At 70.7% G+C, this 114,234-nt stretch carries 104 protein-coding genes and 1 pseudogene; 63 read left to right on the top strand and 42 right to left on the bottom strand.

Going from position 1 to position 114,234, the window contains the following annotated elements; translation table 11 throughout:
- The first annotated feature begins 11 nt into the window (after nucleotides 1–11).
- The 12 genes from ACGFIW_RS29820 (at nucleotide 12) to ACGFIW_RS29765 (ending at nucleotide 12,037) form a co-directional block, all read left to right on the top strand.
- A complete protein-coding gene (locus ACGFIW_RS29820) occupies nucleotides 12–764 on the top strand; it encodes a flavin reductase family protein (RefSeq protein WP_393322935.1) in 753 nt (250 codons plus the stop codon).
- A gap of 175 nt (nucleotides 765–939) precedes the next feature.
- Entirely contained in the window at nucleotides 940–1,305 is a 366-nt protein-coding gene (locus ACGFIW_RS29815) for a DUF485 domain-containing protein (protein ID WP_393322690.1), read from the top strand.
- Complete coding sequence (locus ACGFIW_RS29810) at nucleotides 1,283–2,974, top strand: cation acetate symporter (RefSeq protein ID WP_393322687.1); 1,692 nt, start codon at nucleotides 1,283–1,285, stop codon at nucleotides 2,972–2,974. Before ACGFIW_RS29815 ends, ACGFIW_RS29810 begins: the two co-directional genes overlap by 23 nt.
- 81 nt (nucleotides 2,975–3,055) lie before the next feature.
- Nucleotides 3,056–4,033, top strand: a complete 978-nt coding sequence (locus ACGFIW_RS29805) for an NAD-dependent epimerase/dehydratase family protein (protein ID WP_393322684.1) — start codon at nucleotides 3,056–3,058, stop codon at nucleotides 4,031–4,033.
- Nucleotides 4,034–4,098: 65 nt separating this feature from the next.
- Nucleotides 4,099–5,325 (top strand): LCP family protein, encoded by a 1,227-nt coding sequence (locus ACGFIW_RS29800; protein WP_393322681.1) that lies wholly within the window; start codon nucleotides 4,099–4,101, stop codon nucleotides 5,323–5,325.
- Nucleotides 5,326–5,501: 176 nt separating this feature from the next.
- Nucleotides 5,502–6,764 (top strand): LCP family protein, encoded by a 1,263-nt coding sequence (locus tag ACGFIW_RS29795; protein WP_393322678.1) that lies wholly within the window; start codon nucleotides 5,502–5,504, stop codon nucleotides 6,762–6,764.
- Between the two features lie 183 nt (nucleotides 6,765–6,947).
- Nucleotides 6,948–7,910 carry an LCP family protein gene (locus ACGFIW_RS29790; RefSeq protein WP_393322675.1) on the top strand — a complete coding sequence of 321 codons (963 nt, stop codon included), beginning with the start codon at nucleotides 6,948–6,950 and terminating at the stop codon, nucleotides 7,908–7,910.
- A gap of 58 nt (nucleotides 7,911–7,968) precedes the next feature.
- Complete coding sequence (locus ACGFIW_RS29785; RefSeq protein ID WP_357556572.1) at nucleotides 7,969–8,304, top strand: rhodanese-like domain-containing protein; 336 nt, start codon at nucleotides 7,969–7,971, stop codon at nucleotides 8,302–8,304.
- 10 nt (nucleotides 8,305–8,314) lie between these two features.
- Nucleotides 8,315–9,103 (top strand): glycerophosphodiester phosphodiesterase, encoded by a 789-nt coding sequence (locus tag ACGFIW_RS29780; RefSeq protein WP_393322672.1) that lies wholly within the window; start codon nucleotides 8,315–8,317, stop codon nucleotides 9,101–9,103.
- A 46-nt stretch (nucleotides 9,104–9,149) separates the two neighbouring features.
- Nucleotides 9,150–10,604 carry an ATP-binding protein gene (locus ACGFIW_RS29775; RefSeq protein WP_393322669.1) on the top strand — a complete coding sequence of 485 codons (1,455 nt, stop codon included), beginning with the start codon at nucleotides 9,150–9,152 and terminating at the stop codon, nucleotides 10,602–10,604.
- 66 nt (nucleotides 10,605–10,670) lie between these two features.
- Nucleotides 10,671–11,090 (top strand): ATP-binding protein, encoded by a 420-nt coding sequence (locus ACGFIW_RS29770; protein ID WP_393322932.1) that lies wholly within the window; start codon nucleotides 10,671–10,673, stop codon nucleotides 11,088–11,090.
- Between the two features lie 59 nt (nucleotides 11,091–11,149).
- Entirely contained in the window at nucleotides 11,150–12,037 is an 888-nt protein-coding gene (locus tag ACGFIW_RS29765; RefSeq protein WP_393322666.1) for a DUF5926 family protein, read from the top strand.
- 15 nt (nucleotides 12,038–12,052) lie between these two features.
- Here ACGFIW_RS29765 and ACGFIW_RS29760 read toward each other — a convergent pair whose 3' ends face one another.
- Nucleotides 12,053–13,270: an arginine deiminase gene (locus ACGFIW_RS29760; RefSeq protein ID WP_393322663.1), complete on the bottom strand. Its 1,218-nt coding sequence runs from the start codon at nucleotides 13,268–13,270 to the stop codon at nucleotides 12,053–12,055.
- Between the two features lie 163 nt (nucleotides 13,271–13,433).
- Between ACGFIW_RS29760 and ACGFIW_RS29755 the strand changes: the two genes are divergently transcribed.
- From ACGFIW_RS29755 to pheA, 5 genes are all read left to right on the top strand, one after another.
- The gene (locus ACGFIW_RS29755; protein WP_393322660.1) at nucleotides 13,434–14,171 is read left to right on the top strand and encodes a hypothetical protein; all 738 of its coding nucleotides are present in this window, start codon (nucleotides 13,434–13,436) and stop codon (nucleotides 14,169–14,171) included.
- A gap of 168 nt (nucleotides 14,172–14,339) precedes the next feature.
- Nucleotides 14,340–14,798 (top strand): hypothetical protein, encoded by a 459-nt coding sequence (locus tag ACGFIW_RS29750; protein WP_393322657.1) that lies wholly within the window; start codon nucleotides 14,340–14,342, stop codon nucleotides 14,796–14,798.
- A gap of 65 nt (nucleotides 14,799–14,863) precedes the next feature.
- Complete coding sequence (locus tag ACGFIW_RS29745; protein WP_393322654.1) at nucleotides 14,864–15,253, top strand: ACT domain-containing protein; 390 nt, start codon at nucleotides 14,864–14,866, stop codon at nucleotides 15,251–15,253.
- Between the two features lie 84 nt (nucleotides 15,254–15,337).
- Entirely contained in the window at nucleotides 15,338–15,964 is a 627-nt protein-coding gene (locus ACGFIW_RS29740) for a hypothetical protein (protein ID WP_393322651.1), read from the top strand.
- 10 nt (nucleotides 15,965–15,974) lie between these two features.
- Entirely contained in the window at nucleotides 15,975–16,931 is a 957-nt protein-coding gene (gene pheA, locus ACGFIW_RS29735; protein WP_393322648.1) for a prephenate dehydratase, read from the top strand.
- A 47-nt stretch (nucleotides 16,932–16,978) separates the two neighbouring features.
- Here the strand turns inward: pheA and ACGFIW_RS29730 are convergent, their stop codons facing one another.
- The 3 genes from ACGFIW_RS29730 to ACGFIW_RS29720 form a co-directional block, all read right to left on the bottom strand.
- Entirely contained in the window at nucleotides 16,979–17,701 is a 723-nt protein-coding gene (locus ACGFIW_RS29730; protein ID WP_357556562.1) for an AIM24 family protein, read from the bottom strand.
- A gap of 102 nt (nucleotides 17,702–17,803) precedes the next feature.
- Complete coding sequence (locus ACGFIW_RS29725; RefSeq protein ID WP_393322645.1) at nucleotides 17,804–18,166, bottom strand: metallopeptidase family protein; 363 nt, start codon at nucleotides 18,164–18,166, stop codon at nucleotides 17,804–17,806.
- A gap of 133 nt (nucleotides 18,167–18,299) precedes the next feature.
- Entirely contained in the window at nucleotides 18,300–18,731 is a 432-nt protein-coding gene (locus ACGFIW_RS29720; RefSeq protein WP_357065949.1) for an OsmC family protein, read from the bottom strand.
- A 131-nt stretch (nucleotides 18,732–18,862) separates the two neighbouring features.
- On the opposite strand from ACGFIW_RS29720, the gene ACGFIW_RS29715 reads away from it, so the two are divergent.
- The 3 genes from ACGFIW_RS29715 (at nucleotide 18,863) to ACGFIW_RS29705 (ending at nucleotide 21,513) form a co-directional block, all read left to right on the top strand.
- The gene (locus ACGFIW_RS29715; RefSeq protein WP_393322642.1) at nucleotides 18,863–19,606 is read left to right on the top strand and encodes a hypothetical protein; all 744 of its coding nucleotides are present in this window, start codon (nucleotides 18,863–18,865) and stop codon (nucleotides 19,604–19,606) included.
- Nucleotides 19,607–19,879: 273 nt separating this feature from the next.
- Entirely contained in the window at nucleotides 19,880–20,701 is an 822-nt protein-coding gene (locus tag ACGFIW_RS29710) for an HAD family hydrolase (protein ID WP_393322639.1), read from the top strand.
- Nucleotides 20,701–21,513, top strand: coding sequence for an HAD family hydrolase (locus tag ACGFIW_RS29705; protein ID WP_393322636.1), 813 nt, complete (start codon nucleotides 20,701–20,703; stop codon nucleotides 21,511–21,513). The genes ACGFIW_RS29710 and ACGFIW_RS29705 overlap by 1 nt, the downstream gene beginning before the upstream one ends.
- Nucleotides 21,514–21,516: 3 nt before the next feature.
- Here the strand turns inward: ACGFIW_RS29705 and ACGFIW_RS29700 are convergent, their stop codons facing one another.
- Nucleotides 21,517–22,119 carry a bacterial proteasome activator family protein gene (locus ACGFIW_RS29700; protein WP_393322633.1) on the bottom strand — a complete coding sequence of 201 codons (603 nt, stop codon included), beginning with the start codon at nucleotides 22,117–22,119 and terminating at the stop codon, nucleotides 21,517–21,519.
- Between the two features lie 83 nt (nucleotides 22,120–22,202).
- On the opposite strand from ACGFIW_RS29700, the gene ACGFIW_RS29695 reads away from it, so the two are divergent.
- Together ACGFIW_RS29695 and ACGFIW_RS29690 are read left to right on the top strand one after the other, a co-directional pair.
- Nucleotides 22,203–23,000 (top strand): alpha/beta hydrolase family protein, encoded by a 798-nt coding sequence (locus ACGFIW_RS29695; protein WP_393322630.1) that lies wholly within the window; start codon nucleotides 22,203–22,205, stop codon nucleotides 22,998–23,000.
- Nucleotides 23,001–23,080: 80 nt separating this feature from the next.
- Nucleotides 23,081–24,268, top strand: coding sequence for an ABC transporter substrate-binding protein (locus ACGFIW_RS29690; RefSeq protein ID WP_393322627.1), 1,188 nt, complete (start codon nucleotides 23,081–23,083; stop codon nucleotides 24,266–24,268).
- Nucleotides 24,269–24,327: 59 nt separating this feature from the next.
- On the opposite strand, the gene ddaH is transcribed toward ACGFIW_RS29690, so the two are convergent.
- Nucleotides 24,328–25,161 (bottom strand): dimethylargininase, encoded by an 834-nt coding sequence (gene ddaH / locus ACGFIW_RS29685; protein WP_393322624.1) that lies wholly within the window; start codon nucleotides 25,159–25,161, stop codon nucleotides 24,328–24,330.
- Between the two features lie 59 nt (nucleotides 25,162–25,220).
- On the opposite strand from ddaH, the gene ACGFIW_RS29680 reads away from it, so the two are divergent.
- Nucleotides 25,221–25,685: an Lrp/AsnC family transcriptional regulator gene (locus ACGFIW_RS29680; protein WP_357065971.1), complete on the top strand. Its 465-nt coding sequence runs from the start codon at nucleotides 25,221–25,223 to the stop codon at nucleotides 25,683–25,685.
- Between the two features lie 66 nt (nucleotides 25,686–25,751).
- On the top strand, nucleotides 25,752–26,705 hold the full coding sequence (locus ACGFIW_RS29675) for a zinc-binding dehydrogenase (RefSeq protein ID WP_393322621.1): 954 nt from the start codon (nucleotides 25,752–25,754) through the stop codon (nucleotides 26,703–26,705).
- Here ACGFIW_RS29675 and ACGFIW_RS29670 read toward each other — a convergent pair.
- The 3 genes from ACGFIW_RS29670 to ACGFIW_RS29660 form a co-directional block, all read right to left on the bottom strand.
- Nucleotides 26,702–27,808 carry a hypothetical protein gene (locus ACGFIW_RS29670; protein ID WP_393322618.1) on the bottom strand — a complete coding sequence of 369 codons (1,107 nt, stop codon included), beginning with the start codon at nucleotides 27,806–27,808 and terminating at the stop codon, nucleotides 26,702–26,704. The genes ACGFIW_RS29675 and ACGFIW_RS29670 overlap by 4 nt on opposite strands.
- Before the next feature lie 81 nt (nucleotides 27,809–27,889).
- Nucleotides 27,890–28,156 (bottom strand): DUF6457 domain-containing protein, encoded by a 267-nt coding sequence (locus ACGFIW_RS29665; protein ID WP_393322615.1) that lies wholly within the window; start codon nucleotides 28,154–28,156, stop codon nucleotides 27,890–27,892.
- A complete protein-coding gene (locus ACGFIW_RS29660; protein WP_393322612.1) occupies nucleotides 28,153–28,923 on the bottom strand; it encodes a molybdenum cofactor guanylyltransferase in 771 nt (256 codons plus the stop codon). Before ACGFIW_RS29660 ends, ACGFIW_RS29665 begins: the two co-directional genes overlap by 4 nt.
- 101 nt (nucleotides 28,924–29,024) lie before the next feature.
- Here ACGFIW_RS29660 and fdhD point away from each other — a divergent pair, with 101 nt between their 5' ends.
- On the top strand, nucleotides 29,025–29,891 hold the full coding sequence (fdhD, locus tag ACGFIW_RS29655; RefSeq protein ID WP_393322609.1) for a formate dehydrogenase accessory sulfurtransferase FdhD: 867 nt from the start codon (nucleotides 29,025–29,027) through the stop codon (nucleotides 29,889–29,891).
- Between the two features lie 147 nt (nucleotides 29,892–30,038).
- Here the strand turns inward: fdhD and ACGFIW_RS29650 are convergent, their stop codons facing one another.
- Complete coding sequence (locus ACGFIW_RS29650) at nucleotides 30,039–30,755, bottom strand: GAP family protein (RefSeq protein WP_393322606.1); 717 nt, start codon at nucleotides 30,753–30,755, stop codon at nucleotides 30,039–30,041.
- A 700-nt stretch (nucleotides 30,756–31,455) separates the two neighbouring features.
- Complete coding sequence (locus ACGFIW_RS29645) at nucleotides 31,456–32,502, bottom strand: DUF4192 domain-containing protein (protein ID WP_393322603.1); 1,047 nt, start codon at nucleotides 32,500–32,502, stop codon at nucleotides 31,456–31,458.
- 173 nt (nucleotides 32,503–32,675) lie between these two features.
- Between ACGFIW_RS29645 and ACGFIW_RS29640 the strand changes: the two genes are divergently transcribed.
- The 5 genes from ACGFIW_RS29640 (at nucleotide 32,676) to ACGFIW_RS29620 (ending at nucleotide 39,369) form a co-directional block, all read left to right on the top strand.
- Nucleotides 32,676–33,590, top strand: a complete 915-nt coding sequence (locus tag ACGFIW_RS29640; RefSeq protein ID WP_393322600.1) for a fructosamine kinase family protein — start codon at nucleotides 32,676–32,678, stop codon at nucleotides 33,588–33,590.
- Nucleotides 33,587–34,600: a GTP 3',8-cyclase MoaA gene (gene moaA / locus ACGFIW_RS29635; RefSeq protein ID WP_393322597.1), complete on the top strand. Its 1,014-nt coding sequence runs from the start codon at nucleotides 33,587–33,589 to the stop codon at nucleotides 34,598–34,600. The genes ACGFIW_RS29640 and moaA overlap by 4 nt, the downstream gene beginning before the upstream one ends.
- A gap of 3 nt (nucleotides 34,601–34,603) precedes the next feature.
- Nucleotides 34,604–34,858 carry a MoaD/ThiS family protein gene (locus ACGFIW_RS29630; protein ID WP_357066003.1) on the top strand — a complete coding sequence of 85 codons (255 nt, stop codon included), beginning with the start codon at nucleotides 34,604–34,606 and terminating at the stop codon, nucleotides 34,856–34,858.
- A 10-nt stretch (nucleotides 34,859–34,868) separates the two neighbouring features.
- Nucleotides 34,869–36,116: a metallophosphoesterase gene (locus ACGFIW_RS29625; RefSeq protein WP_393322594.1), complete on the top strand. Its 1,248-nt coding sequence runs from the start codon at nucleotides 34,869–34,871 to the stop codon at nucleotides 36,114–36,116.
- 61 nt (nucleotides 36,117–36,177) lie between these two features.
- Nucleotides 36,178–39,369, top strand: a complete 3,192-nt coding sequence (locus tag ACGFIW_RS29620; RefSeq protein ID WP_393322591.1) for a UvrD-helicase domain-containing protein — start codon at nucleotides 36,178–36,180, stop codon at nucleotides 39,367–39,369.
- 79 nt (nucleotides 39,370–39,448) lie between these two features.
- On the opposite strand, the gene ACGFIW_RS29615 is transcribed toward ACGFIW_RS29620, so the two are convergent.
- The gene (locus tag ACGFIW_RS29615; RefSeq protein ID WP_393322588.1) at nucleotides 39,449–40,090 is read right to left on the bottom strand and encodes a prepilin peptidase; all 642 of its coding nucleotides are present in this window, start codon (nucleotides 40,088–40,090) and stop codon (nucleotides 39,449–39,451) included.
- A 517-nt stretch (nucleotides 40,091–40,607) separates the two neighbouring features.
- On the opposite strand from ACGFIW_RS29615, the pseudogene ACGFIW_RS29610 reads away from it, so the two are divergent.
- From ACGFIW_RS29610 to ACGFIW_RS29600, 3 genes and pseudogenes are all read left to right on the top strand, one after another.
- Nucleotides 40,608–41,093, top strand: a pseudogene (locus ACGFIW_RS29610) (flagellar basal body protein FliL); the annotation flags it as partial.
- A gap of 23 nt (nucleotides 41,094–41,116) precedes the next feature.
- Nucleotides 41,117–41,884: a hypothetical protein gene (locus ACGFIW_RS29605; protein WP_393322585.1), complete on the top strand. Its 768-nt coding sequence runs from the start codon at nucleotides 41,117–41,119 to the stop codon at nucleotides 41,882–41,884.
- Nucleotides 41,885–42,040: 156 nt separating this feature from the next.
- Nucleotides 42,041–43,282 (top strand): ATP-binding protein, encoded by a 1,242-nt coding sequence (locus ACGFIW_RS29600; RefSeq protein WP_393322582.1) that lies wholly within the window; start codon nucleotides 42,041–42,043, stop codon nucleotides 43,280–43,282.
- A 24-nt stretch (nucleotides 43,283–43,306) separates the two neighbouring features.
- Here ACGFIW_RS29600 and ACGFIW_RS29595 read toward each other — a convergent pair whose 3' ends face one another.
- Nucleotides 43,307–43,855, bottom strand: coding sequence for a GNAT family N-acetyltransferase (locus tag ACGFIW_RS29595; RefSeq protein WP_393322579.1), 549 nt, complete (start codon nucleotides 43,853–43,855; stop codon nucleotides 43,307–43,309).
- Nucleotides 43,856–43,989: 134 nt separating this feature from the next.
- Between ACGFIW_RS29595 and ACGFIW_RS29590 the strand changes: the two genes are divergently transcribed.
- Together ACGFIW_RS29590 and ACGFIW_RS29585 are read left to right on the top strand one after the other, a co-directional pair.
- The gene (locus ACGFIW_RS29590) at nucleotides 43,990–44,535 is read left to right on the top strand and encodes a DoxX family protein (protein ID WP_393322576.1); all 546 of its coding nucleotides are present in this window, start codon (nucleotides 43,990–43,992) and stop codon (nucleotides 44,533–44,535) included.
- 215 nt (nucleotides 44,536–44,750) lie between these two features.
- On the top strand, nucleotides 44,751–46,214 hold the full coding sequence (locus ACGFIW_RS29585; RefSeq protein WP_393322573.1) for a glycosyltransferase 87 family protein: 1,464 nt from the start codon (nucleotides 44,751–44,753) through the stop codon (nucleotides 46,212–46,214).
- 4 nt (nucleotides 46,215–46,218) lie between these two features.
- Here ACGFIW_RS29585 and ACGFIW_RS29580 read toward each other — a convergent pair whose 3' ends face one another.
- From ACGFIW_RS29580 to ACGFIW_RS29560, 5 genes are all read right to left on the bottom strand, one after another.
- The gene (locus ACGFIW_RS29580) at nucleotides 46,219–46,647 is read right to left on the bottom strand and encodes a molybdenum cofactor biosynthesis protein MoaE (protein WP_393322570.1); all 429 of its coding nucleotides are present in this window, start codon (nucleotides 46,645–46,647) and stop codon (nucleotides 46,219–46,221) included.
- Nucleotides 46,644–47,903 carry a molybdopterin molybdotransferase MoeA gene (locus tag ACGFIW_RS29575; RefSeq protein WP_393322567.1) on the bottom strand — a complete coding sequence of 420 codons (1,260 nt, stop codon included), beginning with the start codon at nucleotides 47,901–47,903 and terminating at the stop codon, nucleotides 46,644–46,646. Before ACGFIW_RS29575 ends, ACGFIW_RS29580 begins: the two co-directional genes overlap by 4 nt.
- A 122-nt stretch (nucleotides 47,904–48,025) precedes the next feature.
- Nucleotides 48,026–48,496 (bottom strand): molybdenum cofactor biosynthesis protein B, encoded by a 471-nt coding sequence (locus tag ACGFIW_RS29570; protein ID WP_393322564.1) that lies wholly within the window; start codon nucleotides 48,494–48,496, stop codon nucleotides 48,026–48,028.
- Nucleotides 48,493–48,984, bottom strand: coding sequence for a cyclic pyranopterin monophosphate synthase MoaC (moaC, locus tag ACGFIW_RS29565; protein WP_393322561.1), 492 nt, complete (start codon nucleotides 48,982–48,984; stop codon nucleotides 48,493–48,495). Before moaC ends, ACGFIW_RS29570 begins: the two co-directional genes overlap by 4 nt.
- 251 nt (nucleotides 48,985–49,235) lie before the next feature.
- Complete coding sequence (locus ACGFIW_RS29560; RefSeq protein WP_393322558.1) at nucleotides 49,236–52,319, bottom strand: BTAD domain-containing putative transcriptional regulator; 3,084 nt, start codon at nucleotides 52,317–52,319, stop codon at nucleotides 49,236–49,238.
- Nucleotides 52,320–52,954: 635 nt separating this feature from the next.
- On the opposite strand from ACGFIW_RS29560, the gene ACGFIW_RS29555 reads away from it, so the two are divergent.
- The 5 genes from ACGFIW_RS29555 to ACGFIW_RS29535 all read left to right on the top strand — a co-directional run bounded on the left by ACGFIW_RS29555 (nucleotide 52,955) and on the right by ACGFIW_RS29535 (nucleotide 58,722).
- Nucleotides 52,955–55,471 carry a putative bifunctional diguanylate cyclase/phosphodiesterase gene (locus tag ACGFIW_RS29555; RefSeq protein ID WP_393322555.1) on the top strand — a complete coding sequence of 839 codons (2,517 nt, stop codon included), beginning with the start codon at nucleotides 52,955–52,957 and terminating at the stop codon, nucleotides 55,469–55,471.
- 67 nt (nucleotides 55,472–55,538) lie between these two features.
- The gene (locus ACGFIW_RS29550) at nucleotides 55,539–56,879 is read left to right on the top strand and encodes a glycosyltransferase family 87 protein (protein ID WP_393322552.1); all 1,341 of its coding nucleotides are present in this window, start codon (nucleotides 55,539–55,541) and stop codon (nucleotides 56,877–56,879) included.
- A gap of 41 nt (nucleotides 56,880–56,920) precedes the next feature.
- On the top strand, nucleotides 56,921–57,553 hold the full coding sequence (locus ACGFIW_RS29545; protein ID WP_393322549.1) for a phosphoribosyltransferase: 633 nt from the start codon (nucleotides 56,921–56,923) through the stop codon (nucleotides 57,551–57,553).
- Nucleotides 57,554–57,575: 22 nt separating this feature from the next.
- Nucleotides 57,576–57,950 carry a zf-TFIIB domain-containing protein gene (locus ACGFIW_RS29540; protein WP_393322546.1) on the top strand — a complete coding sequence of 125 codons (375 nt, stop codon included), beginning with the start codon at nucleotides 57,576–57,578 and terminating at the stop codon, nucleotides 57,948–57,950.
- A gap of 94 nt (nucleotides 57,951–58,044) precedes the next feature.
- Nucleotides 58,045–58,722 (top strand): maleylpyruvate isomerase N-terminal domain-containing protein, encoded by a 678-nt coding sequence (locus ACGFIW_RS29535; RefSeq protein ID WP_393322543.1) that lies wholly within the window; start codon nucleotides 58,045–58,047, stop codon nucleotides 58,720–58,722.
- Between the two features lie 13 nt (nucleotides 58,723–58,735).
- On the opposite strand, the gene ACGFIW_RS29530 is transcribed toward ACGFIW_RS29535, so the two are convergent.
- Together ACGFIW_RS29530 and dnaB are read right to left on the bottom strand one after the other, a co-directional pair.
- Nucleotides 58,736–59,653 (bottom strand): hypothetical protein, encoded by a 918-nt coding sequence (locus tag ACGFIW_RS29530; protein WP_393322540.1) that lies wholly within the window; start codon nucleotides 59,651–59,653, stop codon nucleotides 58,736–58,738.
- Entirely contained in the window at nucleotides 59,650–62,421 is a 2,772-nt protein-coding gene (gene dnaB / locus ACGFIW_RS29525) for a replicative DNA helicase (protein ID WP_393322537.1), read from the bottom strand. The genes ACGFIW_RS29530 and dnaB overlap by 4 nt, the downstream gene beginning before the upstream one ends.
- Nucleotides 62,422–62,802: 381 nt before the next feature.
- On the opposite strand from dnaB, the gene ACGFIW_RS29520 reads away from it, so the two are divergent.
- Nucleotides 62,803–64,335 carry a hypothetical protein gene (locus tag ACGFIW_RS29520; protein ID WP_393322534.1) on the top strand — a complete coding sequence of 511 codons (1,533 nt, stop codon included), beginning with the start codon at nucleotides 62,803–62,805 and terminating at the stop codon, nucleotides 64,333–64,335.
- Between the two features lie 198 nt (nucleotides 64,336–64,533).
- Here ACGFIW_RS29520 and rplI read toward each other — a convergent pair whose 3' ends face one another.
- The 4 genes from rplI to rpsF all read right to left on the bottom strand — a co-directional run bounded on the left by rplI (nucleotide 64,534) and on the right by rpsF (nucleotide 66,183).
- On the bottom strand, nucleotides 64,534–64,980 hold the full coding sequence (gene rplI / locus ACGFIW_RS29515) for a 50S ribosomal protein L9 (protein ID WP_393322531.1): 447 nt from the start codon (nucleotides 64,978–64,980) through the stop codon (nucleotides 64,534–64,536).
- 14 nt (nucleotides 64,981–64,994) lie between these two features.
- On the bottom strand, nucleotides 64,995–65,276 hold the full coding sequence (gene rpsR, locus ACGFIW_RS29510; protein WP_051723758.1) for a 30S ribosomal protein S18: 282 nt from the start codon (nucleotides 65,274–65,276) through the stop codon (nucleotides 64,995–64,997).
- Nucleotides 65,276–65,812 (bottom strand): single-stranded DNA-binding protein, encoded by a 537-nt coding sequence (locus tag ACGFIW_RS29505; protein ID WP_181518404.1) that lies wholly within the window; start codon nucleotides 65,810–65,812, stop codon nucleotides 65,276–65,278. The genes rpsR and ACGFIW_RS29505 overlap by 1 nt, the downstream gene beginning before the upstream one ends.
- 80 nt (nucleotides 65,813–65,892) lie before the next feature.
- Nucleotides 65,893–66,183, bottom strand: coding sequence for a 30S ribosomal protein S6 (gene rpsF / locus ACGFIW_RS29500; protein WP_036391391.1), 291 nt, complete (start codon nucleotides 66,181–66,183; stop codon nucleotides 65,893–65,895).
- 639 nt (nucleotides 66,184–66,822) lie between these two features.
- Here rpsF and ACGFIW_RS29495 point away from each other — a divergent pair.
- Entirely contained in the window at nucleotides 66,823–67,614 is a 792-nt protein-coding gene (locus ACGFIW_RS29495; protein WP_393322528.1) for a deoxyribonuclease IV, read from the top strand.
- Nucleotides 67,611–70,109 (top strand): hypothetical protein, encoded by a 2,499-nt coding sequence (locus ACGFIW_RS29490; RefSeq protein WP_393322525.1) that lies wholly within the window; start codon nucleotides 67,611–67,613, stop codon nucleotides 70,107–70,109. Before ACGFIW_RS29495 ends, ACGFIW_RS29490 begins: the two co-directional genes overlap by 4 nt.
- Nucleotides 70,110–70,124: 15 nt before the next feature.
- Here the strand turns inward: ACGFIW_RS29490 and ACGFIW_RS29485 are convergent, their stop codons facing one another.
- The 3 genes from ACGFIW_RS29485 to ACGFIW_RS29475 all read right to left on the bottom strand — a co-directional run bounded on the left by ACGFIW_RS29485 (nucleotide 70,125) and on the right by ACGFIW_RS29475 (nucleotide 75,272).
- Nucleotides 70,125–71,633: a glycosyltransferase family 87 protein gene (locus ACGFIW_RS29485; protein ID WP_393322522.1), complete on the bottom strand. Its 1,509-nt coding sequence runs from the start codon at nucleotides 71,631–71,633 to the stop codon at nucleotides 70,125–70,127.
- A 127-nt stretch (nucleotides 71,634–71,760) separates the two neighbouring features.
- Nucleotides 71,761–74,625 (bottom strand): transglycosylase domain-containing protein, encoded by a 2,865-nt coding sequence (locus ACGFIW_RS29480; RefSeq protein ID WP_393322519.1) that lies wholly within the window; start codon nucleotides 74,623–74,625, stop codon nucleotides 71,761–71,763.
- Between the two features lie 197 nt (nucleotides 74,626–74,822).
- A complete protein-coding gene (locus ACGFIW_RS29475) occupies nucleotides 74,823–75,272 on the bottom strand; it encodes a DUF5318 domain-containing protein (protein WP_357109786.1) in 450 nt (149 codons plus the stop codon).
- Between the two features lie 175 nt (nucleotides 75,273–75,447).
- Between ACGFIW_RS29475 and ACGFIW_RS29470 the strand changes: the two genes are divergently transcribed.
- Together ACGFIW_RS29470 and ACGFIW_RS29465 are read left to right on the top strand one after the other, a co-directional pair.
- Nucleotides 75,448–76,086, top strand: coding sequence for a PadR family transcriptional regulator (locus tag ACGFIW_RS29470; protein ID WP_357066080.1), 639 nt, complete (start codon nucleotides 75,448–75,450; stop codon nucleotides 76,084–76,086).
- A 23-nt stretch (nucleotides 76,087–76,109) separates the two neighbouring features.
- On the top strand, nucleotides 76,110–77,189 hold the full coding sequence (locus ACGFIW_RS29465; RefSeq protein ID WP_357066083.1) for an inositol-3-phosphate synthase: 1,080 nt from the start codon (nucleotides 76,110–76,112) through the stop codon (nucleotides 77,187–77,189).
- Between the two features lie 91 nt (nucleotides 77,190–77,280).
- Here the strand turns inward: ACGFIW_RS29465 and ACGFIW_RS29460 are convergent, their stop codons facing one another.
- Complete coding sequence (locus tag ACGFIW_RS29460; RefSeq protein ID WP_393322515.1) at nucleotides 77,281–78,222, bottom strand: hypothetical protein; 942 nt, start codon at nucleotides 78,220–78,222, stop codon at nucleotides 77,281–77,283.
- Nucleotides 78,223–78,344: 122 nt separating this feature from the next.
- Complete coding sequence (locus tag ACGFIW_RS29455; RefSeq protein WP_393322512.1) at nucleotides 78,345–78,824, bottom strand: methylated-DNA--[protein]-cysteine S-methyltransferase; 480 nt, start codon at nucleotides 78,822–78,824, stop codon at nucleotides 78,345–78,347.
- A gap of 80 nt (nucleotides 78,825–78,904) precedes the next feature.
- On the opposite strand from ACGFIW_RS29455, the gene ACGFIW_RS29450 reads away from it, so the two are divergent.
- Together ACGFIW_RS29450 and ACGFIW_RS29445 are read left to right on the top strand one after the other, a co-directional pair.
- Nucleotides 78,905–79,426 (top strand): hypothetical protein, encoded by a 522-nt coding sequence (locus ACGFIW_RS29450; RefSeq protein WP_393322510.1) that lies wholly within the window; start codon nucleotides 78,905–78,907, stop codon nucleotides 79,424–79,426.
- A gap of 28 nt (nucleotides 79,427–79,454) precedes the next feature.
- Nucleotides 79,455–80,987: a flotillin family protein gene (locus tag ACGFIW_RS29445; RefSeq protein ID WP_393322507.1), complete on the top strand. Its 1,533-nt coding sequence runs from the start codon at nucleotides 79,455–79,457 to the stop codon at nucleotides 80,985–80,987.
- 168 nt (nucleotides 80,988–81,155) lie between these two features.
- Here the strand turns inward: ACGFIW_RS29445 and ACGFIW_RS29440 are convergent, their stop codons facing one another.
- Nucleotides 81,156–82,616 carry a CCA tRNA nucleotidyltransferase gene (locus tag ACGFIW_RS29440; RefSeq protein ID WP_393322504.1) on the bottom strand — a complete coding sequence of 487 codons (1,461 nt, stop codon included), beginning with the start codon at nucleotides 82,614–82,616 and terminating at the stop codon, nucleotides 81,156–81,158.
- 126 nt (nucleotides 82,617–82,742) lie between these two features.
- Between ACGFIW_RS29440 and murJ the strand changes: the two genes are divergently transcribed.
- From murJ to ACGFIW_RS29405, 7 genes are all read left to right on the top strand, one after another.
- Nucleotides 82,743–84,482, top strand: coding sequence for a murein biosynthesis integral membrane protein MurJ (gene murJ / locus ACGFIW_RS29435; RefSeq protein WP_393322502.1), 1,740 nt, complete (start codon nucleotides 82,743–82,745; stop codon nucleotides 84,480–84,482).
- A 445-nt stretch (nucleotides 84,483–84,927) separates the two neighbouring features.
- Nucleotides 84,928–86,535, top strand: coding sequence for a protein kinase family protein (locus tag ACGFIW_RS29430; protein WP_393322499.1), 1,608 nt, complete (start codon nucleotides 84,928–84,930; stop codon nucleotides 86,533–86,535).
- Nucleotides 86,536–86,578: 43 nt separating this feature from the next.
- A complete protein-coding gene (sigM, locus tag ACGFIW_RS29425; protein ID WP_393322496.1) occupies nucleotides 86,579–87,295 on the top strand; it encodes an RNA polymerase sigma factor SigM in 717 nt (238 codons plus the stop codon).
- Nucleotides 87,292–88,293, top strand: coding sequence for a hypothetical protein (locus ACGFIW_RS29420; protein WP_393322493.1), 1,002 nt, complete (start codon nucleotides 87,292–87,294; stop codon nucleotides 88,291–88,293). Before sigM ends, ACGFIW_RS29420 begins: the two co-directional genes overlap by 4 nt.
- Before the next feature lie 182 nt (nucleotides 88,294–88,475).
- The gene (trxB, locus tag ACGFIW_RS29415; protein ID WP_393322490.1) at nucleotides 88,476–89,426 is read left to right on the top strand and encodes a thioredoxin-disulfide reductase; all 951 of its coding nucleotides are present in this window, start codon (nucleotides 88,476–88,478) and stop codon (nucleotides 89,424–89,426) included.
- Between the two features lie 31 nt (nucleotides 89,427–89,457).
- Nucleotides 89,458–89,781: a thioredoxin gene (gene trxA / locus ACGFIW_RS29410; protein ID WP_357555010.1), complete on the top strand. Its 324-nt coding sequence runs from the start codon at nucleotides 89,458–89,460 to the stop codon at nucleotides 89,779–89,781.
- A gap of 171 nt (nucleotides 89,782–89,952) precedes the next feature.
- The gene (locus tag ACGFIW_RS29405) at nucleotides 89,953–91,116 is read left to right on the top strand and encodes an N-acetylmuramoyl-L-alanine amidase (protein WP_393322487.1); all 1,164 of its coding nucleotides are present in this window, start codon (nucleotides 89,953–89,955) and stop codon (nucleotides 91,114–91,116) included.
- A 16-nt stretch (nucleotides 91,117–91,132) separates the two neighbouring features.
- Here ACGFIW_RS29405 and ACGFIW_RS29400 read toward each other — a convergent pair whose 3' ends face one another.
- On the bottom strand, nucleotides 91,133–91,798 hold the full coding sequence (locus tag ACGFIW_RS29400) for a GNAT family N-acetyltransferase (protein ID WP_357066114.1): 666 nt from the start codon (nucleotides 91,796–91,798) through the stop codon (nucleotides 91,133–91,135).
- Nucleotides 91,799–92,095: 297 nt separating this feature from the next.
- On the opposite strand from ACGFIW_RS29400, the gene ACGFIW_RS29395 reads away from it, so the two are divergent.
- Nucleotides 92,096–93,409, top strand: a complete 1,314-nt coding sequence (locus tag ACGFIW_RS29395; RefSeq protein ID WP_393322484.1) for a PLP-dependent aminotransferase family protein — start codon at nucleotides 92,096–92,098, stop codon at nucleotides 93,407–93,409.
- A gap of 7 nt (nucleotides 93,410–93,416) precedes the next feature.
- Complete coding sequence (locus ACGFIW_RS29390) at nucleotides 93,417–94,421, top strand: D-alanine--D-alanine ligase (RefSeq protein WP_393322481.1); 1,005 nt, start codon at nucleotides 93,417–93,419, stop codon at nucleotides 94,419–94,421.
- 89 nt (nucleotides 94,422–94,510) lie between these two features.
- Here the strand turns inward: ACGFIW_RS29390 and ACGFIW_RS29385 are convergent, their stop codons facing one another.
- The 9 genes from ACGFIW_RS29385 to rpmH form a co-directional block, all read right to left on the bottom strand.
- Entirely contained in the window at nucleotides 94,511–95,575 is a 1,065-nt protein-coding gene (locus ACGFIW_RS29385; protein WP_393322928.1) for a hypothetical protein, read from the bottom strand.
- Between the two features lie 1,478 nt (nucleotides 95,576–97,053).
- Complete coding sequence (locus ACGFIW_RS29380; RefSeq protein WP_393322479.1) at nucleotides 97,054–98,067, bottom strand: ParB/RepB/Spo0J family partition protein; 1,014 nt, start codon at nucleotides 98,065–98,067, stop codon at nucleotides 97,054–97,056.
- A 27-nt stretch (nucleotides 98,068–98,094) separates the two neighbouring features.
- A complete protein-coding gene (locus ACGFIW_RS29375) occupies nucleotides 98,095–99,402 on the bottom strand; it encodes a ParA family protein (RefSeq protein ID WP_393322476.1) in 1,308 nt (435 codons plus the stop codon).
- A gap of 257 nt (nucleotides 99,403–99,659) precedes the next feature.
- Nucleotides 99,660–100,496: a 16S rRNA (guanine(527)-N(7))-methyltransferase RsmG gene (rsmG, locus tag ACGFIW_RS29370; protein ID WP_393322473.1), complete on the bottom strand. Its 837-nt coding sequence runs from the start codon at nucleotides 100,494–100,496 to the stop codon at nucleotides 99,660–99,662.
- A 4-nt stretch (nucleotides 100,497–100,500) separates the two neighbouring features.
- On the bottom strand, nucleotides 100,501–101,124 hold the full coding sequence (locus ACGFIW_RS29365; RefSeq protein ID WP_393322470.1) for a protein jag: 624 nt from the start codon (nucleotides 101,122–101,124) through the stop codon (nucleotides 100,501–100,503).
- A gap of 212 nt (nucleotides 101,125–101,336) precedes the next feature.
- Nucleotides 101,337–102,326 (bottom strand): membrane protein insertase YidC, encoded by a 990-nt coding sequence (yidC, locus tag ACGFIW_RS29360; RefSeq protein ID WP_393322925.1) that lies wholly within the window; start codon nucleotides 102,324–102,326, stop codon nucleotides 101,337–101,339.
- 2 nt (nucleotides 102,327–102,328) lie between these two features.
- Nucleotides 102,329–102,625: a membrane protein insertion efficiency factor YidD gene (gene yidD, locus ACGFIW_RS29355; RefSeq protein ID WP_393322467.1), complete on the bottom strand. Its 297-nt coding sequence runs from the start codon at nucleotides 102,623–102,625 to the stop codon at nucleotides 102,329–102,331.
- On the bottom strand, nucleotides 102,622–103,038 hold the full coding sequence (gene rnpA / locus ACGFIW_RS29350) for a ribonuclease P protein component (protein WP_393322464.1): 417 nt from the start codon (nucleotides 103,036–103,038) through the stop codon (nucleotides 102,622–102,624). The genes yidD and rnpA overlap by 4 nt, the downstream gene beginning before the upstream one ends.
- A 33-nt stretch (nucleotides 103,039–103,071) precedes the next feature.
- On the bottom strand, nucleotides 103,072–103,209 hold the full coding sequence (gene rpmH, locus ACGFIW_RS29345) for a 50S ribosomal protein L34 (RefSeq protein ID WP_007453904.1): 138 nt from the start codon (nucleotides 103,207–103,209) through the stop codon (nucleotides 103,072–103,074).
- Nucleotides 103,210–103,337: 128 nt separating this feature from the next.
- On the opposite strand from rpmH, the gene dnaA reads away from it, so the two are divergent.
- The 5 genes from dnaA (at nucleotide 103,338) to ACGFIW_RS29320 (ending at nucleotide 110,238) form a co-directional block, all read left to right on the top strand.
- Nucleotides 103,338–105,665 (top strand): chromosomal replication initiator protein DnaA, encoded by a 2,328-nt coding sequence (dnaA, locus tag ACGFIW_RS29340; RefSeq protein ID WP_393322922.1) that lies wholly within the window; start codon nucleotides 103,338–103,340, stop codon nucleotides 105,663–105,665.
- A gap of 772 nt (nucleotides 105,666–106,437) precedes the next feature.
- Nucleotides 106,438–107,571 (top strand): DNA polymerase III subunit beta, encoded by a 1,134-nt coding sequence (gene dnaN, locus ACGFIW_RS29335; RefSeq protein ID WP_393322462.1) that lies wholly within the window; start codon nucleotides 106,438–106,440, stop codon nucleotides 107,569–107,571.
- Between the two features lie 40 nt (nucleotides 107,572–107,611).
- Nucleotides 107,612–108,487, top strand: a complete 876-nt coding sequence (gnd, locus tag ACGFIW_RS29330) for a phosphogluconate dehydrogenase (NAD(+)-dependent, decarboxylating) (protein WP_393322459.1) — start codon at nucleotides 107,612–107,614, stop codon at nucleotides 108,485–108,487.
- 16 nt (nucleotides 108,488–108,503) lie between these two features.
- The gene (gene recF / locus ACGFIW_RS29325; protein ID WP_357555022.1) at nucleotides 108,504–109,637 is read left to right on the top strand and encodes a DNA replication/repair protein RecF; all 1,134 of its coding nucleotides are present in this window, start codon (nucleotides 108,504–108,506) and stop codon (nucleotides 109,635–109,637) included.
- Nucleotides 109,627–110,238: a DUF721 domain-containing protein gene (locus tag ACGFIW_RS29320; RefSeq protein ID WP_393322456.1), complete on the top strand. Its 612-nt coding sequence runs from the start codon at nucleotides 109,627–109,629 to the stop codon at nucleotides 110,236–110,238. Before recF ends, ACGFIW_RS29320 begins: the two co-directional genes overlap by 11 nt.
- 9 nt (nucleotides 110,239–110,247) lie before the next feature.
- Here the strand turns inward: ACGFIW_RS29320 and ACGFIW_RS29315 are convergent, their stop codons facing one another.
- Complete coding sequence (locus ACGFIW_RS29315; RefSeq protein WP_393322453.1) at nucleotides 110,248–110,475, bottom strand: hypothetical protein; 228 nt, start codon at nucleotides 110,473–110,475, stop codon at nucleotides 110,248–110,250.
- Nucleotides 110,476–110,593: 118 nt separating this feature from the next.
- Between ACGFIW_RS29315 and ACGFIW_RS29310 the strand changes: the two genes are divergently transcribed.
- The gene (locus ACGFIW_RS29310) at nucleotides 110,594–111,082 is read left to right on the top strand and encodes a MarR family winged helix-turn-helix transcriptional regulator (RefSeq protein WP_393322450.1); all 489 of its coding nucleotides are present in this window, start codon (nucleotides 110,594–110,596) and stop codon (nucleotides 111,080–111,082) included.
- Here ACGFIW_RS29310 and ACGFIW_RS29305 read toward each other — a convergent pair.
- Nucleotides 111,067–111,621 carry a hypothetical protein gene (locus tag ACGFIW_RS29305; RefSeq protein ID WP_393322447.1) on the bottom strand — a complete coding sequence of 185 codons (555 nt, stop codon included), beginning with the start codon at nucleotides 111,619–111,621 and terminating at the stop codon, nucleotides 111,067–111,069. The two genes, ACGFIW_RS29310 and ACGFIW_RS29305, sit on opposite strands and share 16 nt — an antisense overlap.
- Before the next feature lie 522 nt (nucleotides 111,622–112,143).
- Here ACGFIW_RS29305 and gyrB point away from each other — a divergent pair.
- Complete coding sequence (gene gyrB / locus ACGFIW_RS29300) at nucleotides 112,144–114,090, top strand: DNA topoisomerase (ATP-hydrolyzing) subunit B (RefSeq protein ID WP_393322444.1); 1,947 nt, start codon at nucleotides 112,144–112,146, stop codon at nucleotides 114,088–114,090.
- Nucleotides 114,091–114,234 lie beyond the last annotated feature (144 nt).

Genomic DNA, 114,234 nt, shown 5'->3' with positions numbered 1-114,234 from the left:
GGCACCTGCCGATGCGACCGCTGTGGCGGTGTCGCGGCTGCGGCGCGCTCTGGCCATGCCAGCCGGCGCGGCTGACGTTGCTCGCCGAGTACCGGCACGATCGCGTGGCGCTGCTGATCTACCTGGGTGCTCTGATGACGGAGGCGGGTGATCAGCTCGCCCGGCTCGGCGGGCGACCCACCGACCTGCACGAACGCTTCGTGGGTTGGGCGCGGGGTCGGGGCGGCACAATGTTTCACGTGAATCATGAGCCGGGTGCCGAGATCCATCACACCGATCCGTTCGCGGTGCCGAGCGGGCAGCGGTCGCCGGTACGCCGGCTACGCGGTCGCCTCGCCACGCCTGTGACACTCTGGACGGCGCAGGGCCCGGCCGGGCTGACGGTGTCGTCCACCCTGGTGGCCGAGGGGGAGCCGGACCGGCTGCTCGGGCTGATCGACCCGGAGTCCGACCTCTGGGCGGCAGCGGAGGAGGCGGGCCGGTTCGCGGTCACGCTGCTCGGCCCGCCGCACCGGCAACTCGCAGACCGGTTCGCCGGCCTCTTTCCCGCCCCGGGCGGGCTCTTCGCCACCGGCGAGTGGATCGACACTTCGCACGGGCCGGTGCCGGGGGATGCCGGCGGCTGGGCCGGATGCCGGCTGGACAGTGCCCGCGAGTGCGGCTGGGGCCTGCTGGTGGAGGCCACCATCGAGACTGTCGAGTTGACCGAGGAGGCGTCTCCCCTGCTGCACTTCCGCGGTCGCTACCACGAGTTGCCGGCCTGACCGGGCGGCCCGACCGGACCGACCGGTCACCGGGGTGACCTGAGTCACTTGGCGCAGGCAACCCACCGCTCGGCGCAGTCGTCTACCGGCGTCGATCTCAGCCTTCCCTGTCGGGGAGCGCGCTCTCTACCGTGCGCGAAACTCCTCTGACGCCTGTGAAGGTGGTGATCCACAGATGTCCACGGACACACCCGCTCCGGCCGCTTCCCAGTCGGACAAGTACCTGGCCGTACAACGGTCGGACGAATTCGCCGGGCTGCGGCGTGCGCTGCGCGGCTTCGTCTTCCCGATGACCGTCGCGTTCTTCCTGTGGTATGCGCTCTACGTCATTCTCTCCGCGTACGCCCGGGACTTCATGGGCACGAAGCTGTTCGGCAGCAACATCAACGTCGCACTGGTCTTCGGCCTGCTCCAGTTCGTCTCCACGTTCCTGATCGCCTGGCTCTACTCCCGGTACGCGGACCGGAAGATCGACCCCATCGCGGACCGCATCCGCGTCGAGATCGGGGAGGTGACCCGTGAAGACGGTTCACGCGGTTGAGACGTTCCTCGCGGCCGAGGCGGGCGATCACACCGCCCGCAACCTGACCATCACGCTCTTCCTGGTCTTCGTGGCGGTGACCCTGGGCATCACCATCTGGGCCAGTCGGCAGACCAAGACGGCTACCGACTTCTACGCCGGCGGCCGGTCCTTCTCCGGCTTCCAGAACGGCATGGCGATCGGCGGCGACTACATGTCGGCCGCCTCGTTCCTCGGCATCGCCGGCATCATCGCGCTGTACGGCTACGACGGCTTCCTCTACTCGATCGGCTTCCTGGTCGCCTGGCTGGTGGCCCTGCTGCTGGTCGCGGAGCTGCTGCGGAACTCGGGCCGCTACACGATGGCGGACGTGCTGGCCTTCCGGATGCGTCAGCGCCCGGTGCGTACGGCGGCGGCGGTCTCCACCATCACGGTGTCGATCTTCTACCTGCTCGCCCAGATGGTCGGCGCCGGCGCGCTGGTCGCGCTGCTGCTCGGCATCCGGCCGGGGACGACCTTCCTCGGCATGGACGCGGCGACCGCCAAGGTGGCGACCATCATCATGGTCGGCGCCCTGATGATCATCTACGTGACCGTGGGCGGCATGAAGGGCACCACGTACGTGCAGATCGTCAAGGCGTTCCTGCTGATGAGCGGCGCGCTGCTGATGACCGTGCTGGTGCTGGCGAAGTTCCACTTCAACCTGTCGGAACTGCTCGGCGCCGCCGCAGCCAAGTCCGGCAAGGGCGATGCTCTCCTGCAACCGGGCCTGCGGTACGGCGTGGAGGTCGCCGGGAACGCCACGCAGACGTTCTACAACAAGATGGACCTGCTCTCGCTCGGCATCGCCCTGGTGCTCGGCACCGCCGGCCTGCCACACATCCTGATCCGCTTCTACACGGTGCCGACCGCCAAGGCGGCCCGCAAGAGCGTGCTCTGGGCGATCGGCATCATCGGCGCCTTCTACCTGCTCACCCTGGCCCTCGGCTTCGGTGCGGCGGCGCTGGTCGGCAGCAAGGCGATCACCGATCAGGACAAGGCCGGCAACACCGCCGCACCGCAGTTGGCCGAGGCGTTGGGCATGGACTTCTTCGGCGGTGACCTGGGTGGGGCAGCCCTGCTCGCGATCATCGCGGCGGTCGCCTTCGCCACCATCCTGGCGGTGGTGGCCGGGTTGACCCTGGCCTCCTCGTCCAGCCTCGCGCACGACTTCTACGCGAACGTGCTGAAGAAGGGGGAGGCGTCGGAGCGCCAGGAGGTCCGGGTCGCCCGGATCTCCGCCCTGGTGATCGGCGCGGTCTCCATCCTGCTGTCGATCTTCGCGCAGAACCTCAACGTGGCGTTCCTGGTGGCGCTGGCCTTCGCGGTCGCCGCCTCGGGCAACCTGCCGGCGATCCTCTACAGCCTCTTCTGGCGGCGGTTCAACACCTCCGGCGCGGTGTGGGCGATCTACGGCGGGCTGATCTCGGCCGTGCTGCTGGTGTTCTTCTCTCCGGTGGTCTCCGGTGCGGCGACCTCGATGTTCCCGGACCACGACTGGCAGTGGTTCCCGCTGTCCAACCCGGGCATCCTCTCCATCCCGTTCGGTTTCCTCTGCGGGTGGATCGGGACGGTCATCTCCAAGGAGCACGACGAGGACAAGTACGCGGAGCTGGAGGTGCGTGCCCTCACCGGCTCTGGCGCCCACTGATCCAGGCACCGGGCCCCCTGCTGACGCCACGCGTCCGCGGGGGGCCTCTCGCCGTTATCGGGGATCGGTAGGCTGACCAGCATGAAGGTTGCTGAGCGCTTCGGTTCCGGTCACCGCGTTCTCGTCACCGGCGGAGCTGGTTTCGTCCCGTCGCACCTGGTGGACGTCCTGATCGCCCGCGGATGCGAGGTGGTGGCGCTGGACAACTTCGTGACCGGCTCCAAGGAGAACATCGCCCACCTGCTGGATCGGCCAACCTTCACGCTCGTCGAAGCGGACATCTCCGACGGTCTGCCGACCAACCACCCGGCACTGGCCGAGCGGTTCGACGCGATCCTGCACATGGCCTCACCGGCCAGCCCCACCGACTTCGCCCAACTGCCGGTGGAGATCCTCCGGGTCGGCTCGGTGGGCACCCTGCACCTGCTGGAGCGCGCGGTCGCCGACGGCGCCCGGTTCCTGATGGCCTCCACCTCCGAGGCGTACGGGGACCCGAAGGAGCACCCGCAGCGCGAGACCTACTGGGGCAACGTCAACCCGATCGGGGTGCGCAGCGTCTACGACGAGGCGAAGCGCTTCTCCGAGGCGGCCACCATGGCGTACCACAGGTACCGCGGGCTCGACGCGGCGATCGTCCGGATCTTCAACACGTACGGCCCGCGGATGCGCCCGGACGACGGCCGGGCCATCCCCACCTTCATCTCCCAGGCGCTGCGCGGCGAGCCGATCACCGTGCACGGCAGCGGCAACCAGACCCGGTCGATCTGCTTCGTCGAGGACCTGGTGCGGGGCATCCTGCTGCTGCTCGACTCGACCGAGACCGGCCCGATCAACTGTGGCACCGAGCACGAGCTGTCCATGCGGCAACTCGCCGAGTTGATCGTGTCACTCTCCGGCAGCAACTCGACGGTGACCTATGTCACTCGCAGCTCGGATGACCCGGAGATGCGGCGGCCCGATCTCACCCTGGCCCGCGAACTGCTCGGCTACGAGCCGACGGTGGCGCCCGAAGACGGCCTGCGACGCACGATCGCGCACTTCCGGGCTCACCTCGGGTAACGCGACGGCGATCGCTGAGTGTCGGCTGAAGGCGGCACTGGCTCCCGCTACGTACCCTGAGTGACATGTCTGCGACCTCGTCTGCCGGCGTCCCGCATCCGCACCTGCACCGCAGCTCCGGGCGCGCGTCGGTGCCCGGCCCCGATCGGGCGGCCTCCGGGCGCGCCCGTCCGACCGAGGCACGCTTCTACCCGCCGTACGACGAGGAGCAGCCCAGGCCCGGCGGCCCGGTGGGGCCACGGGGGCCCGGCGGGCCGGGTGGCCTGGGCGGGTCGGGGCGACGTGGGCCGCGACCGCGCTGGGGCCGGATCGCCCTCGTGGCGGGGGTCGCGGTGCTGGTGCTGGCGCTGCTCGGCAGCGTGGGTGCCTGGTTGTACGCCCGCAACCTCAACGGCGACCTGGCCCGCACCGACCCGTTCGCGGAGATCACCGGTGGCCGGCCGGCCAAGACCGTCGACGGCGCGCTGAACATCCTGCTGGTCGGCAGCGACTCACGGGACCCGGACGCGCCGGTCGACGTCAAGAGTCAGTGGCGCGCCGACACGATCATCGTGATGCACATCCCGGCCGACCACCAGCAGGCGTACCTGGTCTCCATCCCGCGCGACCTCTACGTACCGATTCCGGAGAGCGCCGGCGCGGACTGCGGCTCCGGCCAGCGCGCGAAGATCAACGCGGCGTTCGCGTTCGGCGGGCTGCCGCTGGCGGTTCGCACCGTGGAGTGCTTCACCGACGTCCGGATCGACCACGTGATGGCGATCGACTTCGGCGGCTTCAAGGAGGTCACCGACGCTCTCGGCGGAGTGGACCTGAAGGTGGAGCGGACCGTCACCTCGATCCACAAGCCGTACCGGACGTTCACCAAGGGCACCAACCACATGGACGGCGCGGAGGCGCTGGACTGGATCCGGCAGCGCAAGCAGTTCCCGGATGGGGACTTCGCCCGGATGCGGCACCAGCAGGAGTTTCTCCGGGCGCTGATGGACAAGGCGGCGAGCAGCGGCACGCTGGCGAACCCGGCGAAGCTCAACAACTTCCTCAAATCGGTGACCGCGGCCGTAACCGTCGACCAGGATTTCTCGGTTACCGACATGGCGCTACAGTTCCGCAACCTGCGCGGCCAGAACCTCACCTTCCTGACCAGCCCGAACTCGGGCAGCGACACGATCAACGGCGAGTCGGTGGTGGTCTCCGACCGGGAGAAGGCGCTCGGCATGTACAAGGCCATGACGGCGGACACCATGGCGGACTGGGTCAAGGCCAACCCGCCGAAGGGCAAGGACGGCGGCTGACGGGTGCCGGTCGGCCGGCGGGCCGACGGTCGTCCCGCCGTTCGGCCCATCGGGATGCGGCGATCGATCCACTCTGTGGGAAATCGACGTCCCGATTGACCCGTGATGAACTCGCCAAGTCGATTTGATGTACGTAGAGTGGTGCCGCCCCCTCCTGATCACGAGCTGGAGCACGCATGCCGGTTCAGGCCAGTCGTCGCCCTTCGTCCCCCGGGTCCGCCGCGCCCAGCGGCCGTGCCGCCGCGGCCATACCGGCCCAGGCGCGCCCCTCGCGTGGCGGGCCGGGCGGTCGCCCGCCCGGCGGCGGCAATGGTGGCCGGGTCGTTTCCGGAGGGTCGGCGAAGAAGCGGACCAGGCGCAAGGACCCGCTGTGGGCCCGGCTGACAGTGGTGTTCGGGGCGGTGCTGATGCTCAGCAGCGGCGTGGGCATCGTCGGCGGCAAGGTGCTGATCGGTCAGGCGACCGGGGACATCGCGCAACGGAACCTGCTCGGTGACGCGAGCAAGTCCGACGCCGAGGGCGGGGCCAGTCTGGACGGCCCGATCGACATGCTGCTGCTCGGCGTGGACGCCCGGGAGCGCTGGGCCGCCGACGACGTCCGCTCGGACAGCATCATCATCCTGCACATCCCGGCCACCCACGACCAGGCGTACCTGATCTCCATTCCCCGCGACACCGAGGTGCAGATCCCGGCCCGCCCGAAGAACGGTTGGTCCGGCGGCAGCGCGAAGATCAATGCGGCCTTCGAGGTGGGCGCCCGCAACGGTGCCGGCTGGGAGGGCGGTGCCCAGTTGATGGCCGAGACGATCAAGGGACTCACCGGCGTCAGCTTCGACGGCGCGGCGATCATCAACTTCGGCGGCTTCAAGAACGTCATCGACACCCTCGGCACCGTGCGGATCTGCGTGAGTCGCGAGGTCAAGTCGCATCACATGTCGTTCGTCGACGGCAAGCCGATGTGGAACGCCGACGCCAAGAAGACCAACAAGAAGATGACCCCGGTGGTGCACAAGAAGGGCTGCCAGCAGATGGAGGGCTGGGCGGCGCTCGACTACTCCCGCCAGCGCTACGGGCTGCCCGGTGGCGACTACGACCGGCAGCAGAACCAGCAGCAGCTGATCAAGGCGATGGCCAAGAAGGCCACCGATGGCGGCATGCTGACCAGCCCGACCAAGCTCCAGCAGTTGATCAAGGCGGCCGGCAAGGCGTTCGTGCTGGACACCGGCGGGGCGTCGATCGAGAACTTCATCTTCACCATGCGCGGGGTGACCGCGAACGAGCTGACCATGCTCAAGACCAACAACGGCACCTTCAACGGCACCGACAACGGCACCGAGGCGTTGAACGACGAGACGAAGGAGATGTTCCGCGCGGTCAAGCAGGACAAGCTCGCCGAGTTCGTCTTCACCCACCCCGAGGTGATCTCCAGCCGCAAGTGAGCGGTGCCCGTCGGAAGTCCCGGAAAGCCGGCGACCACCCCGTCACCGCCCGTAACCTGACGTGAGCAGGATTCACGTATCGGTCGCGGGGAGGCGGTCACGTCCAGGTGGGGACGGAACGTGGCGGGCCGAGCCGGAGCGGCTCCGCCCCGCCGAGCACGCCGCGCCCGAGGGTCACGGATCATGCTCGGCATCGGCCTGACCCTCGTCGTGCTGGCCGGGCTCGCCGTGATCGGTCTCAAGACGCTGAGCAACAGGTACGACCGCACGGTCACCAAGGAGCAGTTGCTCGACCCGGACGCCCGCACCGAGCGCACCGACCTGGACGGGCCCCTCAACTATCTCCTGGTCGGCTCCGACCGCCGCCCCGGCGGCAGCGGACCGGACCAACGCTCCGACACCATCCTCATCGTGCACGTGCCGGCCGGCCAGCGGGAGGCGTACCTGGTCTCCGTGCCGCGTGACCTGCTGGTCGCCATCCCGCCCGCGAACGGCTTCGGCGGCGGACAGGACAAGATCAATGCGGCGTACGAGCACGGCGGCGGCGGACCGGCCGGCGCCCAGCTACTCTCCGCCACCCTCAACCGGCTGACCGGAATCCGGTTCGACGGTGCCGCGTTGATCGACTTCTCCGGCTTCCGGAAGGTCATCGACCTGCTCGGCGGGGTGCGGATGTGCGTGGACACCGAGGTCCGCTCCATCCACACCAACCGGGTCTTCCCCGTCGGCTGCCAGCAGATGGACGGGGCGCAGGCCCTGGACTACGTCCGGCAGCGCTACGACCTGCCCGGGGGCGACTACGACCGGCAGCACCACCAGCAGCAGTTGCTCCGGGCGATGCTGGACAGCGCCGGCAGGGCGGATCTGCGGAGCAACCCGGTCAAGTTGGATCAGGTGCTCCGCGCGGTGGGCAGCTCGTTGACGGTGGACACCAACGGCGTACCCCTGGAGGACCTGCTCCTCGCGCTGCGCGCGCTGCCGCCCGACGGGATGCGCGGCGTCCAGGTGCCGTCGTCCCCGCAGACCATCGACGAGGTCTCGTACGTGGTGTTGGACAACGGGGGCAACGGCCTGTTCGAGGCGGTACGCGGCCGGCAGATGCCGTCGTGGGCGCAGGCCAACCCGCACTGGGTGACCCGGTTGTGACAGTGCCGACGGCGAGGTCGGTGCCGAACCGGCCGACGAGGATCTAGTGTTGCTTCCTGTGTTCGGACCCCAGGTTCCCACCGTGCCCGTGACCGAGATCGCCGACGAGACCTACCTGCTGGATGTGCGGGAGGCCGACGAATGGGCGGCCGGCCATGCGCCCACCGCCCACCACCTGCCGATGATGGAGCTGCCGGCCCGGCTCGCGGAGGTGCCCACCGACCGGGACGTGGCGGTCATCTGCCGCTCCGGCGGGCGTTCCGCCCAGGTCGTCGCCTACCTGGTCAACAACGGCTGGGAGCAGGTGCGCAACGCCGACGGCGGAATGCGCCAGTGGGCCGCCGTCGGCCGCCCGGTGGTCGACGCGAACGGGCAGCCCGGCCAGGTCATCTGAGGCGGCCGGGATGGGTGGGCCACTTGTCTTCGCGCACCGCGGCGCGTCGTACGACCTTCCCGAGCACACCCTCGCCGCGTACCTGCGCGCTCTCGACGAGGGTGCCGACGGCCTGGAGTGCGACGTCCGGCTGACCCGGGACGGGCACCTGGTCTGCGTGCACGACCGGCGACTCGACCGCACCAGCAACGGTCGCGGTCTGGTCAGCGCGCGGACGCTCGCCGAGCTGGAGGCACTGGACTTCGGCTCGTGGCATCCGGGCAGCGCGCCGAACGGGGACGTACCCTCGGACGACTCGCACACCCGGCTGCTGACCCTGACCCGCCTGCTGGACGCGGTGCTCGCCGCGGGCCGGCCGGTCCGGCTGCTGGTGGAGACGAAGCATCCGTCCCGCTACGGCTCGAACGTGGAACGGCGACTGGTCAGCCTGCTGCGCCAGTACGGGCTTGCCGACCCGGCGCCGGACGACCCGGTGCAGGTCACCGTCATGTCGTTCTCGCCGCTGGCGGTCCGCCGGGTGCACGAACTCGCGCCGAAGGTGCCCACGGTGCTGTTGCTGGAGGTGTTGCCGCGTTGGCCGCGGCTGGGGCGGCTGCCCTTCGGCACCCGTATCGCGGGGCCGGGCATCGGCCTGGTCCGGGCCCGCCCGCAGCTACTGCCCGCACTTCGCACGGCCGGCAACCAGGTGTACGTCTGGACGGTCAACGAGCCCACCGACCTCGACCTGGTGCTCGCCGCCGGGGTGGACGGGATCATCACCGATCGGCCGGGCTACGCCCTCGCCCGACTGGACCGCTGACCCGGCGGGGGTGCCCAAATCCAGGCCGGCGAGGCAGACTCGGCACATGCCGGAGCGTATCGATTTCCCCGCTCTCCTCACCGGTCACACAGTCGTGATCGAGATGATCAATTCGGGGGAGGCGGGCCTTCCGGTCCTCACCCAACTGCTGCGGGTGGCTCAGCCGTCCCTCGGCGCGACAGGGATGGCGTTCGTCGAGTTCGGTCCGACAGGTGGTCGCGTGATCGCCGCCACCGGCACGGCCGGATGGGCCCTCGGCCGTCCACTGGCGGCCGACGACCCGGACACTGTCTGCCTGCTCAACGGGCCACGGGTGCGCAACGTGCGGGTGGGCCATCTCAACGGCAAGTTGGCCGGCGAGCTGGCCGGCAGTGACCTGCGCTGGATGGTGGTCTCGCGGGCCGAGATCGGCGGCCACACCGTCGGCAGCCTGCACGCGCTCTACCCCGGCGACGACGAGCCGGACGCCGAGCGGCAGGGGGTCGTCGCCTACCTCGCGTCCTGTGTCGCGCACATGTACGGCGACCAGAGCGGCCTACCGGTGCACGGTGACGGCCCGGTGGTGGCGGCACTCGCCGACGGGCTGGCCGTCGTCGACCGCGACGGGTACGTCCGCCTCTGGAACCCGGCCGCCGCCCAGGTCACCGGTCGGTCGGTCGAGCAGGCGCTGAGTCGTCCCCTGCCGTTTCCGTTGCCGCCCTCCGGTCAGGTCCGCGACCACCGGATGCCGGACGGCCGTTGGCTGCGGATCACCTCCGGCGAGCTGCCCGGCCCGGGCTCGTTGCGGGTGGTCACCTTCCGCGACATCACCGACCAGCAGCGCCGCGACCACGACCGGGAGCTGTTCGTCGCGGTGACCAGCCACGAGCTGCGCACCCCCGTCACCGTCATCAAGGGGTACGCGGACACCCTCACCGACCACTGGGAGTCGCTGACCGACGTCGACCGGCGGCAGGCCGCCCGGGTGATCGGGCAACGCGCCAACGAGTTGGCCCGGCTGGTCGACCGTCTCCTCAGCTCGGCGGCCGAAGCCGGGCCGGGCGACGATCCGCCCACCCCGTTCGACCTCGGCGAGGCGCTGCGCTCGGCAGTCCTGGACCTACCGACGGAGTTGCGCCGCCGGCTGGTGCTGCGCCTCCCGGCCGACCTGCCCAAGGCGCTCGGCCACCGGCCCAGCCTGGCCACCGTGCTGACCGAGCTGACGACAAACGCCGGCAAATACTCCGCACCGGATTCTTCGATCGAGATCGCGGCCGCGGCGGACGGTCAACTGGTGGCGTTCCGGGTGAGCGACCGGGGCATCGGCATCCGACCGGAGCACGTGGAGCGGGCGTTCGACAGGTTCTGGCAGGGCGAGTCCGGCGACCGGCGCGGCTACCCCGGGGCAGGGCTCGGCCTCTATCTCGTTCGCCGAATCGTTGAACAACAGAATGGATGGGTATCCCTACGTCCGAGGACCGGTGGCGGTACGGTCGCAGAGGTGCGGCTACCGCGCGGTTGACCGAGGTGGCGCGACGTGGAGGCAACGGTGGCAGCGGCAGCGGCAGCGAGGGATCGGGCGTGGTGCGTGGTGGTTCCCCACCACCCGGCCGGGGCACGGCTGGCCCGGCACCGGCTCGCCGGTGAGCTTGCGGACGTCGTACCCCCGATACTCCTCGCGGATCTGATCGCGGTGCTCGCGGAGCTGGTGGGCAACGCGGTGCGGCACGCCCGGCCGCTGCCCGGTGGAGTGGTCCGGGTGGCCTGGCGGTTGCGGCCCTCGGCCCACGGTGTCCTGGTCCAGCTCGGCGTCACCGACGGCGGCGGCGCGAGCACCGCGCCACGGCTCCGGACGGCCAACGCGGACGCGGCGGACGGGCGCGGGCTGCACATCGTGGCCGGGCTGGCCACCCGCTGGGGCGTCGAACGGGACGGGATGGGCCAGCGGGTCTGGGCCGAGTTCGACCCGGTGCCGACACCTCTGCCCGACCTGGTGCCGGCCGGCTGAGGCTGGCCCGGGCGGGTCCGGGCCACGGTCGGCCGGCCGGGGCTCTAGGCTGTGACGCCGTGAGTAAGCGTCGAAAGAGCCAGCGCACCACCGCCGACACCACCCCCCGCCGCGAGAAGGTGCGCGACGTCTTCGTGCCGCGCCCGTTCGACGGGCTGGTCGACGAGGTCGAGTGGATCGCGCTGCGCGAGTTGGTGCCCGCCGCCTCCGCGCCGCTGCGGCTGGCACCCGCCCTGGTCGAGGAGTTCGGTGACCGGCCGGCGACGCTCGCCACGGTGCTGCCGATGGCCGCCCCGGCGATCACCAAGCCGGACGGCCGGGTGCTCATCGGCCTCCAGCGCCACCAGCAGTCCGGTGACGTCTCCCGGGATCTGGCCGAGGCGCTGCTCAGCGCGCTGCGCACCGAGCCGGGTGGCCAGGTGACCGTGCCGCCGCTGCCCGGCCCCGGCCCTCGCCTCCAGGACATCCTCGTGGACGGCCCGCTTGAGGTCACCATGCACGAGGGGTTCGAGTTCTGGCTCGACCCCGGGGCCGCCGACGATCCGACAGTCCAGGCGTCGCTGGAGCGGGCGAACGCGGCCATCTACCCGACCGTGCGGCTGACCGCCGCGAAGGCCGCGTACTGGTGCCAGGTCCCGGAGAAGGCACACGTGCGCTGGGTGCTCCCGGACGACGAGGACGCCGCCCTGGACGCGCTGGCCCGCCTCGGTGCCGCCGGCACGCTGACGCTCGGCGAGCAGACCAAGTTCGCCGGCATGTTCCGCGCACACGGTCGGCTGGTGCCGGTCTGGGACCTGCCGGAGGAGACCCCGGCGGCCGAGTGGGAGGAGCCGGTGGCGCAGTTCGCCAAGCGGTACGCCGAGGCGCTCGCCGCCACCGACCCGCTCGACGCCGCCGGCCGACGCGCCCGCCAGGGGCTGCTCGGCCGCCAACTCACCCTGCGCTGAGTGCCGCCGTCCCGCTCAGCCGGCGACGGGCAGGGGGTCGCGGGTGATCGGGCAGGACATGCAGCGCGGCCCGCCACGGCCGGAGCCCAACTCGGAGCCGGCGATCGGGATCACCTCGATGCCGGCGCGCTCCAGTTGGGCGTTGGTCTCGGTGTTGCGCTCGTAGCCGACGCAGAGCCGGGGCGCCAGCGCGAGGGTGTTGTTGCCGTCGTCCCACTGCTCGCGTTCCGCGGTCACCGGGTCCAGCCCGGTGTCGATGACCCGCAGCAGGTCGAGGTCCATCGCGTCGGCGGCGGCCCGCAGGAACGGCGCGGGCCCGTCCACCCGCGGGTCCGCACCATCGGCGCCGGCAATCACGGTGTACGCCGACAGCGTGCTCGCGATGTTGGGATACATCAGCACGGCGTCCACGTCGACCATCGTGCAGACCGTGTCGAGGTGCATGGTGGCGCGCTTCTGGGCGATCGGCACCACCAGGATGGTGTGGGCGAGCCCGGCGGCGAAGATCTGCCGGGCGAGGCGTTCGGCACCGGCCGGTGTGGTCCGCTCACCCACCCCGACCGCCAGCACCCCCGGTGCGAGCAGCAGCACGTCCCCGCCCTCCAGGTGCTCCAGGTTCGGGCGGTAGACGAACTCGGTGCCGGCGAAGCGTGGATGGTGGCGGTAGATGGCGTCGGTCAGGGTGGTCTCGCGTCGGCGGGCCGGCATGGCCAGACTCGTCACACCGACCCGATCGCCGATCCACAGCGACGAGTCGCGGGTGAACAGCAGGTTGGGCAACGGATCGATAACGAAATCGTGTCGATCCATCAGCGTGTAGACCAGCCCGCCCGGCCGTGCCGAGCTGATCCGCAGTTCCTCGTGGGCCAGCCCGGCGGTGAGCACGTCGGCCAGGGCGGCCGGGTCGAGGTAGGAGAGATGGTCGGCGACGCGGGCCCGCAGGGTGTCGCCGAGCCGCCGGGAGCCCAGCACCTCCTCGGTGAGTTCGGCCCGGGCGTCCGCGACGGCCAGCGTCTCCGCCAGCAGGGTCGCCAGGTAGAGCACCTCGACCCCACGATCGCGGAGGGCGGTGGCGAACGCGTCGTGCTCCTCCTGGGCGCGCCCGACCCAGGGGATCGCGTCGAACAGGAGTGAGTCGTTGTTGCGTGGCGTGAGCCGGGCCAGTTCCGGGCCGGGCCGGTGCAGCAGTACGGTGCCGAGCCGGCCGACTTCACTGTCGACGTAGTGGGTCACTCCCGCAGCGTAGGGCAGGGTTTGGCGGCATCCGAGAAAAGAACTGTGGATGAATATGGCATTCATCCGTAGTCACTCCGGCGCTCCGGCTTGCCGAACACCGGTAGTGGCAACGTAGGGTAGTGAGGACATAACTTCGAGGGACCTTTTGCCGGAGGTCGCGATGACTGTCTTTCCCGCACGACGAGCCGTACCGTCCGCTCGGGCACTGCCGCCCGTCGCGGTGCCACACCCCCGCGTCGAGTCGCCAGGGGCGCTCGAACCGGCCCGTCCGACACCGCTCGAATGGGCCCGCCGCCGTCGCGCCGAGCGGGGTGCACGCCGCCTGGAGGCCGCCGGGGCACGGGCACTGGGCCAACTCGACCACCTCGGGCCGGCCTGGCACGTCATCGAGTGGCCGCGCACAGACGTCACCGACGTCCTCGATCGCGGTCAGGACGAGCGGGCCGGGTTCCTCGCCATCGGGCCGAGCGGTCTCTTCGCCGTGACCATCGCCGATCACGGCCGGGCCAGGGTCCTCGTCGCCGGTGACGTCGTGCAGATCAACGGCAAGCGTCCACCGTACGTGGCCGAGTCCCGCCGGGACGCCAAGCGGGCCAGCAAGGCCCTCTCCGACGCGGTGGGGTTGACCGTCCCGGTGACGCCCGTGCTGACCTTCGTCGGCTCCGGTGTGATCAGCGTCTACGGCCTCCCCAAGGACTGCCTGATGGCCACCCACCGAGAGCTGGACCGGCTCCTCGTGGCTGGTGGCAGCCGGATCAGCCCCGCCACGGCCGAGAAACTGTCCCGGGTCGCACAGCATCCCAGCACCTGGCTCAACGGCACGTACCGTCCAACTGCCGACTACCGGTGGTATGAGGAGGGCCGAACGGCCGCTGACAAGCCGGCCCACCGCCGGTAACGTCACCGTCGACGCCACGCGACTCCGGTCCCCCCGACCACCCACCGGTCTCCGCGCCGTCACCGGTCGCCTCGGTTCACGCTGCGCGACTCGGTGACCTGGTGCGCTCGGTGATTCCGTCGGTGACCCGCTAGCGTGGACAGTCGATCGGTGCACATAGGAGGCGCGGTGGCCCACGTCGAACTTTCGCTCTCAGAAGCGTTCGTGCCGGCGGCGCGGGCCTCGACAGAGCCGGAGTCCGGCAACGTCGGCCATTGGTCCTCGACAGTCTCCCGGGCCGACGAGCCGTGCTTGCTGATCGACACCGACACCCTGGTGGTGGCGATCTCCACCGCCGGCTGCCAGTTGCTCTGCCTGGGCGAGCCGGATGGCCTGATCGGGCGACCGCTGCTTGACGGTGGGCTGCGCCTCCTCGACTTCACCGCCAACCGGGGCGAGCTGACCGAGGCCGAGATCGACAAGATCCCGCCCCTGCTGGCGCTCTCCTCCGGTCGACTCGCCCGAGGGCTGCTCCGGGTCCAGGGCGCCTCGGCGAACAACTCCGACGCGACAGTCGACGCGATCTCCACCCCGGTGCTCACCGACGGCGCCGTGGCCGGTTCGCTCACCTTCTTCTCAGAGGTCTGACCTGCGACAAGCCGCACACGGCGTTGCTGGCCCAGCCCCGCGCGAGTAGGCCGTAAGGTGCCCCCATGCTCGATATCGTCCTACTGCCAGGGGAGTACGCGGTGTGGCGGTTGGCCGCCGGCACCGCCCTGCCGTACGCGTTGTCGAGCGGGCTGAGCGGCACCGACGTGGTGACGGTGAGCTGGACCTCCGATGGGATCTCGGTGATCTGCCCGGCGGACCGGGTTCCGGTGCAGGTCGTGGTGGAGACCGCCTGGCGCTGTCTACGGGTCACCGCCCCGGCGGACCCGGCCAGCACCGGCAGCCTGGCCGCACTCGTCGATCCGCTCGCCGAGGCACGGGTCAGTGCGGTCACGTTCTCCACCTTCGACACCGACTACCTGCTGGTGCCGGCCGTCCGGCTGGCCGAGGGCACGGCCGCCCTCCAGCGCGCCGGGCACCGCGTCACCGGCTGACCTTCACCCGGCCGGCCGCTGACCCTACGATGGGCTCGGCCACCCCGGCCGCGACGAATTCTCCGATGTCCCGAGGATCGGCCCGTGCCGTTCACCCCGCTCCGCCCCTCGTCTCCCCCACCGCGGGCGACGGCCTCCGTCCCACCGGCGACACGTCACCGGGCATCCGATCACGTCCCCACGCGGGCCAGCACCCGGATCCGACCGGTCGCGCTCTCGGTGCTCGCCGTCGCGGTGCTCGCCGGCTGTGGGGCCCCACCCGAACTGCGGGAGCCGACCGCCGCGCCCACCCGCACCGCGGCCCCCACGTCAGCCGGCCCGAGCACCGCACCCACCACCCCGCCGGCCAGCGCACCGCCGCTCGGCACGCTCACGCCCACCCCGGACGCCGGGCTGGTCGCCACGGCCTGCCGCAACGGGCCGACCGGCCAGCGGGTGGTGCAACTGCTGCGCGGCCGGGCCGGGGTGCTTCCGGCAAACGTTCGGGTCCAGGTCCGCACCGGGCCGCTCTGCGCCGCCGAGTGGCAGTACACGGTCCTACAGGTGACCGGGCACGAGGAGCTCCAGGTGGTCACCCGGGGCCAGGCCACCGCACCGACCCTGGTCACCGCCGGCACCGACGTCTGCACCATCGAGGTACGCGCCACCAGCCCGGCCGGGATCCGCGCCCTCGCCTGCGACGCCGCTCCGGCCACCCGGCCGAGTGCGTAGGCTGACCGGCATGCCGGGAACACCGCCGACACGCTTCGTCTACCTCGGGCCGGAGGGCACCTTCGCCGAGCAGGCCCTGCGCACCCTTCCCGCCGCCGAGCGCGGCACCCGTACACCCGCCCGCAGCGTCGGGGAGGCGCTGGACAGCGTCCGGACCGGGGACGCCGACGCCGCGCTGGTGCCGCTGGAAAACTCGATCGGCGGCGCGGTGGGCGTCACGCTTGACGAGATGATCGAGGGGGAGCCCTTGGTGATCACCCGGGAGGTGATCCTGCCGGTGGCGTTCGTGCTCGGCGCTCGACCCGACACTCCGCTGACCTCGATCCGCACCGTGGCGGCCCATCCGCAGGCGTCCACCCAGTGCCGGGGCTGGTTGCGCAACCATCTGCCCGACGCCGTGGTGGTCGACGTGCTCTCCAACGGCGCGGCGGCGGCCGGTGCCGGCACCGGCGCGTACGACGCCGCGATCTGCGCGCCGATCGGGGCGGCCCGCCACCGGCTCGTGACACTCGCCGACAAGATCGCCGATCATCCGGACGCGGTGACGCGGTTCGCGCTGGTGGCCCGCCCCGGGCCACCCCCACCGCCGACCGACGACGACCTCACCTCGCTGGCGGTCTACATCGCGCACGACCGGGTCGGCGCGCTGCTGTCGGTGCTGATGGAGCTTGCCGTCCGCGGCGTCAACCTGACGCGCATCGAGTCCCGTCCCACCGGCGAGGCCCTGGGCCGGTACGTCTTCTTCCTGGACTGCACCGGCCACGTCGCCGACGTACGACTGGGCGAGGCGTTGCAGGGGCTGCGCCGGGTCTGCGCGGAGGTCCGCTTCCTGGGCTCGTACCCCCGGCACCGGTGGGTTGGGGCGGCGCGCGACCGGCCGGTGCCCGCGCCGGCGGGCCTCTCCGACGCCGAGTACGTCGATGCGGCGGCCTGGCTGACCCGGCTGCGCACGGGTGAGTTGACCTGACCCGGCGGGGCGCTCCCGAAGGTCGGGAGCGCCCGCGCCACAGGTGATCAGCTCAGCAGACCGCCGAGCAGGCCGCCCTCCTGCTGCTGCTGGCCGCTGCCCATGACCGGCGGCTCCTCGGACGGCTGCACCACCACGAAGCCCTGACCGGCGAAGCTCATCGTGAACGACTCACCGGTGCGCCGACCCAGCAGCGTGCCGAGGCCCAGTTGCTCGGCCCGGTGGTAGCCGGTCTGCAGGTTGGCCGACCAGCACACCGCGGCCTGCGGGTCGACGTACGTGGGGGCGTCGACGTTGAGCACGACCGGGGTGCCCTTGGTGGTGATGGCGATCCGGCCGTGGCCGCTGAACACACAGTTGAACAGGCCGGACGAGGAGGCCATCCCGGCGCCGCCGACCATCCTGATGTCGTACTGGAGGGTCGAGTCGAAGGCGAGCACGCTGGAGCCGTTGATGGAGAGTGCGTCGCCCGGCTCCAGGTCGATGATGTGCACGTCCTTGGCCAGTTCGGCGAGGAAGACGTCACCGTGGCCGGAAACCTTCATCAGGGGGACGCCCTCGCCGGTGAGCTTCTGCTTGAGAAACTTGCCGAGCCCGCCCGAGCCGAGCGCCTGGAACTGCACATTTCCCTGGTAGGCGACCATCGACCCGACCCGGGCCATCGCCTCACCGTTAAGTTCGATCTTCAGCATCTTGGAGTTTTGCAGCCGCATGCCGGGCTGCGCGGACTCCTTCTCCAGATTTTCCGCGGAGAACAGCTCACTGCGCATGAAAGGGTGCCTCCTGACAGGGTTGCGATTGCTGCACCGAAGGTAGGCGACCAGGGCAACCACGGGCCATCGTCCGAGCGGTGACCACGGCTGTCGGAGGGTTCAGCCCCAGCCCAGGGCGTGCAGCCGTTCGTCGTCGATGCCGAAGTGGTGAGCGATCTCGTGCACGACGGTCACCGCCACCTCGTCGACGACATCGTCGTCGTTGTCGCAGATCCGCAGGATCGGGTGTCGGTAGATGAAGATCCGGTCCGGCAACACGCCGGAGTAGTCCCAGCCGCGGCTGGTGAGGGCGTGGCCCTCGTAGAGGCCGAGCAGGCCGGGCTCACCGTGCGGCGGGTCGTCCTCGACGAGGATCACCACGTTGCTCATCAGGCCGAGTAGTTCCTCGGGAACCTCGTCGAGAGCGTCGGCAACCAGCTCCTCGAAGCGCTCGCGGCTCATGTCTACCGGCACGGCACCCATTCTGCCCGACGCCGCACCCGTTGGGCCGATCGAGACGTGCCGCCGATCGGATCCGCAGGCTCACGGAGAGAGTGACCGCCCAGGGGCGGGCGGAGACTCTCGTCCGTGAACGAGCGGTTGTGGGTGGACCGGCTCAGGAGGCCAGGCGCGCGTCGAGGGTGATCTCGGCTCCCGGCGAGAGCAGGCGGGAGATCGGGCAGTTGGCCTTGGCGGCCTCGGCGAGCTTCTGGAACTCCGCGTCGTCGATCCCCGGGACCTGGCCGACGGTCTCCAGGTCGATCCGGGTCACGGTCATGCCGGCGTCGGTCTTGTCCAGGTGGACCTTGGCGGTGGTCTCGACCGAGGTGGCCGTCGAGCCGGCGTCGGCGAGCGCCTTCGAGAACGCCATCGAGAAGCAGCCGGCGTGCGCGGCGGCGATCAGCTCCTCGGGGTTGGTGCCCTCGCCCTCCTCGAAGCGCGACTTGAAGGAGTAGTTGCCCGACAGGCCGCCCTTACCGGTGCGGACCGTGCCGGAGCCCTCGGTGAGATTGCCCTGCCATTGTGCTGAAGCGGTACGGATAGGCATGAGGAGAACGCTAGCGGAAAGGTGACCGTCGAGCGACCGACCGGCACGGACGCCTACCCTGCGATCCCTGTCACGATCGGCCGGCTGTGCCATGATGCGACCCAGGTCCGTGACCGGCGGAAGGATGGCCGATGTCCGACGAGCTACCGATCCCCCGGCAGGGCGGCCGGTCCGAGGAGCCGGCCGTGATCGAGTGGGGTGCTGTCGACCCGGCTCCGCGGCGCCGGTTCGGCTGGTCCCTGGCCGGTTTCGCACAGGACCCTCGGCTGCCCCTGCTCCTCGCCGGTCTGGGCGCGGTCGCCGGGATCGCCTCGCTGGTCGGGGAATGGCTGGTGATGAGCCTGCCCAACGGTGGCGGGCCCGAAGGTGAGGGCACGATCGAGGTGCCGGCCGGCGTGTCCGAGGTCGGCGGCTTCGGCGTTGGCTACCTGGTCGGGCTGCTCGGTCTCGTCTGCACCGTGGCGCTGGCCCTGCGGGGCACGGCGGCCGTGCGGCCGAACGCCCGGCTGGCTGGTCTCACCCTGGCCGGTGCCCTGTTGGCGGTGCTGATCGCCGCCACGGCCACCCTCAACGACCCCAGCCAGCGCAACTTCTTCTACTCGCCGCCGGACGGTTTCCGGGCCGAATACGGCCGTGGGCTGGTGATGGCGTTCGCCGCCTGTGTGCTGTTCGCGGCCGCCCTGCGGCTGACGCCCGCCGCGTCCTCCGGCACGTTCGCCGGGCCACCGGACGACGACAGGCCCGCCGACGCGCCACCGCCACGACTCTGGCGCCGCCGCCGCAACCCCAACCCCACCGAGTACGACCCACCCGCCCCAACCGACCTGACAGTCACCCCCGCCGCCCCCTTCGCCCACCCCGACCCCCAGCCCTAAAACCCCACCCCCACGCCCCACCCCCCACCTCGGCGATCTTGCACTTTCTGTCGGGGCATAAGGGGCGTTAACGGTGCAAAAAGGGGACAGAAAGTGCAAGATCGCGGGGGGAAGGGGGCGCGGAGAGGCGGGGCGTGGGTTGTTCGCGTCCGATTCGTCTGGAAGCCATGGATCCGACCCTTTGCGCGAGGTACGGTTGCTGCCCGCCGTGACGCCGGGTCTCCTCAGCAGAAGGGGACAGCAGGTGCGACGGCGGCGGGCGAAGGAGGAACGATGACCCGCCCGGGCCTGCCCAAGCTGATCGCGACAGACCTCGACGGCACGCTGGTGCGCAGCGATGACACCGTCTCCGCGTACACCCATGGGGTGCTCGACCGGGTGCGGGCCGCCGGAATCCCGGTGGTCGGCGCGACCGGTCGCGGCCCTCGGCTTACCGAGTTGACCCGCAACGACATCCGGGCCGCGGACTTCCTGGTGATGGCCGGCGGCGGCCGGGTGGTCGACCAGAGCGACCCGGCCGGCCCCGTGGTGCTCCGCGACGAGCGGCTGCCCGCCGAGGTGCTGGCCCGGCTGCTCGCCGACCTGGAGGCCGAGGTCGGCCCGCTGACCGTGATGGTCGAGGCGTCCGACGAGCACGACGCTCCGCTCTGGGGCGACTACCACGAGAGTTGGCCCTACCAGGATCGGTTCGAGGCCCACAGCCGCGCGGAGTGCCTCGCCTGCGATGTGATCAAGGCGTTCGCCCGGACCGCCGACCACCACGTGGACGAACTGCTGGCGGTGGCCCGCCGGATCGTCGCGCCGCAGGTCGCCACGCTCACCCAGGCCGGGCTCGGCTTCATCGAGATCTGCCCGCCGGGCGTGGACAAGGCCACCGGGCTGACGGTGGTGGCGCAGAGCCTCGGGGTGGATCCGGCCGACGTCCTGGTCTTCGGTGACATGCCCAACGATCTGCCGATGTTCGAGTGGGCCGGCTGGTCCCGGGTGGCGGTGGCCAACGCGCACCCCGCCCTGCGCGCCGCCGCCGACGAGGTGACCCTGCGCAACGACGACGACGGTGTGGCGGTGTACCTGGACCGGCTACTGTCCCGGTGATGGGAGAGACACCCCGCCTGATCGCCACCGACATCGACGGCACGCTGATCCGCGACGACCACACCGTCAGCCCCCGCACCGCCGACGTGCTCGCGCGGATCTCCGCGCGAGGCACGCCTGTCGTGCTGGTCACCGGCCGCCCGGTCCGCTGGCTCAAGATGGTGTACGACCAGCTCGCCCGACCGCTGCCGGCGGTCTGCGCCAACGGTGCCGTGGTCTACGACCCGTTCTCCGACGAGGTGGTGCGGGCCGACCCGCTTGCCCCGCACCACCTGGCCGAGGTGGCCCGGAGGCTACGGGCCGAGGTGCCCGGGATCAGCTTCGCCGTGGAGATCCTGGACAGCCGGGAGATGCGGCACGAGGCGCACTACCCGCTGCGCTGGGACGTCGACCCGGAGGGCATCCGCCCGATCGAGACGCCGGAGGAGCTGCTCTCGGTGCCGGCGGTGAAGCTGCTCGCGCGGGCCGGCGAGCAGGACCCGGACACCTTCGCCGAGCTGATCGCCACGGCGGTGGCGGGGCTGGCCGAGGCCACGCACTCGTCGTCCTCCGGCCTGGTGGAGATCTCCGCTGCCGGGGTGACCAAGGCGGCCGGGCTGGCCTGGTACTGCGACCAGATCGGGGTGGCCGCGGCGGACGTGCTGGCCTTCGGCGACATGCCCAACGACGTGCCGATGTTGAGCTGGGCCGGCCGGGGCGTGGCGGTGGCCAACGCGCACCGCGCCGTCCTGGCGGTCGCCGACGACGTGACGACGGCGAACACCGAGGACGGCGTGGCGGCGTACCTGGAGAAGGTTTTCGGGGTGGGCTGAGGTTTACAGGTACTGGCCGGTGTTGTGGCCCTCGCCGCCGCCCGGCTGGCCGATGCCGGACATCCCGGGGACGATCCCGCCGGGGCCACTGGGCAGCGCCTGACGCCCACCGCGCATCTGCTCCAACTGCACCCGGGCGGCCATCTGCTGGGCCACCAGGGCCGCCTGGATGCCGTGGAACAGGCCCTCCAGCCAACCGACGAGCTGGGCGTGCGCGATCCGCAACTCGCCCTCGCTGGGGGCCTTGTCCTCCGTGAAGGGCAGCGAGATGCGCTCCAGCTCGTCGCGCAGCTCGGGGGCGAGGCCCTCCTTCAGCTCGACGATCGACCGCTCGTGGATCTCGCGCATCCGGTTGCGGCTGGCGTCGTCGAGAGGTGCGGCTTTCACCTCCTCCAGCAACTGCTTGATCATGCTGCCGATCCGCATCACCTTGGCCGGCTGTTCGACCAGGCGGGTCGGGTCCTCACCCTGGCCCTCGTCGGTCTGCATCGTCCCGATCGGCCGGCCGTCCGGACCGACCACCACGACAGTGCCGGGGTGGCCGGAGTCGTCGGTGCCGGGCTCGTCGTCGTGTCCAGCTGAGCGCGCTTCGGTCATGGGGTCCATCTTTACCCAGCGGGCTGGACCGTTGGTGCCCGGGACCGACTACCGGGACCGAACCACCCGCGCGGGCGCGCTACCGTCGCGCCATGCCTGTCGACCCGCGCGCCGTGTTGACCCGGCCCGCACCGGCGCCCGATCGGACGGTGGCGTACGGCGACCACCCGGATCAGGTGGCCGACCTGCGGTGGCCGGCGGGAGCTGGGCCGGCGCGCCCGCTGGTCGTCGTCCTGCACGGCGGCTTCTGGCGGGTCGAGTACGACCGACGTCACACCGACCCGTTGGCTGCCGCACTCGCCGCCGACGGCTATCCGGTGGCGCAGCTGGAATACCGGCGGACCGGGCAGCCGGGAGGTGGCTGGCCGGGCACGTTGACCGACGTGCTGACCGGGGTGGCCGAGTTGCCCGGGCTGGCCGCCGAGGCGCTGCCGGGCCGGGTGACCCGAGCCGCGCCGCTCCTGGTCGGGCACTCCGCCGGCGGTCACCTGGCGCTGTACGTGGCGGCCACCGCGCCGGCGACGGTGGGTGCGGTGCTCGCCCTGGCCCCGGTGGCCGACCTGGGCGAGGCGTACCGGCGGGATCTGGACTCGGGTGCGGTGGCCGAGCTGCTCGGCGGCGGCCCGGCCGAGGTCCCGGACCGGTACGCGGCGACGGATCCACGGCTGCTGGTGCCGACGCGGACACGGACGGTAGTGGTGCACGGCTCGGAGGATCAACAGGTTCCGGTGGAGATGAGCCGGGGCTTCGTGGCGGAAGCAACCGCCGCAGGATCCGATATCTCCCTTGTCGAACTGCCCGGATGCGAGCATTTCGGGCTGATCGACCCGGAGTCCGTCGCCTGGCCCCGCGTCCTCGCCGAGCTGCGGTCCCTGCAGGATGATCACTAGCCATTGACGCAGCGTCGCGGACCAGGTAGAACGCCGGAGGGGCGGTGTTCAGCCCTGCAACGCTCCTTGGAAGGAACTCGGTGTCGCAGATGAATCGCAGGCGGGCGCTCCAACTGTTGGCCGCGCTCGGTACCACCGGGTTCGTCGCCGGATGTGGCTCCGACACCGACCCCGAGCCGACGGTCAACCGCAGCCCGATCAAGATCGGGCTGATCACCCCGCAGGCCGGTGGTTTCAAGAGCATCGGCGATGACATCACCAACGGCTTCCAACTCTTCCTCGACCTGCACGACAAGCGGCTGGGCGGCCACCCGGTGGAGTTGTTGACCGCCGACGAGGGCGACACCGCGAAGACCGGCAAGGCCGCCGTGGAGGGCCTGCTCAAGCAGGGCGTGCTGGCGCTCACCGGTGTGGTCAACTCGGCGGTGATGGTCGGCATCCGGGACACCGTCGAGCAGGCCAAGGTCCCGCTGATCGGCTCCAACGCCTCACCGAGCAGCCTCCAGAGCGTCTTCTACATCTGGCGGACGTCGTACGTGCTGGACGAGGCCGGCAAGGCGCTGGGCCGCTACCTGCGCGACCAACTGCCCACCAACGGCCGCGTGGCGATCATCATGCCGGAGAACGTCGGCAGCCCGGACGTGGTGCGTGGCTTCCGGCAGGAGTTCGGCTCGACCGACCCGCGAATCAGCGACCCCGTCACCTACACCAGCGCCAACCCCAACCCCGGCAAGACCACGTTCTCGGCGGACATCAGCACCGCGCTGGCCAAGGAGCCCACCGCGGTCTTCTGCTTCTTCGCCGGTGCCGCCGCGGTGGAGTTCATCAAGCAGTTGCGGGAGAAGTTCGCCGGGCCGATCTACGCACCCGGTTTCCTCACCGAGGGCACCGTGCTGGAAAGCCTGAAGGAAAACGCGCTGGGCATCCAGACCGCCCTGAACTACTCGGCCGACCTGAACAACACGTCCAACCGGGTCTTCGCCTCTGCCTACCGCAAGAAATACCAGGTCACCCCCACCACGTACGCGATGGCGTCGTACGACGCGGCGCAGGTGCTCGACCAGGCGATCCAGCTGACCGGCGGCGCGCCCAACCCGCAGCAGGTCAACCTGGCACTCGGCCGGATCGGCCAGATCGACAGCCCGCGTGGCGTCTGGCAGTTCAACCAGCCGCGCACCCCCCAGCAGAAGTGGTATCTGCGGGAGGTGCAGCGCGACGGCCAGGTCATGTCGAACGTGCTGATCAACGAGCTGGCCACACTGGGCTGAGCCCGGAGCGACGACAGGGCCGGCCTCCCGTCGGGGAGGCCGGCCCTGTCGTACGGGAGTCAGTGCCGCAGCTCGGCGATGCAGCACTTCACGCTGCCGCCGCCCTTCTTCAACTCGCCCAACTCGACGGGGACCGGGGTGTAGCCGGCGGCCTTCAACTTGCCGGCGAACCGGGTCGCCTCGCTGCTGAGCACCACGTTCGCGCCGTCGCTGACCAGGTTGAGCCCGAAGGCCAGAGCGTCCTCGTCGTCGGCGATCACCGCGTCCGGGAAGAGCTGGGTGAGCACCCGCTGGCTGGCCGCGGAGAACGCGCCCGGGAAGTAGGCGACGTTCGAGTCGTCGATGGCCGCGAGTGCCACGTCCAGGTGATAGAAGCGGGGGTCGATCAGACGCAGCGACACCACCGGCCGACCCAGCGCCTCCTGCGCCTCACCGTGCGCCGGCAGCTCGGTGCGGAAGCCGTGCCCGGCGAGGATGAGGCCGCCGTGCGCCTCCGGCACGTACGCGAAGTCGCCCTCGCCCTCGTTGGTCTCCCCCGGTGCGACGAACCGCCAGCCCTGCGACTCGTAGAAGGCGTGGTGGGCGGCGGCCTCGGCGGCCCGCTGCTCGTGCCTGAACCGGGCGCCGTACACGCTGCCGTCCACCACGAAGGCACCGTTGGCGGCGTAGACCATGTCGAGCAGGCCCTGCTCGGGCGTGAGCAGGTGCACCTCGTGGCCGAGGCCGACGAGCGTCTCGTGCAGCCGGTCCCACTGTTTGACGGCCAGGTCCCGGTCGACGGGCGTGGTCACGTCCATCCACGGGTTGATCGCGTACTCGACCGCGAAGTGCTCGGGCGAGCACATGAGATATGTCCGCTTTCGCGGGACTCGCTGCTGGTTCACGGTCACCAAGAGTAGGTACCGTGGAACTTTGGTAACAGCCACAACCGTTGCTTCTCAGAGGCGGAACGTTGCAGATAGACGCGGTAGACCAGCGGATCATTGCGTTACTCGTCGCCGACGCCCGTGCGTCGTACGCCGACATCGGCACCCGGGTGTCACTCTCCGCCCCGGCCGTCAAGCGTCGCGTCGATCGGCTACGCGCCACCGGCGTGATCCGGGGATTCACGGCCGTGGTGGACCCGGCCGCCGTCGGCTGGACGACCGAGGCGTTCGTCGAGTTGTTCTGCGCCGGCCGGACCACCCCCGCCCAGATCGGCGTGGCCGCCCGGCGACACCCGGAGGTGGTCGGCGCCTACACCGTCTCCGGGGAGGCGGACGCGCTCGTGCACCTACGCGCCGCCGACATCGCCCACCTGGAGGCGGCCCTGGAACGGCTGCGCGCCGAGTCCTTCGTGACCTCCACCCGCAGCACGATCGTGCTGTCCCGACTGGCCGAGTCCCCGGGCGTCGGCCCGTCGCCCCGCACCGCTTGACCTCAACCCTGGTTGAGGCGCTTCGCTGTCCCCGAGTGGACGCCGTCGCGATTCGAGGGGGACTTCATGCGTGCGGTCTGGTTACGTGAGTTCGGCGGGCCCGAGGTGCTGCTGCCCGGCACCGCGACCGACCCGACACCCGGCCCCGGTCAGGTGCTGATCGACGTCGCGTACGCGAACATCACCTTCGTCGAGACGCAACAGCGCGCCGGCCGACCCGGGCCGTTCCAGGTCACCCCGCCCCTGATCCCCGGCAACGGCGTGGGCGGGGTGATCGCCGCCGTCGGCCCGGACGTCGACCCGGCACTGCTCGATCGACGGGTGGTCAGCGCGACCGGCGGCTCCGGCGGATACGCCGAACGCGCGGCGGTCGACGCCGCCGCGCCGATCGAGGTGCCCGCCGAACTGGCCCTGGACGAGGCGGTGGCACTGCTGGCCGACGGGCGTACCGCCACCATGCTTGTCGAGGCGGTCGGCATCCGCCCCGGTGACCGGGTGCTGGTCGAAGCGGCCGCGGGCGGAGTGGGCAGCCTGTTGGTGCGGCTCGCCGCCCAGGCCGGTGCCCGGGTCGTCGGCGTCGCCGGTGGGCCGCGCAAGGTGGACCTGCTGCCCGGCCTGGGTGCCGACCTGGCCGTCGACTACCTCCAGCCAGACTGGGCCGACCGCGTACGGGCCCCGCTGGGCGGCGTCGACGTGGTGTTCGACGGGGTCGGCGGGGCGGTGGCCCGAACGGCCTTCGACATGCTGGATCCGGGCGGTCGCATGGTCAGCTTCGGCCTGGCGAGCGGGGAGTGGTCCCCGGTGTCGGCGGAGGCCGCCACGGCACGGCAGGTCACCCTGGTACGGCCGGACACGTCACCCGCGCGACTGCGGGCGTACACCCGGCAGGCCCTGGCGGGCGGTGCGGCCGGCCGCCTGCGCCCGCTCATCGGCCAACGATTCCCGCTGGAACGCGCGGCCGACGCGCACGCCGCCATCGAGGCGCGCGCGACGGTCGGCAAGACCCTGCTCGACCTCTAGAGATACATGCCGGTGCGGTGCTCCGAGTCGTCACGCCGAACCGGCTTGTCGCCCTCGCCGAAGAACCGCTTCCCGCCGAACTCGCCGTGCAGACGGTCGTCCAGCTCGTCGGCGAGCCCGGTCATCACCCGCACCGCAAGCATCAGGTGGGTGGCCTGGAAGTTGCGACCGAAGACCGGGATGGAAGCCCAGACCGTGTCGTCGGCGCAGTAGAGGCGGCCGATCGGCATCCGGTTGGTCAACTCGGAGAGCTTGACGTAGAGCCGCTCGGTCGGCTCCACCTCGGTGAGCACCGGGGAGAACACGTCCACCAGCGGCGGATTGTCCCGCACCCGGACGAAGACCATCGCCGAACCGGCCCGGATGTTGATGTCGCCGTCCGAGTCGACCTGCAACCGGTCGGTGTCCGACTTGAGCATCGTGGAGACCACGGTCCGGACCCGATCAGCCAGGTCGAGCACGTCGTCCCGCTCGACCTGCGCGGAAGCCGCCTCGGCCAGTGCCTCCTCCAGGTCGGCCTCGACGTCGGCGTCCGGGCCGAACTCGCTGCGTGCCGTGCCCAACGGGTCCACGGCCAGCGGCTCACCCTCGACGTCCTGCACCAGGTAGACGAGGAACGCCGGGTGCGGGGCACCGTAGACGTCCCGCAGCGTCCGGGAGAGCAGCGCGGCCATCCGGGTCGACTCGCCCGTCGCGCCGTCCAGCCCGAAGAAACCGCCGGACCCAGCGACCACCCCGGGTGGCGACCAGCCGAGCGCGACCATGTCCGCCACCGCGCCGCGGTCCAACCGGTAGCCCGCCGGCAGCGTGGCGTTGCCGACCGCCCGCGCGGACAACGCGCCACCGTCGCGCACGTCCACGCTCACCGAGTAGACGGCGTCCCCGGTGCCGGAGGCGGTCGGGTCCAGGGTCACCTCCAGGTGCGCGCCGACGGGAAGCTCCCGCAGCCGCACGGCGAGCGCACGGGCGAACTCCTGCCACGCCTCGGTCACCTTCGCCCGCAGGTCGGTCGTGCTGGGTTCGTCGAGCAGGATCGATTCCGCCGGCTCAGCCGTACCGCCGGGCAGGTCACCGATCGGCGCCGAGGGGTGGTCAGCCGTCATGATCGCCTCCGTCCGTCACGATCACCCTACCCACGCAGCCTGGCGGCCCAATCAGCCCGGACCGGGATCGGACAACGGCGGTCAGGGGGCCGTCGGGTCCACGGGGTCCGCGCCCAGCTCGACGGGCCAGGCGCCGGCCAGGGCACTGAGCCGGGCCGCGGCGTCCGCCGGGTCGGCACCCCGACCGACCGCCAACCCCAGCAGGTACGCGGTGACCGGCGCACCCGGCCGCAACACCTGGTGGGCGACGTCGCGGGCCAGATCCAGCACCGCCGGGACGGGCACCCCGGTCGGGTCCAGGTCCAGCTCGGTACACGCGGCCGTGACCCAGTCGTCCATCACCGTCATCGCGCCCACTCCTCCGCCCGGCGTACGTCCTCGTCAGTGTCGCAGTCGAACCAGGGCGGCGGACCGTCACCGGCCCAGGGCACCTCCCGCACGTCCAGGCCGGCCAGCAACGCCCGGACCGGGGCACCGGACAGGCTGCCGCTCCGCTCGACAGTCAACCGGTCCAGCGCGGCCCGCAGCGCCGCGACCCGCCAGACACCGCAGAGCGACTGCCGCCGTCCGTCCCCGTCGACGAAGCACGCCCCGTCGGGCCGCCGCCCGCTCCCGACGACGCCACTCCCGACGCTGCTCCCGACGGGGCCCCTGCCGACGGGGCCGCTCCCGACGACGCCGCTCCCAACGACGCCGCTCCCGACGAGGCCGCTGCCGACGACGCCGTTCCCGACGACGCCGCTGCCGGCCACCGGGGCGGCATGGCCGGGGTTCTCCTCGCTGAGGTGGGCCAGCAGGTCGCCGATCGCGGCCCGGGTGAGCAGCGGCAGGTCGGCGGCGAGCAGCGCGACACGTGTGGTGTCCGGATCGAGCAGTGCCAGCCCGGCGGCCGCCGCGGCGACCGGACCCCCGCCGGGCGGGTCCTCCCGGGTCACCCGCACACCCTCCGGGACGGCGTCGACCGGCCCGACCAGCACCCGGGGCCGGGCGTCGCTGACGGCGGCCAGCACCCGCAGGCGCATCGGCCGGCCACCGACCGGGAGCGCGGGCTTGTCCACCCCGCCCATCCGTCGGGCGGACCCACCTGCGAGCACCACTGCGGCATACGTCCCCACCCGGCAACCGTAGCCGTGCCGACGCGCACTGGCGGTCGCCGCCGGGTGCGCGATGACAGGTGGCCGTGCGGGCGTACCGGCGGGAGGTGGAGGATGGCGGGATGGGACGGGCAACTGATCGGCGCGGCGTACTTCGGATCGACCTGGACGCTGCGACCGCCGGCCGCGGGTCCATCCGCCGGCCGGACACGCTGGCGGTGGAGGAGCCGCTGGAGATCCGGGTCGGTGCCGCCGGCCCCGGCCGGCGACAGCCCCTCGCCGTGACCATGCGTACCCCCGGCGACGACCTGGACCTGGCCATCGGGTTCCTCCTGACCGAGGGGCTGATCCGGTCGACCGACGACGTGCTGACCGCCCAGCTCTGCGCCGGCGCGGAGACACCGAACACGTACAACGTGGTGGACGTGGTGCTCGCCCCCGGCGTGCCGGAGCCGACCACCGACCCGTCCCGGAACTTCTACACGACCAGTTCCTGCGGAGTCTGCGGCAAGGCCAGCATCGACGCGATCCGCACCCGGTCCCAGTTCCCGGTCTCCGCCGATCCGCTCAGCGTGCCGGCCACGCTCCTCGCCGAGCTGCCCGACCGACTCCGCGCCGCCCAGCGTGGCTTCGACCGGACCGGTGGGCTGCACGCGGCGGGCCTGTTCACCCCCGGCGGTGAGCTGGTGGTGCTGCGGGAGGACGTGGGCCGGCACAACGCGGTGGACAAGGTGATCGGCTGGGCGGTGCGAGAACGTCGACTGCCACTGGCCGGCCACCTGCTGCTGGTCTCCGGCCGGGCCAGCTTCGAGCTGACCCAGAAGGCGTGGATGGCCGGGTTGCCGCTGCTGGCGGCCGTGTCCGCCCCGAGCACGCTCGCCGCCGAACTGGCCGACGGGGCGGGGATGACACTCGTCGGTTTCCTGCGCGGCCGGACCATGAACGTCTACACCGGCCCACACCGCATCACGCTGGAGCAGCCAGCCTGACGATGCCCCACCCGTGCCCGCGCCCGCGCCCGCGCCCGCGCCCGCGCCCGCGCCCGCGCCGATCTTGCACTTTCTGTCCCCCCATAGGGGGGCGTACCACCCATAACGGCGACCGAAACTGCAAGATCGGCGTCCCGGGCGTTGAGCTCACTTACCGATTCGGTCGATCAGGTCGAACAGCGCCAGTCGCGCGGCGGCGTCGCGGGCGATCAGGAAACCGGCGATGCCGAGGATCCAGCCCAACGCACCGCCCGCCTTCGCGACGATCCACGCGTTGAGGCGGGCCAGCACCGGCTCGACAAGCGCCGGGCGGGCCACCCTGGCACCCAGCAACACCACCGCCGGCAGCACCATGACCAGGCAATATCCGGCGAGCAGCGCCACCACGGCCACCGCGCCCACCCCCGAGGTCGCCAACAGACCTACCGCGCCCAGGTACGGAAGCATCGTCGCCACCTCGGCGAGCGCGGCCAGCAACGCCAGCCCGACCAGCCAGCGGGCCGAGGAGTCGCCGGCCGTGGCCCGGTCCCGCCACCGCAGCACACCACCGGTACGGGGGCGCCTTTTGCCGTCGTAGCGGAAGCTGAGCGCCAGCATCGCGACGCCCAGCACGAGTTGCGCCCAGAGGACAGCCCGGTTGTCCAGGGCACCGCCCAGCGCATCGCCCAACCTGCTGCCGCCCCACACCAGCAGCAGCCCCACCGCGAGATAGAACGCCGCGATGGTGGCGAGGTAGCCCAGGATCCGGCGGGCGTTGACCGGCCCGGGGGCGAGCAGCAGCCAGACCGGGATGAAAAGGGTGCCGATGCTGGTGCTGTCCACCAACGCCAGCCCAGCCAGCGAGAGCAGCAGTTCGGGGGTCACCCGATCATTGTCGGCCGGCCTGCGCCCCACCGAGTCGGCCGTGATCAGGAGAAACGCGTACATCGTTCGACGGAGGGCCGTGCGTGGACCCGCCCCGGCGCGATCGCCCTCGGGGAAGCGGGATCAGCGCCGGGGCGGGCTGCCGCAGGCTCGCCTCGTCCCGCACTGACCCGTGATCGACTCGGGTTTGCTGATAGCGCGGTGTCCCGGCAACGAGGATGCCGCGAATTCCGGAAAGCCGAGTCGATCACAGGTCAATCGACAGACCGCCGGCTGTGCGGCGACGATCTCGACGACACCGCGGCGTCTCTCCGGGCGCGGTCGACTCAGTAACGATGCACCTCCGCCGCAGGGAGTCCGGCGGTCCCTTTGATCGTTACGTGGAGCACTTCGAGTCTCTGTGCGACGCCGCAGGGGCGGCATAGCTGCGCTCAGGGCCAGCCCGGTCGCCCGCTGGCCCATGATCGACTCGGGTTTGCTGATACCGCGGTGTCCCGGCAACGAGGATGCCGCGATTTCCTTAAAGCCGAGTCGATCAACTCCCGCCACGCCGGGCCGGACGACTCCCGCCGTGCCAGGCCGGGCGACACCCGCCGCGCCAGGCCGGGCGACACCCGTCTCGCCAGGCCGGACGACACCCGCCGTGCCAGGCCGGGCGACACCCGCCGCGCCAGGCCGGGCGGCGACCGGGACCGGCCGGTCAGCGGCGGCCGCGCCGCCTTCTCCTGCGGGGGCGGATCACGCCGGGCATTCCCTCCGACGGCCACCCGTCCAGCTCGGATGGGGGCACACCGCGCCGGAGCATGTCGTCCATCAGCACGGCGAGCGGGTAGTCAGGGTGCAGGCTCAGCGTGCGCTCCAGTGCCACCGCGGCCAACGCCCCCTGCCCCGCGCGCCACGCCGCGAACGCCAGCAACGTACCTGGCGCGGCGACCAACTCCGGTTCGGCCCGGCGCAGCACGTCGGTCCAGAGGGCGATGTCGCGATCCCGGCCGTCGGTGCGTTCCCACGCGAGGTCGCGGACGGGCAGATGGGTCATCAGCAGGCTCAACCAGGCCATCTCGTCGTCGTCGAGCCGCTCACCGCGACGCTGCCGACGTTGGGCCTCGCGGACCGCCGCGAGCCCGGCGGTGTGCACCGCCCGACTGCCGAGCAGGTCGTTCTCGGGCGCCTGTTTGTGCAGCTCGGTCAGGCGCAGCCGGGCGCGGGCGGTGGCCGCACGCGCCGCGTCCCGGTCCGGCCCGTCCACGGGTGCCACCTGCGCCACCAGGGCGGCCCGGTCGGGGAGCGCGACCTGGCCGGCGAAGATCGCCGCGGCGGTCATCGGATTGGCGACCGGGTCGTAGCGCCGGCCCTCGGGTGGGCAGCAGTCGGGCTCGGTGCAGAGGTAGGACCACCACCGGTCTCCGGTCACCCGCAGCGCGTCGAGCACCTCCGTGCCGCCGACGCTGAGGGCGGCCCGCACCGCGTCCACCGCCGGTGTCACCCGATCGGGCGGCCCGTAACCGACCACGGTGGCGGACTCCGCACCCTGCCGGCGGATCACTCCGGCCAGGTGCCGGGCCTGCTCCAGCAGGTCGCTCGACGGGTCGGGCAGGTCCGCGCGGGCGGCGAAGATGATCTGCCGGCCCAGCAACGCCACCGCGACCACGCTGTCGGCGGGGTGGAAGCCGAGCAGGTACGGTACGGCGGCGATCAGGTCGGCGGGCGAGCGGACGGCGAGCTGGGGGCGTTCGGTCGAGGCCATGTCGGAAGCCTGCGGCGGGCCGGACCCGCCCAACAGACCCTGTGGACGACACGCTGCTTATCCACAACTACTGAGCGTGTTCTTCCTGTTCATCGCGCATCTACGGGTGCCGAAAGAGGCCCGATGTCCTCGGGCGACACCGTGGCGTCACAGGAAGCGGTTACCGTGCGCTGATGGACCTGGCGTACCTGCGCGCGCACCCGGCACACCTGCCGACCTTCCGGACCCATCAGCGGATCCGGGAGACGCCGGTCGCCGGTGGGCACATCTGCGCCGCCGCCCGGCTCACCCTGGACGACGGCCACTCGGTCTTCGCCAAGTCCTGGCCCGAGGGGGCGGGCCGACCGGCCCCGGAGGGCTTCTTCGCCGCCGAGGCGGCCGGGTTGCGCTGGCTGCGGGAGGCCGGGGCGGTCGCCGTACCCGAGGTGATCGTGGCGTTGCCGAGCCTGCTGGCGCTCGACTGGGTCGAGCCCGGCGAGCCGACGCCGCAGGCCGCGGCCCGCTTCGGTCGGGAGTTGGCCGACCTGCACCGGGCGGGATCGGCGAGCTTCGGGGCGCCCTGGCCGGGGTTCATCGGGTCGCTCCCCCAGGACAACACCCCCACCGACGGGCCCTGGTCGACGTGGTTCGCCGAGCGACGCCTCATCCCCTACCTGCGGCGCTCGGTCGACGGTGGTGCCCTGACCAGCGCCGATGCCAGACTGGTCGAGCAGGTGATCGGTCGGCTCGGTGAGTTCGGCGGTGACGAGCCGCCGGCACGCATCCACGGCGACCTGTGGTCGGGCAACGTGCTGTGGGGCGCCGACGACCGGGCGTGGCTGATCGACCCGGCCGCGCACGGCGGGCACCGGGAGACGGATCTGGCCCAGCTCGCGCTCTTCGGCGGCATCCCGCACCTGGGCCGGGTGCTGGCCGCCTACCGGGAGAGTTGGCCGCTGCCGGACGGCTGGCGCGACCGGGTGCCACTGCATCAACTGCATCTGCTGCTCGTGCACACCGCGCTCTTCGGCGGTGGCTATCGGGACGCGGTCCTCCAGGCCGCCCGCGCCGTCCCGGCCCGGGTCGAACGCGCTACGGTCGACAGGTGAGCGTCGCCCCGGGGACCGATGGCGTCCTCGTCGACCGGTACGGCCGCGTCGCCCGTGACCTACGTGTGTCCCTCACCGACAAGTGCAACCTGCGCTGCACCTACTGCATGCCGGCGGAGGGGCTGCCCTGGCTGGCCGGCCCCGAGCTGCTGACCGACGAGGAGATCGTCCGGCTGGTCCGGGTGGCCGTGGAGCAGCTCGGTGTGACCGAGGTGCGGTTCACCGGCGGTGAGCCGCTGATCCGCCCCGGGCTGGTCGGCATCGTGACCGAGGTGGCCGCGTTGCGGCCCCGACCCCGGGTCTCGCTGACCACCAACGGCATCGGGCTGGACCGGCTGGCCTCGGCGTTGCGTACGGCCGGCCTGGACCGGGTGAACGTCTCACTGGACACTCTGGACCCGGGCCGGTTCACCCGACTCACCCGCCGCCCCCGTCTCGACGCGGTGCTGGCCGGGCTCGCCGGGGCCGCCGCCGCCGGGCTGAGCCCCGTAAAGATCAACTCGGTGTTGATGCGGGGTGTCAACGAGGACGAGGCACCCGCCCTGCTGCGCTTCGCCGTCGAGCACGACTACCAGTTGCGGATCATCGAGCAGATGCCGTTGGACGCCCAGCACGGCTGGGACCGCCACACCATGGTCACCGCCGAGGAGATCCTGGCCTCCCTGCGTACCGTCTTCGACCTCAGCCCCGACCCGACCGAGCGGGGCGCGGCACCGGCGGAGACCTGGCTGGTCGACGGAGGTCCCGCCCGGGTCGGCGTGATCGCCAGCGTCACCCGCCCGTTCTGTGGAGACTGCGACCGCACCCGGCTGACGGCGGACGGCCAGGTCCGCGCCTGTCTCTTCGCGACCGAGGAGTCCGATCTGCGCGCGGCGCTGCGCACCGGCGCGGACGACGAGGAGCTGGCCCGACGCTGGCGCACCGCGATGTGGGGCAAGCGCGCCGGGCACGGCATCGACGACCCGACCTTCCTCCAGCCGACCCGGCCGATGTCCGCGATCGGGGGTTGAGGCGTGGCTCCGACACGACTGACCGTCCGCTACTTCGCGGGTGCCCGCGCCGCCGCCGGGCACGCCGAGGAGGTCCTGCCCGCCGGCCGGTCGCTGGACGACCTCACCGCCGAGCTGGTGCGGCGACACGGTGACCGGCTCGCCGCCGTGCTGCGAGTGGCGAGCTTCCTGGTGGATGGCGTCACCTGTCATGATCGTGAAGCACCCCTGCCGGCCGGGGCCACGATCGACGTTCTGCCCCCGTTCGCGGGCGGCTGAGGAGGCGCACATGTTGGCGGTTCTGGGGTTCGTGGGCGTCCTGGCGCTGACCACCGGTCTCATCCACCTCTACCTGTGGAAGCGGCTCGTCCGGGACACCACAGGTCCGGGCCGCTGGCGGCGGGTCGGCGGGAGCGCCGCCCTGGTGTTGGCGCTGCTCGTGCCGGCCACCCTCATCGGGACGCAGGCCGGGCTCTACTGGCTCGCCTGGCCGGGCTACCTGTGGCTGGCCGTGATGTTCTACCTGCTCGTCGTGCTCGTCGTGCTCGAAGTGCCGATGCTCGCCACCCGGCTGGTGCTGCGCCGCCGGCTCGCCGCCGCCGAGCCGACCACCGCCGCGCCCGAGCCGGTGCTGGTGGGCGCGGCCGGGCCGCCCGAGCCGCCGGCCGCCGGTGCCGTCGCGGCCGCGGACCACGACCCGGGCCGCCGGCTGCTGCTGGCCCGAGGGGCGGCTATCTTTGCCGGCCTCACCGCCACCGGCATCACCGGGTACGGCGTTCACACCGCCCTCGGCCCACCACGACTCGACCGGGTGCAGATCCCACTCGCCAAGCTCCCCCGCAGCATGGACGGTCTGCGCATCGCGACCGTCTCGGACATCCACCTCGGCCCGCTGCGCGGCCGGGCGCACACCGAGCGGATCGTCGCCGCGATCAACCGGCTCGACGCCGACCTGGTCGCGGTGGTCGGAGACCTGGTCGACGGCTCGGTCGCCGAACTCGGCCCGGCCGCCGCGCCCCTTCGTGACCTGCGCTCCCGCTACGGCAACTTCTTCGTCACCGGCAACCACGAGTACTACTCCGGCGTGGAGGAGTGGGTCCAGGAGGTCGACCGCCTCGGCCTGCGGGTGCTGCAGAACCAGCGGCAGGAGATCCGGGCCCGGGGCGGCGTGCTCGACCTGGCCGGCGTGAACGACCTGGACGCCACGGGGACCACCGGCCTCGCCGCCGGGCCCGACTTCGCCGCCGCCCTCGGCGACCGCGACCAGAGCCGTCCGGTGGTGCTGCTCGCCCATCAGCCGCTGGCGGCGGTCGAGGCGGCCCACTACGGCGTCGACCTGCAACTGTCCGGGCACACCCACGGTGGCCAGGTGGTGCCGTTCAACCTGGTCGTCCGGCTGGCGCAGCCGGTGGTCAGCGGCCTCGGCGAGGTCGACGGCACCAAGGTCTACGTGACGAACGGCGCCGGCTTCTGGGGACCACCGGTCCGGGTCGGCGCGGAGCCGCAGATCAGTCTTGTGGAGTTGCGCTCGGCATAGCGGAGGTCACGTCCGCGCGTGGCGGCAGGCGGCCGGCGCGGCGGGCGTGACAGGATGCGGCGTGCCCCCGTTCAGTGCCGTACCCTCCGGTGGCCTCTCGCCATTCGTCGCGGACCTGCACATCCACTCGAAATACTCGCGCGCGTGCAGCCGCGACCTCACCCTGCCGACCCTCGGGTGGTGGGCGCGTCGTAAGGGCATCGGTCTGCTCGGCACCGGCGACTTCACGCACCCCGCCTGGTACGACCACCTGCGGGAGACCCTGCGCCCGGCGGAGCCGGGGCTGTACCGGCTCGACGCCGAGGCGGAACGGGACATCGCCCGCCGACTGCCGCCCCGACTCGCGTCGACGGCGCAGGCGAACCCGGTCCGGTTCATGCTGAGCGTGGAGATCTCCACGATTTACAAGCGGGACGACCGCACCCGCAAGGTGCATCACCTGATCTACCTGCCCGATCTGGACGCGGTGGCCCGGTTCAACACCGCCCTCGGCCGGATCGGCAACCTCGGCTCGGACGGACGGCCGATCCTCGGTCTGGACTCCCGCGACCTGCTGGAGATCACCCTGGAGGCCAGCCCGGACGGTTACCTGGTGCCGGCGCACATCTGGACGCCGTGGTTCTCCGCGCTGGGCTCGAAATCCGGCTTCGACGCGATCGCGGACTGCTACGCCGACCTCGCCGACCACATTTTCGCCGTGGAGACCGGCCTCTCCTCCGATCCGGCGATGAACTGGCGGGTCGGCAGCCTGGACGGTTACCAACTGGTCTCCAACTCGGACGCGCACTCGCCGCCGGCACTGGGCCGGGAGGCGACGGTGCTGAGCAGCGAACGGGACTACTTCGCCGTCCGGGAGGCGCTGCGGACCGGTGACGGTCTGGCCGGCACCATCGAGTTCTTCCCGGAGGAGGGCAAGTACCACGCGGACGGCCACCGGCTCTGCGGGGTCAACTGGTCCCCGGAGCGGACCCGCGCCGCCGGTGGGCGCTGCCCCGAGTGCGGCAAGCCGCTCACCGTGGGCGTCCTCAGCCGCATCGAGGAGCTGGCCGACCGCCCGGCGGGGCACCGGCCGGCACAGGCCCGGGACGTCACCCACCTCGTCCCGCTGGCCGAGATCCTCGGCGAGATCAACAAGGTGGGCGCCCGGTCGAAGAAGGTCGAGGGGCGACTCAACGAGCTGGTCGCCGCGCTCGGCCCGGAGCTGGAAATCCTGACCACGACCCCGCTTACCGACATCGCGCAGGCCGGCGGTGAGCTGCTCGCCGAGGGCATCGGGCGGCTGCGCCGAGGCGACGTGCGCCGGGTGCCCGGCTACGACGGCGAGTACGGGGTGATCACGCTGTTCGACCCGGCGGAGTTGGGCGCCAGCTCCGGCGCGGCACAGGAGACGCTGTTCGACGTACCGGTGCCGGCGCAGCGTCGACCCGCGGAGCCGGCGGCCCGGCCGACGGCCAAGCGCCCGGCGGCGGCGAAGGCGGAGCCGAAGCGTAAGCCGGCCCCGGCTCCCGCACCGCCGATCGCGTCGCCGCCGTCCCCCCACGAGCCGTTCGAGCCGATGCTCTCCGGCATGGAGGAGGTCGGCACCGGCCTGCTGGACCGGCTGGACGCGATGCAGCGGGTGGCCGCCTCCGCACCCGGCGGGCCGCTGCTGATCGTGGCCGGGCCGGGCACCGGCAAGACCAGGACACTCACGCACCGGATCGCGTACCTCTGCGCGGAGCTGAACGTCTTTCCCGAGCACTGCCTCGCGATCACGTTCACCCGTCGGGCCGCCGAGGAGCTGCGGCACCGCCTCGACGGCCTGCTCGGCCCGGTCGCCGAGGACGTCACCGTGGGCACGTTCCACGCGCTGGGCCTGACCATCCTTCGGGAGAACGCCGACGCGGCGGGTCTGCCCGCCGACTTCCGCATCGCCGACGACGCCGAGCGGGCGGCGGCCCGGTCCGAGGCCGGCGACGACGTCGCCAGCTACACCGCGCTGTTGCGCAAGCAGGACCTGGTCGACCTGGACGAGCTGGTCACCCTGCCGGTGGAGCTGCTGCGCTCCGACCGGAAGCTGGTCGAGCGCTACCGGGACCGCTGGCGGTGGATCTTCGTCGACGAGTACCAGGACGTCGACGAGGTGCAGTACGAGCTGCTGCGGCTGCTCAGCCCGGCGGACGGCAACCTCTGCGCGATCGGCGACCCGGACCAGGCGATCTACTCGTTCCGGGGTGCCGACGTCGGCTACTTCCTGCGCTTCTCCGAGGACTTCACGGACGCCCGGCTGGTCCGGCTCAACCGCAACTACCGCTCGTCGGCGCCGATCCTGGCCGCCGCCGTGCAGGCCATCGCACCGTCCTCGCTGGTCCGGGACCGGCGGCTGGATCCGGCCCGACTCGATCCGGAGGCCCCGCTGGTCGGGCGTTATCCGGCGGCGTCGGTCGCCGAGGAGGCCGACTTCGTGGTGCGGACAGTCGACGAGCTGGTCGGCGGGCTGTCCCACCGTTCGCTGGACTCGGGCCGGATCGACGGCCGGTCCACCGCGCTGTCGTTCTCCGACATCGCCGTGCTGTACCGCACCGACGCGCAGGCCGCACCCATCGTCGACGCGCTGGCCCGCGCCAACATCCCGGTGCAGAAGCGGTCCCACGACCGGCTGCGGGACCGGCCCGGGGTCACGGCCATCGCCCGCGAGTTGCGGCACGCCGACGGGTTGGCCGGCTCGCTGGCGGCCCGGGTCCGGTTGGCCGGCCAGGTGGTTGCCGAGCGGTTCGCGGTGCCCACCCTGGACGGCACCGGCACGGTACGCCCCGAGGCCGTCCGCTCGGCGGTGGACCTGCTGACCCCGCTGGCCCGACGCTGCGGGGACGACCTGGAGGCGTTCCTGTCGCAACTGGCCACCGGCGCGGAGGTCGACGCGCTCGACCCCCGCGCGGAGGCGGTCACGCTGCTCACCCTGCACGCCGCGAAGGGCCTGGAGTTCCCGGTGGTCTTCCTGATCGGCGTGGAGGACGGGTTGCTGCCGCTGCGCTGGCCGGGCTCGACGCCCGACGAGGACGCGGTCGCCGAGGAGCGGCGGCTCTTCTTCGTCGGGTTGACCCGCGCCCAGGACCGGCTGTACGTCAGTCACGCCGCCCGCCGCACCCGGCACGGCGCGGAACGCGACTGCGCGCCGTCGCCGTTCCTGAGCGTGATCGATCCGGGCCTGTTCGAGCGGTTCGGCGAGGCCGAGCCGCGCCGACCGAAGGACCGCCAGCTCCGGTTGATCTGAGCAGCCGGCGACCCGCGTGCCGTTGGTGTGGTGCGTCCGGGCGCGAGCCACCGAACGACGGCCCGCCCGTTCGGCGAGATCAGCCGACGAGCATGCCCAGCCACGCGCCGGCGAGCAGGGCCGGCCCGAGCGGCAGCAGGGTGTCCCGCCGTACCCGCCGTGCGACGAGCAGGCCCAGGACCAGCCCGCCGTGCAGCACGTGCGGCAGGAGTAGCCCGGCGAGCAGCGCGTCCCGCCCCAGCCAGCCGAGTGGCAGCCCGAGCACGGCGACGAGTTTCACGTCTCCGAAGCCCAACCGGGATCCCGGCAGCAGGGCCAGCAGCACGTGTGCCGCGCCAGCGACCGTCCCCCCGGCCAGTGCACCCACCAGCCGCCCGGGCGTGCCGGCCAGCAGCGCCGCCGCGGTCAGACCACCGAGGGCCAGCGTGCCGGCGACGCCGACGAGTGGGTCGGGCAGCCGCAGGCAGGCCAGGTCGACCGCGGCCAGCACCAGCCCGACCGCCGCCACCGCGAGCAGGACCGGCAGCCCCGGGTCGTCACGCTGCGCGACGGCGAGCCCCACGAACACCATCGCCGCCAACGGCGGACTGAGCCAGACCCACGCGACACGCCGAGGCCGCGGCCGGGTCGGCAGGGTGGTGAAGCGCCGAGCCAGCCGGGGTACGACGACACCGACCAACCCACCGAGCACCGCCACCCCCCACAGCGCGGCGGCCGACATGGGCCGGACGTTACCGGCGGTCGCCCGTCCACACGGGCCCCGATCGCTGGTGTCGGCCGATCCCGCTCGGTGGAGGTGAGCTCATCGGTGGACCACGCTACGGTGACGTCGGAGTCGGCGTCGCGTATCGGTGACCGCACTCTCACCACTTGTGCAGGAGGGCGGCATGACGAACTACGGACCACCCGGGGGCGGTTACCCGGGGCCGTGGCGGGGGCAGCGACCGGACGAGACGCCCGACCCGCCGGCACAGCAGCCCTATCCACCAGCGCAACAGCCGTACCCTCCGCCGCAACAGCCCTACCCACCGTCGCGGCAGCCGTACCCGCCGGCGCACCAGCCCTATCCCCCGGCGCAGCAGCCCTATCCGCCGGCGCAGCAGCCGTATCCCCCGGCGCAGCAGCCCGGCCCTCCGGCCCAGCAGCCCTATCCCCCGGCGCAGCAGTCCTACCCGCCGGCACACCAGCCCTACTCACCGGCGGGTCCGTCGTATCCGCCGGCATCCCAGGGACCATCCGCCCCCTACGGCGGCGATCCCGCGCCGGCACCGCGCCGACGCGGTCGGGGTCCGCTGATCGCGGTGCTGGTCGTCGTGCTGTTGCTGGCCGCTGTCGGCGGTGCGTTCTGGCTCCGTCGCGGGCAGGACGACCCGGCTCCGGTGGCCGCGCCGACCGACTCGCCCGCCGCCGCTGATCCCAGCGCGGACGCCGACGCGACTGAACCCGTACCGAGTGCCGCGGCGCCGGAGTCGTCGGCGGATCCTCGGTTCGCCAAGGTTGGCCAGTGCGTCCGCAATGACGCCGCCGCGGGCGCCAAGCCCAAGCTGTTGATCAGCGAGTGTGTCGCGAAGTCGTACGAGGTGTTGAGTCGGATCGACGGTGCGACTAGCGGTGAGCGCGACGCCGAGACGAAGTGCGGCAAGGTCCAGGGTTACACCAACTGGTACTTCTTCGACAGTGAGCTGGACACTCTCGACTTCGTCCTCTGCCTTAAGCAACGCTGAGACCACCCACCCCCAGGGATGACATGACGACCTACGGACCAGCGGGCTCCGAGCAGCCGGACGACCCGCACCAGCGCCCGCCCGCCGAGGATCCGACCAGGCAGCAGTGGGGCCCGCCGCCACCCGACGCGGAGCCGCCGACCGCACCGATGTGGGCACCGCCGCCGACCCAGCCCGAGCCGCCGACCGCACCGATGTGGACGCCGCCGCCGGCCCCGGACCCGGGCTACCCGCCGACCTCAGGCCCGGGTTACCCGCCGCCCGGGCCGTTTCCGCCGGCCGGGCCGGTGCCGGGTCAGCCACCCGCGCCGTGGGGGCAGCCGCCACCTGGTGGCTACGGCATGCCGCCTGTCGCGCCGGTGAGGAAGACCGGCCGCAACGTCGCCCTCATCATCGCGCTGGTGGTGGTGCTCCTGCTCTGCCCGTGCCTGGGCCTGGCCAGTTGGGCGATCTGGAGGGTCGCCGACGCCGGTGGCGACGGCCGTACGCCGTCGACGAGCGCCCCGGTCGTCCCGCCGGTCCTGCCCAGCGACGCGCCGAGTTCGGCCGCGCCGACTCCGGACGACGACGAGTTCGCCACGGGCGACTGCCTGGTGAACGAGGGCACCGAGGACGCCGCGGAGCTGCGCAAGGTGCCGTGCGGCCCGAACACCTACCAGGTGTTGCTGCGGATCCCGGCGACCACCGACTCGGCCCGGTGTGACGCGCTGCCACCCCCGATAAGCGCGACATACGTACACGACAACGCCGTGGACCTGCTCGACTACGTGCTCTGCCTGCGGAAGCGATAGCTCCGATCGCCAAAACTAGGGCTGTCTAGCGTGGACGCTAGACAGCCCTAGTTTCTTGTCGACGGCCCCCTGCCGGCATCGACGGCCCCGACACGCCGATAGCCCCATCTATCCGTGTCTAGGTTCGCAGCTAGACGGCCCGATATTCTGCGATGCGTGGATCCGGTCCGCAATCCGTACGCGCCGGGCGCCGGCCAGCGTCCGCCCGAGCTCGCCGGGCGGGGGCGGGAGCTGGACGTCTTCGACATCGTGCTCGAACGCATCGCACGAGGGCGACCCGAACGCAGCCTGATGCTCACCGGTCTGCGCGGCGTCGGCAAGACGGTCCTGCTCAACACTCTCCGATCGCAGGCGATCAACCGGCTCTGGGGCAGCGGCAAGATCGAGGCACGACCGGACCAGTCGCTGCGCCGCCCGATCGCCGCCGCGCTGCACATGGCGGTCCGGGAGCTCGCCCCCCGGCACCGCGCACCCGACCGGATCGACGCGTTTCTCGGCGTTCTCAAGGCGTTCGCCCAGCGGTCCGCCCCGACCGGCCGGGCCGGTGCCGCGCCGAAGCTGCGCGACAGGTGGCAGCCCGGCATCGACGTGCCGGCGGCCAACGGCCGGGCCGACTCCGGTGACATCGAGATCGACCTGGTCGAGTTGCTCACTGACGCCGCGGCGGTGGCCAGTGACGTCGGCACCGGCATCGCCGTCTTCATCGACGAGATGCAGGATCTCGGCCCGGAGGACGTGTCGGCGCTCTGCGCGGCGTGTCATGAGCTGTCCCAACTCGGCGCGCCGCTGATCGTCGTCGGTGCCGGGCTCCCGCACCTGCCGGCGGTGCTCAGCGCTGCCAAGTCGTACTCCGAACGGCTGTTCCGTTACCAACGCATCGACCGGCTGGACCGGATCGCCGCCGACCAGGCGCTCTGCGCGCCGGCCGAGCGCGAGGAGGTCGAGTACGAGCAGAAGGCCCTCGACCTGCTCTACGAGAAGTCCGGCGGCTACCCCTACTTCGTCCAGGCGTACGGCAAGGCGACCTGGGACCACGCCCCGCGCTCGCCGATCACCGCGGCTGACGTGCGTGTCGCCGCGCCCGAGGCGGAGGCCGAGCTGGCCGTCGGGTTCTTCGGCTCCCGCTTCGAGCGAGCCACACCTGCCGAGCGCGAATACATGCGGGCGATGGCCATGATGTCCGCGGTCGAGGGGGAGCCGGGGGAGGTGACCCGCGACGACATGGATGCCGCGGTGCCCACCGCGGAGATCGCCCGCGCTCTCGGCCGCAAGCCCGCCAGCCTCTCCCCGGCACGGGACGCGCTGATCAAGAAGGGCCTGATCTACTCCGGCGAGCGGGGCACTGTCGCCTTCACGGTCCCGCACTTCGGCAGGTACCTGCGCACCCAGCCGGCCTGACCACCAACCGGGGTGTCGACGCGGTCAGACCTTCGACCAGGGGGCCGGAAAGAGCACCTCGCCGCGCGGCGGGGGCCCTTCCTCGCTCGTCGACGGCGGCAGCACCAACGCCTGCCAGGGCTCGCCGAGACCGGCCCACGGGCTGTTCAGGCCCAGCTCGGTCGCGGGGCCGAAGCCGAACCGGCGGTAGAAGGCCGGGTCACCGAGGACCACGACCAGCCGCTCACCCAGCTCGGTGGAGGCGTCCAGGGCCGCCTGCACCACCGCCGTGCCGTGCCCGACGCGCTGTCGGTGCGGCGCGACCGCCACCGGGCCGAGCGCCAGGGCCGGCACGTCCGACCCCCGCTCGGGCCGCACCCGTACGCGGGTGAGCAGCGCGTACCCGACCACCTCGCCGCCGTACTCGGCGACCATCGCCAGCTCCGGTAGCCAGACGGCGGTGCCGCGCAACTCGTCGACCAGGCTCACCTCGGGCGGCGTCGCCACGTCCGGGCGGGCGAAGGCGGTGGCCAGCACGCGGCGTACCGGACCGGCGTCGGCCGCGTCCTCGGGGCGTAGCCGCAGCGTGGTCACCCGCGCGACGTTACCCGCCACGGCCCGTCCATCCGTGACTGTCGTTCGAATCGGCGTGGCGCGCGGGTGCGAAGACCGATCCGGATCCGCCGGTTGCCGGGGTAGCAAACGCCGCGACGGGGTATGACTGATCCATGACGCCCGTACGCTCCCTCGCCCGCGCCATGCTGAGCGGCATCTTCGTGGTCAGCGGGTATCGCAACTTCCGCAACCCCGGCCGACTCGCCGTGGCTGCCAAACCGGTGACCGACAGGGTCGCACCGATGCTGAAGAAGGCACACCCGAGCATTCCCACCGAGACCGAGGCGTTGATCCGGATCAACGCGGCGGTGCAGGTCGGCGCGGGGCTGATGCTGGCGACCGGGCGGTTCAGCCGGCCTGCGGCGCTGGTCCTGGCCGGCACGCTGGTGCCGGTGACCATCGCCGGTCATCCCTTCTGGAACACCGACGACCCGATCGCCAAGAACAACAACGAGATCCACGCGTTGAAGAACCTCGGGCTCTTCGGCGGTCTGCTGTTCGCCGCGGCCGACACCGGCGGCAAGCCGGGTCTGCGGTGGCGCACCGGCCATCGCATCGGCCACTCTCGACGTTCCGTGCAGCGCGCCGTCCGTACCGCCCGCCGCGAGGCCAGGATCGCCGTCCGCTCCGCGTCCACCGCACGTCGACTGCCCGGCTGACCTGCGTCGATGCCTCGCTGTGCCACCCCCACCCCCCGCTAAGGCCGCGAATTACCTGAACCACCCGGTAGGCGTTAACGCGGTGGAAATGTCAAAAACATGTGTGGGATCGGACACGGTCGCATAACGCGGGAGGCACTTACGTGAGGCGCCGTTCTAGGCTCCCTGCAGGACCTGGACGGGTAGGACGACCTTGGTACGGGGGTGGCCACGCCATGCCGACGGCTGTCGGTAGTCGGGCGGACCGCCTCGCCCCAATCCGACGCTTAACGCGTCTCCAACGCGTCACGCGTCGGATCGATCGCAAGAACGTCGTACGGGGCGCCATCGTCGCCGCCGTCGCCTACGCCGCATGGCTCGCCATCGGCGCCTTCGGGCGGCCGTACAACTTCTTCGACATGAAGATCTACCACGGTGCCGTGGTGTGGTGGGCGAGCGGTCATGAGCTCTACGAGTTCATCGCGCCCGGGACCACCCTCGGTTTCACCTACCCGCCGTTCGGTGGGCTGGTCATGCTGCCCATGGCGCAACTACCGATCTTCGCGGCCGGCATGGTCAACGCCGTCGCCAGCATCGCCGCGCTGGCGCTGGTGCTGGCCGGGCTACTCCGCCCCATCGTGGACCGGCTGGGGTGGCCACTGTGGTTCACCGTGGCCGTCGCGGTGCCGCTCGCGGTCGCCATCGAGCCAGGTCGGGAGACTCTGGGCTACGGCCAGGTCAACATCCTGCTGTTCGCGTTGATCATGGCTGACCTGATCGGTCTTCGCTGGCGCTCCCGCCGCGGCACCCACTATGCCGCGACGGACGGCCCCCTGCTGCGCTTCCTCTACGGGGGAGCCTGGGCCGGCGCCGGCATCGGCCTGGCCACCGCGGTCAAGCTCACCCCGGCACTCTTCATCGCCTACCTGCTGATCACCCGTCAGTGGCGGGTGGCGGCCACCGCCATCGGCACCACGGTCGGCGTGACGGTGGCGACCTTCGCGATCGTCGGCGACGAGTCGCGGACGTACTTCGGCAGCGTGCTCTGGCAGACCGAACGGGTCGGCGCGGCGGACATGACGCCGAACCAGTCGCTCGCCGGCCTACTCGCCCGCCTGTACGACTCGATCGAGACCCCGGGGCTGCTCTGGCTCGCCTTCTCGGTGCTGATCCTGGCGCTGGGCCTGTCCCGGGCGGCCAGTTCCCGCGCCGATGGTGACGAGCTGACCGCGTTCACACTTGTCGGTCTCACCGCGAACGTGATCAGCCCGATCTCCTGGACGCACCACCTGGTCTGGGTGATCCCGGCGATCATCGTGCTGGCCGACGCCGCCGTTCGCCGCCGGGAGGCGACCCGGGCGATGCCACAGCGCACCGGCCAGGGCCCGGTGTTCGGCGGGTTGCCCGGGGTCAACGGGCTCCGCCCGCCGATCTGGTATCCCACGCTGACCGGGCTTCGGCACGGTGCTGCGGCGATCGGGCTCTATCTGCTCTTCCTGATCTCCCCGATCTGGCCGTACGAGCACCAACTACCGGAGATGTCGCACTACCAGGACGGTCTCTTCGGGGCCCTGATGGAAAACTCGCTCGCACTCGCACTGATCGTCCTGGTCGCGGCGCTGCCGTGGCGTCCGGGTGCGGAGCCGGCGTTCTACGGTGACCGGCTCCCCCGGGCAGTGGTGGTCAACGGCCGCCGCTGAGCGGTCAGGGGCAGTTGACCCATTCGCCGGTGCCGTCGGTGAAGACCTGCCGCTTCCAGATCGGCAGGCGCGCCTTGGCCTCGTCGACGAGTCGGGCGCAGGCCGCGAAGGCCGCCGCCCGGTGGGCGGTGCTCACCGCGGCGACGAGCGCCACGTCGCCGATCGCCAGGGGGCCGACCCGGTGCGAGACCGCCACCGCGTACACGTCGGGCTCCGCGGCGATCTCGGCGGCCACCTCGCGCAGCACCCGCGCGGCGCTCGGGTGCCCTTCGTACTCCAGGCTGGTGACCTGCCGGCCGTGATCGTGGTCGCGGACCACGCCCTGGAAGGAGACCACGGCGCCGGCCCGACGGTCGGCGACCGCCGCCTCGTGTGCGGCGAGGTCGAGCGGCTGGTCGGTGATCTCACCGAAGGTGATCGTCGGTGCGGTCATGACGAACGCTCCCCAGGAAGCAATGGCAACGGCACGATCGGCACCCGGTCGCCCGGCTCGCCCCTGGTGCCGGGACGGATGACGGCGAAGCCGTCCGCGCCGGCCAGGCCGCGCAGCATGGCCGAGCCGACGTGTCGCACCGGCGACGCGGTCCCGGCGGCCCGGTCCAGCCGGACCAGGGCCAGGTGGGTGTGGTCACCGCGGCCGGGCACCGCCTCGGCCAACGTGGCGTGCGGCAGCACCGGCATCGAGCGGCCCTGTAGGCCGGCGAGCAGGGGCGCGACAAGCGACACCAGCGCGATGATGGCGGACTGCGGGTTGCCCGGCAGCCCGGCCACGAACCGGACCCGCCCGTCGTGGCCGGCCACCCGGGCCAGCAGCATCGGGAAGCCCGGACGGACCGCCACGGTGTTGACCACGTAGTCGGCGCCGAGCGCTTCCAGGGCCGGGTGCAGGTGGTCGACCGGGCCGTTCATCGTGCCACCGGTGGTGCAGACCAGGTCGGCGTTGGTCAGCGCCGCTCGCAGGGCCGCCACGTGCGCGGGCAGCGTGTCGGCCACCGGGCCGACCACGTCCGACGGGCGGACCTGGCAGCCGTAGCGCCGCAGCCACGCCGGCACCGCGGGGCCGAGCGCGTCGCGGACCCGACCGGCTGCGGGCGGGCCCGCGGTCAGCAACTCGTCGCCGAAGACCAGCAGCGCGGCGCGCGGCACCCGCCGGACCCGCAGCGTGTCGTGCCCGCAGGAGGCGGCGAGGCCGATCACCGCCGGGTCGACAGGCGTGCCGACCGGCAACAGCTCCTCTCCGGCGTACGCCTCCTCGCCCGGCTGCCGCCACTCGGGCGTCTCCCGGGGAGTGCCGCTGATCAGGCCGGTCGTGGAGGTGGTGGACTCCTCCACGCGAAGGATGGAGGTGGTGCCCTCGGGCACCATGGCCCCGGTCGCGATCTCGACCGTCGTGTCGTCCTCGGTGAGTGGGGCGGGAGTGCTGCCGGCCAACACCCGGCCGACGATGCGCCACGGGCCGCTGCCGCGCACCGCCCAGCCGTCCACGCTGGAGGTGGGGAAGGCGGGCAGGTCGGTGCGGGTGGTCAGCGGCTCGGCCAGGGTCGACCCGTCGGTGTCGACGAGTGGTCGGTCGACGGCGGGCAGCGCGGCGGCCAGGCCGACCGCGTAGACCCGTGACCGCGCCTCCTCCCACCCGGCTGGCGGAGGTGCGACGACCCGATCCGCGGTGGGTGCGGTTTCCGTGCTCACCGACCGAGCCTATCGGCACGGACCGACAACCCGCCCGAGCCTGGCGTGGACCGGTCGGTGGCCGCCGCCTGGACGCAGTGATCACCGCCGCCGCGGCAGCAGTGCTCTCCGCCGCGAAGCGGTCAGTGGTCGCCGCCGCGAAGCTGGTCCACGGTGTGCCCGAGGATCGGCCCAAGCACCGCCAGCCCGTCCCGGGCGCCACCTGTCGAGCCCGGCAGGTTGACCACCAGCATCCGGCCCGCGACCCCGGCCAGACCCCGGGACAGCACCGAGGTGGGCACCCGGTCGCGGCTGTGCGCGCGGATCGCCTCGGCGATGCCGGGGATCTCGTAATCCAGCAGGCCCCGGGTCACATCCGGGGTGCTATCGGTCGGGGTGACCCCGGTGCCACCGCTGGTCAGCACCACGTCGACACCGTCGACGCGGGCGGCCCGCAGGGCCGCGCCGACCGGCTCGCCGTCGGGCACCACCACCGGCTCGTCGACCTCGCACCCCAACTCGCGCAGACCGGCCACGAGCAGCGGACCGCTGGTGTCGGCGTAGACGCCGGCCGCGGCCCGGTTGGACGCCACGATCACCCGGGCCCGGATCACGGCCGGTCCTCCGGCCGGACCCACTCGCCGGTCTTGCCGCCCTCCTTGCGCAACACCCGGACCGCCTCCACCGAGGCCGCCGGGTCGACCGCCTTGACCATGTCGATCAGGGCGAGGCCGGCGACGGCCACGGCGGTGAGCGCCTCCATCTCCACGCCCGTGCGGTCCGCGGTGCGGGCGGTGGCCGTGATCTCCACGGTGTCAGCGGTCAGCCGCAGGTCGACGGTGACGCCGTGCAGCGCGATCGGGTGGCAGAGCGGAATCAGGTCGGGGGTGCGCTTGGCGCCCATGATCCCGGCCAACCGACCAACCGCCAACGCGTCGCCCTTCGGCAGCCCGTCGCGGTGCAGCAGGTCGATGACCTCGGGTGTGGTGCGCAAACGGCCGGCCGCGACGGCCAGCCGGCCCGTCACCGTCTTGTCGGAGACGTCGACCATGCGGGCCGCGCCGGCACGGTCGACATGGCTGAGCTGCGCGGGTTCGGTCACGGCCGTGAGCCTATCGGTGCGGTACGACGACGCTCGGAAGGAGCGGCGTCGCACTGCCCGCCGCGCCGCGGTGCTGACGGCGCACCGGCGGGACGCCGCTCCTCCCTCACCGACCTGCTGCCGAGGCCGCTGGGGAAGCCTGGCAACGGGTACGTGCGGCGACCAGATCCTGCGCTTGGGCAGAACCTCCCCGTTCGTCGTCACGGCGCAGAAGCTACCGGGCCTCGCGATAAGAAATCGATAAGTGCCGTTCAGCCTGGTCGGCGTTCCGTGTCTTCGTCACCCAACTCGGCGAGACGGCGCTCGGTCTCGAAACGCTCCGGCACGCCCATCCGCTTGAAGATCGCCAACGCCCGCTCCCAGTGCCGTCTGGCCTCGGCCGGATCGGCGCGGACGAAGTGTTCGGCGAGCCCGGCCAGGGCCCGACCCTGCTCGTACGGGTTGGAGACGCGTTCAGCAAGCTGCAGGCCCTGGCGGTGAGCCGCAAGGGCTGCCGGACCGTCCCCGCTCGCCAACAGAGTCGACCCAAGATCATTAAGGGCGATGCACTGCGCGTGCCGCTCGCCCGATTCAACGGCCAACTCGAAGGCGGCCAGGTGGTGTCGTCGGGCGAGGTGGAGCTTGTTGAGCCCTCGGTACGCGACTCCCAGAACGTTACGTGCCTCGGCCTCGCCGTATCGGTGACCGGTGCGGTGAAACAGCGACAGCGAGGAGTTCAGTAACGCCACACTGCGCCGGTACTGCCCAAGCCGGACGCGCACCGCCGCGAGATGGCTCAGAGCGTTCGCCAGGTGGTAGTAATCCTGATTGAGCCGTGCCTGGAACAGGTGCTGTCGGTGGATCTTGAGTGCCTCGTCCCATCGGCCCAGCAAGGCCAGCGCGATACCCAGATTCGGCAGGGCCAACGGCACGCGGTTGTCGTAGAGGCGCCCGGCCAGGCTCTGCCGTCCCGTCGCGACAGCCAACTCAAGGTGCCCGCTGAGCAGGTAGACGACGCACAGATTCGAACGGAGTCGGGCCAACTGCCGCCAGTCGCCAGACTCACGGCACAGCGCTATGGCCTCGTCGAGATGAGTTGACGCAAGACGGTGAGAGCCGGTCTTCACCAGTGCCGATGCGAGATAGTTGTGCATCGAGACGATGGCGGATCGGTGTTGGAGCACCCTCGCCGAGGCTAGACCCGCGCGATGGGTGGCAAGAATATCGTCGAAATGCCCCCGTACGTGAAGAAAGCGCCAGAGGGACCGGGCGAGCTTCCACACCTGGTCGTGGAGTCGGTGCTCGGCGCCGAGGCCCACCAGCATGCCGAGATTCGGGCGCTCCCGCTCAAGCCAGTCAACCCCGGACACCGTCTCCGGGCCGATCAGATCGGGACGTGGGGGCGGACCGGCACCAATCTCTTTGTGGACGTCGATGGACTGGTGCAGCTTCGAGGCGGCCTGCAGGGTGGCGTGCAGGGCGAAGTCCAGGAGCCGCGCCACGGCCGACGTCATGGCTTCGGGCGTCTCGGAAACCAGGCACTGTGCTCGCGAGTACTGCCGCAGGAGGTCGTGTAGTCGGTACCGACCTCCCTCAACCTCGTCAACCAGGTGCAGGTCGACCAGATCATCGAGCAGTCTGGCGGCGACATCGAGCGGCAGGTCGAGCAGGGCCGCGACCATCTCCACGCTGTGCTCACCGCGATGAAGACTCAACATCCGGAAGGCCCTTTTGGCAGGCACCGGCAAGGGCCCGTACGACGTGGCGAAGGCTCGTGCCAGAGTCCGATCACCGACTTTCAGCTGGTTCAGCGTTGGAGAGTCGGCCGCCAGGAGAGCTGCCAGATCCGCGACCCTGCGCGCCGGTCGAAGGGCAAGACGTGACCCAGCGAGCCGGATCGCCAACGGGAGGTGCCCGCAGCGACGCACGACCTCTGCGGCCGCCGCCGGCTCCTCGGCGATCCGCTCGACGCCGGCAGTCTGCGCGAGCAGTTTCAGCCCCTCGTCGAGAGTCATCAGGGGCAACGACTCCGGTGGGCCGACGTCCAGGTCAGCCAGTCGTCGACGAGAGGTCACCAGGACGACCGCGCCCGGCGACGCGGGCAGGAGAGGGCGGATCTGGTCACTGCTCGCCGCGTTGTCGAACACGACTACCGATCTCCGGCTCTCGAGTTCGCGGCGCCACAGCTCCGCCTTGTCGTCGAACTCGACAGGTATCCGCTCCGCCGGAACTCCGAACTGCCGGAGCAGTGTGACAAGTGCCGCCGACGGCTCGATCCGAGTCGTCTCGCCGTCACCGCACAGGTCGATGAACAAGCTCGCGTCCGGGTATCGCTTCGACAGGCGGCGAGCCAGATGAACGGCCAGAGTGGTCTTTCCGCTGCCCGCCATGCCGTCGATCACGTGCACTGGCGAGACCCGTTCCTCGACCCGGCTGGTCTCTGCCAGCAACCGCGACACCACCTCCTCCCGACCAACGAAGTCGGTCACCGCTCGAGGAAGGTGATCGACAGGCGCACGCCGATGACGTGCATCGGTTGGGACGGGCGCGTCTGCGGCGAGCCAACGCGCCAGGGTCGGACGGGGTGAAACGCTGATCGCCGGCTCGCCCGCGGGAGCCTCGGTGACGATCTCCGAGTACAGGCCCTGGATGTCTGGCCCCGGTTCGACGCCCAACTCCTCGGCGAACGTCGTTCGGACCGCGTCGTACACGACGAGAGCTCCGGCGTGATCGCCACGCTTGTACAACGCCCGCATGAGGAGGAGGTGCGCCGGTTCCCGGAGGGGGTGACGAACAACGACCTCCCGCAGCAGCGGTATCACCGAGTCGTTCCGCCCCGACCTCAGCTGGACGTCGGCGAGAAGCTCCACGGTCAACAGCCGTTCCTCTTCGACGGCAACGGTTCGGGAGGTGAGGACGGGTCCAAGCGGGACGCCGGCGAGCATCGGACCCCGCCACCGAGCCAAGGCGCGCTCCAGCAGCTCACGGGCACGGTCCAGGTGACCAGCCGTCAGCGCTTCCCGACCCGCGTTCCGTTCCAGCTCGAAGCAAAAGACATCGACCTGTTCCGGGTCCACAACGAGTCGATAGCCGTTGCGTTGGCGTTCGATGGCACCGTGACCGGCCGGGAAAGCCTCGAAAGTCCGACGCAGATTGGCCGCATAGGTCCGCACATTAGCCACAGCTGATCGCGGTGGGCAATCAGCCCATAACTCGTCGACGAGGTCGCCCAATGTCACCAGCCGCCCGGGCTGCACTGCGAGCATCGCGAAGATTGTCTGCTGCTTGGGTGTACCGAGGCGCAGCATGCGGGTAGACAGTTGCACCGCAAGGCCGCCCAGAACCTGAATCTCCACTGGCCCCCTGTTCCAGCCATGCTAGGTACTCAGTCGATCACGCAACGGAGTCTACGACCATTCTCCGGTGACGTGCTGCTCACGGGGCAAGGGAGGATGGCCGTTGGTGACCTGAGGATTACCGTGTGGAGGCCGCTTCATAACTCTCTACACCCGCACCGTGTCGGTCGCAAGTTGCATCGACACCGGTCGGGATGCAAATTCCACGTCGTCGCCACCCCCGCGCCACTCGCACCTGACACCTTTGCCCCGCCTCCCGACACCCCGGTCGCGTCTGGCGAATAACGCATCCATTACCTCGTCGGATACCGTCTGCAGTTGTCAGCTGTCCCCCCAATCCAACACGGTGAGTTCGACCGCACTCCGTTCAGCAGTGATGGACACAACGTCACAAACACTCTCCAACTTGGCTAATGTTGCGCATACCGACATTTATTTCTTCTAAGCTGCTGATCCTTCTCTTAAGCTGCCATTCCGAGGAAGACCTCCCCTTTGGGTAGGCCCTCGAATTGGCTCAGCGAGAAGGGGGCAACGCAATGCGCGGCAGCGAGTGGAACTGACCCCTCGACCGGGGACGTGCACGAGCCTCGAACGGTAGGCTGTGAGCACGGCAGAAGCAGGCCTTCGGGAGTCGCATGACCCTTCCTCAGCGACGAGAGATTGAGACCGATCAGCGGCTACGGCTGCTCGTCGGTCTCGTCGTCGTTGTAGCAACCATCATCACGGCCACGTCGCTTCCGGGCGCGGCGCGCTCGGCGATGACCGCCACGCCGACCAACATCGCGATCCTCGTCGCGCTCACCGTCGCAATCGCCCTGGGCACCCTGGTCAAAGCAAGGGTGCGAATCCGGTCCACCACCCACTCGATCAGTTGGACCGAGGCCGCGATCATCATCGGCCTCGCCATCGCCCCGGCCCAGTCGGTGGTCCTCTGTACCGCGGTCGGCATCGCCTTTGCCTCGCTGCGACTGTCGCCGATCAAGATGGCCTTCAGTGTGGGCAAGAACGTCATCGTGGCCTGGGGTGCCGGCATCACGCTGGCAATGACGACCTGGACCTGGCCACCCGAGAGCGTCATCGCCCTGATCATGCCGGTAGCCGCCTCGTACCTGGTCGCGGCACTGCTGGACGACCTCCTGGCCATCCCGGTCATCGCGCTGGCCTCCGGCACCAAGATCTCAAGGCAGTTCCGGACCAACCTCGACCTCCGACTCGCCGGCTTCGCCGTACGGTTCGTCGTGGCGGTCTGCACGCTGCTGATCCTCGACGCGAACTTCAAACTCCTGTTGGCCATTCCGCCCCTGGTTCTCAGCCTGCACCTGGCCTACTCCACGAGAATCCGTTCCAGGACCGAACAGCAGGCGTGGCAACGACTCGCCCGCACCACCGACGCGCTCAACGTCGTCGACCTGGACACCGTTCTCACCACCGCCGTCACCCAGGCCGCCGAGCTGTTCTCCGCCGACGAGGTCGAAATCGAACTGCGCGACGGCGACCGCACCGTCCGCGGCGGCACCGGCGGCATCACCTTCGACGGCCCCATCGGCAAGCCCACCGACGTGGACGGCACGATCGTCCCCACCCCGCTCGAAGGGCACGACCGCACTGTCGACGTCGGCGTCCTCCGACTGCGCTTCCGCGGCCCGGTGCAGCTCTCCGAGCGCGAGCAGTACACCCTGCGCACCTTCGGCTCCGCGCTCTGCACCGCCGTGCGCAACGCCCAGGCATACGCCGAACTGGCCCGGGTGGCCAACGAGCACGCGTACGCCGCCGCGCACGACGCGCTGACCGGGCTGGCCAACCGCCGACACCTCCTCGACGAGGGCACCGAGCAGTTGAGCGCCCGGCACGCGGACGGGGTGACCGCGCTGGTGCTGATCGACCTCAACCACTTCAAGGAAGTCAACGACACGCTCGGGCACGCCGCCGGCGACCAGGTGCTGGTGCAGGTCGCCGACCGGTTGCGGGACGCAGCAAAGGCCACCGACCTGGTCGCCCGCCTCGGCGGCGACGAGTTCGCCGTACTCCTGCGCGGGCTGCCGGCCCCGGCGGTGGCCGCGCATCGGGCGGAGACGCTCCTCGCCGCCCTGCACGCGCCGTTCGAACTGGACGGCATGCGGATCAGCGTCGAAGCCAGCGGCGGCATCTCCGTCGCCCCGTCCAACGGTGGCATGACCGAGCTGCTGCGCCGCGCCGACGTGGCCATGTACCAGGCAAAACGTGCCGGGCAGCGAATCTCCACCTACGCCACCACCCGCGACACCGCCGACCTGGGCCGCCTCACCCTCGGTGGCGACCTGCCCCGCGCGGTCGCCGACCACGAGTTCATCGTCAACTTCCAACCGATCGTCGACCTGGGCACCGGCGAGGTGACGAGCGCCGAGGCGTTGGCCCGCTGGCGCCACCCCACCCACGGCATGATCGACCCGCTCCGTTTCCTGGAGGCGGTGGAGCGCTCCGGTCTGCTGCCGGCCTTCGCCGAGGCGATCCTCGACCAGGCACTGGTCGCGGCCACCACCTGGCGGGACGCCGGCTTCGACATACCTGTCGCGGTCAACGTGTCCCCCCGCAGCCTGCTCGACGCGCGATTCCCCGGCTCGGTGCTGGCCCGGCTGCGCGCCCACGACCTACCGGCGGACCGGCTGGTGCTGGAGCTGACCGAAACGCTCACGCTCAGCCAACTCGACGTGGTCGACCGCGTACTCAGCCGGCTGCGCGACGAGGGCGTCCGGTTGGCGTTGGACGACTTCGGCACCGGCTACTCCTCACTCTCCCTGCTCTCTCGCATCCCCGTGCACGAGCTGAAGATCGACCGAAGCTTCGTGACGACGATGGAGAGCTCAGCGGAGGCCGCCGCGGTCATCCGTTCCACCCTCGACCTGGGTCGCAGCCTCAACCTGGCGGTGGTCGCCGAGGGAGTGGAGAGCGAGCCACAGCGGCGGGCCCTCTGGGAGTTGGGCTGCGTCGCCGGCCAGGGCCACCTGTTCGCCCGGCCGGTGCCCGCCGGCACCCTCCTCGCGGCCATGCAGCGCGGCTCGGGCGGGCGCCCCGGCGCCCTCGTCGCGCCGCTGCACAACGCCGGCGCGGTGATCCGGTTGAGCCAGACCCGCCGCCAACCCGGCCGCGCCCGCCTCCCGCACCTGCCCGCCTGACCGGGCACCGGCCGCCCGCCCGACGCGGTCCGGTGCAGGTACGGCCCGGTCTGCCAGACTGGCTCGCGTGACCGCCGACGCCCCGACCGCCCGCCGACGCCCCTGGCACTGGCGCACGCTCGACACCGCCGCCGACGGACTCGCCCTCGACCTCGGCCTCTACGCCGTCTCGACCATCTTCGCCGCGATCACCGCTGTCACGTCGGCCCTGTCGCCGCACCGGGCCTGGGGGGCGGTCGCCGCCGTCGGGTACCTGGCCGCGACGCTTGTGGTGATCACCCAACTCCTGCTGCGTCGGCACCATCCCACCGCACCGCTCGTCGGTCTACGCGCCCGCTGGGCGATCACCGGCCTCACCTGGGCGAGCACCGCACTGCTGCCCCTGCTCTGGCAGAGCATCGAGCGGGCCAGCGGGCGCACCGACCGCGCACAGGAGGAGGTGCTTGTCGTGGAACACGCCGGCACCCGCCTCCTGGAACACGGCACGCCCTACCTCGGACACGACGCGATAGCCGCCCTACCCCCCGGCGAACAACTGCTGGGCTACACCCCGTACCAGCCCGGCATGGCGATGTTCGGCCTGCCCAGAGCACTTGCCGACACCTGGTGGACCGATTCCCGGGTCTGGTTCGCGGTGGGCACCGCACTGGCGCTCGCCCTGGCCGTCGCCGCCCTGCGCAGGCCACCGGCCGCCGACGGCCAGACCGACAGGGGCCACCGACCGGACGCCGCGCTGCTGCGCGGGGTGCAGGCCGCCACCGTCCTGCCCGTCTGCGCCCTCACCCTCGCCACCGGCGGCGACGACCTACCCGTACTCGCGCTCTGCCTGCTGGCCCTCGCGCTGGCCGCCACCGACCGACCCGGCCGCGCCGGCCTCGCGGTCGGGCTCGCCGGCGCGCTGAAGCTCTTCGCCTGGCCGGTCGCGCTCGTCCTGATCGTCTGGGGCCTGACCCGACGCGCCGGCACCCGGGTCGCCGCCGGCGCGATCGGCCTGCCCGTCGCGGCCCTGCTGCCGGCGATGCTCGTCGACCACGACGCGCTGACCGAGAACGTGCTGCGCTTCCCCCTCGGCCACGGCCTGGTCACCAGCCCCGCACAGTCCCCCTTTCCCGGCTACCTGATCGCCAACGCACTACCCGCCGGCCGGGTCGTCGCCGCCGCGCTGCTTGTCGCCGCCGGTGTGGCCATCGCCGTCCGGCTCGCCCGCCGCCCGCCCCGCACCGCCGTCGCCACGGCGCTGATCTGCGGGTACGGGCTACTCGCCGCCATCGCCCTGATGCCCTCGACGCGCTTCGGTTACCTGCTCTACCCGATGGCCCTGCTCACCTGGGCACCCGCCCTGCACCGCCCGGTCCCCCCGACTGCCACGCCGGTCCCCGAGCTGGCCGGTCGGACCGCATCGGCGTAACTGCCGGGTGGAACGGCCCGCCAGGGCGTAGACCTGAAGGCATGACGACGTACCGCAACCGGGCCGACGCGGGCCGGGTGCTCGCCGAGCGGCTCACCGCACTCGTCGGCGACCCGGACGTGGTCGTCCTCGGCCTCGTCCGTGGCGGCGTACCGGTCGCCCGGGTCGTCGCCGAACGACTCGGCGCACCACTGGACGTGCTTGTCGTCCGCAAACTCGGCATGCCGTGGGCCCGGGAGGTCGCCTTCGGCGCGCTCGGGCCGGGCGGTGTTCAGGTGCTCAACGACGCGGTGGCCAGCCGACTCAGCGACGACGACATCGCCGAGGTCAGCCAACGGGAGCAGACCGAACTGGCCCGTCGGGAGCGGCTCTACCGAGGTGGCCGCGCCGAGGTGGACCTCACCGGACGGACCGCCGTGATCATCGACGACGGCCTGGCCACCGGCGCGACCGCCCGCGCCGCCGTGGAGGTCGCCCGCCGACTCGGGGCACACCGGGTCGTGGTGGCCGTCCCGGTCGGCGCACAGGAGGCGTACGAACTGCTCGCCGCCGAGGCGGACCAGGTCATCTGTGCCCAACGCCCACCCGAGTTCGGCGCCGTGAGCGTCTACTACGACGACTTCCACGAGGTCTCCGACGCAGAGGTCAGCGAGGCGCTCACAGCAACCGCTTAGGTCGACCAGGTACCGTCGGGCGATGAGTAGTCTCACCTGTCCCAAGTGTCACGGAGAAATGCGTCAGTACGAGCGCAGCGGCGTCGTGATCGACCAGTGCGGGGAGTGCCGCGGCATCTTCCTGGACCGCGGCGAGTTGGAGAAGCTGTTCGAGGCGGAGGCCAACTGGAGCCGCCAACAGACCGGTGGTGCGCCGCAGCAACCCAGCCACCAGCCGGCCGGCTACCCGCCGCCGCCCCCGCCTCCGCACCAGCCCGGATACGGTGCTGTCCCGCCGCCGCCCCCGCCCGGCTACCCGCCGGCGCCGGCCTACGGCCACCAGCAGCAGCACCACGGCTACCACGGGCACTACCGGCAGAAGAAGCGCAAGGGCTTCCTCGACGAGATGTTCGGCTGAGCCAAGCCGACAACCCGCCCGGGTCGATCACGCGTCGACCCGGGCAGCAGCTCGCCGGTTGGCGGGCGGGATGGTCCATGCGAGGCTGAATCGCATGACCACGATCCGAGCGGACGAGGCGCTGGCCCAGGCGTACGACGGGATCACCGCAGTGGTCGTCGACCTGGACGACGCCGGCCTGCAACGAGCCACCCGCTGCCAGGGCTGGCTCGTCGCGGACCTGCTCCTGCACGTGCTCGGCGACGCCCAGCGTGCGCTTGTCGCACTGGCCAGCCCCGCCGACGGGCCGGCCGACGTCGACGACGTCAGCTACTGGCGCGACTTCCCCGCCGACGACGAAGCGAGCACCCGGCACGCCTGGTGGGTGCGCCGATCGGCCGCCGCGTTCGACAGTCCGAGCGGGATCGTCCGGCTCTGGCGCGACACCGCCCCGGCGGCGGTTCGCGCCGCCAGGTCAGCAAATCCCGAGGGGTACGTGACCACGCAGGGGCACGTGCTGCGCGTACCGGACTTCCTCGCCACCCTGACCACCGAGGCGGTCATCCACCACCTGGACCTGACCCCGGCCCTGCCCGACGCACCGCTGCCCGGTCCGCTGGCCTTGGGTGTCGCGGTGGCGACCATGGACGGCCTGCTCAGCGACGACACGGTGCGGCCTACCGCGTGGGACGACCAGGACTTCCTGCTGAAGGCCACCGGGCGCGTCCCGCTGACCGATCGGGACCGGCTGGAGCTGGGTGAGTCGGCGGGCTGGTTCCCACTGCTCGGGTAAGCAAAGCTGGCCTTCAGCCCAGGATGTTCTTCGCGGTCTCCGCCTTGCGGGCCAACGCAACCGTCGCCCCCGCATAGAGCAAGGCGATTATCTTCTCAGCAGGCCCACATGTTGTTCCGATCGTATAGATCGACTTGTGCGGCCGGACAGAGAGACCGTTAATCCCATGGCTTCTGAGGAAGGCAGCAAACGCCTCTAGTAGACGTTGACTGCCCACCAACCTAAACTGCGAGAATTTCGACAGACTCCGACCCGGTCGGAGATAGCTGCCAATCGAGCCATCTCCGTCGACAACGCCGCGCCAGAAATCACGCGACTCATCTAATCGGTCGCCGATCGGGCCTTGGTATCTCCCCAGAGCGACCAGACGCTCCGCCAGGCGATCCGAGCGCACGGAGAACTGGCACGATCCGTGCGTGGGGCTCGGCGCTGAGATGCTACTGCTCGAACCCAGGAACGTACGCAGCGCGACAAGATGGTCACGGTCCCGCTGGGCGAGGCCCACGGAAATCTGCGGGAGGTGGTCAGCGCGGTACGTCACGCAGCCGTCCGCGAAGAGGAACCCCAGCCAGTAGCAAGCCTCCGGCGTCAGTACGTCGAATGCGTCGTGCCGAAGTGTGTGAACCGTCCTTCGGATCTGTACGCCACGCCGAACCAGTAAGCCTCGCATCCCAGGCACCGAGAGCCCGAAATTTTTCGCAACCTCGGACAGGGGAAGGCCTTCGGAGTATTGCCTAACGGCCTCCGCCCGCTCCAACTCGGTCAGCTTGGCCACTGAACGAGCCGGCACCCCACGCCGCCGCAGGCCACGGATCGCCTGCCGGCTGACGCCGTGCTCGCTGGCGATCCTAGTAAGGCTTTCGCCATTTTCTGCACGCTGCACGGCAGCTTCGATTTGCGCCGCAGATAGACGGGAATCCGTTCTGCTCATCCGATTGCCATGTCCACGAATCGCGAGAGATGCAGTTGCGCCGCGACAGTTACGGTATCGGTGGGTCCATTCCGATGCTTGGCAATTATGAAATCCGCTTCGCCGGCCCGAGGCGACTCCTTGTCGTAGTAGTCGTCACGATGCAGCAGGATGACTACGTCGGCATCTTGCTCAATTGACCCCGATTCACGCAAATCGGACAGCTGGGGCCGCTTGTCGGTGCGCTGCTCGGGGCCACGGTTGAGCTGACTGACCGCGATCACCGGGCACTCCACCTCCTTGGCCAACAGCTTCAGGCCACGGGACAGGTCGGCGACCTCCTGCTGGCGGCTCTCGGTGCGCTTCGGTGAGGTCATCAGCTGCAGATAGTCGACCACGATCATTTTGAGGTCGTGCCGCTGCTTCAACCGTCTGGCCTTGGCCCGGATCTCCATCAGGTTCATGCTCGGCGTGTCGTCGACGAAGAGCGGCGCCTCACTGATCTCACCCATGCACCGGGCCAGCTTGGTCCAGTCGTCGTCGGAGAGCTGACCGCTGCGCAGCACGTGCAGTGGCACCCGCGCCTCGGCGGAGAGCAGCCGCATGACGATCTCGACCTTGCTCATTTCCAGCGAGAAGATCGCGGCAGCCTGGTTGGCGCGGATAGCAGCATTGCGGGCGAAGTCCATGCTCGCCGTGCTGTTGTGCGTCGGGATCATGGCCCGGCCGGCCAGGTACAGGTGATCGTCGTTATCAACAGTCACGCATCGCACCGGCACACTCGGAACCGCCCGGACGTCCACGATGAAGCGGGTTCCGGATCGGGCGGTGCCTTCCCCCCGCCGTCGTGCCGCGTGCAGTTCCCGCTTCCGGGCAAGCCCGAAGACCTCATCCCTGGTCGTGAAGTTCACGTTGTATGCGACCGACGTCTCCGGCTTGCGCCCGTCGACCGCTCTGCGACTGATCGAGCAGCGGTATCCCAGACTGACGATCAGCTCATACACACCGGCGGCCAGTCGCTCCGAGGTGGTGGTGAATTGCGCATTTCCCGTGTCAGTGACAGTTCCGTCGGTGTCGAGCAGCCCTGCGAGCAGGGCTCGGCGCTGCCCTTCAGACGCGCGCAGGTAGGCATCGGGTATGTGCTTGAAGTTCAGCACTCCCGACTCTCGCAGACTTCGCACCAGGGAGGAAGGGCGGTTCCCGCAGGCCGCGCAGCCGTTTCGACGCCAGTCGCAGACCGGGCACTTTCTGGGCAGGATCGTGTAGAGGGTCGAGACAGCGCCTGATTGCCTGACCTCGAAGCCATCCTCTTCGATACGCCGCAGGATACCGGGGTCAACGGTCGTGATCTGGCTGTCGGCGCTGCTGCCGTCACCCAACCACGCCCCGAGCGTGTACGGCGGGATCGGGAGGAGTCGATCGGGAAGGCTGAGAGGGGCCGCGTTCGTAACCGCATGATTGAGGCGACGATCTGCCGTCTCCGTGCGCAGCGTCGCCCGAATCTGCTCGGTCGTCACGACCCCCGGCTGCATGCTGTCACCGGGGTCAGCGGTCCAGCGCTCAACCCGGTAGAGCAATCTTCCAGGGAGCGCACGGGTGGGATACGCACGCGCCGGACGTTTCCCCGGCCTGCCGCGCATCGAGGAGGAAGCCTCCCGCGGCAACTCACGGGCGACCCTTTGGGCTGTGTGCACGAGCTCTGCGCCGATCGTGCTGGCCAACTCGTTGATGGTGACGGTGTCAGTGGTCGAGGCGGTCGTGGCGGCGGTGCGCAGCCGTTCAACGGTCTCCGGGCGCCATTGGTTGCGACGCCTGTCGTCGCCCGCTCTGCGGCTCGCTCGGGTGGTGGTCTTCCACAGATGCTCGGCGTCCGCCACGAGGATGGACCCGTCGGAGAACTCGACCTCGTAACAAGGACGGTCGTGACGCACCTCGAAGGCATGGGTGACAGTGGTGGGATGGCCGTTCGCGCCGATGAGCCGGTCACCGACCTGTACCTCACCCATCGTGGTCCAGCCGTCCGGCGTCGGCAGCGGGGTGTCGAGCGCGAGCGCCTTTCCCAGACCGGGCCTTCCAGCCACGATGATCAGCTGTCCAGCGTGCAGGCCGTTGAGCAGTCGATCCAGGTCGCTGAAGCCGGTCGGCACGCCGGTCATCATGCCGCCCTGCGCGCCCACCGCCTCGATCTCGTCAAGGGTCGGCTGCAACATGTCGGCCAGGATCGCGAAGTCCTCGCTGACCCGCCGTTCGGTGACGTCGTAGACGGCCTGCTGGGCGAGGTCCACGACGTCGTCGACGTCGCGACTGCCGCCGCTGGCGGTGCCGTAGCCCAGTTGCACGATCTTGGTGCCGGCCTCGACCAGCCGGCGCAGCACCGCGCGCTCGCTGACGATGCGCGCGTAGTAGGCCGCGTTCGCGGCGGTGGGCACGCTGGCGATGAGGGTGTGCAGGTAGGGCGCGCCGCCGATGCGGACCAGGTCGCCAGAGTCGGCGAGCGCCGCCGCGACCGTGATCGAGTCGGCCGGCTCACCCCGGCCGTAGATGTCGAGGATGATGTCGAAGATGGTGGCGTGCACCGGCCGGTAGAAGTCGTTGGTCTTGAGGATCTCGACGACGTCGGCGATGGCGTCCTTGGAGAGCAGCATGCCGCCCAGGACGCACTGCTCCGCGGCGACGTCCTGCGGTGGGGTCTTGTCGAACTGGCCGTCTCGTGGCGCGGGTGGTTGGCCGCCACCGGACCGTGACTCCGCCCGCATGTCGTCGGTGACCGACACGGGTTCCCCCTCCACTGCGTCGGATCTGTTCCAGCTCTACCGCTGGGGTCTGACACTTCCGTCCGACCGGGCCGGTCGATCGGGGGCCATCGCGCCGGCGGTCGGGGGCCAACCATACGGACCCCGAGGTCAGAGACTCAACAACGCCGGTGGACGAGCCTCGGGACAACCTGTGGATGCCGGTCGACATGGTGTGCGCAGTGTGTGCACAGCCTGTGGATAACCACTGGGGAATTCTCGGCCTTAGCTCGTTGACCTGCGAAGACATGCTCCCCAGCCTGTGGAGGAGAATATTTCGGTCGGGTCTGTGACACGATCGTCCCGTACTATCTCCAGCGAACGGCTACACCTGGACAGCGGATTCCGCTTTCGGTTCAGAAGGGTCACACTCCGGCCGTGAGTTACCGGGACTGGGGACGCGGGGATGGCAGCCCGCGCGAGCGCCAGCCGACCGCCTCGTGGGGTGAGCGCGCGGCGTCTCTTCCGGTTGAGCCGTACGACGAGGACGGCCGCTACCGGACGTCCAGCCGGCGGCGTGCGTTGGACCGCGGCCAGGACGAGCCCGTCGACGCCTACCTGCCCCGGTGGGCGCTGGAGTCGGGTGTTCGGCACGCCGACGGCGGCGGTCGCCACGCGGCACCGGACGAGGACGAGCCCGAACGCGAGCCTGAGCGGCCGACTTCCGGTGCCGGCCGGCGGGCCATCGAGTCGTCGGGCAGTCGACAGCGGGGCAGTGGGACGAGTTGGCGGGAGCAGGCGGCGATCGGTGCGGCCCCGGAGTCGGACCACACCCGGGAGTGGACGCTCGACCGTCCGCAGGAGCAGGGGTACGCCGGGCGTCGACGCGCGGACGCCGGGGAGGACGAGCCGGTCTCCGGCGCTGTCACGGACCGCCGTCCCCGCCGTGCGCCCGCTGGCCGTCCCCAGGTGATCTGGTCCGGCGGGGATCTGGAGCCCGCTCCGAGCGAGCCGGTGCCGGACGTGAGCCGCCCCACCAGGCGCAGCCGGCGTGCGGCGGAGGAGTCGTGGTCCCGGCCGGCTGCCGACCCGTGGGCGCGTGGGTCGGATCGGGTGGCCGAGCCCGAGCCGTCGTACCCGCCGGCGGTCGATCCGTGGGATTCCTCGGGCGTGCACGCGTGGCCGTCCGGTGCCGACGGCACGGATCTGAGCGAGCAGTGGTCGGCGGTGGATGGCGTCGGTGGATGGGAGCGGTCCGACCGCACCGGCCAGTGGGAGCGGTCCGCGATCGAGGACGACCAGTGGGAACGTGCGCTGCCGCCGCGCTCCGACCGGGCTGCCACGGCGGAGGACTGGCCGACGCGGGACGACGGGTTCTGGTCCGGCACTCGGCTGGCGGGCGATGACCCCAGATGGACGGATCCGCTGCCGTCGGCGCCTCGCTCGCCGGTGGTGGGCTACACGGCTCCTCGGCCGCGCAGTGCGCCGGTGCCCCCTCGGGCTGCGCCACGGCGTCGGGCGGACCGGGCGGCGGTCGGTGCGGCGTCGGTGCGGCGTCGGGTCGAGTCGGCGGCCACGGGTGCCTGGGCTCGCCGCCTGGAGGACGATCTGCTCGACCCGGATCCGGGTGGGCCCTTCCGGCCGTTGCTGTACACGGCCGCCTGTTATCTGACGCCGGCGGTTCTGATCTTCGTGTGGCTGTTGACGTTGGACAGTCAGGCGCCGGCTGGTTGTGTGACCGACATCAGCGGGGGTGGGTGCGATTCGCCCCGGTCCCGCGCGTTGGAGTCGCTGCTGGCCGGCTCGCCGCGCTTCGGGTTGGCGTTGGTGAGCAGTCTGGTGGTGGCGGCGCTGCTGCGCCGGGTGGGCACGACGTGGCGTTCGGCCACCATCGCGCTCGCCGCCGCGGTGGTGGGCGGCGGCCTCTCCACGGTGCTGATCAGCGCGGTGACCGGTCAACCGATCGGGTGACCGGCCGGCGGGGCGAGGCTGCGCCGGGTGGGGTTCGCCGGCAAGCGCGGTAGCCGGCGGCCCTGGCCTTCTCGCCGCTGCTGCGCGAGATGATCGTCAGCCGTACCGGTGGCGAGGCCGTGAGCAGAGGCCGATGGTGTACGCACGAGGGCCCGCACCGACTGCTCGGTGCGGGCCCTCGTGGTGGTGTTGCGGACGTCAGCCCTGAAGGACGTTCAGGTTGAACGACGCGGTCACCTCGGGGTGAAGCTTGATCTTCACCGGGTAGGTGCCGGTCGACTTGATGTGACCGGGCACCTCCAGCCGACGCCGGTCGAGGACCGGGCCGCTGGCCGCCTTGACGGCGTCGACGATCTCGGCCGGGGTGACCGAGCCGAAGAGCCGTCCGCCGTCGCCGGCGCGGACCTTCAGGTTGACCTTGAGACCCTCGAGCTGAGCCTTGACCTCGTTGGCGTGGTCGAGGTCGCGGATCTCGCGGGCCCCACGGGCCCGCTTGATGACCGTGACCTGCTTTTCCGCGCCCTTGGTCCAGGCGATCGCGAAGCCCTGCGGCAGCAGGTAGTTACGGCCGTAGCCGTCCTTGACCTCGACGACGTCGCCCGGGGCACCGAGGCCGGACACTTCCTGAGTCAGGATGATCTTCATATCGGTGCCTCCTCTCAGCGGGTGGTGGCCGTGTAGGGCAGGAGCGCCATCTCACGGGCGTTCTTGACCGCACGGGCGATCTGCCGCTGCTGCTGCGAGGTCACGCCGGTCACCCGACGAGCGCGGATCTTGCCGCGATCGGAGATGAACTTGCGCAGCAGCGCGGTGTCCTTGTAATCGATGTAGGCGATCCCGTCCTTGTCGAGCGGGTTCACCTTCTTCTTGGGCTTGCGCAGTGCCGCAGCCTTGGCCGTTGCACGTGCTCCTGGTTTGCGATCGCGAGCGCTAGGCGCCATTAGAACGGTGGCTCCTCATCAAAATTGGCGCCCGAACCGGCACGCGCGGGAGAGGGAGCTGCCGAGGCCCAGGGGTCGTCGAAGTTGCCTCCGCCGCCGCCCTGGTTGCCACCGCCACCGCCGCCACCGAAGCCGCCGCCACCGCCGCCGGAGCGGGACATCTTCTGCACCTTCGCCGTGGCGTAGCGCAGCGACGGGCCGATCTCGTCGACCTCAAGCTCGATGACGGTGCGCTTCTCACCCTCGCGGGTCTCGTACGACCGCTGACGCAGCCGGCCCGACACGATCACCCGGGCGCCACGCTGCAGCGACTCGGCGACGTGCTCGGCGGCCTGCCGCCACACGGTGCATGCGAGGAACAGCGGCTCGCCGTCCTTCCATTCGTTCGACGCCTTGTCCATGAAACGGGGCGTCGAAGCGACTCGGAACTTGGCGACCGCAGCCCCGGAGGGGGTGAACCGCAACTCGGGGTCATCGGTCAGATTGCCGATGACCGTGATGGTGGTGTCTCCTGCCATGACCATCTCCTCGCGCACTCAGCGTCTCGTCGTACAGGCTCGCAGAGCCGTACGACAGAGTCACGGAGGCTGATCCGGACGAACCGGGGTTGGATGCTCTAGCGCATTTCCGGTCGGATGACCTTGGTGCGCAGCACGGACTCGTTGAGGCGCAACTGACGGTCCAGCTCGGCCACCGCAGCAGGCGTGGCCTGCAGGTCGATGACGGCGTAGATGCCCTCGGCCTTCTTGTTGATCTCGTACGCGAGGCGCCGGCGGCCCCACACGTCGGTCTTCTCAACCGAGCCACCCGCGGTCCGAATCACGTTCAGGTACGTGTCGAGCGACGGTGCGACGGTGCGTTCCTCGAGGCTGGAGTCGAGGATGACCATGAGTTCGTAGTGACGCAAGACGTGCTCACCTCCTGTGGGCTAAGCGGCCACGGTCCTTCCGTGGCAGGAGGTCTTGTGTCGCTGCCCGCACGCGCCGAGGGAACCCGGCCGGACGCGGACAACCTGACCAGGATACCCGGTCCGAAGGATCATGCCCGGGGCGGTCGGGTCAGCACCCGGACGCGCTGACGGGGGTCCACCGCCCGACCGTGTAGCGATCGGTGGTGGACCCCCGTCCAACGAGGCCGCGGGGCGTCCCGTCCGCATTCCTTGGGTGGGACCTGGGGAGGAACGACCACACCGATGAGGTTGGACTGGAGACGCCCCGCGGAGCTTTATCGTGTTGTTATCTGACGATACAACAGGACTCGTACCTTGTCGGAGGAAAAAGTACAAATTTCCGAGATTCTTCATCGGTCGAGAGCCGGCGTGTGGAGGGCCGCCCCCGCCGCGCCGGGCCGCATGGCGGAGGCAACCTCGCTGTCGGCCGTCGACCCCGGTTGCCCTACGCGGCGCCCGCGCCGCCACCGGACCGGGGCACTGGTCGCCGGTTCAATCCCATCAACGACCGTCGGTCCAGGCGGTGACGTGCGGCCGGCCGCGACACCGTCCCGACCGTCGCAGCGACAGTCAGGGTCGCGACGTAGGCTCGCTCGCATGCGTATCGGAGCCCACGTCGACTCGACCGACCCGCTGGCGGAGGCGGCCGCCCGGTCCGCCGACACCGTGCAGTTCTTCCTCTCCGACCCTCAGGGGTGGAAGGCGCCCAAGCCTCGGGAGGACGCCGCACTACTGCGCGCGGCCGAGGTCGACCTCTACGTGCACGCGCCGTACGTCATCAACGTGGCGACCCTCAACAACCGCATCCGGATCCCGAGCCGAAAGCTGCTGCTCGGGCATGCCAACGCGGCCGCCGCCATCGGCGCCAAGGGCGTGATCGTCCACGGCGGGCACGTCAACGCCGGGGACGACCTGGCCGTCGGCTTCGACAACTGGCGCAAGACCTTCGCGTACGCCGCCGACTCCGGCGGCTTCGGCGTGCCGGTTCTGATCGAGAACACCGCCGGGGGCGACAACGCGTGCGCCCGTCGACTGGACGCGCTGGCGCGGCTCTGGGACGCCATCGGTGACCACGAGGTCGGCTTCTGCCTGGACACCTGCCACGCGTTCGCGGGCGGTGAGGACCTGCTCGGGCTCGTCGACCGGGTCAAGGCGATCACCGGCCGGATCGACCTGATCCACGCCAACAACTCCAAGGGCGCGTTCAACTCCGGCCAGGACCGGCACGACAACCTGGGCGGCGGGACCATCGACCCGGAACTGGTGGTGGCGGTCATTCGGGCGGCCGGGGCACCGGTGGTGGTCGAGACACCGGGAGGTGTGGCCGGTCAGGCCGCCGACATCGACTTTCTCCGTCAGCAGCTCGGGACGGCGAGCCGGGCAGCATGACGACCGGACAGCCCGGGACCGGTGCGGCCCGGCCCGCCCCCGCCGACGCGGAAGCCGAGAACCAACCCGCCACCGCGTCCCCGGCGGGCAGCCCGACCCGGCCGGCCGACAGCTCGGGCACCGACAAGGCGCCCGGCTCCGCCGAGGCATCGGCGCCGACGACTGAGAAAAGCCCCGGGGAGCGGCCTCCGCGATCGACAGACGACACGAAGCCCGCGGCGGCGACGAACGGCAGATCCACGGGTGCCAGCGCCGCCACCGGTGACATCGAGCCCGGTCCCGCGAAGAACGACGCGGCCAGGACCGGCGGTACGGGCAAGGCCAGCGACTCGGCCGAAGCCAGCGGCACGGGCGAAACCAGCGACGCGACCAAAACCAGCGGCACGGGCGAAACCAGCGACGCGACCAAAACCAGCGGTACGGCCCGGGACGTCACCGGCACGGACGCACCGAAGCGGGGCTGGATCAGCCGCCTGACCAAGCGCGGCAAAGCGGCCAAGGGGGACAGCGCCACGGCCGGTGCCGTCAAGGTCGATGACCCGGCCAAGAACAGCGACCCGACCAAGGTCGACGACACCAAGGCAGACGCCGTCAAGGTCGATGACCCGGTCAAGGACGGCGCGGCCAAGGACGACCCGACCAAGGACGGCGCGGTCGAGAGTGCGAAGCCGAGCGACGCCAACGGCCCGGCACAGACCGGTGGCGAGACGAAGCCGGCTGACCCGGATCGTTGGGAGGCGTTCGCCTCCGCTCCGGAGCCGAAACCGTCCATCCTCACCCGATCCGGCCGGGCCGTGGGCCGATTCCTGATCCACGAGTGGACCCTGGCCGCCCTCGGCGCGCTGGCGCTGGCCGTGCTGATGACCTGGCCGACGCTGCGCTACCCGCGCTACACACTCCCGCAGGACTACTGGGATCCGAGCCTGCAAGCCTGGCAGATGGCCTGGTCGGGGCACATCCTGCTGGCCGATCCGGCGCGCCTGTGGCAGTCCAACACGTTCTTCCCCGAGCTGTGGAGCTTCGCGTTCTCCGACACCCTGCTCGGGTACGCCCCGGCGGGGATGCTCGGCAGCGGTCCCGAGGACGCGGTCCTGCGCTACAACATCATGTTCGTGCTGGCGCACGCGCTCGCCACGTTCGGGGCGTACGCCCTGGCCCGACAGCTCGGTGCCGGCCGGATCGGTGCCGCCGTCGCCGGGGTCACCTACACCTACGCGCCATGGTTGTTGTCCCAGGCCGGGCACCTGCACGTGCTCTCCAACGGCGGGATTCCGCTGGCGCTGGCGATGTTGGCGCGCGGGCACGGTTGGTCACTGCGGCACGGTTACCGACCCGAACGCCGGCACGACGGCTGGGTCTACGGCGGTTGGCTGGTGGCGGCCTGGCAGCTCAGCCTCGGCTTCGGCATCGGGCTGCCGTTCGCGTACTTCCTCGGCGTCGCGGTGCTGGTCGCCGTCGTCCTCTTCTACGCGCGGCGGCTGCGCACCCGTCAGGCCGTACCGTTCGGTCGCCGGCTGCTCCTCGCCGACCTGCTCGGCGGGTTGCTGTTCGCCGGTGTGGGTCTGCTGATGGCGTTTCCGTTCTTCCGGGTGACCGAGCTGCATCCGTATGCCGAACGCACCATCGACGACGTCAGCATCTTCTCGCCGCCGGCGTCGGGTTTCGTGACGGCGCCCGCCGAGTCGTGGATCTGGGGTGGACTGCACGAGGGCGCCCGCGCGGCACTGCCGTGGCACCCGGAGATGACCCTGTTGCCGGGCTACGTGCTCTACGCGCTCGCCCTGGGTGGGCTGTTCTTCTCGGCTTGGCGGCTGCGGCACCGACTGCTGCTGCTCGCCGGGGTGCTGGTGACGATGGCCTTCGCGATGGGCACCCGCTTCTTCGACGGCACCTTCACCTACGTACCGCTCTTCGAGCACGTGCCGGGCTGGAGTGCTCTGCGTACCCCCGGTCGGTTGATGCTGTGGACCACGTTGTTGCTTGGTCTGCTCGCGGCGGGAGCGGTCACCGCGCTCACCGACCGGGTCCGCGAGTTGACCGCGCAGCGCATCCCGTCGTGGCCGGGGCCGTGGCTGCGGATGGCCACGTTGCTGCCGCTGCTGTTGGTCACCGTGGAGGGCCTGAACAACACCCCGCACCCGGTGGTGCCGAGACAGCCGGCCGCGATGCGTACGGTCGAGGGGCCCCTGCTGGTGCTGCCCAGCAGCCAGAACCTGGACCAGCACGTGATGCTCTGGTCGACGAGTGGGTTCCCCGACGTGGTCAACGGCGGCAGTGGCTTCACGCCACGTCAGCTTGACGACGTCCGTCGGGTGAGCCAGGCGTTCCCCAACCAGACAAGCATCGACTATTTGCGCACGCTCGGCGTCCGGACGGTGGTGCTGCTGCGCGACCGGGTGCCCGGCACGCCGTGGGAGATCACCATCGACGCACCTGTCGAGTCGCTCGGCATCACCCGCCAGGAGGTCGGGGACGCCGTCGTCTACCGGCTCTGACGCGGGACCGCTGGATCACGTGGTGGGGGCGGGTTCGGGCTCGGGCTCGGTGGTCGGTGCGCGGCGGCGCCAGCGATCCAGCCACGGCGCATCTGGTGCGCCGTCGAGGACGCCACCGTCCGGGTCGTCCGGATAGGTGGCCCGCACGGCGTCCCGCTCGGGGTGCCGGATCTCCTGGATGACCAGCACACAGAGCACCACAACGGTGGTCAGCCGCAACGTCGAGGCCAGCACGAACACCCCCTCGGGGAAGACCGGGCGGCTGGTCGCCGCGCCGAGCAGTTCACCGTAGAAGGCGACGAAGTAGCAGACCTCGGCGATCTGCCAGGCCAGGAAGGCCCCCCACTTGGGGCGGGCCAGCACCACCAGCGGCAGGAGCCACAGCACGAACTGCTGTGACCAGACCTTGCTGAAGATGAGGAACGCCGCGACCACCAGGAAGGCGAGCTGGCCCAGCCGTGGGCGGCGTGGTGCCCGCAGCGCCAGCACGGCCACGCCGAGGCAGGCCAGCCCGAACAGCGCGTACGAGAGGGTGTTGAGGGTGGGGATGTTGCCGTTCAGCCACTCGAACGGGCCGGGCCGGGCGGGGTCGTTGCCCACCTTGCCGTCCAGGTAACGCCCGATATACCAGAACGTGCCCCAGTCGATCGGCCGCGTGGTGTTCAGCTCGAAGAATCGGTCCCAGTTGTCCGGGTACGCCCGCGCGGCGGGCAGGTTCACCAGCACCACGGCGGCGATCGCCGTACCGGTGGCGGTGAGCGCGGCACGGAGCCGGTTGGCCCGCAACGCGAGTACGAGGATCGGCCCGAGCAGGAACAACGGCCACAGCTTGGCCGCGCCGGCCAGCCCGAGCAGCACGCCGGCGACCGCCGGTCGTTTTCGGGCCCAGGCCAGCAGGCCGAAGGCGGCCAGCCCGATGGCCAGCAGATCCCAGTTGACGGTGGCGGTGAGCACCAACGCCGGGGCGAGTGCGAACAACGCGGCGTCCCAGGGTCGTCTGCGGCGCAGCGCGAGGATCACCGCCACTGTGGCCACCGCGAGCGAGCCCAGCACCAGCGCGTTGAGGTTGTAGAACCACTGGCCCTGGTTGATGCCCGGATCGCCCTCACCGACCGCGTGCACCGGCAGGCCCAGCGCGCCCATGAAGTAGCCGGTCAGCACCGGGTACTCGACCGGGTGGTCACGGTAGGGCACCTTGCCCTCGTTGAGCCCTTCGGCGTAGTAGAGGGCGAGGACGTCGGTGTAGCAGAACCGGGTGTACTGGACGTTGTTCTGCCAGGCGCCGTCCTGGCAGGGCGACTTCTGCACCCAGTGCAGCGCGAGGGTCAGGCAGACCAGGGCCAGCACGATCCGGACGGCGGTCCAGAACCGCCGCTCCTGGCCGACCGGCCGGTCCAGCGAGGTCGCGTGGTCGCCCAGCGGGCCGCCGATCGCACCGGAGAGGCCGCGGACGAACCCGTCGGAGCGGGACGGGTGGTCGGTGGTGCCGGCGTCGTCGATGCCGGGCGTCGACTGGGTGCTCATGAAAAGGCATCCTGCCGTATAACGGGGGCACCCGTCCCGTCCCGACGCGGAGAGATCTGGGTACGAAAACGCCGCCGCCGGCCGGACAGGTCGTCCGGCCGACGGCGGCGTCGTGCGGAGCTGCGGGTCAGTCCTGGTTGGGCGGTAGGCCGGGCAGCACTCCACCGCCGCCGCCACCGGGCCCACCACCTGGCCCGCCGGGTCCACCGGGTCCGCCAGGTCCACCGGGCCCGCCAGGCCCACCGGGATTACCGCCCGGGTTACCAACCGTGCAGAACGGGTCGGTCAGCGGGTCACAGGGAGGGCCGCCCGGCTGACCCGGCAGACCCGGGATGGCCGGCGGCGGCTCCTTGCCGTTGCCCTTCGTGACGTCACCCTCGCCGGTGACGTTGGGCAGGGGGATCTCCTCCAGGCCCTTGAGGGCGAAGTTCATGTACTTTTCCCAGATCGGGCCGGGAAGGTTCGAGCCGCCGACATCCTTGCCGCTGGCGAGCCGGATCTGCGGCTTCTTCGGGTCGCGGCTGCCCACCCACACCGCTGTGGCGTTCTGCGGGGTGTAGCCGACCGTCCAGGCGTGCGAGTTGTCGTCCTTGTCGTACTCCCAGGTGCCGGTCTTGGCGGCGGCCTGGCGGCCGTTCTCCAGGGAGATGTCGTTGGGGCGAGGGATCTGCTTCAGGACACCGGTCACCTCGTCGGTCACCTTCTTGGGGATCCGCGGCTCCACCTTGATGCGCTCGCTGCCGACGACCTTCCACTTGCCGGTGTTCTTGTCCTGCTGCTCCACCTTGATGACGAAGTGGGCCTTGATGTACTTGCCGTCGTTGGCGAACGTCGCCATGGCGTTGGCGTGGTCGAACACGGTGAGCGGGTACTTGCCGAAACCGGTGTAGTTGTCGAAGGGGTTCGGACCCTTCTTCGACAGGTCGAAGGCCTGCGGCGGGTCGACGCCCCACATGGTGGTCACGCCGGCCTTCCGGGCCATGTCGACGACCTTGTCCGCGCCGATCTTGTCGGCAACCCAGTAGAAGGGCACGTTGTACGACTGGATCGTCGACTCTTCGAGGGTGCAGTACTTGCCGCACTTGAGGTTGGTGCGGCCGGCGTTGCCGATCGCGACGTCGGAACCCTCGGGCTTGTACGGCGTGGGGTCCCAGTGCGACTTGACCGAGATGCCTGCCTCGATCGCGGCGGCCAGCGTGTACACCTTCATCGACGAGCCCGGCTGGTGCCCACCGGTCAGGTCGCCGTTCTTGTCGGTGTTCTTGCCGGCGTAGTCGAAGTCGGCGCCGCTGTCACCGCCGTAGTAGGCGAGCACGCGGCCCTTCGACGGGTCGATCGACACCACCGCCGCCATCAGGTTCTTCGGCTGGTCGTTGAGCTCGGAGCCCTTCTTCGACTGCATCGCCGTGTTTTCCGCGGCGGTCTGCAACTTGGGGTCGATGGTGGTGGTGATCCGGTAGCCGCCGTCGCGCAGCGCGTCCACGCAGCTCGTCTTGCCCTCCGCGCCGGTGTCGGAGCAGAGGCCCATCGCGTCCATCTCCTGGCGGACGTAGTTGATGACGTTGCCGCGCGGGCTGTCGACACCGAACCCGTTCCCGCCCTTCTTCGGTGCCAGCACCTTCGGGTACTCGGTCGGCGACACGGGCTTCCCGGGGGAGTCCACCCAGCCTTCCTTCTTCATGCCGGCGATCACGTAGTCCCACCGTGCCTTGGCGTCCGGAAGGTTGACCGCGGGGTCGAACCCCTTGTGGGTGTCGCTCGCCACCGGCTGCTTGATCACCGCCGCGAGGACCGCGCCCTCGGCCACGTTGAGGTCCTTCGCCGACTTGCCGAAGTACGTCTGTGCCGCCGCCTCGATGCCGTAGGCGCCGCGGCCGAAGTAGATCACGTTGAGGTAGTGCTGCATGATCTCTGGCTTGTCGTACTTCTCGTTCAGCTTGGAGGCGAGGATTGCCTCCTTCACCTTCCGGCCGTACGTGTCGTCCTGGAGATTCTCGAACGCGTTGCGGGCGTACTGCTGGGTGATGGTCGAGGCACCCTGCTTGTCGCCACCGGAGATGTTGTTCCATCCGGCCCGGACGATGCCCTTGTAGTCGACGCCGGAGTGCCGGTAGAAGTTGCGGTCCTCGGCTGCCGCCACCGCGTGCTGCACGAACTCCGGGATCTGGTTGATGGTGACGAAGGTGCGGTTCTCGCTGCCCAGCTTGGCCAACGGGGTCTTGCCGTCCTTGGCGTACACCGTGGTGGACAGCGGCAACGGCAACTCGTTGGGCATGACCACGTTCGTCGAGTAGTAGGTGAACCCGACCACGCCGACACCGGCCAGCATGATGAAGACCGCGACTCCGGCGATCAGCAGGTTCATCCGCTTGCGCTTCTTCGCCCGTGCCGCTCCCGGGCCGCCGGCGCCACGACCGCCCCGGCCCGGCCCGTTGGGTCCGCCCGGACCGTTGGGCCCACCCGGGCCACCGGGGCCTCCGGAGACCGGCGAGACGCTCGCCCGCGCCACCGCGGCGCGGCCACCCACGGACGCGGAGCCGACGCTGGCCCGGCCCGCCGAGGCGGCTCCGACGGAGGCGGCTCCGACAGTGGCCCGACCTGCCGGTGCTCCGGGCGCCGGGGACACGGGCACCGAGGCCCGGCCCGCGCCGGCACGACCAGCGGCCACACCCGGCGCCGGGGACACGGGCACCGAGGCCCGCCCTGCTCGGCCCGGGGTCGCCGAACCCACCGAGGCCGATCCGGCGGCCGCGGTGCCACGCGGCGGCACCGAGGCAGAACCGCCCACCGTGGCCCGCCCACCGGCGGCCCGCGGCGGCACCGAGGCGCGACCCGGGGTTGCCGCGCCGCCCTCCGAGGCCGACCAGCCACTCCCGGGGGAGTCACCGCCGGGTCTGCGGTGCGCGTCGTCCGCGCCCGACCCGGGGTTGCCGTTCGCGCCCGGGTACTGGGCCCGGCCGCGCGCAGAACTGGGATCGCCGTACGAGTTCATTCCTCACACCCTGCCGGTCGCGGTGGGGCGCGACTGCGCCGCCACCGGGTTGCCGTGAGTTGATTCACCCGGGACGGCGGCACGCGGGTGCCGCCTCACCGAGGTCAATGCTGTATCAATCGGGCCAATCGGACCAACGAGCGGTCGTCCGTCCCGGGTTCTGTCGATGGCCCCGGGGCCGGTCCAACCAGCTGCGATCACCGTTGCGCCTCTCGCCTCCGCCGACCCGCACCTTCGGCGGACGCCACGTCCTGCTCGCCGGTGCCGTCGCTGTCGCCGGTCAAACCGTCCCGGCCGAGCAGGTACTGCTCGACGAGATGGTTCCAGTCACAACCGAGGCACACCTCCACCACGAAGACCTGAAACTCACGCAGCGTCATCGCCAGGACGGGCAGCTCGGTAAGTGTCCGTGCCTGCCCGGCGGACTGCTTGAGCTCGTCGCCATAAATGTAGTGGACGAGGGTCAGGTTTTCACTGCGGCAGATCGGGCAGCGCCGGTCGGTCGGCTCTCCGTGGAACCGGGCGGCGTTCTTCAGGTACGGCGATGCGTCGCAGACGTCGTACGTACCGACCCGGCCGGCCAGGAGCTCACGCAGCACTGCTCGCTTCTGAAGCGAGTAGTCGACGACCTGGCGCTGCGTACGCATGCGGAGAAGGGTACGCGGTCCGGCCCGACCAGGCGACCGCGCTCACAATCCGTGACGGCAGCGTCTCGGAACGGGGGTTTGCCCTGGCTGGCGTGACCCGCTAACGTGCGATGTATCGGACCGATACATCGCGGCGGTTACCACTTCACGCCGGAGGGTAAAGAGAGGGTGGCCAGTGCTCGAGTTCGCCATCCTCGGCCTCCTGCAGGAGTCTCCGATGCACGGCTACGAGCTGCGCAAGGAGCTGACCGCCAAACTCGGCGCGATCCGGGCGGCGATCAGCTACGGCTCGCTCTATCCAACCCTGCGCAGGCTGCAGGCGGCGGGATGGATCACCGAAGCTGCTGAGACACCCGCCACTGCCGAGGAGGTTCCCGCGCTGACCAGCCGACGAGGTCGGGTGGTCTACAAAATCACCGCGGACGGCAAGGAACGCTTCGCCCAGCTCATCGCACAGGCCGGGCCCGAGACGTATGACGACACGGGCTTCGGGGTGCACTTCGCGTTCTTCGCCCGGACCGACCAGGCGACCCGCCTGCGCATTCTGGAGGGTCGCCGCCGCAAGATCGAGGAGCGTCGCGAAGGGCTTCGTGACGTGCTGGGCCGGGCAGCCGAGCGCCTCGACGCTTACACCTTGGAACTACAGCGCCACGGCCTCGACGCCTGTGAGCGCGAGGTCCGCTGGCTGGAGGAGCTCATCGCCAACGAGCGCTCCGGCCGAGCCCCGACGGTCCCGAACATCGGGACGGCCGGTGGCCGACGAGAAGACAACAGCCCGCCTCCGCCTGGAGAGACCAGGAATGAGCGGCCGTGACAGAAAAGAAGGAGGCAGACGCTATGGGCTCCGTCCGCGTCGCCATCGTCGGTGTGGGTAACTGCGCCTCGTCCCTTGTTCAGGGCGTCGAGTACTACCGGAATGCCGACCCGAACGACCGCGTCCCGGGTCTCATGCACGTCGCCTTCGGCGACTACCACGTCAACTCCGTGGAGTTTGTCGCGGCGTTCGACGTGGACGCCAAGAAGGTGGGCATGGACCTCGCGGAGGCGATCGTCGCCAGCGAGAACAACACCATCAAGCTCTGCGACGTGCCGCCGACCGGCATCAGCGTGCAGCGCGGTCCGACCTTCGACGGTCTGGGCCAGTACTACCGCGAGATCGTCGAGGAGTCGGACGCGACCCCCGTCGACGTGGCGCAGGCGCTGCGCGACGCGCAGGTCGACGTCGTCGTCTGCTACCTCCCGGTCGGCTCCGAGCAGGCCGCCAAGTTCTACGCCCAGGCCGCGATCGACGCCGGTTGCGCGTTCGTCAACGCCCTGCCGGTCTTCATCGCCTCCGACCCGGAGTGGGCCCAGAAGTTCACCGACGCGGGCCTGCCGATCGTCGGTGACGACATCAAGAGCCAGGTCGGTGCCACCATCGTGCACCGCGCGTTGGCGAAGCTCTTCGAGGACCGCGGCGTCGAGCTGCTGCGCACGTACCAGCTCAACTTCGGCGGCAACATGGACTTCATGAACATGCTGGAGCGCAAGCGGCTGGTCTCGAAGAAGATCTCGAAGACCCAGTCGGTCACCTCGCAGATCCCGCACGAGATGAGCAAGAGCGACGTGCACATCGGCCCGTCGGACCACGTGCCGTGGCTGGACGACCGCAAGTGGGCGTACATCCGCCTGGAGGGCCGCTCGTTCGGTGACACCCCGCTCAACGCCGAGCTCAAGCTCGAGGTGTGGGACTCGCCGAACTCGGCCGGCGTCATCATCGACGCGGTCCGGGCTGCGAAGATCGCGCTGGACCGGAAGATCGGCGGCCCGATCCTGTCGGCCTCGTCGTACTTCATGAAGTCCCCGCCGGTGCAGTACGCCGACCACGACGCCCACCAGGCCGTCGAGGAGTTCATCGCCGGCGAGGTCGAGCGCTGACCCGCTGAGCACCAGGTACGGCCGAGGGCCGGGTCCGTCGGGACCCGGCCCTCGCCGCGTTCGGTGCCTCGCCGTCGGTACGGCGAGCGAGCTACTCCCAGCTCGGCTTGCCCTGCTTGGCCTTCGCCGCCCGCTCCGCCTTGCGGTCGGCGAGCGACTTGGCGCCTCGCGCCGCGGCGTTGACGGAGTACGGCAGGATGTCCTCGCGGACACTGCCGTAGCCGACCACGAACGCCGTCACGTCGAGGACGACGTGCGTGGTCTGGAGCGCGTAGATCGAGACGGCGTCGGCGGTCCAGCCGATGCCCGACATGAACGCGTTCGAGTTGACCTGGTTGGCCGAGTAGTTCAGCGACGCGAAGTTCGCCGGCCGCTCGGTGCCGTAGGGGAAGATCTGCAGGAAGCCCGCGTTGACCGCGGTCGTCGCGGTGACGATGCCGAAGAGGGCGTCGCCGTAGTAGACGAAGTCCTCAAGCAGGACGTGGATCGTCTGGCCGCCACGCAGGCGGCCCGCGCTGTCCAGGGTGGTCGAGGAGGCGTTGGCAATCCGGTTGCGAAGGCCGGGGTCCCGGGTGTCGATGACCCGCTGCGGGACGATCGGCACGATCTGGTTCGAGTTGCCGGTGGTGTGCACGAAGTCGGTGATGGCACTACCACCGTTGTGCACGGAGACCACCTGGAAGTTGCCGTGCTGGTCGACGCCCATCGAGCCGACCGGGGATTCGGCGTTCAGCAGGTCACCGCTGGGCGCCAGCTGGAGCGCCGGGCCGGTGAACTTGATGTTGTTGTCGACCACGGTGTTCGTGTTCTGCAACCGCAGCGTGGGCGCACCAGCCGGGTTGACCAGGGCGGTGGTGCCGCCGCCCGTGACGACGTTGTTCGCGGCCTGGACCACCGGCTGACCAGGGTCGGCCTGGGCCGAGCCGGCGGCGGCGGCACCGACCACTGTGGTGCCGGCAACACCGGCGGCCACGGTGCCCGCACGGCGCAGCAGCTGACGCCGGCCGACGTTCTTGTCCTGGTTTTCGGTCATGAGTACCCCCGCGAAGTGGAAACGACGCTTGATCATGACCGTTGCGGCGAGGTATCCACATCGACCGGTCGGCTGATAGTCGGGATTTGTCCCACATCCGGCGGGCCGGCCGACCGCGAGCGTCAGGACCAGGCGTGGCGCAGGGCGACCGCGGCCTCCAACTCCAGCAGTTTGACCTTGCGGGGCAGACCGCCACCGAAGCCGACCAGTTTGCCGCCCGCACCGACGATCCGGTGACACGGCACGATCACCGGCACCGGGTTGCGGTTGCAGGCCACGCCCACCGCCCGAGCCGCCCCGGCATCGCCGAGCCGGCGTGCCACCTCGCCGTACGTCAGCGTCTCGCCGTACGGAATGTGCGTCATCTCCCGCCACACGGCCCGCTCGAAGCCCGAGCCGCGCGGCATCGACACCGGAATGGTGAACGCGGTCAACTCGCCGGCGTAGTAGGCCCGCAGCTCGGCGACCGCCTGCCGGGACAGCGCGTCCTCGGGCTCCTCGGTGGCGGCCTCGACCCGGCCGAAATGGGTGCCGCAGACGCTCGTGCCATCGGTGGCGACGGAGAACTCGCCGATCGGGGAGTCGAGCACGGTCCAACGCATCACCCCATTCTCCCCGACCCGGCCGACCCCGGGCGGACCCCGCCGGCAGAGGCCCGTCCGCGTTGCGCGGCGTCGATACCGTGCAGGTCGTGGCAACCGGGACGCTCATCTTTCTGATCATCGGCGGGGCGGGCATCGGGGTGCTCGCGCTCGCCCTGCTCGGCACCGAGCTGTTCCATTTCGGGCACGCCGACGTGGACGGTCCGATCTCTGTCGAAACGGTTGCCGGCTTCGCCGGGGCGTTCGGCTTCGGTGGGGCCATCGTCAACGAACTGCTCGGTGCGCGTACCCCCGGCATGATCGTCGGTGCGACGGTCGGTGGCGTGCTCGCGGCCGTGCCCACCGGCTGGCTGGCGTCCCGACTCAGCCGGGCGGCGCGGAACATGCGCACCGATCCCACCCCCACCCGAGACGACCTGGTCGGTGCGCTCGGCCTGGTCGTCACCCCGGTGCCGATCGACGGCTACGGCGAGGTCCGGGTACGCCTCGCCGGCCAACCGGTCAAGCTCAGCGCCCGCGCGGACCAGCCGATACCGATCGGCGCCCAGGTCTTCGTCGTGCAGGCACTCAGCGAGACCAGCGTGCACGTCGAAACCTACTGATCTCCTCCTCGTAGACAGGACTTCCCATATGGGCCTGCTCATCGCCATCGGTGGCGCGGTTCTCCTCGCGCTCATCCTGGTGCTCTTCGTGCTCTCCCGGATCAAGGTGGCCGGGCCGAACGAGGCGTTCATCGTCACCGGCCGCAAGGGGCGGACCACGCAGACCGCCGACGGCGGTCGGTCGACCGACAACTCCGGGCAGAAGGTCGTGCTGGGCGCCTCGGTCTTCGTGCTGCCGGTGGTGCAGAAGCTCCAGTCGCTCGACCTGTCCAGCCGGCGGATCGACGTCGGCATCCGGGGCGCGGTGAGCAAGCAGGGCATCCGTGCCGATCTGCACGGTGTGGCGATCGTCAAGGTCGGCGGCACCGAGGACGCGATCCGGGCCGCCGCCCAGCGGTTCCTGCACCAGCAGGACGAGATCGACAACTTCACCCGGGAGGTGCTGGCCGGCGCGCTGCGTTCGATCGTCGGTCGGCTCACCGTCGAGGAGGTCATCCGGGACCGGGCGGCGTTCGCCAGCGCGGTCGCCGAGGAGGCCGAGCACTCGATGACCAACCAGGGTCTGGTGCTGGACACGTTCCAGCTCCAGGACATCCTCGCCGAGGGGTCCTACCTGCAGGATCTGGGTCGGCCCGAGGCCGCCCGGGTGCTCAAGGACGCGGCCATCGCCGAGGCGCGGGCCCGACAGCAGGCCGAGCAGGAACGGCTGCTCGCCGAGGAGGCCATCGCCGAGGCCAACCGCAACCTGGCCCTCAAGCAGGCCGGCATCCAGGCCGAGATCGACGCGGCGAAGGCGAAGTCCGCCGCCGCCGGGCCGCTCGCCCAGGCGGAGCGGGACCAGGCGATCCTCTCCGAGCAGCAGAAGGTCGCCGAGCGCAACGCCGAGCTCAAGCAGCGCCAGCTCGACACCGAGGTACGCAAGCCCGCCGACGCGGCCCGGTACAAGGTGGAGCAGGAGGCCGAGGCGTCCCGCGCTGCGGCGGTGCTGCACGCCGACGCCCAGCGGCAGTCCGTGATCGCCGCCGCACAGGCCTCCGCCGAGCAGGCACGGCTCACCGGTGAGGGCGAGCGGGCCCGACGTGCCGCACTGGCCGAGGCGAACGCGATCGAGGGTGCCAAGGAGGGTGAGGCCGAGCAGCGTCGCCGTTCCGCGATCGCCGAGGCGGTGGAGCGGGAGGGTCAGGCCGAGGCTGCGGCCATCCTGGCCAGGGGCGAGGCCGAGGCGGACGCGATGGCGCGCAAGGCCGAGGCGTTCGCCGCGTACGGGGAGGCAGCGGTGCTCGACCTGCTGGTGAAGGTGCTGCCGCAGGTGGTGGAGGCGGCCAGCGCGCCGATCGGGGCGATCGACAAGATGACTGTCATCTCGACCGACGGTGCGTCGTCGCTGACCAAGTCGGTGGCCGGCAACGTGGCCCAGGGGCTCCAGCTCGGTAGCGACCTGACCGGGATCGATTTGGCCGGTCTGCTGGCCCGGCTCGGCTCCGGGTCGACTACCGCCGGCAACGGCGCGTCGGCCGGCAAGGGCGCGTCCGTGGACGGGACGGCCGTCGAGACCCGCTGACGGTGTACGCGACGGGCGTCGCTCCCGGTTCCGGGGGTGGCGTCCGTCGGCACGCCGGGGCGATCCACTCGGCTTCCTGGAGATCGGGCCATCCGTCGTGCGGGGACACGGCGACTTCGACGAAACCGAGTCGATCATCGCAAGGCCCGGGCCGTGAGGCCCGGAACGTCAGGGGATCAGGCCCTCGGCACGGGCCCAGCGCAGCAACTCCGCCTCGGCCGCGTCGCGGTCCAGCGGGCCGTGTTCGAGGCGCTGCTCCTTGAGGTGCTTCCAGGCTCGTCCGACCACCGGCCCCGGCGGTACGCCGAGCAACTCCATGATCGCGTTGCCGTCCAGGTCGGGGCGGACCCGGGCCAGGTCCTCCTCGGCCGCGATCCGGGCGATCCGGTCCTCCAGCGCGTCGTAGTCCGCCGCGAGCTGGGCGGCCTTGCGCCGGTTACGGGTCGTGCAGTCGGAACGGGTCAGCTTGTGCAGCCGGGGCAGCAGGTCACCGGCGTCGGCCACGTAACGACGCACCGCCGAGTCGGTCCACTCCCCCCGCCCGTACCCGTAGAAGCGCAGGTGCAGCGCGACGAGCGCGGTCACCTGCGCGGTGACGTCCTTGGGGTAGCGCATCGCCTTCATCCGGGCCTTGGTCAGCCGAGCGCCGACCACCTCGTGGTGGTGGAAGCTGACCCGACCGTCCGGCCCGACCGCCTTCGTCGCCGGCTTGCCCGCGTCGTGCAGGAGGGCGGCCATCCGCAGGATGAAGTCGCAGCCCTCCTCCTCGTAGGAGACCGCGTTCTCGACGACCGTCAGGGTGTGCTCGTAGACGTCCTTGTGTTGCGCGTGCTCGTCGATCTCCAGCTTCAGACCGGTCAGCTCCGGCAGGAACCGCTCGGCCAGGCCGGTGTCGACAAGCAGCCGCAGACCGGTGATCGGGTCCGCGCCGCAGAGCAGCTTGGTGAACTCGTCGCGGATCCGCTCGGCGGTGATCCGGTCCAGGTCGGCGGCCATCTCGCTCATCGCCCGGTGCACGTCCGGGTGGACGGCGAAGCGCAACTGGGCGGCGAACCGGGCGGCCCGCAGCATCCGCAACGGGTCGTCGCCGAACGACTCACCCGGGGTGCTCGGAGTGCGGATCATCTTGGCCGAGAGGTCGTCCAACCCGCCGTGCGGGTCGGTGAACCGGTGCTCCGGCAGGCTGACCGCCATCGCGTTGATCGTGAAGTCGCGCCGCTTGAGATCCTCGTCGAGGCTGGTGCCGTACACCACCACCGGGTTGCGGCTGACCTGGTCGTACGACTCGGCGCGGAAGGTGGTGATCTCCAGCCGGAGGCCGTCGCGCTGAGCGCCGATGGTGCCGAACTCGCGACCGGTCTCCCAGATCGACTCGGCCCAGCCCTTGATGATCCGCAGCGTCTCGTCGGGGTGCGCGTCGGTGCAGAAGTCGAGGTCGTCACCGAGCCGGCCGAGCAGCGCGTCCCGCACCGAACCGCCCACCAGGTGCAACTCGTGACCGGCGCGGACGAACCGGCGGCCCAACTCGTCGGCCACCGGGGAGACCCGGAGCAGTTCGGCGACGGCGTTGCGCTGCGCGGCGGTGAGTTCGCGGCGGTCGGCGGCGTGAGGAGCGGAGGCTTCGGACATGGGATCGCCAGCCTATCGGGCCGGGGTGTGATCCGATCCGCCGGGCGTGGGTAACGGGTGGGGGTTGACTATGGTCTGTGGCGTGCGGGTCGGTGTCCGACCCGACGTACCCCTGGGAGGCTGGAGATGAGCGGCGGGCTCTACCGCAGCGCCAACGCCACGCCGGACGGTAACGTGCCGCCGGCTGACGGGGCGGTCTTCATCTCCGCGGAGCCGCTGAACCAGGCCGGGGTGGAGGCCACGGCGCCCCCGCCCGAGGTCGTCGGCGAAACCAGCGCCGCCGCCAACAGCGCGGTCATGGCGGTCGGCAGTCTGGTCAGCCGGGGCACCGGCTTCATCCGGAACCTGATGATCGGTGCCGCCCTCGGCAACCTGATCGGCAACGCCTACACGACCGCCATCTTCCTCCCCAACCAGGTGTACGAGTTCCTGCTCGGCGGGGTGCTCACCAGCGTGCTGATCCCGGTGCTGGTCCGGCGGCGCAAGAGCGACGCGGACCGGGGCGAGGCGTACGCCCAACGGCTGCTCACCCTCGCGGTGCTGGCGCTGGCCGCGGCGGCCCTGATCGCCGTGGCGTCGGCCTCCTGGCTGACCGCCATCTACGCCAGCGGCAAGGACGAGGCGTACACCGAGCTGATCACGCGCCTGTCGTGGCTGGTCCTGCCGATGCTCTTCTTCACCGGCGTCAGCGCGTTGATCGCCGCCGTGCTGAACACGCGGGGCCACTTCGCCGCGCCGATGTGGGCGCCCATCCTCAACAACCTGGTGGTGATCGGCGTCTTCGGCCTCTACATCCTGGTGTACGGGGCGAAGGGGCTACAGCCGTCGGAGATGGGCGCCGGCCGGATCCTGCTTGTCGGTGGCGGCACCCTGCTCGGTGTGGCGGTGCAGACCGCCGGGCTGCTGCCGGCGTTGCGCAAGGTCGGCTTCCGCTGGCGGTGGCGGTTCGACTTCCGCGAGCTGGGGCTGCGCGAGCTGGCCCAGCTCGGCGCCTGGATGTTCTGCTACGTGGCCGTCAACCAGCTCGGTCTCTTCGTGGTGGTCAACCTTCTCACCCGCGCCGCGGGCACCGACCAGGCCGGCATCCTGATCTACAACAACGTCTTCCTGCTGCTGATGATGGCCCATGGCATCATCGCCGTCTCGATCATCACCGCGCTCATGCCCCGGATGGCCGCTGCGGCGGCGGACGGGCGGTTCCACGACGTCACCGCGGATCTTTCCCGGGGTGTCCGGATGGTGACAGCGGTGCTCGCGCCGATCGCGGTCTGCTACGCCGTGCTGGCCACCCCGATCTCGGTGGTGGTCTTCCGCTACGGCGCGTTCAGCGCCGAGAACGCGACGGCCACGTCCACCGTCCTGCTGGCCGCCGCAATCGCCCTGGTGCCGTTCGCGATCAGTCAGCTCTTCACCTTTGCCTTCTACGCGCTGCCGGACACCCGCACCCCAGCACTGATCAACATTCCGGTGGTGGCGCTGCGGGTCGGCGTACAGATCGTGCTCTTCGCCGCGTTCGCCGCGCACTTCGCGGCGGCCGGGATGATGATCGGCAACGCGGTCTCCTACCTGGCCGCAGCGGTTGGTTCCGCATGGTTGCTTCGGCCCCGGGTCGGCCGGATCGGGCTGGGCGCCATCATGCGCACCCTCGGCCGGGTCGTGGTCGCCGCCCTCGGCGCGTCGCTTGTCGGGTGGCTGGTCATCGCCCTCCTGCCGGGTGGCGACAGGCCGAGCTGGCTTGAGGCGGCGATCCAGCTCGTCGTCGGTGGCGCGGTGATCGGCGGGACCTACCTGGGTCTGGCCATGCTGCTGCGGATCAGCGAGATCACCGAGGTGGTCGGCATGGTCCGCCGCCGCCTTGGTCGCTGATCGCCATCGGCTGGTCACAAAAAGTTGATACGCACACGGACCGTGACCACGGATCACCAGGCTGGGGATGCACCTGTGGATAACTCCGCGATTCGCCGGTCAACCACCGCATCAGCCTGTGGATAACCAACCATAAGGCTGAGGGTGCGGGGCCGATCGGTGGGAAGATGCCAGGTGTGGGGAGGGGTTGCGCCAGCCCAGCCCCGGCGTCGGTCACTTGCGGTGAAGCCGTAGATTAGCTAGTACATGTGCCAGCAACGTGGCTGACAACGGTCGTAACCGGACGAGCTCCTCGACTGCCGGCAACCCGCCGGGTACGGCGGGAAGATGACATGTCGGGGAGACGGGCAACCCAGGTAAGGTCGCTCTCGACGGGTACGGCAGGGGCCGACGCGGCGCGTCGACACCGTCGGCCGGTTCCTTCAACGGCAGAGCGGGAAGCCACATGCCCAGCAGTTCGGGTCCATCGATCGACACGATCACCGAGGGAGGACGGGTGACCCAGGTCGGCGAGGGTCAGGAGGCAGACGAGAGCGCTCCTCCGGTTATGACCTTCGGTGCTCCCACGGCCGGTGAAGTCCTCGCCGAGCGTTACGAACTGGTTGAGCACATCAACAACGACAGCGCGGGTCGGCTGGTCTGGCGCGGGGTCGACGTCATCCTGCGCCGCCCCGTCGCGGTCGTGCTGCGCTACCCGGGTGGCGACTCCGCCACCGAGATGCTCCAGGCCGCCGTCGCGGCCAGCCGGGTCATCCACCCCAACCTGGTCGGCGTCTACGACGCGATCGACGAGGCCGAGCGGGCGTACGTGGTGCGCGAGTGGGTCGACGGGCAGTCCCTGCGCGACCTCGCGACCGACGGCCCACTGGATCCGGCCCGCGCCACCGCCATCGGCAACGCCGTCGCGAGCGCGCTCGCCGCCGTGCACGCCACCGGCATGGTGCACGGCAACGTCCACCCCGGCACCGTCATGATCAGCGACGAGGGTCGCGTGGTCCTGGCCGACGCGCGCACCGATGGTGCCGACAGCCAGGAGAACGACATCCGGGCGGTCGGCGGCATCCTCTACTTCGCCCTGACCGGCTCCTGGCCGCACGCCGAAGCACCCCTGCACGGTGCCACCGCCGGTCACGGCCGTGCCGCCATCCCGGACGCGGTTCGCGACGCCGGGGGTGGCATCGCGGCGCCACGTCAGGTCCGGGCGGGCGTGCCCGCGTACCTGGACGACCTGACCATGGATCTGCTCGACGCCGAGATCGCGCCGCCGTCGTCCGATGTGCTCGCCGCCGAGCTGGCCCGACTGGACGTGCCGGCCGAGGAGGAGCACTACCTCGACAACAGCGGCCCGTTGCGATTCGCCGCCGAGACCGGTGAAGAGCCGTCGCCGCTGGCCGCGGCCGGTGGTCGCAAGGTCGCCGTGGGCATCGCCGGCCTGCTGGCGGTCGCCCTGGTCGGTCTGCTGATCGGGATCAGCACGCTTGGCGACAAGGACCCGCAGGCCAGCCAGAGCCCCGCTCCGTCGCCGAGTGCCTCGGCCGGCGCTGCCACCCCGGCCGCCGCCGTGGTCCGCAAGCTGCCCGTGAAGAACGTCCGGATCATCGACCCGGACAGCAAGGTGCGCGATGAGCTGGACGGCGCCGACAAGGCGGTCGACGGCGACCCGGACAAGGGCTGGGGCACCGACACGTACACGACCGCCAAGTTCGGCAACACGAAGCAGGGCATGGGGATCTGGCTGGACCTCGGCGCGCCGCACACCGTCAAGTCGGTGCAGGCGGTGCTCTCGGCCCGTGGCGCCTCCGCCCAGCTTCTCACCGGCACCGTCAACCCGCCGTCGACCTCCAACGGCGACAAGCAGGTGATCGCCAACTACCGGACCTCGAAGAACGCCATCGGGCAACCATTCGAGGACCACGACGGCACCACCATGGCGTTCGACGGCTTCGACGCCGACCGGAAATACCAGTACCTGCTGTTCTGGGTCACCGAGTTGCCGCCCGCCGACGGGGGCTACCAGGTCGACGTCGAGGAGATCACGGTCCAGGGGTCGTGAGCCTGGCACCCCCACCGTGGCGCCGCATTCGCAGGACGTGGTGATGGACGGGCACGCCGCGGCTTCGGATCTGGAGCTGCTGCGTGCCCACGTCGATGGTGACCGGCATGCTTTTGCCGAGCTGTTCCATCGGCACCGCGACCGGCTCTGGGCGGTCGCCCTGCGTACGCTCGGCGACCGTGAAGAGGCCGCCGACGCGCTCCAGGACGCGCTGCTCTCCGCGCACCGCGCAGCCGCCCGGTTCCGCGGCGACTCCGCAGTCACCACGTGGCTGCACCGCATCGTGGTGAATGCCTGCCTGGACCGGATCCGTCGCCGGCAGGCCCACCCGACCGTGCCGCTGCCGGACGGCAACCGCGCGGGGGACGGCTCGGGCATCGGCGGGATCGAACCTGTCGCACCCGCACCGGACCACGACACCGCGCTGGTGGTCCGCGAGGCGCTGGCCGCGCTGCCCGTCGAGCAACGTGCGGCGCTGGTGCTGGTGGACATCCAGGGATATCCGGTCGCCGAGGTCGCCCGGATCCTCGGCATCGCCGAGGGGACGGTGAAGAGCCGGTGCGCCCGGGGCCGGGCCCGGCTGGCGGTGCTGCTCGGGCATCTTCGCCCCGCCGTCGCCCCGACAGCGTCGGCCCGCCCGCACGCAAACGGCCCGACCAGCGAGGTGCCGGGCGTCACGCCGGGGAACCCGAGCCCGGCCGAGGGCGTCGGATCGGGGTCGGGGCGGTACCGGCGGGACGCCAACCAGGAGGACACGTGACGACCGAGGGGTTCCGGGAGGTCGACGACGACCTCCTCGCTGACTACCTCGGCGGGGCGTTGGACGGCACCCCGCGGCAGGAGGAGGTCGCCCGGCTGGTGTCCACGGACCCGGCCTGGGCCGAGGCGTACGCGCTGCTTGCTCCCGCGCTCGCGGAGGTCCGTGCCGACCTGGGCCGATGGGCCGAGGCGTCGCCGCGGATGCCGCAGGCGATCGCCGACCGTCTCAGCGCCGCGCTCGACGATGCGCGCCCGACACCGGCGGACACCGCGGCCGACGAGGATGCCGCCACTTTCGAGGTCGACCGACCCGGCGAGACCGCGACACCGCCCATCGTGCCCGTGCAGGGCGGCGCCGGTCGTCGGCCAGCCGTGCGCGCACCGGCCGGTGCTGGTCGTCGCGAGCCCACCGGCCCGGGTCGCCGGCGCAGCTGGATGCGCCGTGGCGCACCGGTGGCCGCCGCCGCGTTCGCCGTCGGTGCGCTCGCACTGGGCCTCAACCAGGTGTCGATGCACGCGAGCAACGACTCCGGCACCCCTGCAATGAACCAGCCGGTCAATGCGCCCGAGGGCGTCGCGGCGCCCGCAGCGGTCCGCACCACCGGGCCGGCACTGCGCAGTGGTACGAACTACACCCCACAGACTCTCGGCGACGCGCAGACCGCATCGTCTCCCGGCCGGACGACAGGTGACACGCCCGGTGGTCAGCCGGGGGTGGACGCCGAGGATGACCGACGTCCGTCGCCCGACGGCTCGGACCAGTTGGCCCGGCTGACCACCGAGGCAGCGCTTACCACGTGCCTGGCCAACGTGGCGGCGGAGCACGGATCCGCCCCACTGGCGGTCGAGTTGATCGACTACGCGCGGTTCCAGGGCGAGCAGACACTTGTCATCCGTTTCACCGACGCGACCGGGGCCCGCTGGGCCTGGGTGAGCGGCCCGGAGTGCGGAGTGCCGGGGTCCGGCTCGGACAGCCGGTATTCGGCGCGGGTAGGGTGAATCCACGGTCGATGACACGACAAGCACCACGTGACCTGACCCACCAGATGCCGGTTTCGGGAATCCCCGGTTCGTACGATGACGTTCTGGAAGTCAGCTGCCGGCCCCATCCAGGCGTCGGCGACTCGGATCAGCACCGGCGCTCACACCGACGCTGAAACACACACAATCGGGAGACGGCAGTGGACGAGGTCCGCAACCTGATCATCATCGGCTCCGGTCCGGCCGGCTACACGGCGGCTGTCTACGCCGCACGCGCCAACCTGAAGCCGCTGATCATCGAGGGCGTGCAGTCCGGTGGTGCGCTGATGACCACGACCGAGGTGGAAAACTTCCCCGGCTTCGCCGACGGCATCCTCGGCCCCGAGCTGATGGACAACATGCGCAAGCAGGCCGAGCGGTTCGGTGCGGAGTTTCTCACCGACGACGTGACCCGGGTCGAGCTGGTGGACACCGGCGACGCCGGGTCCGGCGCGGTGAGCACCGTCTGGGTCGGCGAGACCGCCTACCGGGCCCGATCCATCATCCTCTCCACCGGTTCGGCCTGGCGTCCGCTGGGCGTGCCCGGCGAGCAGGAATTCCTCGGCCACGGCGTCTCCGCGTGCGCCACCTGTGACGGCTTCTTCTTCCGCAACCAGCAGATCGTGGTCGTCGGTGGCGGTGACTCGGCGATGGAGGAGGCCACCTTCCTCACCCGCTTCGCGGAGTCGGTCACCATCATCCACCGGCGCGACTCGTTCCGGGCCAGCAAGATCATGGCCGACCGGGCGCTGAGCAACGAGAAGATCAAGGTCGAGTGGAACAGCACAATCGAGGAGATCCTCGGCGACGACGGCAAGGTCACCGGCGTACGGGTCCGCAACGTGCACACCGGCGAGACGAAGGTGATGGACGTGACGGGCGTCTTCGTGGCCATCGGTCACGACCCGCGCAGTGAGCTCTTCCGTGGTCAGGTCGAGCTGGACGACGAGGGCTACGTGAAGGTCCAGGCCCCCGGCACTCGCACCAGCGTGCCTGGTGTCTTCGCCGCTGGTGACGTGGTCGACCACACCTACCGTCAGGCGATCACCGCGGCCGGCACCGGCTGTGCCGCCGCGCTCGACGCCGAACGGTTCATCGCGACGCTCAGCTGAAACAAGGAACACATCCCGGAGGAGGGGCATAGTGGGAAATACCAAGGCGGTCACCGACAAGAGTTTCGTCGCTGACGTGCTGCAGGCCGACAAGCCGGTTCTGGTGGACTTCTGGGCCGAGTGGTGCGGCCCCTGCCGCAAGGTGTCGCCGCTGCTCGAGGAGATCGCCGCCGAGATGGGCGACCGGGTCAGCATCGTCAAGCTCAACATCGACGACAACCCGGAGACCGCCCGCGCCTACCGGGTCATGTCGGTGCCGACGCTCACCGTCTTCAAGAACGGCCAGCCGGTCCAGTCGATCGCCGGTGCCAAGCCGAAGGGCGAGTTGGTCCGGCTCATCGAGTCGGCTCTCTGACCAGCAGAAACATCCACCGAACCCCGTACCCGCCCGTCGGGTGCGGGGTTCGGTGTTCCTCCGGCCGCGTCGTCGACGTTTTTCCCGGCCAGGCCACCTCGCCGCCCCGGAACGCATAGCCTCAACCCTGGGCCGCCCGGCCAGCCAGCGTCGTGCAGAGGGGGTCGTGCCGTGCGTCCGATCCGATCCGGTGACCGGGGCCCCGCGGTCACGGAGATCCGCAGCATCCTGACCGGCCTCGACCTGCTCACCGGCACCGGGCCGCACGCCGACGAGTTCGACCTCGCCACCGAGCGGGCGGTCCGCGCGTTCCAACAGTCCCGGGGCCTCAGCGTGGACGGCCGGGTCGGGGCGGAAACCTGGCGCGCCCTGGACGCCGCCCGCTGGCGGCTCGGCGCCCGCACCCTCTACCACGCGGTCCCCGACCCGCTCACCGGCGAGGATGTCCGGTCGCTGCAGGAGCGGCTGCTGGAGATGGGGTACGACGTAGGGCGGGCGGACGCCATCTACGGCATCCGGACGTCCCGGGCGGTGGCCCAGTTCCAGCGCGAGGTCGGCCTCACCCCCGACGGGTCCTGCGGCCCGCACACCATGAACGCGCTGCGCCGGATCGGCCGCAAGGTGGTCGGTGGCCGGCCGCAGTGGCTCCGCGAGTCCGACGCCATCCGGCAGTCCGGGCCGGCGTTGGTCGGCAAGACGGTGGTCATCGACCCCGGACACGGCGGCACCGACCCGGGGATGGTGGTGCCCGACGGGTCGCTGCGCTGGACCGAGGCGGACCTGATGCACGACCTGGCCAGCCGGCTGGAGGGGCGACTCGCGGCGACCGGGGTGCGGGTGCAGCTCACCCGCGGCCCGTCGCCGGACAGGTGCCTGCCGGACACCGACCGGGCCCTGCTGGCCAACTCGCTGGGCGCCGACGTGTTCATCTCGCTGCACGTGGACGGCCACGCCAACCCGGATGCGGAGGGCGTCGCCACCTACCACTACGGCACCGACAACGGCGTGACGTCGGCGACCGGTGAACGCCTGGCCGGGCTGGTGCAGCGGGAGATCGTCGCCCGCACCGGGCTGCGCGACTGCCGCACCCACGCCAAGACCTGGGACCTGCTGCGGCTGACGCGGATGCCGGCCGTCCGGGTGGAGGTCGGCTACCTCACCTCGCCCACGGACCGCGCCCACCTGGTCGACCCCCGTTTCCGCGACCGGGTGGTGGAGGCCATCGTGGCCGCGGTACAGCGGATGTACTACCCGATCGAGCGGGACGTTCCGACCGGCTCGCTGGACGTCAGCGAACTGCGGGCCGTCGTGACCGCCGGCACGGTGGTCGACTGACCCGCCGCGTCGGCGGTCAGGTGTTGGTGGAGCGGGTCGCCGGGGCGGGACGGACCGGACGAAGCAGGGTCTCCGGGCTCATCGAGCCGAGCAGCTTCTCCAGCGCGTACTCGACGTCGGACTTCCAGCTCAGCGCCGTCCGCAACTCAAGGCGCAGCCGGGGGAAACGCGGATGCGGACGTACGGTCTTGAACCCCACCGAGAGGAAGAAGTCGACAGGTGCCACACAGCCGCCCGCGGGGTCGTCCGCGTCGCCGAACTTGGCGTCGCCGAACGCCTCGATGGCCTTGATCCCCCGTTTGGTCAGGTCTCGGGCGACACCCTGCACCAGCATCCGGCCCAGCCCACCCCCGGAAAACGCGGCGACCACGTTTGCGGTCATCAGCAGTGCCGCGTCGGCCGAGACAGGCGAGGTCGGGAACGCCATCGAGCGGGGCACGTAGGCGGGCGGCGCGTACGTCACGAAACCCGCCGGCATGCCGTCGACGTACGCGAGCTTGCCGCAGGAACCCCACTCCAGCAGTGTCTGGGAGACCCACGCCTCCTTCTCCAGGCCCGGATCACCGGCGGCGCAGGCCCGGTCCGCGGAGACCGGATCAAGCTCCCAGTAGACGCACTGCCGGCACGGACGAGGAAGGTCTTCCAACGTGTCGAGGGTCAGGCTGACCAGACGTCGCGACATATGGCGCATCCCCACAATAGGCTCGGTGGAAGGATCGGCACGAAACGACAGCGCCGCCTTCCTGCCCCCGACGAGCGATCGTACGCCGCCGATCGGCGATCCGGGAGGGGACGCGCAGATGCCCACCGCACCGGGGGACGCCCCGGACGACGGTCCGCCATGTGGTCGATCCGTCTCGGCAGGTCTGCGACGTGGCCCTGGCGGACTAGGATCGACAATCGGTGTCCCACCGCCATGGTCATCGGTGAATGGGGTACCCGGGACGGGAACCACCCGAGCAGCGATCGAGGTGAGGTCATGACCGGCACGACTCTTGACGACTACACCGACCGGTACGCCCGGCGGGTACGCGGGATGACCGCCTCGGAGATCCGAGCACTGTTCGCGGTCGCCAGTCGTCCTGAGGTCGTCTCGCTCGCTGGTGGCGCACCGTACATCGCCGCCCTTCCGCTGGACGCGGTCGGCGAGATGCTCGGTCGGCTCGGCTCGGAGCACGGCGTGACCACCCTCCAGTACGGCATCGGTCAGGGCACCCTCGAACTGCGCGAGCGCATCTGCGAGGTGATGTCGCTGTCCGGCATCGACGCCGCGTGCGGCGCCTCCCCGGAGGACGTCGTGGTCACCGTGGGCGGGCAGCAGGCCCTGGACCTGCTCGCCCGGCTCTTCCTCGACCCCGGTGACGTGGTGCTGGCCGAGGGTCCGACCTACGTTGGCGCGCTCGGTGTGTTCCAGGCCGCCCAGGCGCAGGTCGTGCACGTACCCATGGACGCGGACGGGCTGATCCCGGAGGCGTTGGAAACCGCCATCGCCGACCTGGCCCGCGCGGGCCGGCGGGTGAAGTTCCTCTACACGATCCCCACCTATCAGAACCCGGCCGGCGTGACGCTCAGCGAGGAGCGCCGGGAACGAGTGCTCGACATCTGCGAGCGCGCCGGGCTGCTCGTCGTCGAGGACGACCCGTACGGTCAGCTGGGTTTCGAGGGTGACGCGCCGGCGCCTCTGCGGGCCCGGCGCCGCGACGGGGTCTTCTACCTCAGCACCTTCTCCAAGACCTTCGCGCCGGGGCTGCGCGTCGGCTGGATCCTGGCCCCGCACGCGGTCCGCGACAAGCTGGTCATCGCCAGCGAAGCCCAGATCCTCTGCCCCAGCGTCTACGCCCAGACCGCGGTGTCCACCTACCTCGGCACGATGCCGTGGCGGCAGCAGCTCAAGGTCTATCGCGAGGTCTACCGGGAGCGCCGGGACGCCCTGCTCGACGCGATGGCCGACCTGATGCCGGAGGGCACCAGCTGGACCACGCCGGCCGGCGGTCTCTTCGTGTGGGCCACCCTGCCCGAGGGCCTCGACTCGAAGGCGATGATGCCCCGCGCGGTCGCCGCTCGGGTCGCCTACGTGCCCGGGACCGGTTTCTACGCCGACGGCACCGGCACCGGCGCGATGCGGCTGAATTTCAGCTTCCCGCCGCCGGAGCGGATCCGCGAGGGCGTCCGCCGGCTGGCCGGTGTGATGGAGCAGGAGATCGCGATGCGCCGGGTCTTCGGCGCCGTAGGCGGCACCGCCGGCCGACGCGGCCAGGCCGGCTCCGACGTCCCAGGGCCCGACTTGGCATGATGCCGGCATGGGTACGACCGCCACTGAGCGCCTCCTCGTGACCGATTCCGCCGCCTCCACCGACCTGCGCGTCGTGGTGCTCGCGGGTGGGCTCTCCTACGAACGGGACGTGTCACTGCGCTCCGGTCGACGAGTGCTCGACGCGCTGCGCGCCGTCGGGGTGGAAGCCGAGTTGCGGGACGCCGACGCGGCGTTGCTCCCCGCGCTGGCCGCCGACCCGCCGGACGCCGTCGTCATCGCGCTGCACGGGGCCACCGGCGAGGACGGCTCGCTGCGTGGGGTGCTGGACCTGTGTGACGTCCCGTACGTCGGCTGCGACGCCCGCGCCTCCCGGGTCGCCTGGGACAAGCCCTCGGCCAAGGCGGTGCTCCGCGAGGCCGGCATTCCCACCCCGGATTGGGTGGCCCTGCCGCACGACCGTTTCTCCGAGTTGGGCGCGGTCGCCGTACTGGATCGGATCGTCGACCGACTCGGCCTGCCCCTGATGGTCAAGCCCGCCCAGGGCGGGTCGGGGCTGGGTGGCGCGGTGGTACGGGACGCCGCGGCGCTGCCCGCCGCGATGGTTGGCTGCTTCGCGTACGACTCGACCGCGCTCGTGGAGCGGTACGTGCCCGGCATGGACGTGGCGGTCTCCGTGGTCGATCTCGGCGACGGGCCGCAGGCGCTGCCTCCGGTGGAGATCGTGCCGCGCAACGGCGTGTACGACTACGCCGCCCGCTACACGGCCGGACGGACCACCTGGCACGCTCCGGCCCGGTTGGCCCCGGAGGTGTCCGCCACTGTCGCCGATGTGGCCCTCGCCGCGCACACCGCGCTCGGCCTGCGGGACCTCTCGCGAGTCGACGTGATCGTGGACGCCGCCGGCCAGCCACACGTGTTGGAAGTCAACGTCTCGCCGGGCATGACGGAAACGTCGCTCCTGCCACTGGCCGTGCAGGCGGCAGGGCTGGACTTCGGCCGGCTCCTCGGCACCCTGGTCGCCCGAGCGGCTGCCCGCCTCACCACTCCCTGACCTGCTTCGCCGCCTCTGAGTCGACCATGAGGTTGGCGTGGTTGCCGCACGCCTCGGTTCATCGCGCCACCCTCATGGCCGGTCCACCGTCAGCGAGCCGCCGGTGCGTCCGGTGCGTCCGGCCCGTCGACGTGCGCCGGTGCGGCGGGTGCGGAACCGTCGGTGCCACTGTCCGGGGTGCTGCGCTGCGGATTGCCGTTGTCCGGGGTGCCGCTGTGCGCGGTGCCGTTGTCGGCGGTGCCGCTGTGCGCGGTGCCGCTGTCGGCGGTGCCGCTGTGCGCGATGCCGCTGTCGGCGGTGCCGCTGTGCAGGGCGGCCGGCTTGGCGGCATACCCGGCCGTGCCGGTGGTGGCCTCGTCGTCGGTGTCGCCCGGCGGGCCAGGGAGGTCTTCGGCACCGCCGAGAACCGTGGGTCCGCCGGCGAGCGGGTCCGCCGTGCCAGCGGCGGCGGGTGCCGGGGCGGTTGTCGGCGTACCGGACGCCGAAGCGTTGGATGGTGAGGCGGTGAACGTGTCCGTTGCCTCGTTGGTGGCGGATGTCGATCCGGCGGTTCCGCCGGTCGGCTCGGCGACGTCGGCCGGAGGGCCGGCATCCAGGACGAGGGGATCCGCGTTGGGTGCTCCGTCCGCGTCGATCTGACCGGTGGCGCCGATGGGCTCGGGCGCTGGTTCCAAGGTCTCCTCTGCGGCCTCGATGACCGAGGCTGCCGCTGTCGCGGCTGCCGCTGTCGCGGCTGCCTCCGCAGCGGCAGCGGCAGCGGCATCCGCGGCGGCCGACTGGGCCAGCAGGCTGGACGGCGCCTGCCACTGGATCCGGGGTGGCTCAGCGAGCGGACGACCGCCGAACTCGGCAAGCCAGGCGGCGACGAGCGCCAGATTCTCCCGCCACTGCGCCTCGGAGATCGGCGGCAGGATCGAATCCCACAGCGACAGGAAGGTGCCCCGCAACTGAAGGCGGCCGTACGGCCGGGCGAGGAACCACATGTGCAGGTGAGCCGAGCCGTCTCCCCACCGGTTGACGTGCACCCGCGCCACACCGTCGAGCGACCGGATGGCCCGTTCCAGCCGGACGGTCATCACGCCCAGTTCGGCGGCAAGCAGGTTCGGCAGGTCGCCGAGGTCGAGGTGGGTCCGCGACTCCAGGATGAGCACCATGGGCAGGCCGGTGGGCCGGTCCATGGCACGGACTCGCCACCGTTCGCCCACCCAGATGTAGGCCTCGTCGGGCGCGTTGCAGGCGGTGCATTCCCGGAGGCCCTCGCCCTTCCGGGGCGGCTCGACCGGGACCGGATCATCGAGTTGTTTCACGTGGAGGTCCCCCTCGAAGGGAAACGACGGCCACTGAGTGAAGTCCGGGACTGAGGGAGGGGTGTCGTGCACGACGCTGACCCTAACCGAGTCTGGCACCCCTGTCCCTACCCGTTTGACCCCTCCCGATCGACCAGATCAGTGCTCTTCGTCGATCGGGTGTGCCACGTCACCACCGAGCGCCGAAGCAGTATCCACAGGCTGCCGAGATCGCCAATACGGGCCGTCATCCACAGGCTCACACCCGCTCTCACGCGCTGTTTCACGTGAAACAGGGGGTGCCTGTGGACAACGGGTGTGGATAACTTTTCCACCGGTCGGTCGTTGTCGGAAGATCGCCGAACCGCGTGGCCATGACGGATCGACGGCCACCGGCCGAGCGGACCGACCTGTCCGGCTCGGCCGCAGGACGCGTCCTGGGAGGGGCAGCTACGCGTCGTCCGACGGGCGAACAACGGCGATCGAGACGCCCTTCGGGGACGCCGAGGTGAGCCGCCGCCATCAACGTGTGGTTCCAGGCCGGCATGATCGCTGAGACTGGCGCTACGAGACGCGGACGCCTACCTGGACCCGACGAGCTGGGATTGCTGAGGGGCGAGGGCTGGCTGGGGCCACGGGAGGTGTGACAGCGCCGACCGCTCGTTGGCGGTTCCACGTCGGGGCCCACCGAACAGGCACCGAAGACAACGGAAGGCGGTTGGCCGAGCGTCAGGCTGCGACGGCGAGCTGGCTCCGGGGCCGTACGCGCGTCGAGAAGGTCGTAACAAGTGCCGGACCGACCGTAGGTGCCCCTACGGCACACGAAGCGGCAGCGGGCCACTCAGCGGCCGCGCAGGTACCTCATGGTCATCCCCGGGGAGGACCGGACGGTCCCATCCGGCAGTGGATCTCCGTTTCACGTGAAACGGGAGCCGCGCGCCCGGGTGTTGCTCCAATTGCCGCCGTGGAGCCATATCGGTCGCCGGACCGGACTGCCGGCCCGGCCCGAGGGGACTGGGGGCTTTCGGCGGTGCGGCGTAGCGCATGATCGACTCGGTTTCCTGAAAAGCGGCGCATCGCACTGGACAGGACACCGCGACTTCATGAAAACCGAGTCGATCATTGCGGGCCACCGCCACGGGCCACCGCGTCCCGCGGTGGCCCGTGGCGGGGACAGACGCGTTGCGGCGTCGGGTGACTGGTTGACCCGCTGTGGCTCGCGAGCGCGACAGTCCTCGCCCCCGGCCACAGAGATCGACAGCCTGTTTCACGTGAAACGCGGGAGCCGGAAGCGGAACGGCCGCGCTACCCGGAGGCGGGTGCGCGGCCGTAGGCGGAGGGGCGGCTCAGTCTCCGCCTTCCTCCTGCTGCACTCCGATGATCCCGACGATCCGCTCCAGGTCGTCCACGGTGGCGAACTCGATGGTGATCTTCCCCTTGCTCCGGCCGATGTCGACCTTCACGCGAGTGTCGAACCGATCGGACAGCCGGTCGGCGAGATCAGTCAGGGCCGGTGCGTGTGCCTTCGGCCGCCGCTTCGCGGCCTGCCCCTTCGCCGGCCCGTCGTTCAGCGTCAGGGCGACGATTTCCTCGGTCGCCCGAACCGAGAGGCCCTCGGCCACGATCCGCAACGCCAACTGCTCCTGCGCCTCGGTCTCGTCGAGGCTCAGCAGGGCGCGGGCGTGGCCCGCGGACAGGATCCCCGCAGCAACTCGGCGCTGCACCTGTGCCGGCAGGTTCAGCAGCCGGATGGTGTTGGAGATCTGCGGGCGACTCCGGCCGATCCTGCGGGCCAACTCCTCGTGGGTGGCCCCGAACTCCTCCAGCAGTTGCTGGTAGGCGGCGGCCTCTTCGAGTGGGTTCAGATTGGCCCGGTGGATGTTCTCCAGGAGGGCGTCGCGGAGCATGGCGTCGTCCCGGGTGTCCCGGATGATGGCAGGAATGCTGTCCCGCCCCACCGCCTGGGCGGCACGCCAACGCCGCTCGCCCATCACCAGCTCGTACTTCTCGTCATCGAGCTGCCGGACGACGATGGGCTGGAGGAAGCCGACCTCCTGGATCGAGGTCTTGAGCTCTTCCAGTGCCTCCTCGTCGAAGACCTGGCGGGGTTGCTTCGGGTTGGGCAGGATCGCGTCGACCGGAATCTCGGCGAATCGTGCTCCGGGTACGGGGCTGAGCGCGGGCTCCGGCTCGTGAACCCGCGTCGCGACGGCGACCGCCGGAGCGGCTGCGGCGTCGGCCTCGACCGAGTGCTCGTTCTCCGGCTCCACCGTTGCGGTGCCGGCGGCACCCGGCGCCGGTCCGGTCGGGATCAGCGCCCCCAGGCCCCTACCCAGACCGCCCCGAGGACGGTTCTTCATGCCTCGCCTCCCAGCGACTCGTCCGCACTACGCATTCCGACCCACCGGCTCCTTGACGCCTCGCTCGGCGATCTCTTGGGCGGCCTCGAAGTAACTCGTGGCTCCCCGCGATCCGGGATCGTAGGTCATCACCGACTGGCCGTAGCTGGGAGCCTCGGAAACCCGGACGTTGCGGGGGATGACCGCCTGGAGAACCTTGTCGCCGAAGTGGTTCCGGACATCCTGCTCGACGGCGTCGGCCAGCCGGGTACGCCTGTCGTACATCGTCAGGAGGATGGTGGAGACATCGAGCTTCGGGTTGAGGTGTTGGCGCACCAGGTTGATGTTGTTGATCAGCTGGTTGAGCCCTTCCAGGGCGTAGTACTCGCACTGGATCGGGATCAGCACCTCCTGCGCGGCAACGAGGGCGTTGACCGTGAGCAGACCGAGCGACGGCGGGCAGTCGATGAAGACGTAGTCGAACTCGCCCGGGTAGGCGGCGATGGCCCGGTCCAGGCGTGACTCCCGCGCCACGACCGACACGAGTTCGATCTCGGCGCCGGCCAGGTCGATGGTCGCGGGCACGCACCAGAGGTTGGGGATGCCCTCGACCGCCTGCGCCACCTCGGCCAGGGGCACGCTGTTGATCAGACAGTCGTAGACGTCCGGGATGCCGGTGTGGTGCGGGACGTTGAGCCCGGTCGAGGCGTTGCCCTGCGGATCGAGGTCCACCACGAGCACCCGGTTGCCGTGCAGGGCGAGCGCCACTGCAAGGTTGACGGTGGTCGTGGTCTTGCCCACGCCGCCCTTCTGGTTGGCGACGCACATGACCCGGGTCCGGTCCGGCCGAGGCATGGTCACCTCGCCACTGGGATTCAGGATCTGCACGGCGCGCATCGCCTCCATAGCCAACGGTGGGTCATCCTCTTCGCGCGTCGGGGTTTCACGTGAAACGTACGTGGGGTCGGTTGCCACGGCAGCCAACGAGTCGGTCGAAGCGACCGGCGCATCGGCGATCGCCGGCGCGGCGTCCCGTACCGCCGACGCGCCGGGTTGGTGCGGGACCGCCGGCTCGAAGCGAACCGCTCGGGCGCTGTTGCGCCGGCCTGACGTCTGCCGCACCTCGACGACATTTGCCGGTCGGGTCGGCCCCTCGGGTGTGCGGCGAACAGCCGCCGGGTCCACCACTTCGGGCCCGGTCGGTGGGACCGCTGGATCTCCGCCGAACAACGACGGATCGCCGTCGGCAGGCCCGGTCGTTCCGGGCGACCAGCTCGGGTAGTCGGTTTCACGTGAAACGGGATCGTCTGTCGACCCGGTCACGCGTGGATCGTCGTACCTGCCGTCGTCATGCACCTGTCATCCCTGCCCGCTTCGGATGGTCGGTCCGCGCCCCGGTCAACTTGGCCACACCCACGCTCGCAACCCGGAGCGTACGGCCCTCGGGAGCGGTCGGAGACCCCGCGACGTCCGTCGCCCGCTTCACACTATCGACGCGCGGTCAGCCTACGGCGGACGGGCGCGGCCGGTCCACGTCGGGTTCTCATCCCCTCGTCCATCCGTACCGGTACAACGAGGCAACCCACCGACCGGAAGCCCGATCACACGAAGTGTCAGTGTCGGCGGGTCCGGCCATTCCGGGAGCGTTTGTTGGTCGCCGCGCGTGCCGGGCCGACCATCCGCTCGCGCACGATCTCCACGACGGTGGTGGGCGGGTCGATCACCCCGGTCCCGCAGAGGTGCAGGGTGGGCCTCCCGCCACCGAGTCGCGCCACCACCTCGGTGTGCTCCTCGATCTCCGCGGCCGCGGACGAACCCTTCAGCGCCAGCAGCCGGCCGCCACGCACCGCCAGGGGGAGACTCCAGCCGGCCAGGCGATCCAGTGGTGCAACCGCGCGGGCAGTGACCACGTCTCCGCTGATCGGGTCCCGACCACTCGAACCGGTAGCCGCCTCGTCGGCCCGCCCACGGAACACCCGCACCGACTTGGCCAGGCCGAGTCGCTCGACGACCTCGATCAGGAACGACGTGCGTCGTGCCAGCGGCTCGATCAGGGTGACCGTGAGATCGGGGCGCGCGATGGACAGGACCAGACCTGGCAGACCGGCTCCGGAGCCAACGTCGAGGACCGTCGCGCCGGACGGGATCCGCTCGGCGACCGCCGCGCAGTTGAGGAGGTGCCGATCCCAGATGCGAGGTGCCTCGCGGGGGCCGATCAGGCCGCGGACCACCCCGTCGGTGACCAACAACTCGGCGTACGCGGCGGCCAGGTCGAGACGGTCGCCGAAGAGGGTCGACGCGGCCGGGGCCAGCTCGGGCGGCAGCGCCGCGTCCTCTGGTGACGGGCCGGTGTCGAGGTCGGCCGACTCGGCGGGCTGGACAGCGGACGGCCCGAGCGGCTTGCCGCCCGGGCCGGTCATGGCGTCGGCCGTGCTGTCGTGGTGGGTCACCCCGTCAGTCCGCCGGCCGTACGACGATGCGCCGGGCCGGCTCCACACCCTCGGACTCGCTCGCCACACCGGACATGGCGTTGACCACGTCGTGCACACACTTGCGCTCGAACGCGGACATTGCCTCCAGGCGGACCGGCTCGCCGTACTCCTTGACCTTCTCGACGGCGTTCTTGGCGACCGCGGCGAGTTCCTTGCGGCGGTTCGCCCGGTAGCCACCGACGTCGAGCAGCAGGCGGCTCGGCGTGCCGGTCTGCCGGAACACGGCGAGGCGGGTCAGCTCCTGGAGCGCTTCCAGGGTGGCTCCGCGCTGACCGACCAGGTTCTGTAGGCGATCGCCGACGACCTCGACCATGGGTCGTCCGGCGGCGACCAACTCCTCGATGTCGCCGTCGTAGTCGAGGATGTCGAGGAGCCCTTCGACGTAGTCGGCCGCGATCTCGCTCTGCTGGAAGAGGTCGCCCTCGCTCACGGCCTTCTTCACTCGGCCGCCAGCGGCTGCGGTATCGGTGCCCTCGTCGGCCGCGCTGTCCTCGTCGGTCTCGGCGTCGTCGCCGTCCACCGCGAGCGTCGCGGTCTCCTCCTCGTCCAGGGACTGCTCGGTGCGGGGGATGCTGGTCTCGGTCACGGTCTCATCTCCGTACTCACTCGGCCGGACCGTCGGGTCCGACTGGTTTCCCGGGGCCGGCGGGAGGTCGCCGGTGCCCGCGGGCACGTCTGTACGGGCAGTGTCGCCCGTGGCCGCGGGATGCGCGGTCGGTTCCGCTCGGCGCCACCGGGACGGCGGCTGCACGGTGCGGAGCGGGCCGCCGCCGGTCACCCGGCGACGGCCCGCGTAGGTCAGCCCTGCCGCTTGGCGGGACGGCTCTTCTTCGGGTTGTTCGCCGGCTTGGCCCCGGGCTTCGGCCCGGCCACCTTGGGCGCGGTCGCCTTGACCGGCGCCGGCGGGGCCGCCTTGCCACGACCGAACAGACCACCGGACTTGGCGGGCTGCACCGGGTTGCGGTTGGCCGCGGGGGCGACGGCCTTCTTGGCGGTCACCGGCGGCGGGAACTTCCGCAGTACCCACTGCTGCTGGCCGAGGGTGAAGAGGTTGTTGGTGACCCAGTAGATGATGACGCCGATCGGGAAGATCGCGCCGGAGATCAGCAGCGATGCCGGGATGCCGTAGAGCATCAGCCGCTGGATCATCCGCTGCTGCGGGTCCTCGGCCCAACCGGTCTTCAGGATCATCTGACGGCTGGTCAGGTAGGTGGTCGCGATCATGACCAGGACCAGGACACCAGCAATGATCTTCACGGTGCTGCCGGTGGCGCCGAGGCGGGACAACTCGTCGGCCGTCGAGCCGAACTTGCCGGCGATCGGGGCGGTGAAGAGCTTCGCCTGCGAGGCGCTCTCGAACTGGTTGACGGTCCACCCGTACAGCGTCTTGCCGCCGTTCGCCGGGTCCAGCCGCTTCAACGTGTGGAAGAGGCCCAGGAAGACCGGGATCTGAAGGAACATCGGAAGGCAACCCATCAGCGGGTTGGCCTTCTCCTTCTTGTAGAGCTCCATCATTTCTTTCTGGAGCGTCTCCCGGTCACCCTTGTGCTTCTCCTGAAGCTCCTTGACCTTGGGCTGGAGCGCCTGCATCGCCCGCTGGGACTTGATCTGCTTGACGAAGACCGGGAACAGGATCACCCGGACGGTGACCACCAGGAAGATGATGGACAGGATCCAGGCGAAGTTGGTGCCGATCACCGAGCCGACCGGCACCCCGATGGCGTCCCAGGCAGAGTGCCAGGTCAGCAGGATCCACGAAATCGCGTAGTAGATCCAGTCGAGACTCAGACTCAATTCGGGGCTCCAGTCACATCAGCACGGCGGCGGCCGCCCGGCTCCGGCACCGGGTCATGTCCACCAGGGTGAAAGGGGTGGCAGCGCAACAGCCGCCGGACCGCCAGCGTGGCTCCCCGGAGCGCGCCGTGCCGAACGATCGCCTCCTGGGCGTACGCACTGCACGACGGGTAGAACCGACAGCGGGCCGGCAGCGCCGGACTTATCCACCGACGGTACGCGATGATGGGCGCGATCAGCACCTTGGCACCGGTTGTCCGCGGACGTGGGCTGGCCTTCTCGGTGCCGGTCATCGGGACCGCCGCTCGCGGGGCGACCGGGCGACCGCGATGGCGGCATCCAGGTCGATGGCGAGGCGCGGGTAGGACGCCTGCGCCGCGGCCGGCAGCGCCCGGACGACAAGGGTGCTGCCGGCGGGCAGGGCGGTCAACCGGTCCTGGACCAGTGCCCGCAGCCGACGCTTGACCCGGTTACGGATCACCGCGTTGCCGACGGCCTTGGACACGACGAAGCCGGCACGGGACGGCACGGACGACTGCTCCGCACTGTTGTCCCGCACCGGCTCCGGCGAGGTCGGTGTGCTGGGTTCGGTGCTCACCGGCACGGTCAGGTGGACCACGACGGCGCCACGTCCGACGCGTCGGCCACCGCGAACCGCTGCGGCGAAGTCAGTGCTGCGCCGCAGTCGTTGCGCGGCGGCCAGCACGACTGCCCACGTCCCCTGACCGGCCCGGTCGGCTCAGGCCGACAGGGTGGTGCGACCCTTGGCGCGACGGCTCGAGAGGATGGCACGGCCGGCACGGGTGCGCATGCGCAGCCGGAAGCCGTGGGTCTTCGCGCGCCGGCGGTTGTTCGGCTGGTAGGTGCGCTTGCTCACGTCAGGCTCTCCGTTTTCGTACGCGCCCCGCGCGACGGGATCGCCGGGGTCGTGTGGTGGTCCAGGCCACCTCGACGGTGGCCCCCGATCGGTGCTGTCCGGTGGTGCGGGACCTCGACGACGCGGGGATGCGACCGCGGACAGCAAGCACCCATCACCCTAGCAGAGGGCGAGAAAGCAGCCGTTCCAGCCTACGCAGGGGGGCAATGGCCGTCAAACACCCCGAGGAGCGGACAACAGGACGCGCCCGGGGTCGAACGGTGGTTTTCGCTGATGCCGACAAGGGTGTCACCGCGTCGCCGGTTGATGGCGCAGGGACAACGCTGTTACCGTGCCCGATTGCGGTGAGCGTCGGAAGCTCCGGTCGTCGCGCAGGCAAGACCGGACAAGGTAGTGAATCGTTCGGCACGGTGAACCCGCTTCAGCGCCCGGTCAGGCAGGGGGCAGGTCGCACCCGCGTCCGGCGGCGGCCACAATCGGTCGGTACACAGGCTGTGGATAACTTGTGGATGACCACCGGTCGACCGTCCGGGTGGGTGTTGTTCCACCCGCGAACGCGGCGGGCCCGGGATGGCCGGCTGGCAGACAGCGGCGGCCGGGAGCAGAGGCGAGGGGGTGGCACGACGGTGGCCGGTACAACCGACCTTGCCGCAGTGTGGTTAGCGGCGACCGACGAGCTAGCCGACGAGATCATCTCTGCCCAGCAGCGTGCCTACCTCCGACTGACCCGGCTGCGGGCGATCGTCGAGGACACCGCGCTGCTCTCCGTGCCGGACGCGTTCACCCGCGACGTCATCGAGTCACGACTGCGCCCGGCGATCACCGAGGCGCTCACCCGTCGGCTCGGTCGTCCGATCCAGGTCGCGGTCACCGTGCGCGTGGCCGAGGACGCCACGGGCCGACCGGCCGGCACCGTCTACCGGAGCGCACCGGAGATCGGGCCGATCGACGTCGAGGGCCCGGCCGCCGCGCCACTCGACGACGATCACGGTCCTCGGCCGGGCAACGACCCGATGATCCCCGAGCAGACCCACGCCGCCCGGATGCCCGACCCGGTCCCGCCACCCCCACCGGGGGGTCCACCACTCGCGCCGAGCATCGACGGGCACCGGTCCGGTCTGATCCCGTCCAGCAGGGACGGGCAGGAAGCGCTGTTCAGCGCCGCGTTCGCCGAACCGATGCGGCCGTCGCGCCCCGGGCCTGATCGTCGTGGCTACGACGATCAGGCCGCTCGCCTCGACCCGCCCGGCCCGGACACCCGACCCTACGAGCCGCGCTACCGGGACGATTCGGGGTCGCCGCGCGACCAACACGTGATCCGCTCGATGCCCCGCGACAGCGGAACCGACAGCGGCCCGGGTCGAAGCGGAGTGGACCACCGCACGGGTGGCCGCGACGACCGCCGGTTGCCCGGCGCCGACACCGGCGGCAACCGGCTCAACCCGAAGTACATGTTCGAGACGTTCGTCATCGGCTCGTCCAACCGGTTCGCGCACGCGGCGAGCGTGGCGGTGGCGGAGTCACCGGCGAAGGCGTACAACCCGCTGTTCATCTACGGGCACTCCGGGTTGGGCAAGACGCATCTGCTGCACGCCATCGGGCACTACGCCACGACACTCGGCAACGCCCGCTCGGTCCGGTACGTCTCGACCGAGGAGTTCACCAACGACTTCATCAACTCGCTCCGGGACGACAAGACGAGCGCGTTCCAGCGGCGCTACCGCGACGTCGACATCCTGCTGATCGACGACATCCAGTTCCTGGAGAACCGCGAGCGTACGCAGGAGGAGTTCTTCCACACCTTCAACACCCTGCACAACGCCAACAAGCAGATCGTGATCACCTCGGACCGGTCGCCGCGTCAGCTCGCCACCCTGGAGGACCGGATGCGCACCCGGTTCGAGTGGGGGCTGCTGGCCGACATCCAGCCACCGGATCTGGAGACCCGGATCGCGATCCTGCAGAAGAAGGCGGCGCAGGAGCGGATGTACGCCCCGCCGGACGTGTTGGAGTTCATCGCGTCCCGGGTGTCGAACTCGATCCGCGAGCTGGAGGGTGCGCTGATCCGGGTGACGGCGTTCGCCAGCCTGACCCGGTCGACAGTCGAGCTGTCGCTGGCCGAGGAGGTGCTTCGGGATTTCATGCCCGACGGCGCCGGGCCGGAGATCAACGCCGACCAGATCATGGCCTCGACCGCCGACTACTTCGGGGTGAGCCTGGAGGACCTGCGTGGTCAGTCCAGGTCCCGCGTGCTCGTCAACGCCCGGCAGGTGGCCATGTACCTGTGTCGGGAGCTGACCGAGCTGTCCCTGCCCCGGATCGGGCAGGCCTTCGGTGGCCGGGACCACACCACGGTGATGCACGCCGACCGGAAGATCCGGCAGCAGATGGCGGAACGCCGCTCGCTCTACAACCAGATCGCCGAGCTGACCAACCGGATCAAGCAGAACAGCTGAGGCGTACGCCACCGTCGTGGCGGCACGCAGCCCAGGGAACGCCCGCCCGGATCTCCGGTCGGGCGTTTTTCGGCTCTCCGACTGGACTCTCGACATGGTGTAGGCCACAGCATGGAGGCCGTGACCGCCTCGACGCCCACTCGTTGTCCACAGCTCGTTGTCCACCGTCGGTGGATAACTACGGTCCGTCCTTCGCCGGTTACCCACAGGCTGTGGAGAAACCCTGTGTACGGAGCTGTGGACGCCTGGGGACAACCGTCACGTTATCCACCGATGACCGTCGCCCTGTGTACGAGCTGTTGAAGGTTCTGGGGATGACGGCCAAGGTGATCTTCATCGTCGTCCACAGGCTTGGGGAGAAAGTCGGTGGATTACCGGTGGACAACCGGTGGATAACGGTGGACAACCGAGCGCCGAGACCGGGCTGTGGACAGGCGAGCCGGTTTTACCCCTGGTTCTCCACAGCTAAATCACCTGTAGATAACCTGTCTGACCTGGGCAGACTCGGGTTTTCCACAGTTTGCACAGGTGCGATGAAGACGATGAGTTATCTCTTCTAAGAGAACAAAAACCAATCATCACCGTTGGGCTTTCTGTGGATCGTGCCGAACGCTGCCCGATCACCCGGTCAGCACCGACACGAACCATGGGGTCGGGCGCACAGCCGATACCCACGCGCCCTAAGGTGCGATGGGTACCCGCACGGTCGGGCGGGACGGTAGGCAGCGGTCGGCATGAGAGAGTTGTCGCTGACGTCGACGCGGAGGCATTGATGAAGTTCCGAGTGGAGCGCGACGCGCTCGCCGAGGCCGTGGCGTGGACCGCGAAGAGCCTGCCCAACCGGCCATCCGTCCCGGTGCTCGCCGGGGTGATGCTCCGGGTCACCGACGGCAACCTGCGGGTTTCCGGGTTCGACTACGAGGTCTCCAGCCAGGTGACAGTCGAGGTGCAGGGCGACGCCGACGGCGCCGCGCTCGTCTCCGGCCGTCTGCTCGCCGAGATCACCAAGGCGCTGCCGGCCAAGCCGGTCGACATCGCCGCGGTCGGCGCCCACCTCGAGTTGGTCTGCGGCAGCGCCCGGTTCACCCTGCCCACCATGCCGGTGGAGGACTATCCCGCGCTGCCCGAGATGCCGCAGAGTGCCGGCACCGTCGACGCCGCCGCGTTCGCCACAGCCGTCTCCCAGGTGGCCATCGCCGCCGGCCGGGACGAGACGCTGCCGATGATGACCGGCGTCCGCGTCGAGCTCTCCGGCGACACGCTGTCGATGCTCGCCACCGACCGATACCGGCTGGCGCTGCGCGAGATCAAGTGGCAGCCGGACGACCCCGAGGTCAGCATCAACGCCCTGGTGCCCGCCCGCACCCTGAACGACACCGCCAAGGCCCTCGGCCCGCTGGGCGGCGAGGTCACGCTCGCCCTCGCCCAGGGCGCTGCCGGTGAGGGCATGGTCGGTCTGGCCGGCGGCACCCGGCGCACCACCAGCCGCCTGCTCGACGGCGCCAACTACCCGCCGGTGCGTTCGCTCTTCCCGGCCACCCACAACGCCGCCGCCCGGGTGCCGGTCAGCACCCTGATCGAGGTGGTCAAGCGGGTCGCGTTGGTCGCCGAGCGGGCCACTCCGGTGCTGTTGAGCTTCAGCGCCGACGGCCTGGTGGTCGAGGCCGGCGGTTCCGAGGAGGCGCGGGCCAGCGAGGCCATGGAGGCCACCTTCACCGGCGACGCGCTGACCATCGGCTTCAACCCGCAGTACCTCATCGATGGCCTGGCCAACCTGGGGTCCCAGACCGCCGTGCTCTCGTTCGTCGACGCCTTCAAGCCCGCGGTGATCTCACCCGCCGACGAGGATGGAGAGGTAATTCCGGGGTACCGGTACCTCATCATGCCGATCCGCGTCTCGCGCTGATCGCGCCCAGCAACACCCAGATCCACGGAGGTAGAAACACATGCAGCTCGGCCTTGTAGGACTCGGCCGGATGGGCGGCAACATGCGGGAGCGGTTGCGCGCCGCCGGTCACGACGTTGTCGGTTTCGACCACAACGCGCAGCTGAGCGACGTCCCGACCCTCGCGGGCCTGGCAGAGAAGCTTGAGTCGCCGCGCGTGGTCTGGGTCATGGTGCCCGCCGGTGTCACCGACGCCACCATCGACGCCCTCGCCGAGGTGCTCGGCGAGGGCGACATCATCATCGACGGCGGCAACTCCCGCTTCAGCGACGACGCACCCCGGGCCGAGCGGCTCAACGAGTTGGGCATCGGCTACCTCGACGTCGGCGTGTCCGGTGGCGTCTGGGGCCGGCAGAACGGCTACGGGCTGATGGTCGGCGGCGCCCAGGAGCACGTCGACCGGCTGATGCCGATCTTCAACGCGCTCAAGCCGGAGGGCGAGTTCGGCTTCGTGCACGCCGGCCCGGTAGGTGCCGGGCACTACTCGAAGATGGTGCACAACGGCATCGAGTACGGCCTCATGCACGCCTACGCCGAGGGCTACGAGTTGATGACCGCCTCGGAGCTGGTGACGAACGTGCCCGGGGTCATCAAGTCCTGGCGGGAGGGCACGGTCGTCCGTTCCTGGCTGCTCGACCTGCTCGACCGGGCACTCGACGAGGACCCGGAGCTGGCCGACCTGAGCGCCTACACCGAGGACACCGGCGAGGGCCGCTGGACGGTCGACGAGGCGGTCCGGCTGGCGGTGCCGCTGAACGTCATCACCGCCTCGCTGTTCGCCCGGTTCAACTCGCGGCAGGACGACGAATCACCCGCCATGAAGGCCGTCTCCGCGCTGCGCCAGCAGTTCGGCGGCCACGCCGTCCACAAGCGCTGAGCGGTATCCACACCCTGTGTATGTCCACCGACTGGAACTTGTCGACTTCCGCTCGTACGAGCGGGTGGCCGTCGACCTCCAGCCGGGGGCGAACGTCCTGACCGGCGCCAACGGCGTCGGCAAGACCAACCTCGTCGAGGCGCTGGGGTACGTGGCGACCCTGGACTCGCACCGGGTCGCCACCGACGCGCCGCTGGTCCGGATGGGCGCCACCGCCGCGGTGATCCGCTGCGCCGTGGTGCACGACGGCCGGGAGCTCCTGGTCGAGCTGGAGATCGTGCCCGGCAAGGCCAACCGGGCCCGGCTGGGCCGCTCACCGGCGCGGCGGGCCCGGGACGTGCTCGGCGCCCTGCGACTCGTGCTCTTCGCACCGGAAGACCTCGAGCTGGTCCGGGGCGACCCGTCCGAACGTCGCCGCTACCTGGACGACCTGCTGGTCAACCGGCAACCCCGGTTCGCGGGTGTGCGGGCCGACTACGAGCGGGTGGTCAAGCAACGCAACGCCCTGCTGCGCACCGCGTACCTGGCCCGCAAGACCGGTGGGTCGCGCGGCGGCGATCTCGGCACCCTCGCCGTCTGGGACACCCACCTGGCCCAGCACGGCGCGGAACTGCTCGCCGGCCGCCTGGAACTGGTGGCCGCGCTCACCCCGCACGTCGCCAAGGCGTACGACGCGGTGGCCGCCGGTCGGGGCGCGGCGAGCATCGCCTACCGACCCTCGATCGAGCTTGCCGAGCCGACCACCGACCGGGCCACACTGGCCGAGGCGCTGACGGCGGCCCTGGCGGCGTCCCGCTCCGCCGAGATCGAACGGGGCACCACCCTGGTCGGCCCGCACCGCGACGAGCTGGCGTTGACCCTCGGGCCACTGCCCGCCAAGGGGTACGCCAGCCACGGCGAGTCGTGGTCGTTCGCGCTCGCGTTGCGGCTGGCCGGTTACGATCTGCTGCGCGCCGACGGCATCGAGCCGGTTCTGGTGCTCGACGATGTCTTCGCCGAGTTGGACACCGGCCGCCGGGAGCGGCTGGCGGAGCTGGTCGGCGGGGCGAGCCAACTGCTCGTCACCTGCGCGGTGGACGACGACGTGCCGGCGGCCCTGCGCGGCACCCGCTACCAGGTGGGCGAAGGGACGGTACGCCGTGTCGGATGAGCCACGTCCCCGCCGACCGCAGACGGGCAAGGGTGACGCCGCAGCCGCGCGTACCCCCGGGTCGGAAGCGACAGGCGGTGAGTCGGCGCCCGCCGGGCCGGAGCTGGCGCGTGCGGTGCTCGACGCGGCGCTGTCCCGACGGCAGGCGGCGGCCCGCGCCCGACGTACCCCGGGTGGCGCCGGCGGCGACGCGGCCGGCGGATCGGGGCGGCGGCTGCGTGGCTACTCCGGCCCGGGCCCCGACCCGCGCGACCCGCAGCCGCTCAGTGCCGTGCTCAACCGGCTGGTGAAGGCGCGTGGCTGGCAGCAGCCGGCGGCCGAGGCCACCGTGTTCGGTGCCTGGGAGCGCGTCGTCGGCGCGGAGGTCGCGCAGAACAGCCGCCCGGTCAAGCTGGAGAACGGCGAGCTGACCGTCGAGGCACGCTCGACGGCCTGGGCGACCCAACTGCGCCTGCTCGCCGGCTCGCTGCTCAAGCAGATCGCCAGCGAGGTCGGCCACAACGTGGTGCGCAAGCTGCACATCCACGGCCCGGCCGCGCCCTCCTGGGGGAAGGGGCCACGCCGGGTACGCGGCCGCGGCCCGCGCGACACGTACGGCTGAGTCGACCCCTCAGCGCCGCCGATCGGCCTCGCGGGCCGCTCGCCTGCGTTCGCGCTGCTCCCGGGTGAAGCGCTTGCGCTCGGCCAGGTCGCGTTTCCACGCCTCCCGGGCCTCGGCCGAGCCGCCCTGCACCGCACCCCTGACACCCTCGGCAGGGCCGGCGAGATGCCGGAACGCCCAGCTCAGGAGTCGGCCGCCCTCGCCCGGGGCCCTGGTGGTCGCGCCGTCCTCACTCATCTGCCGTCCTCTTCCGCCGCGCGGTCGTCCGCCCACCGAACGAGCGGTCGATTGGGGCACCAACGATTGGTACACCAATGATCGGTACAGTAGTCACCGTGCTTGCTAAGGGCAACCGATGACCGAACGACCGGATCGCGTCGACCCGTTGGCGTTGGAGCAGCAGGTCTGCTTCGCCCTCTCGGTGGCCGCGCGCAGCGTGGTGGCCGTCTACCGGCCACTCCTCGAACCAATGGGGCTGACCCATCCGCAGTACCTGGTGATGTTGGCGCTCTGGCAGCACGCGCCGCTGTCCGGCCGTGACCTCAGCCGCCTGTTGCAGCTCGACCCGGGCACGCTCTCACCCCTGCTCAAGCGACTCGAAGCCGCCGGCTACCTGCGCCGGGAACGCGACCCCGGCGACGAGCGCAGCCTCGCCGTCACCCTCACCGCCAGTGGTGCCGCGCTGCGCAGCCAGGCGGAGCTGATCCCGGCCGCGATCGTGCAGCGACTCGGGCTGCCCGTCGCCGACCTACAACACCTGCACGCCGTGCTCACCCAGGTGATCTCGGCGGCCAACCGGCCGGCCGCCTCGGAGCGTGACGCGGCGGCTCAGGCGTCGGCGTAGACGGCGAAGCCGCGCTCGGCGCAGCGCCGGTAGAACGCCGCCAGGACGCCCAACTCGGCGCAGGTGAAGTTCCACTGCGGCGGATCGCCGCGCTCGTCGCGCAGCGCGTCGAGCCGGCTCTCCAACCACCGCAGTTGCTGCTCGGCCAACCTGCCGTCACCGAGCAACGAGCGCAGCACCGTGCTCACCGACTCGAAGGTCACCGCCTCGCCGTACGTGCGGTGCCCCGCCACGAACCGCTCGATGCCGCTGGCGATCCAGGAGCAGCCGTCCGGGTCGATCACCGGGTCCTCGTCCTCGGCCGCGGCATCTGTGGCGTACAACACACCTTCGAGGCCGAGGAGGAGATCCACCAACTCGGTGTACGCGGTGGCCCGGATGGTGCCGGTCTTCGCGATCAGCTCGGCCAGCGCCGCCGTCGGCGCGGAGATGCGCGGCACGTCGACGATCTCGCCGAAGTCGACGAACTCGGCCGGCGCGACCGGATCGTAGAAGCGGCCGGTCCGCGGCCAGTGCACCGCGACGTTGTCCAGCCCCATCTGTCACCTCTTAAAGAGCACGTGTCGGGTCGATCGAGTCGATCGTCCCGGTTCCGGCCGGTAAAGATCAAGCCTGGTACCGGAGCGCCGCAAACGTACGGCACGGACGCTTCGGCCGCGACCCCCGACCCGCCCGAGCGCGGGTCAACCCGTTCGGGGACGGCGCGTGCCATCGGACCCTGGCGTGTGGGGGGAGTCGTGGGCAACGGGGTTCTGCCGGCTATGGACTTCTCAGCCGCCTCTCTGAGGGTGCCGAGTGGTGGTTCTGTCCCCCGCGCACAGTAGGATTGACAGCGAGACGAAGACCCGGTGTGGGAGAGCGACGGGGCCGGTGGCCCCAGATTCATTCTCCACGTCGGGTCGAGCCGATCGCGATCCGCGGGCAACCGCGGCGACCGGCGCGTTCGACCCGCTGTCCGGATGTCTCCGGCACCGGTCCACGCGCCGACGTCGCGTCCATGTCCGCCGAACCCGCGCCCGACGCGCCCTACCGGCGTGGCTGACGCGAGAAAGTGGCCGAAGGTGGCAGCGCAGGACAAGCAGGAGTACGGCGCAGAGTCGATCACCGTTCTCGAGGGGCTGGAGGCGGTCCGCAAGCGGCCCGGTATGTATATCGGGTCCACCGGCGAGCGCGGTCTGCACCACCTCGTCTGGGAAGTCGTCGACAACGCGGTCGACGAGGCGCTCGCCGGATACTGCGACACCATCGACGTGGTGCTGCTCGCCGACGGCGGCGTCCGGGTCACCGACAACGGCCGAGGTTTCCCCGTCGACCTTCACCCGAAGCTCAAGAAGCCGGGTGTCGAGGTCGCGCTGACCATCCTGCACGCGGGTGGCAAGTTCGACGGCAAGGCGTACGCGGTCTCCGGCGGCCTGCACGGCGTCGGTGTCTCCGTGGTGAACGCGCTCTCCACCAAGATGTTCGTCGAGATCCACAAGTCCGGTTCGGTGTGGCGGCAGCACTACACCAACTCCAAGCCGAGCCCGCTGGAGAAGGGCGAGGCCACCGACCGCAACGGCTCGGCGGTTTCCTTCTGGCCCGACCCCGACGTGTTCGAGACCGTCGACTTCGACTTCCAGACCATCTACCGACGCCTACAGGAGATGGCCTTCCTCAACCGCGCCCTGCGCATCCACCTGCTCGACGAGCGGGTGGCCGAGGAGGAGGACGGCCGGCAGCGCGAGGTGACCTTCTACTACGAGGGCGGCATCGCCGACTTCGTCCGGCACCTCAACGCCTCCAAGAACCCGATCCACAAGACGGTGGTGGAGTTCGGCGCCGAGGAGGAGGGCATGTCGGTCGAGATCGCCATGCAGTGGAACGAGTCGTACGGCGAGTCGGTCTACACCTTCGCCAACACGATCAACACCCACGAGGGCGGCACCCACGAGGAGGGCTTCCGGTCCGCGCTGACCAGCGTGGTCAATCGGTACGGCACCGACAAGAAGCTACTCAAGGGCGACGAGAAGCTCTCCGGCGAGGACATCCGCGAAGGGCTCGCGGCGATCATCTCGGTCAAGCTGGCCAACCCGCAGTTCGAGGGTCAGACCAAGACCAAGCTCGGCAACACACCGGTGAAGAGCTTCGTGCAGCGGGTCTGCAACGAGTGGCTGGTCGACTGGTTCGACCGCAACCCGGCCGAGGCCAAGATGATCATCACGAAGGCGTCGCAGGCCGCCCGCGCCCGGATCGCCGCGCAGCAGGCGCGCAAGCTGGCCCGGCGCAAGTCGCTGCTGGAATCCGGCTCGATGCCGGGCAAGCTGGCCGACTGCCAGTCCACCGACCCGCGCGAGTCCGAGGTGTTCATCGTCGAGGGCGACTCGGCCGGAGGCTCAGCCAAGCAGGGCCGCGACCCACGGACCCAGGCGATCCTGCCGATCCGCGGCAAGATCCTCAACGTGGAGAAGGCCCGGATCGACCGGGTGCTGAAGAACAACGAGGTCCAGGCGCTGATCACCGCGCTGGGCACCGGCATCCACGACGACTTCGACATGGAGAAGCTGCGCTACCACAAGGTGGTGTTGATGGCCGACGCCGACGTCGACGGCCAGCACATCCAGACGCTGCTGCTCACCCTGCTGTTCCGCTTCATGCGTCCACTCGTCGAGCTGGGCCACGTCTACCTGGCCGCACCGCCGCTCTACAAGATCAAGTGGAACAAGAAGGGCGACGACGCGCAGTACGCCTACTCCGACCGTGAGCGGGACGGGCTGATCGCGCTGCGCCAGCAGAAGAAGCCGAACGCCAAGCCGGACGACATCCAGCGCTTCAAGGGCCTCGGCGAGATGAATTATCCCGAGCTGTGGGAAACCACGATGAACCCGGCGACGCGTACCCTGCGTCAGGTCACTCTCGACGACGCGGCAACCGCCGACGAGTTGTTCAGCGTGCTGATGGGTGAGGACGTCGAAGCGCGCCGGTCGTTCATCCAGCGCAACGCCAAGGACGTCCGGTTCCTGGACATCTGACCGATCGTGCGGGAGTGGGGGGGGGCGGCCCCGCCCCCCCCCCCGGCCCCAGACTGTTACACACCATTGGCGGTTTGCACAACCGGTATAAACAACACCCAAAAGACAAAGATTGTTTTTAGGGTTTAAAATTTACCGTTTTGC

This window comes from Micromonospora sp. NPDC048935, assembly GCF_043197875.1.
Classification (GTDB): Bacteria; Actinomycetota; Actinomycetes; order Mycobacteriales; family Micromonosporaceae; genus Micromonospora.
Note: the sequence above shows the minus strand (reverse complement) of the source record. Positions and strands in the feature narration are given on the sequence as shown.

Bases quoted from the DNA above. Each gene is read 5' to 3' on its own strand.
- murJ (WP_393322502.1), top strand. From the start codon at position 82,743: ATGAGCGGCGGGCTCTACCGCAGCGCCAACGCCACGCCGGACGGTAAC.
- ACGFIW_RS29590 (WP_393322576.1), top strand. From the start codon at position 43,990: ATGACGCCCGTACGCTCCCTCGCCCGCGCCATGCTGAGCGGCATCTTC.
- ACGFIW_RS29790 (WP_393322675.1), top strand. From the start codon at position 6,948: ATGCTCGGCATCGGCCTGACCCTCGTCGTGCTGGCCGGGCTCGCCGTG.
- ACGFIW_RS29475 (WP_357109786.1), bottom strand. From the start codon at position 75,272: ATGCGTACGCAGCGCCAGGTCGTCGACTACTCGCTTCAGAAGCGAGCA.
- ACGFIW_RS29605 (WP_393322585.1), top strand. From the start codon at position 41,117: ATGACGACCTACGGACCAGCGGGCTCCGAGCAGCCGGACGACCCGCAC.
- ACGFIW_RS29775 (WP_393322669.1), top strand. From the start codon at position 9,150: ATGCCGGAGCGTATCGATTTCCCCGCTCTCCTCACCGGTCACACAGTC.
- ACGFIW_RS29530 (WP_393322540.1), bottom strand. From the start codon at position 59,653: ATGAGCAGAACGGATTCCCGTCTATCTGCGGCGCAAATCGAAGCTGCC.
- ACGFIW_RS29390 (WP_393322481.1), top strand. From the start codon at position 93,417: ATGGGTACGACCGCCACTGAGCGCCTCCTCGTGACCGATTCCGCCGCC.
- ACGFIW_RS29460 (WP_393322515.1), bottom strand. From the start codon at position 78,222: ATGACCGAAAACCAGGACAAGAACGTCGGCCGGCGTCAGCTGCTGCGC.
- ACGFIW_RS29385 (WP_393322928.1), bottom strand. From the start codon at position 95,575: ATGGTGCTCATCCTGGAGTCGCGGACCCACCTCGACCTCGGCGACCTG.
- ACGFIW_RS29645 (WP_393322603.1), bottom strand. From the start codon at position 32,502: ATGGCCTCGACCGAACGCCCCCAGCTCGCCGTCCGCTCGCCCGCCGAC.
- ACGFIW_RS29315 (WP_393322453.1), bottom strand. From the start codon at position 110,475: ATGAGTGAGGACGGCGCGACCACCAGGGCCCCGGGCGAGGGCGGCCGA.
- ACGFIW_RS29705 (WP_393322636.1), top strand. From the start codon at position 20,701: ATGGGAGAGACACCCCGCCTGATCGCCACCGACATCGACGGCACGCTG.
- rplI (WP_393322531.1), bottom strand. From the start codon at position 64,980: ATGAAGATCATCCTGACTCAGGAAGTGTCCGGCCTCGGTGCCCCGGGC.
- ACGFIW_RS29695 (WP_393322630.1), top strand. From the start codon at position 22,203: ATGCCTGTCGACCCGCGCGCCGTGTTGACCCGGCCCGCACCGGCGCCC.
- ACGFIW_RS29805 (WP_393322684.1), top strand. From the start codon at position 3,056: ATGAAGGTTGCTGAGCGCTTCGGTTCCGGTCACCGCGTTCTCGTCACC.
- ACGFIW_RS29755 (WP_393322660.1), top strand. From the start codon at position 13,434: ATGACTGTCTTTCCCGCACGACGAGCCGTACCGTCCGCTCGGGCACTG.
- ACGFIW_RS29465 (WP_357066083.1), top strand. From the start codon at position 76,110: ATGGGCTCCGTCCGCGTCGCCATCGTCGGTGTGGGTAACTGCGCCTCG.
- ACGFIW_RS29535 (WP_393322543.1), top strand. From the start codon at position 58,045: ATGACCACGATCCGAGCGGACGAGGCGCTGGCCCAGGCGTACGACGGG.
- dnaN (WP_393322462.1), top strand. From the start codon at position 106,438: ATGAAGTTCCGAGTGGAGCGCGACGCGCTCGCCGAGGCCGTGGCGTGG.
- ACGFIW_RS29715 (WP_393322642.1), top strand. From the start codon at position 18,863: ATGTCCGACGAGCTACCGATCCCCCGGCAGGGCGGCCGGTCCGAGGAG.
- ACGFIW_RS29580 (WP_393322570.1), bottom strand. From the start codon at position 46,647: ATGACCGCACCGACGATCACCTTCGGTGAGATCACCGACCAGCCGCTC.
- ACGFIW_RS29700 (WP_393322633.1), bottom strand. From the start codon at position 22,119: ATGGACCCCATGACCGAAGCGCGCTCAGCTGGACACGACGACGAGCCC.
- pheA (WP_393322648.1), top strand. From the start codon at position 15,975: ATGCCGGGAACACCGCCGACACGCTTCGTCTACCTCGGGCCGGAGGGC.
- ACGFIW_RS29725 (WP_393322645.1), bottom strand. From the start codon at position 18,166: ATGGGTGCCGTGCCGGTAGACATGAGCCGCGAGCGCTTCGAGGAGCTG.
- sigM (WP_393322496.1), top strand. From the start codon at position 86,579: ATGGACGGGCACGCCGCGGCTTCGGATCTGGAGCTGCTGCGTGCCCAC.
- rpsR (WP_051723758.1), bottom strand. From the start codon at position 65,276: ATGGCGCCTAGCGCTCGCGATCGCAAACCAGGAGCACGTGCAACGGCC.
- gnd (WP_393322459.1), top strand. From the start codon at position 107,612: ATGCAGCTCGGCCTTGTAGGACTCGGCCGGATGGGCGGCAACATGCGG.
- ACGFIW_RS29480 (WP_393322519.1), bottom strand. From the start codon at position 74,625: ATGAACTCGTACGGCGATCCCAGTTCTGCGCGCGGCCGGGCCCAGTAC.
- dnaA (WP_393322922.1), top strand. From the start codon at position 103,338: ATGCGACCGCGGACAGCAAGCACCCATCACCCTAGCAGAGGGCGAGAA.
- ACGFIW_RS29395 (WP_393322484.1), top strand. From the start codon at position 92,096: ATGACCGGCACGACTCTTGACGACTACACCGACCGGTACGCCCGGCGG.
- ACGFIW_RS29430 (WP_393322499.1), top strand. From the start codon at position 84,928: ATGCCCAGCAGTTCGGGTCCATCGATCGACACGATCACCGAGGGAGGA.
- ACGFIW_RS29815 (WP_393322690.1), top strand. From the start codon at position 940: ATGTCCACGGACACACCCGCTCCGGCCGCTTCCCAGTCGGACAAGTAC.
- ACGFIW_RS29495 (WP_393322528.1), top strand. From the start codon at position 66,823: ATGCGTATCGGAGCCCACGTCGACTCGACCGACCCGCTGGCGGAGGCG.
- ACGFIW_RS29640 (WP_393322600.1), top strand. From the start codon at position 32,676: ATGGACCTGGCGTACCTGCGCGCGCACCCGGCACACCTGCCGACCTTC.
- yidD (WP_393322467.1), bottom strand. From the start codon at position 102,625: ATGACCGGCACCGAGAAGGCCAGCCCACGTCCGCGGACAACCGGTGCC.
- ACGFIW_RS29400 (WP_357066114.1), bottom strand. From the start codon at position 91,798: ATGTCGCGACGTCTGGTCAGCCTGACCCTCGACACGTTGGAAGACCTT.
- ACGFIW_RS29720 (WP_357065949.1), bottom strand. From the start codon at position 18,731: ATGCCTATCCGTACCGCTTCAGCACAATGGCAGGGCAATCTCACCGAG.
- ACGFIW_RS29730 (WP_357556562.1), bottom strand. From the start codon at position 17,701: ATGCGCAGTGAGCTGTTCTCCGCGGAAAATCTGGAGAAGGAGTCCGCG.
- ACGFIW_RS29795 (WP_393322678.1), top strand. From the start codon at position 5,502: ATGCCGGTTCAGGCCAGTCGTCGCCCTTCGTCCCCCGGGTCCGCCGCG.
- ACGFIW_RS29665 (WP_393322615.1), bottom strand. From the start codon at position 28,156: ATGACGGTGATGGACGACTGGGTCACGGCCGCGTGTACCGAGCTGGAC.
- ACGFIW_RS29555 (WP_393322555.1), top strand. From the start codon at position 52,955: ATGACCCTTCCTCAGCGACGAGAGATTGAGACCGATCAGCGGCTACGG.
- ACGFIW_RS29615 (WP_393322588.1), bottom strand. From the start codon at position 40,090: ATGTCGGCCGCCGCGCTGTGGGGGGTGGCGGTGCTCGGTGGGTTGGTC.
- ACGFIW_RS29305 (WP_393322447.1), bottom strand. From the start codon at position 111,621: ATGGGGCTGGACAACGTCGCGGTGCACTGGCCGCGGACCGGCCGCTTC.
- ACGFIW_RS29380 (WP_393322479.1), bottom strand. From the start codon at position 98,067: ATGAAGAACCGTCCTCGGGGCGGTCTGGGTAGGGGCCTGGGGGCGCTG.
- ACGFIW_RS29545 (WP_393322549.1), top strand. From the start codon at position 56,921: ATGACGACGTACCGCAACCGGGCCGACGCGGGCCGGGTGCTCGCCGAG.
- ACGFIW_RS29445 (WP_393322507.1), top strand. From the start codon at position 79,455: ATGGGCCTGCTCATCGCCATCGGTGGCGCGGTTCTCCTCGCGCTCATC.
- ACGFIW_RS29670 (WP_393322618.1), bottom strand. From the start codon at position 27,808: ATGACGGCTGACCACCCCTCGGCGCCGATCGGTGACCTGCCCGGCGGT.
- fdhD (WP_393322609.1), top strand. From the start codon at position 29,025: ATGGGACGGGCAACTGATCGGCGCGGCGTACTTCGGATCGACCTGGAC.
- ACGFIW_RS29490 (WP_393322525.1), top strand. From the start codon at position 67,611: ATGACGACCGGACAGCCCGGGACCGGTGCGGCCCGGCCCGCCCCCGCC.
- ACGFIW_RS29675 (WP_393322621.1), top strand. From the start codon at position 25,752: ATGCGTGCGGTCTGGTTACGTGAGTTCGGCGGGCCCGAGGTGCTGCTG.
- ACGFIW_RS29540 (WP_393322546.1), top strand. From the start codon at position 57,576: ATGAGTAGTCTCACCTGTCCCAAGTGTCACGGAGAAATGCGTCAGTAC.
- ACGFIW_RS29310 (WP_393322450.1), top strand. From the start codon at position 110,594: ATGACCGAACGACCGGATCGCGTCGACCCGTTGGCGTTGGAGCAGCAG.
- ACGFIW_RS29800 (WP_393322681.1), top strand. From the start codon at position 4,099: ATGTCTGCGACCTCGTCTGCCGGCGTCCCGCATCCGCACCTGCACCGC.
- ACGFIW_RS29625 (WP_393322594.1), top strand. From the start codon at position 34,869: ATGTTGGCGGTTCTGGGGTTCGTGGGCGTCCTGGCGCTGACCACCGGT.
- ACGFIW_RS29585 (WP_393322573.1), top strand. From the start codon at position 44,751: ATGCCGACGGCTGTCGGTAGTCGGGCGGACCGCCTCGCCCCAATCCGA.
- ACGFIW_RS29820 (WP_393322935.1), top strand. From the start codon at position 12: ATGCGACCGCTGTGGCGGTGTCGCGGCTGCGGCGCGCTCTGGCCATGC.
- ACGFIW_RS29710 (WP_393322639.1), top strand. From the start codon at position 19,880: ATGACCCGCCCGGGCCTGCCCAAGCTGATCGCGACAGACCTCGACGGC.
- ACGFIW_RS29455 (WP_393322512.1), bottom strand. From the start codon at position 78,824: ATGCGTTGGACCGTGCTCGACTCCCCGATCGGCGAGTTCTCCGTCGCC.
- ACGFIW_RS29745 (WP_393322654.1), top strand. From the start codon at position 14,864: ATGCTCGATATCGTCCTACTGCCAGGGGAGTACGCGGTGTGGCGGTTG.
- ACGFIW_RS29485 (WP_393322522.1), bottom strand. From the start codon at position 71,633: ATGAGCACCCAGTCGACGCCCGGCATCGACGACGCCGGCACCACCGAC.
- ACGFIW_RS29780 (WP_393322672.1), top strand. From the start codon at position 8,315: ATGGGTGGGCCACTTGTCTTCGCGCACCGCGGCGCGTCGTACGACCTT.
- ACGFIW_RS29440 (WP_393322504.1), bottom strand. From the start codon at position 82,616: ATGTCCGAAGCCTCCGCTCCTCACGCCGCCGACCGCCGCGAACTCACC.